Origin of the sequence: Moraxella oculi (genome assembly GCF_023336735.1) — a bacterium.
GTDB classification, from domain to species: Bacteria; Pseudomonadota; Gammaproteobacteria; order Pseudomonadales; family Moraxellaceae; genus Moraxella; species Moraxella oculi.
Map to the genome: position 1 here is coordinate 115,344 of NZ_JAMBAQ010000001.1, position 115,343 is coordinate 230,686.

Consider the following 115,343-nt stretch of genomic DNA (forward strand, 5'->3'; position numbering starts at 1 on the left):
CACCCCACGCCAAAGCCCAATCATGTGACGCATTTTCAAAGTGTGGATGATGCCAGTTTTGCATTATGGCTGGCGACCTATGCCAAAACCCAGCCTTGCTTAACTGTGGTGGTATGTTGCAATCAAGCCCAACTGCACAATCTAGAAAGTGAGCTGGATTTTTTTAATATCAAAACGCATACTTTTAGTGATTATGAAACCTTGGTGTATGACAATCTGTCAGTACAGCAAGACATCATCTCTGAGCGTATTGATTTGCTGACGCATATGCCACAAACAGGCGTGTTGCTTGTGGCAGTACAAACATTGATGCAACGCATTGCACCGCCAAGCTATCTTTTGGGGCGGTTTTTTGAGTTGACTGTTGGTGATGTTTTTGACATTAATCAGCAAAGACAAAGACTCATCAAAGCAGGATATGAGATGGTTGAAACTGTCTATGCTGCTGGCGAATTTGCGGTGCGTGGCAGTATTGTGGATATTTTTGCGGTGGGTCAAGTATTGCCATTTCGATTGGAACTGTTTGATGATGAAATAGAGTCCATCAGGTTTTTCAATCCAGAAACTCAGCGTACAGTCAGTGATGAGGAGTTGCTTCATCTCAAACAAGGTGAGGCTATCGATTCCAAGTCTTTACCCAACTCGCCGAAGGTCAATCATTTTCGCTTATTGCCTGCGCGTGAATTTGACTTAGATGATTTGCAGGCTTTTCGCCAAAATTTTGCCAGCGTATTTCCTGATGTCTCAGCTCGAAGATTTGAGTTATATAATGAGGTGATGGCTGGCATCAGTCCAGCTGGCGTGGAATATTACATTCCATTATTTTTCGACCTTGATGAATGGCGTGCGTCTGGCTCACTGTTTGAATATTTGCCTGCCAATACACTCATCGTTTATGATGAGTGCTTGATGAATCATCATGAAGAATTTTGGGGGCAGATAAACGCACGACATCATTCTCGTGCTTTTAATAAAGAATTGCCAATTTTACCTCCACAGTTGTTGTATCTGCCTAGTAACGAATTTTTTGGCAAATTAAAGAAATACCCTAAGGCGTCATGACCAGTGATGCTGATAAAGCATTGCCAATGTTTGTTGATTTTAAACTCAATCCTGTGCCAACTTTACCAATCAATCACCAAAAACAAGAGCCGTTAAGTGATTTTTTGGCATTCGTTGCAGAGTGTCAGGAGCCTGTACTGCTTGTCTGTGAGAGTGCTGGTCGTCGTGAGATCATTTTAGAGTTATTAAAGGGTAAATTGTCTTGTCAAATTGTTGGTGATTTTGATGAATTTTTGGAAAAACGATCGTCATTAACTAACTTGGCTGGCAATCAAATTGCCATTACTGTCGCACCAATAGAGCGTGGTCTGTGGGTATTGGGTGATGGTGGATTTTGCGTGGTGAGTGAAACGCAGCTTTTTGGTAGGCAGGTTGCCCGTGGTCGAAAAAGACATCAAAACGCATTTTCGCAAGCGTTTTTAATTAAGTCTGTGAGTGAGATGACCGAAGGTTCTTTGGTTGTTCATCTGACTTATGGCATTGGACGCTATGTGGGTCTTGTGTTGCTTGATGTGGGAGATGGTGAACAAGAATTCATTCATCTTAAGTACGCTGATGATGCCAATGTCTATGTGCCAATCACCAACTTGGCATTGATAGGTCGTTATGGCGGTACTGATTCAGAAGCTGTGCCATTATCAAAAATTGGTTCGGGTAAATGGGATAAAGCCCGAGAAAAAACCTTGATGGAAATTTATGATGTGGCGGCTGAATTGCTGAATGTGCAAGCAAGGCGTCAAGCCAAGGAGGGCATCAGTTTTGATATTGATATGGTGTCTTATGAGCTGTTTGCCAGCAGTTTTGGTTATGAAGAGACACTTGATCAGCATGCTGCCATTGATGCAGTCATGTTTGATATGAAGCAATCTAAACCAATGGACAGACTGATCTGTGGTGATGTGGGTTTTGGTAAGACTGAAGTTGCCATGCGAGCGGCTTTCATTGCGGTGCAGGCGGGGTATCAAGTAGCAGTCCTTGTGCCAACCACGCTTTTGGCAGGTCAGCATGAAGACAGCTTTAAAGACAGGTTTGCTGATTGGCCGATCAGAATTGACAGTTTGTCCAGATTTGTTACTAAAAAATCTCAATCTAAGGTTTTGGCAGACTTGGCAGATGGTAAGGTGGATATCATCATTGGCACGCATCGACTGCTGCAAGATGATGTGAAGTTTAACAACTTAGGCTTAATGATTATTGATGAAGAGCATCGTTTTGGGGTGCGTCATAAAGAAAAAATCAAAGCCATGCAGGCAGATGTTGACACATTGACCATGACCGCCACTCCCATTCCGCGCACGCTCAATATGGCATTATCTGGCATGCAAGACATCTCTGTCATTGCCACACCACCTGCAAGACGACTGGCGATTAAGACTTTCGTGGCTGAAAAAAGCGATCACACAACCAAAGATGCGGTTTTGCGTGAGATTTTGCGTGGTGGTCAAGTGTATTATTTGCATAATGATGTGGCCAGCATTGATTTGGCTGCCGAAAAACTCTGCGAACTCATACCTGAGGTGCGAGTAGGTGTGGCACATGGGCAAATGAATGAAAAAGAGCTGTATGCGGTGATGAGTGATTTTTATCACAAAAAGACCAATGTTTTGGTTGCAAGCACAATCATTGAGACTGGCATTGATGTGCCAAATGCAAACACCATCATCATCAACCGTGCTGATAAATTTGGCTTGGCACAGCTTCATCAGTTGCGTGGTCGTGTGGGAAGAAGTCATCATCAGGCATACTGTTATTTATTTGTGCCATCACTCAAAGGGCTTGGTGTTGATGCCAAAAAACGCCTTGATGCCATCAGTCGAGCCAATACGCTGGGATCAGGATTTATGCTTGCCTCTGAAGATTTAGAGATTCGTGGTGCAGGTGAAATATTGGGTAAAGAGCAGTCTGGTAACATGCAGACCATTGGTTTTGGATTGTATATGGACATGCTTGAACGAGCCACCAAGGCGATCAAATCTGGCAATAAGCCCAGTCTTGCCACCCCCTTAGATTTGGTGAGCGATGTCAATATTCACGCATCTGCTTTAATTCCAAGTGACTATTTGGCTGATGTGCATGAACGATTGCTTTTTTATAAACGCATTGCCAACACGCATGCCATTGATGAGCTTCACGACATAAGGTCGGAGATGGTCGATCGTTTTGGTGCCATACCTGAGGCCTTGGCAAATTTATTCATTGTGCATAAGATTAGAATACAAAGCATGGCAATTGGCATCACAAAAATTGATGCAACTGCCAAATCTTTAAGTTTGGAATTTAAGCCTGACACGCCGATTGACGGGCTTGCTGTCATCAAACTCATTCAAAGTGATGAGGGTTACCGCATGAATGGTGCGACTGGACTTAAATACACTTTTAAAAGTGAAAAAGAATTGTCAGCAAGGGTTAATGCAGTATTTGATTTGCTGACATATTTCCAAAATCATTTAAATGAGAGTGTTGTTGATAAAAAATCCACATGATGACATGATAACTGTGGTGCACTTAGTCAATTTTATGCTACAATAATCATATTTATAATGGTGCATTAATAACTATCAACGAGAAGAATAATGTTTCAATTACATCCAACCTTGGCAAAAGACACTTTTTTGGTGGGGGATTTTCCATTATCTACCGTCCGATTGATGAATGATTGCCAATTTCCTTGGTTAATTCTCATTCCGAGAGTATCAGGAATCAAAGAAATCTATGAACTCAATCCTGCTGATCAAGTTCAGTTTTTAAGGGAGTCAAGCTGGTTATCTAGCCAAATGGCAAAAATATTTGGTGCAGATAAAATGAATGTTGCAGCACTTGGCAACCAAGTCTCACAGCTGCACTTTCATCACATCGTCCGCTACCACAATGATTCACGATGGCCAAATCCTGTTTGGGGTACGCCAGCCATTCCCTATACTGCGGAAGTTTTACAACATATGCAGCAGACTTTAATGATGGCATTGCGTGGACATCATGAGATGCCTTTTGATTGGAAGATGAGCGTATAGTATTTAACACATTGATTTTATTGAGTATTTTTTTAAAGATAGATTAACTGTGCCACCTAAGATATCACCAAACAAAAAACCCTTGAGGACCATCAAGGGCTTTTTGTATGAAAATCAAAAAAGAAGCTTGGCAGTTAATCGTTATAAGCCAATCTGATGCTGTTGTCTTGGTTTTCATGAGTAATGGGTCGAACACTGACTTTGGCCAAACCCTGCCTTAGTGGTGCAAGCTGAGAGAATGCTTTTTTACTCAAATCAATACGACCTGATTTGCCTATGCGATCATTGACTTTGCAGATGATGGATTGCCCCGTCTTGATGTTCGTTACTTCAACTTTCGTGCCTAACGCATAATTATTAGAGGCACAAGTCATGCCTTGATTACTAAAAATTTCACCATTTGCTGTCTTACGACCATTGAATTTATCAGCATAATAAGAGGCGGTGGTGGTATTGGCATGGGCGACATGAGACGCAGCCGTTATTAGTAAAAAAGCACTGATATAATTTCGCATTAAATACCTATTTTGATGACAATTTGATTAAATTATAATGGATTTGACAAAAAATTTCCATGCGACGACACGGCATCATTACAAAATGATGACAAAAATCCATCACATCACAGCCATTCATCGTTGATGGTTGCGGCTATGTGTTAACTAAGGTTGCCTAACTCATTGTCTTTGGTTTATAATACATGTTACGATGAATTTAAAATGATTAACGAAGGTGGATGAACAATGACAATTTTAGCAATGAAAAATGTGGATTTATCAGGTAAGCGAGTCTTGATTCGTGAGGATTTGAATGTTCCCATTAAAGATGGAGTCATCACCAGCGATGTGCGTTTGCAAGCAGCTTTACCAACCATCAAAGACGCTTTAAATCAAGGGGCTGCTGTCATTATTTGTTCACATTTAGGTCGTCCAAGTGAAGGTGTGGCAGAGGATAAGTATTCGTTGGCACCAGTGGCTGATTACTTGGCTCAAGCGGTTGATTGCCCAGTTCGTTTTTCGAAAGATTATCTAGAAAATGGCGTTGATGCCCAGATTGGTGAAATCACCGTACTGGAAAATGTGCGTTTTAATGTTGGTGAAAAAAGTAATGACCAAGCACTGTCAAAAAAATATGCCGATTTGTGTGATGTCTTTGTGATGGATGCCTTTGGTACGGCACATCGTGCACAAGCATCAACAGAAGGGGTGATTCGTGCCGCCGCCGCCGAAAGAAAGAGTGTTTGTGCTGGCAATCTGTTGGTGAATGAGCTTTCTGCTTTGTCTCGTGCATTGGATAATCCAAAATCACCTATGTTAGCGATTGTTGGTGGTTCTAAGGTATCAACGAAGCTTGATGTGTTATTAAGCCTGTCGGAGGTTTGCGATAGCATCGTTGTGGGTGGTGGCATTGCCAATACTTTCCTTGCGGCAACTGGCGTGGGTGTGGGTGCGTCCTTGTATGAGCCTGATTTGATTGATACGGCTAAGACCATCATGACAAAAACCAACATCTTATTGCCAGATGAAGTTGTGGTTGCCACAAAATCACAAATTGACTTTGATGACTTTTTAGGGTCGTTGCAATCAGCTTTGCCAATTACCAAGCCAGTTCGTGAGATTGCTGAAGATGAGATGATCTTAGACATTGCACCAAGTAGTGCTAATAAAATAGCCGATGCCATTAAAGATGCCAAGACCATTTTATGGAATGGCCCTGTTGGCGTGTTTGAGGTTGATCAATTCGGTGAGGGTACAAAAATTTTGTCATTAGCCGTCAAGGACAGTGTAGGATTTAGCATTGCTGGTGGTGGTGATACTTTGGCTGCCATTGATAAATATGAGATTGCCGATGAAGTCAGTTACCTGTCAACAGGTGGTGGGGCATTCTTGGAATTTGTTGAGGGTAAGGCACTGCCTGCCATTCAAGCTTTGGAGGAAGCAACGGCGGTCTAGGCTGGTGGTTATTTTGTTAAATTTTGTTGCATTTTTTAGCTTAGGTCTTGTAAATTCTTATTGACAAAGATAAACTATGGACAAGCCCATATCATCATGATGATGTGTGCCATCTTATGATGAACATGACGAAAAAATTAATGATAATTAGAGAGCTGTACTATGAAAAAATTACTCATCGCCGCAACTGCCATTGGTATTCTTGCTGTTTTATCTGCTTGCAGTCAGCAGACTAAAGATAAGGCTAATGAAGCGGTAGAATCTACCAAAGCTGACATTGCGACCAATACAGCCCAAGTTGCCAAGGAAGCTGAATCAGCTGCCCAAAATGTTGCTGAAACCACCAAAAACGCCGTTCAAGCAGCCGCTGAAAAAACTTCTGAAGTTGCTAAAGAAGTCGGTGCCAAAGCAGACGCAGCCACCAAACCAGCCAGTGCTGAATCTCAAGTGGCAGAAGAACAAAAATACTGATTTTTGCAACAGACATAATGGCCCACGACATGGTGGGCTTTTTTAATAAAATTATCGGGTGAATTGCTGATAAATCCTTAGAGTTTTGCTATAATGGATGAATCCAATTCACTTATAAAAATGCTATTAGGAGATTTTTCATGGCATTAGTATCACTGCGTCAGCTATTGGACCATGCAGGCGAGCATGCGTATGGCTTGCCAGCATTTAATGTTAATAATTTAGAGCAAATGCGTGCAATCATGATGGCAGCGGACAAAACTGACTCTCCTGTGATTGTACAGGCTTCGGCAGGTGCTAGAAAGTATGCAGGTGCGTCATTTTTGCGCCATCTGATTTTATCAGCAGTTGAAGAATGGCCACACATTCCTGTGGTCATGCATCAAGATCATGGTACCAGCCCAGCTGTTTGCCAACGATCGATTCAACTTGGATTCAGTTCGGTGATGATGGATGGCTCTTTAAGAGAAGATGGTAAAACACCAGCAGATTATGATTATAATGTGTCAGTTACTCGTGAAGTTGTTAAAATGGCTCACGCATGTGGCGTGTCTGTTGAAGGGGAAATTGGCTGTTTAGGAAGTCTTGAAACTGGCATGGCTGGTGAAGAAGATGGCGTGGGTGCAGAGGGTGTGCTTGACCATAGCCAACTTTTAACCTCGGTTGAAGAAGCACGCCAGTTTGTGGCAGATACTAATGTTGATGCACTTGCTATTGCAGTCGGTACTTCACATGGTGCTTACAAATTTACTCGCCCACCAACAGGGGATATCTTAGCCATTGATCGCATCAAACAAATTCATGAAGCTCTGCCAAACACGCATTTGGTGATGCATGGTTCATCCAGCGTTCCTCAAGAATGGCTCAAAATCATCAATGATAATGGTGGTGATATTGGTGAGACCTATGGCGTGCCAGTAGAGCAACTCGTTGATGCTATCAAGCATGGCGTGCGTAAGATTAACATTGATACTGATTTGCGTCTGGCAAGTACTGGGGCGATTCGTCAGTTTTTGAATGAGCACCCAGCAGAATTCGATCCAAGAAAATATTTGACAGCGTCCATGAAAGCCATGCAAGACATTTGTATTGCTCGTTATGAAGCTTTTGGTGCGGCGGGTAACGCCAGTAAGATTCGCCCCATTTCACTTGAAAGAATGGTCGAATATTATAAATAATCAACGAAAGGCATTAAGGGCGTAAATCTTACGCCCTTATTTTATGATTGAATGATTTGATTTTTAAGAGATTGGATATGATAGGATTAATTAAAGGTTTGGTATCTGAGTTGGATGCACCGACGGTGTGTGTGATGACTTCAAGCGGTATTGGCTATGATATTGAGTTGCCAGTTTCTGTATTTTGCCAACTTACTTTGAATACAGAAGTATTGATTTACACGCATTTGCATGTCAGAGAGGATGCACATCTTTTATATGGTTTCATAAAAAAACAAGATCGTGATGTATTTAGAAAGCTCATAAAAATTAATGGCGTGGGTGCTAAAATGGCACTTGCCATGCTTTCTGCTTTATCTGTTGATGAACTTAAACGAGCAGTAGAGCAAAATGATGATTCAAGGTTGATACGGATTCCAGGCGTTGGAAAAAAAACCGCTCAACGCCTAATCATCGAACTCAAAGGCAAACTTAACGAATTTGGAAGCGTGCTAGAATTTGGTGGTGAGGGTGAGTTTTTTGATACTGAGGTCTCTTTTGGTCAAATGCACGCCTTTGCTGAAGTAGAAAGTGCCTTGATTGGACTTGGTTATAAGGAGAAAGAGGCTCAAAATGCCATTAAAAAAGCACAAGCTGGCATGGAGAATGTTAGCACATCTCAACTATTAAAAGCGTCATTAAGACACTTGTCAGGATTTTAATGATTGTATTAAAAAAGCATGTATTGATGATTAAAAGCACTCATTTAGCAATTGATAGCATGTCCATCAAAGCTTGTGTGCTGGCCGAGAGAGTCAAGCTTGGATTGATGACCACGCCCAAATGTCTTTGTAGTTCGTAGTCTTCTGCCATGTCAATTTTTACCAAATCTTGGTTGATGAGCGTCTCTGGCAGTACCGACCAGCCAAGTCCAATCGATACTAGCATTCTGATGGACTCTAGGGGGTTGGTGGTCATGGTGGCATAAGGACGCAGATTGTGGCGATTGAATTCAGCAAGAGTGATTTGGCTGGTAAAAGTGTTGGCAGCAGGTAAGATGGCAGGGTGATGTGCTAATTGTAAGAGTGTAACATCAGACTTTTGTGCCAATGAGCTGAGTGTGCCTGTCATGAAGTAAAGCGGATCTGACCATAGCGTATGATATTCTAAGCGTAAATCATAAGTGGGCGGCAGAGTTAAAAATGCCAAACTGACATCGCCATCAAGCACGGCTTTGTGTGCTTCTTCTGAATCCATGAACTGTACTTCTAGTTGGACGGCGGGATAGGCTTGGATAAAACGCTTTAATACAGGAGCTAAGTGATGCAAACCAATGTGATGGCTTGTGCCGATGACCAGTTTGCCACTGGCAATTTCTTTAGAGTACTGTAAGCTAGTACGACAAGATTCATAGTCATCAAGCCATTTTTTGGCATATGGCAGTAGCTCATGTGCTGCTGGGGTGGCAATGATGCCTCGACCTACTGTGTCAAAGAGCGTGACTCCAAATTCACTCTCTAAATTCTTAATGCGTTTGCTAACAGCAGGCTGTGTGATGAAAAGCTTTTCGGCAGCACCAGAGATACTTCCTGTTTGCATGACCATGGCAAAAGTAGTCAGATTGACGGTATTCATAATTGGTTTCCATAATATATAAAAATATTTTATAAAAATAACAGTTATAAGTAAATAGATAAATTAAGAATATTTTTTTTGTTCATCATTGAGGATGCGCTTAAAAGATTGGTTACTGACCAATATTTATACTGACTGTTAATATGATCATTCAATGACTGGCTTGAAGATTGAAACTACATAATCAATCCATATTTGTCATTTTATTATGTTATAATCACAGAAGTGCCTGTCAAATGAAAACGCACAGTTTTTGGAAGCTCTAAATGCTGATGATCATTGATTGATCAAGATAAAAATATTTTTTTTGTGAATTTATTTTGATAATGGTGGGTGTTTTTTTTGAGTTACTGATAAATGCGACAGCCCGCTGATTCATGACATGATGATGTGTGTTGATAATCAATGAGTGGTGGATAAAACACTGTATTGATGATGTTATATGATGTTTGTTTAATTGTGGAGAATGTATGAAAAAATTATTATTCGCCGTATCTGTGTTTGGACTACTGGGCGGTTGTGCGGTGACAGATACGACTGGCAAGCCTGTACCGATTGTGATTCAGGCATCAAGCCCCAATGCGGTTTTGATAGATGGTCGCCTTAAAGATCATCATTTGCCGATTCATGTTTGTAAAATAAAACCATTTACTAAGACTTATCAAAGCGAAAGTACCAATCGTGGTAAGGCCAAACTCGATGTACTCAAACAATGTGCCGCTGATGTGCATGAGATGTTTTGTCAAAAAGATGAGATAGAATGCACCGAATACCAATAGATGGCTGATGGTGATTGGATTGGCGTTGATTTTTTTGGATGAATGATAAATTTTCATGAAACCCCAGTTTGCGACAAATCTAAATTTAAACCCAATATGAATTGAGCATCCTAGAATTGATAAAATGGCAAAATTGGATTGCTTTTAAACCAACCTGTCATGACATGTGTTTTTTATACCAAAGGAGAGTTTTATGAATGACTTGATCCAAAATCCTTATTTAAAAGTGCGTCAACCTGCACAACCACAAGGTGAAATGGTGCTGTCTTGTGCTGACATTGTCGCAGATGCCACATTATCCAATGATTATGTAGCAAACATTTGGGGCTATGTGGGTAATAATATCAGTCCAGAATTACGATGGGAAAATGCCCCAAAACAGACCAAAAGTTTTGTCTTGACGATGTACGACCCAGATGCACCAACAGGCTCGGGCTTTTGGCATTGGAATGTGTTTAATATTCCTGCTGACTGGCGTGGTCTGCCCAAAGGCAAGTCCAATGACTTTGGTGATGATGTGATGGAGCTTAAAAATGATGCTGGGCTTGACGGTTTTATTGGGGCGTTTCCTCCGCAAGGCGATAAGCCACACCGTTATATCTTTACTTTGTATGCTCTTAATGAAATGCTGGATTTACCAAATGACATCAGTCCTGCGGTATTGGGCTTTAATTTAAATGGCAAGGTGTTGGCAACGGCAAGTTTGACGGCCTATTATCATTGGTAAATTTTTGGGAGATAAAACCGACACTTTAATCATTTGAAGTGTCGGTTTTCTTGTTTTAAGTAGACTTTTTTGCTCATTGATGCAATCACCATACAAGGTTTTGTTCTGATTTTCTTGACCATTTGTTAAAAAACTACCAAATAAAATCCGAAAAACCATTTGTGATGAGTTGTTTTTAAAATGGCTGTGCTGTTTGTAAAGATGGGCTTGTAAAATGTAGTGCGATCTGACCATTGATGGGTTAAATATGGCATTGCTTTTTTATAAAAGGCTTAAAAAATATTGCCTAATGCCTTCAAGCTCACCTTCTTATTAGATATGGAACAAATAATATTGCCATATTGTAAGTGATTGTGAACACCAAACCTAAAAATCATACAAGAATGTCTCTTTTGGTTTAAAATTTTTATTGAAAACTATTATCATTATGCTATAATAAATATTCATTTTAAGCAGCTAAAAACCATTTGCATTTAAAAAAATATCATCATTGGTTGGGTGACTGATGGTTGTGTGAATAATAGGCGATGAATCATGAATGATGTGAAATCTAATTCTAATCAGATAAAGGTGCTGGCACTGGGTGTGACAGCGGTTCTGCATGGATTGGTGGGGTATGGGTTGGCAAGTATGCAGATGCCAGAGTTGAAGCCATTGAAAATCACACCGCCGATTGAAGTGCGGATCATCAAACCAAAAATTGAAGAAGTGGTTGTTAACAACCTAGAATCGCCAGAACCGCCTAAGCCAGTCGCTGCGCCAAAAGTTGAAAAGAAACCTGATCCTCGTCCAGCCCCTACTAAGCCAAAAAAAGTAGAGCCGAAACCTGAACCAAAGGTCAAGCCTGAACCCAAACCTGAAATTAAGAAGACCGAACCAAAAGTAGAGCCAAAACCAGACATTAAGAAAGTTGAGCCTAAGGTTGAGCCGCCACCTGAAATCAAACCAGATGTTCGCCAGGCAGAAATTTTAGCAGCTGAGCGTGCGGCAGCCCAAGCAAAATGGGAGGCTGAACAACGGGCAGAAGCTGACAGACGAAATCGTGAAAAAGCAGAAGCAGAGGCACGGCTGGCAGCAGAAAAAGCCAGGCAAGCAGCTGCAGAAAAAGCCAGAGCTGAAGCTGAAGCCGCTGCCAAAAAAAGTCAAGCGACAAGCAATGAGGGCAGAGGTACGGGTAATACTGTCGGAGAGATGACTCTTAGTGCCAGTAAGGTGGCTGCCAGTTGGAAAAAGAAACCCAACTTTTCTAATGTTGATGCAGGTGACAGACAAACCAGTGCGGTCAAATTTACCGTCAACTTGGTGATTGATGAAAAGGGTCGTATCGTGAGTGCTACGGGTGTTTCTACAGGCCTGGGTAGAAATGTGGATCGGCAAATTGAGAGAGCGATTAAATCGGCATCTTTCCATCCTTTTAAAGACGAGAATGGCAATCCTGTGCGGGGCAAAGCAACCCTGCCGATGAGCTTTTCAGTAAACTAATAACCGACATTCATTGAGTGCTTGGTCAGTGTATGATTGATTAAAAAACCATATTGTGTGAGGAATTTCTATGGATTTTGCATTTTATTGGGGTCATACTGATGCTGTCAGTAAAACCTTATTTTTCATCTTATTTGCCCTATCTATCATTTCATGGGTAGTGGGCATCATTCGTGTGGCACAATCTTGCAAATTGGCTGGTAATATCGGTGATGCACTTAGACAGTCCGTTTCGGGATTGACTGCTGAGATTGGCAACTTGGGATTTGACCAAAAAAAGATGGTGGTTGAACAAAATTTACTCCAAAATATCGCTCGCTACCGTTATGAAATGGAAAAAGGTTTGCCCATCTTAGGTACGACGGCATCAATCGCTCCTTTTATTGGGTTGTTTGGTACGGTGTGGGGCATTTTCCATGCGTTGCATAGCGTGGCTAAAAGTGGTCAAGCTGGTCTTGCCCAAGTCGCAGGCCCTGTTGGTGAAGCACTGATCATGACTGGCTTGGGCTTAGCGGTCGCAATTCCTGCTGTGGTGTTTTATAACATCGCTACTCGAATGAATAAGCGTGCCAACCATGTTGCTAACGATGCAGCACATCAAATTCTCGCAGAAACCGCACGCTAAGGAGCTGACTAATGGCTTTTGAATTGGGCAATAATGACGATAATGGCATGAATGAGATGAATCTCATTCCGCTGATTGATATCATGCTGGTGCTCATGATCATATTCTTGGTAACGGCGACGGTGCTCAATCCGACAGTACCGCTAGATTTGCCAAAAACCACTGCTAGCGTGAATGAGCAGCCGCCAGAAGTTCTCCAAGTCAGTATTGATAGTCAAGGGGATATTTATTGGGACAATGAAAAGATTGGCATTGATGAATTGCAACAACGCTTTGCTAAAGAGGTTGCACAAGGTAAAGATCCACAGGTTCATCTGCGTGCCGACCGTGAAGGCAAATATGATATGGTTGCTCAGGTATTAGCAACAGCCAGTACAGCAGGCCTATCTAAAATTGCTTTTGTGAATGAATGAATATTGACATGATGAAATAAGCCTTGTGAATCACAGGGCTTATTTTATTGATAAATCACATTAAAAATGCCCCAAGTCAGCAAAGTAGAAATAAAGAGGGCATGACTGCTTGGGGTGGTCTTAATGAATCAGCTGGGCTGGAGAATGCAAATCTATTCATCAACAAGCAGCAGCATTGATAAAATCTCGTGAGTAGGCATAAAAAATATAAGAGTAATGATTACTGATGACTTTTAACTCATTTGCCTCCAAAGATTTTGTGAACATGACCCAAGTTGACCCAAATGAGTTGGTTGTGGATTGTTGATCGACTAGTCATTCAGGTTTTGTAATTCAAGAGTCAGTTGTGATAATTTTTTTTGTAGGTTTTCATCGTTGCGTACCGAGAGTTGTTTGGTAATCTTTTTGATTTGAGTGCGAAGCTTGGCAGCGGCAATCGTATTTTTAGCGGCATATTCATCAATGCTGGTGGCGGTCTTGTTGGTGCTGATGACATTTGCCATGGCGGATTCTACGGTACTGACGACAGGTTTGATGCCTTGTTTGATGCCGTTTTCAATCCGATTTAGGTGGTGATGATATCGCTTTTTTAGATGTGTTTGTTCAAACTGGCGCATCTCTTCACTCAGCAGGCGTGGGTGCTCTACCAAATCAATACAATCCACGGGGCAGGGAGCGAGACAAAGTTCACAACCTGTACATAGGTCGGTGATGATGCTGTGCATGTGTTTGGCTGTACCGATGATGGCATCAACAGGGCAGGCAGGAATACATTTGGTGCAACCGATACAATCGCTTTCACGAATGATGGCACGCACTTCGATGGGGCGTGAAGTGTGCTTATCGATACGCCATTTACTTGGTGCGGCAGGTTTTGTGGGAATGTTTAAGATATCAGCGATTTTGTTGGTAACCGCCTGACCCCCAGGAACGCATAAATTTGGAGATTCATCATTGACGATGATGCCATGTGCATAAGGTAGGCAACCATCGTGATGTCCGCACAGACCGCATTGGGTCTGAGGTAAGGTTTGATCAATTTGAGCAATGCGAATACGCATGTCGTCATCTAGCTCGTTTAGCTTTAATGGATCAAATAGCACAGGTAGGTCTTCTAGTCTGTGCGTGATATTTTCAGGGTTTGAGTGTTGGGATTTATTAGTACTCATTGGTTTTTGGTGATCATTATTGTCATGAAATGATTGATGAAAATGGCATCAAGCAAGACCAACGACTTGTTGAATGAGTGCATGGGCGATGGTACCAGCTTTTGGTATGTTTGGTAACGCATCCACATCAAAAAATTTGGCTTCTACCAATTCGCTTTCTTGTACGATGATACTGCCACTGTTATAGTCAGCAATAAAACCAAGCATGAGGTTGGTTGAATATGGCCATGGCTGCGAATTGATGTAATGCAAATTGCTGATTTTTAGATTGACTTCCTCTGCCACTTCACGGTGAACGGCATTTTCCAAGGATTCGCCTGCTTCAACAAACCCTGCGATCAAACCGTACATGCCGCTGTCTTTGTGTCTTTGATGTAAGGCAAGTAGTATTTGGCGTTTTTGACTACTAGGATTGATGCGAGTGATGGCAACAATCACGCAAGGCTGTATTCTTGGATAACTACGATGACCGCAGCTTGTACAAATCATGGCATTTTCATGTTTATGTGGGGTGGTGGATAGGCCACATCGAGAGCAAAATTGATGATCGTCACGCCATAACAGAAGCTGAATGGCACGACTGATGGTGTGTGCAAGACCAATGTCAATCCGATCAATCATTTGACGATATGGCATGAATGACAATGATTTAAATTGCATACTGTCAAATCTGTCGCCATAGGCATTGAGTAATCCTAGTTCAATGGCGTGGGATTTGGTCATGGCAAACCATTGACTTTCAGATTTGGTTGGTGCCTTGTCGTGCATCGCACCAACATTTAGGGGAATTGCATGTTCGTTGCATTCTGCTGCGATGCTAACTGGCATGCCGTTTTCATCGCATAAGACACGGTCCTTATCAAGCACAAAAAGGTACTTACTCATGACAATACCTGCTGACGCCACGCTTGATCTGCATCTAAGTTATTGGCTGAGACTTTTAATAAGTTTGCCAAATCAGTCAAATCGGTAAAACTGTCTGTATTGAAGTTGCTTTGTGCGTCATCATTTGCAGTGTCCATACTCATGGCAATTTGACCGCCTGTCATGGCAAGGTACACTTCTGCTAGGATTTCTGAGTCAAGCAAAGCACCGTGGAAAGTACGGTCTTTTTTGCCGACATTAAGACGACGAACTAGTGCATCTAGTGAGTTTTTTTGTCCAGGATAAAGTTCTTTGGCGATGGTAAGCGAATCGGTAACTTGTACGCGTTCTGCAAAGTCGCCCAAGCCAACCTTACTAAACTCCATGTTCAAAAAACGCATGTCAAACGACGCATTGTGAGCAATGATTTCACTGTCAATCATAAAATCATAGATTGCCTGTGCCACATCAGCAAATTTTGGTTTGTCGGTCAAAAATTCATTGCTGATGCCATGCACTCGAATGACTTCATCATCCATGGTTTTTTCAGGATTGATGTAAACATGCAGCTTGTTACCTGTGAAGCGTCTGCCAATCATCTCCACAATACCCACCTCCACAATGCGATCTCCACCTTGATCGTCAAAGCCTGTGGTTTCTGTATCCATGATGAGTTGGCGGTTTTTAACCCCTCGATTGACGGCTTTTGGTAGTATCGCCCAAAAATCAGGATTGACTCGTCGTGTGTTGCCGTCATAATTCGGATTTTGATTGTCATCATGACTGATGATGAATTGGGGGTTTGTCATGGTTTCATCTTTCTTAATTGGAGGGTGGGCTGAACGATCTTCGTCATCTTGATTGTTCAGACTTTTCAAATCTTGGTGCTGTGTGAGGTACTCTTCACCAGCGTCAATCACGCCTTGGTTGGCAAGCTTATCCGCCATCTCGTTACCTGCATGACCTGCATGACCTTTTATCCATTGCCAATCAATCATGCGCCCTTGTGTCAATGTGTCCAACTCTTGCCAAAGCTCAACATTAAGAACGGGTTTTTTGTCCGCTTTACGCCAGCTGTTTTTTTTCCAACCATGTATCCATTTGGTGATGCCATTTTTTACATAGCCAGAATCTGTCCAAATTTGAATGGGTGTGTCAGCAGGCGTGCGTTTTAGAGCGGTGATGGCACCCATCAGCTCCATGCGATTGTTGGTGGTATCATGTTCGCCGCCCCAGATGTTTAGTATGTTGCCATTTGGGTAAATGATGTGTACACCAAAGCCGCCAGCAGAGGCACCTTGTTTGCCATTACCTTTGCATGCGCCATCGGTATAAGCGATGATAAAATCAGTCATAATAATCAGATGATGATTGAATGATAAAAAATATGAATGGTTGATTCATTATAAATCATCAAATGGTTTTTGTCATTTTTAAACGACAAATGTCGCAAATTTTATCAAAAATTTTGTCAAGTGATCATCATTATTTTGCTATAATAAGCCAATCATTACTGTCATTTACCATTCATCAATTCATAAAGAGCCATCATGACTGACTTGTCTCAACCTTTCACCGATCAGGACTTATCTCATCGTTTTGAACGAACTTTCCGTAGTCAATCGGTTTTCGCCCCCAAAGATGTGCCAGTTGTCAATACAAATCGTCCGTTATTTTTGGAGATTGGGGCTGGCAAGGGTAAGCATGCTGTGCTGTTTGCAAAAGAGCATGCGGATAGGCATTTAATTGCGATTGAGCGCACTAAAGAAAAATTTGAAGCCTTTGACCGACTTTTAAAAAATGAACAGTTGGATAATTTAACCGCCATACATGCTGATGCCATCGCTTATACGACGCATCACATCGCTCCAAATTCACTAGATGGGGTGTTCATTCTTTATCCAAATCCAGAGCCTGCCAATAAAAACCAACGCTGGCTTAACATGCCGTTTTTTGAATTTTTAATTTCTCGCATGAAGGCAGGGGCAACCATGACGATTGCTACGAATGTTGCGGAATATATTGACGAAGCCCAAAAACAACTGGATGAGGTTTGGTTACTGCCTTATGAAAGGCTACAAATCAATGACGATTCGGCACGCACACACTTTGAGATCAAATATTTGGCTCGTGGTGAAATCTGCCAAGAATTGGTGATTTTAAAGCCGAATTACTACCAGACTCGTTTCGATACGCATGACTGATCAAAGTCAATCCATTGCTATTATTGGTGCTGGTGCGGCAGGATTGATGGCTGCGGAGGTTTTATCTGATCGTGGTCTGCGTGTCCATGTCTATGAGCAGATGCCGACTGCTGGACGCAAGATATTGATGGCTGGCAAGACGGGGTTGAACATTTCACATGATGAACCATTGCCGACTTTCATGTCTCGCTACATGCCTAAAAAGAGGTTGGCGTATTGTGTTGAGCAATTTTCTGCCAATGACATTCGTGAATGGATGCAAGGACTGGGCATTGATAGCTATGTCGGATCATCTGGGCGGATTTTTCCTGTGCAGATGAAAGCTTCTGGTCTATTGCGGGCGTGGTTGGAGCGTCTACAAAAACAAGGTGTGTCATTTCATTATCGTCATCGCTGTATGAATGTGGTGGGTAATGAAATAGAACTGGTTGAGCTGGATAAGCAGGGTAACTGCATTCGGCGGTTTTTTTGCAAATTCGATGCCATCATTTTGGCGTGTGGTGGCGGTTCTTATGCCCGGCTGGGATCTGATGGAGCTTGGCAAAACTGGTTTGATGACGATGAGTTGGCACCATTGTATGCCAGTAATGTGGGCATCGTGCGTAGTTGGTCTCCATTCATGCAGGGTGTGCTGGGTCAGCCATTAAAGCGTGTTACGGCAAAAGTTGGTGATGTGCATGCACATGGCGACATCATCATCAGTCATTATGGCATGGAGAGCGGATTGATTTACAAACTCAACCATGTCATGCGAAAGCAAATAATACACCGTGGTAAAGCATGTCTTTGGCTGGATTTGCTGCCCGCCAAATCACTTGATGAATTGACCAAAAGCATTCGCCATGCTAAGAAATCATCGTTAAATAACGCACTTAGAAAAATCGGATTGGACGCAGTGAAAATCGCTCTGTTGAGAGAGTGTACAGATAAAACCGACTGGTCGGATTTTCATAAGATGGCAAGTTTTGTCAAAAATCTTCCAGTTGCTTTTGATGGTTTTCGGCCAATTGATGAGGCAATCAGCACAGGTGGTGGTGTTAAGTTTTCAGCGGTCAGTCAACAGCTACAATCTAAAAGCAACCAGCATGTATTCATTGCAGGTGAGATGCTAGATTGGGATGCTCCGACGGGTGGTTATCTATTGACGGCATGCTTGGCGATGGGGCGAGTGGTTGCTGATGGCGTGCTGACTTTTTTGGATCAATAGCGTTGCTGGGTACTTTTATCATCATTCATCACATCAACATCCATGCTGGTTGCTGATAAAGAGCATTGATTTACTCTCATGATTAAGTTAAGGGGAATTGAATATGAATCGTCTTGCTAATTTTTGTGCAGGTCCTGCTTCCATGCCGACTGCTGTCTTGGAAAAAGCTCAAAATGAGCTACTAGATTGGCGTGGCAAGGGTGTGTCCATCATGGAAATCAGTCATCGAAGTGCTGATTATGTTGAGATTGCCAGTAAAGCTGAACATGATTTGCGTCAATTGATGAACATCAGTGATGACCATGCGGTGCTGTTTTTGCAAGGTGGGGCAACTTTGCAGTTTTCTGCCGTGGTGCTGAATTTGCTAAATGGTGGGGTGGCGGATTATTTGCTCACAGGAGCATGGTCGAAAAAAGCGTATCAAGAAGCAAAACGCTATGAAACATTGGGGCTAGGCAGGGTGAATTTGGTGGCATCTGGCGATGGTGCTGATGTGCCTGACATGAGCGACTGGCAATTAACCAAAAACGCAAGCTACTTTCATTATTGTCCAAATGAGACCATTCATGGCGTACAGATTTTTGAGACGCCCAAGGTGTCCGTGCCGATTGTGGCGGATTTTTCTTCTTGCATTTTATCTGAACCAATCAATGTGAATGATTTTGGGGTGATTTATGCAGGTGCTCAAAAAAACATCGGTCCAGCAGGTCTGACTTTGGTCATCATTCGCAAGGATTTATTGGAGCAGGCATGTGCATGGTGCCCAAGTATCATCAACTATAAAAATCAATACGATCATGACAGCATGCTCAATACACCTTCAACTTATGCTTGGTATTTGTCAGGCTTGGTGTTTGAATGGCTATTGGATAACGGCGGTGTGGAGTCAATTGCTAAGACAAACCGTGCGAAAGCAGAAGCTTTGTATCGTGCGATTGATGAAAGTGATTTTTATGATAATAAGGTCAATCCAAAACATCGTTCCATCATGAATGTTCCGTTTTATTTGGCAGATGCCAATTTGGAGGCAACTTTTTTGATGGAAAGTCAAAAAGCAGGATTACTTAATCTCAAAGGTCATCGCATGGTTGGTGGCATGCGTGCCAGCATCTATAATGCCATCACACCAAAGCAGGTGCAAGAATTGATTGAGTTTATGCAGTTTTTTGAAAAAAAATACGGATGACTTTGAGATCATTTTATGACTAAAATTTTGTGAGAATGCCATGCCAACCATTCATGCGGTCAAAGCTTTTAACGATAATTATATTTGGTTGATTTGCCAAGATCAGCAAGCAATCATCATTGATGCAGGTGATGATAAGCCTGTGCTTGATTATTTGGCAATCCATCAGCTTATCCCCATTGCCATGCTCATTACCCATCATCATGATGATCATACTGGTGGTGTGGGAGGTATCAAATCGGTCTATCCAGACATGCAAGTCATCGCTCATCAACATCATGGCGTGCAAGCAGATGCTTATGTTGATGAGGGTGGAGAATTCAAACTAATGGGTCTTGATTTTAAAGTATGGCGGACGGCTGGGCATACGGATACGCATCTGTCTTTTTTGTGTCAAATTGATGAGTGCGTGCGTGTCTTTTGTGGTGATACGCTATTTAGTGGTGGCTGTGGGCGTGTGTTTACTGGAACGATTGAAGAGCTTTTCGCCAGTATGATGAGATTTAATCAACTTTCAGATGAGACATTGTTTTATCCTGCTCATGAATACACACTGAACAATCTGAAATTTGGACTGTCGATTTGTGCTGATGAAGTGAAAAATGACATACAAAATGCCATCACAGAGGTGCAAACTAAGCTTAGTTCTGGGCAGGCATCATTACCAACCACGCTTGCCCATGAGCGTAAAATCAATGTATTTTTGCAGGATCATCAGCAGATGATTGAGCATATTAAACAACAATACCCCTTAACAAATACCTCTGGCATCGCAATCTTTACTGCATTAAGGATTCTTAAAGACAACTTTTAACAACTTTAAAATCTTCGGTGTGATGACATCAGACACCCATCCTAGTTATTAATCGCCTGATGTCTCTGCGTCATCAAAAACCTGTGTCAATGCCTGCTCTACTGCCACAATGCGTTCTTGGCAGACTTTATAGGCGGCGATGGATTCTTCAATGGTTTTGACCAAATTGTCAATATCCAATTCGGCAGCTTGTTCAAGTTGCTCGGCATTGGATTTAAGAATCTGGTAGGCATCTTTAAAAGTGGTAGGCTGTGCGTGCATGATGGGTTACCTTTGTGGTTGAAAAATGACAGGGTATTGTAATGCATCATGATGATTTTGTTAAGTGGTTCGTTCAGTCTGTAATATCAAGACACCAGTATTTTGTTACCACATATTCTTCTATGCCATATTTTGAGCCTTCACGACCAAATCCAGATTCTTTAATGCCGCCAAAAGGTGCCACCTCGGTAGAAAGCATGCCAGTATTTTGAGCAACCATGCCATATTCAAGTTGCTCAGTTACACGCCAAGCTCGTGCGTGATTATTCGTATAAAAATACGCCGCCAAACCGTACGGCGTATCATTAGCCCATCTGATGACTTCGTCTTCATCATCAAAAGGATAAATGGCGGCAATCGGTGCAAAAATTTCTTCATGAGCGATTCGCATTTGCTTTGTGATGTCTGTGATGATGGTTGGTAAAAAGCAGTTGTTGTGATGATGGTGAGGCGTGCCACCTGTGATGAGTGTTGCTCCTTGATTGAGTGCGTCTTGTAGCAGTTCTTGTGTTTTTTGCATTGCTTGATGATTGATGAGGCAACCAATGTCTGGATTGTCCAGTCCATTACCCACAGACATTAGGTTGACTTTTTGTTTTAGTTTCTCCATAAACTCATGATAAATGCCTTTTTGAACATAGATGCGATTCGCACAGACGCAGGTTTGTCCTGCGTTGCGATATTTTGAAGCAAGCACGCCTTCAATCGCTTTATCAATATTGGCATCTTCAAAAATGATAAAAGGTGCGTTACCACCAAGTTCAAGAGATAATTTTTTTAGGCTGCTGGCGGACTGTTCCATGAGTAATTTACCGACTTTGGTTGAGCCTGTAAAAGACAGTTTTTTAATGCATGTATTCTTAGTGAATACGCTGCCGATGGTTTTGGCATCTCCTGTAACGATTTGCAGTACGGCTGGAGGCATGCCTGCCTGTAAGGCAAGTTCGCCCAAAGCTAATGCACAAAAGGGTGTCTGGCTGTCTGGGCGGACAATCATGGTGCAGCCTGCTGCTAACGCTGGTGCGACTTTACGAGTCATCATTGCAGCGGGAAAATTCCAAGGGGTGATGGCGGCACACACGCCAATCGGCTGTTTTAACACGATGTGTCTTAATTGGTTGTTTTTGGCACCAATGGTATCGCCATAGATGCGTTTGCCTTCCTCAGCAAACCAACGAATAAAACTGTTGGCGTAGTCAATCTCGCTCTTAGACTCTCGAATGGGCTTGCCTTGTTCGCAGGTCATGATATGAGCCAAATCGTCAATGTGCGCATCAATCAAATCTGCCCACTGATGTAAAATTTTAGCACGCTCAAAGCTGGTCATCGCAGCCCATGTTTTTTGTGCAGTTTTGGCAAATTCTACCGCTTGCTTGACCTCATTGGCAGATAGGCTGGGTATGTTGCCAATTTTGTCGCCACTAAATGGATTGGTTACGCTGATGTCGCCCAGACTACCACTTTTCCATTCATTATTGATGAGAGCGTGCTGACGAAATAGAGTGGGGTTTTGTAATTGCATAAGAAATTCCAATCGTATATATAAAGTATGAAGCCGTTCTTGGTCGCTGTTGCAGTCAATACTGACTTATAATTATCACAGCAACAATAAATTATTTTGTGTTATGTATTCTTTATGTTATCATAATGTAAATAATATTTGCTCACATGTCGTCATGGTTGCTGATTTGGCGAATGTGTGAATGTGAAATTGTTATCTTTAAGCATGTTAATGGGGGACTTTCATATGGTTCGGTCAACACAGCAAACAAATTTTTCGTTAGAGACAGACTATCAACACAATGATGATCAGACACCCCCATCAGGAAAGGTGCGGGATGATGTGGTCAAAGGTATCGTTATTACGATGATTACCGCCATCATGTCATATTTTATGGCGACCAGCCTATTGCCATTTGATCCTTTGGTTAATAAAGGTTTGTCGTTGGCAACATTCATTGGTATTTTATGGCTGACTGAAGCGATTCACATCACAGCTACAGCCATCTTGGTGCCGATACTGGCGGTTTTTATTGGCATTCCAGACTTTGATACCAAAAAGGCACTGACCAGCTTTGCCAATCCCATCATATTCATATTTTTTGGCGGATTTGTGTTAGCGGCTGCGTTGCACATACAAAAATTGGATCGTAAGATTGCCTTTGGCATCATCAGTATGGCAGGCGGGCATTTGGGTAGGGCGGTTGTGCTGATATTTGGTGCGACGGCCTTTTTGTCAATGTGGATCAGCAATACTGCCACGGCGGCAATGATGCTTCCTTTGGCAATCGGTCTGTTAGGTCATGCCAATCATGAGCAAGATCGTAGTACTTTTGTTTATGTTCTTTTAGGCATTGCTTATTCTGCATCCATCGGTGGTATTGGTGCGTTGGTTGGTTCGCCACCAAATGGCATCGTTGTCAGAGAGCTTGGGCTTGATTCGTTGGGTTGGATGAAATTTGGTCTGCCTGTGATGTGCGTGATGCTACCCACACTTTTGATTGGCATGTACTTCATCTTACGCCCAAATCTCAATCAAAAAATCAGCCCAACTCATGAAAGTATCCCTTGGACATTGCCACGAATTTTAACCATTTTGGTGTTTGGGGCGACGGTACTAAGCTGGATATTTAGCAAAAAATTAGGTAATACCTTTGGTTTTAGTTCGCCAGATACAGTGATTGCGTTATCTGCGACAGTGGCGGTACTGCTATTAGGGCTGGTGAGTTGGAAGCAGGTCTCTGATCATACCGACTGGGGCGTGTTGATGCTTTTTGGCGGTGGCATTGCCCTGTCTGACATCATGAGAATGACGGGTGCTTCTGCCGTACTGGCTGAGCAAATTTCTGGCAGCCTGGCAGGTGCGTCAGCACTCATGGTGATTCTTGTGGTGGCTACTTTCATTATATTTTTAACTGAATTTACCAGCAACACCGCATCGGCTGCATTGCTTGTGCCTTTATTTGCTCCGATTGGTGTGGCACTTGGATTGCCAGAACAGGTGTTGGTCATGGTTATTGGCATTGGTGCTTCATGTGCCTTTATGATGCCAGTGGCAACACCGCCAAATGCCATCGTCATGGGTACGGGGTATGTCAGACAGGCGGATATGATGAAAGTTGGATTTGTGTTGAACTTGATTGCTGTTGTGATTCTTACGACAATGGCATATTTGATTTGGATGTGAGTTTTTAAGACTAAGAAAAGTAAAAATATACAAACCCCAATGTCATGTTGGGGTTTTTTATTAAAATTTATCTTATTGTAACTTAATGTAATTTATTAGTGTTAATATGTGATAATAAAACAAAAACATTGTCAAAGATGATATGGTATTGAGGATTTTTTTGGATTTTGATCTTATTTAGCGAGTTTCACAATGCTATTAAGGATGCTATTAAAGTTGGTTGTACCAGTTGTTCTGCTGGCATTACCAATACTGCCTGCGATGGCAAAAAGCGAACCTTTGCTCATTCATACCGTTGATGCTGATGATGGCACGGCTTTTGATGAGGGGTTCATCAAAAATCGTGCTAATGCCATTCGCAAGCTTCAAGAGCAAGGTTATCAAGTGCGAAGCATTGAGCTAAAATCCCATCAAAATATGCCCACTTTCATTATTCATGCCACAAAAAATGGCATGCAATATGTCGTGAAACTCACCTATGACGACTTAAAAATCATTCAAGAGATGCGTATGGGTATCGCCTGATCTCATATATTGACCGTCTAAATACTCATTTGGCATCTCGATACTTCTTAGATTAAAAAGAAAATTATCAAAACCCTTCAAAGTGTGATAAAATCATCAAAATTTATCTGTGAGTTTTGGACAGGTTTGTTCAATTCATTCAAGTGGGGTAGCTATGTCTGATAAAAATCCAAAATTTTCGCGTATTTTATTGAAGCTTTCTGGTGAAGCACTGGCAGGTGGTCGTGATATGGGCATTGATGCGTCCATTTTGGACCAAATGAGTTTGTCAATCGCTCATTTGCGTGGTTTGGGTGTGCAGGTGGGCATTGTTGTTGGTGGTGGCAATCTATACCGTGGCTCAACACTGCAAAAAGAAGGTTTGGTTGGTCGTGTGACGGGTGATCAAATGGGCATGCTTGCCACGGTGATGAACGGTCTTGCCATGCGTGATGCCCTGGTGCGTCGCAACATTACCACGCGTCTGATGTCAGCGATCGCCATCTCAACGATTGGTGAACCGTATTCTAGCCGTGATGCCATTCGTCATCTTAATAATGGTGAGGTATGTATTTTCGTGGCAGGTACGGGCAATCCTTTTTTTACCACCGATACGGCAGCTTGCTTGCGTGGCATTGAGATTGAGGCTGGTTTGATTTTAAAAGCCACCAAGGTTGATGGTGTGTACGATAAAGATCCAAGCATTCATGAGGATGCGGTAAAATATGACAGCTTGTCTTTTGATGAAGTGCTTGAGAAGAAATTGGGTGTGATGGATTTGACCGCCATTGCACTTTGTCGTGAGCACAATGTGCCATTGCAGGTATTTGATATGAATAAGCCTAATGCTTTATTGAATGTTGTGATGGGCGAGGCAGAAGGCACTCGAGTGTATCACTAGGCAAGTGTGATGTCTTTGTATGATGGTGTCATACATGGCTAAAAATATTGATGTTGATTTAAATCAAGCTGCCAGTCATTTACAGTTAATACTTATTTAAAATGGAAGGAGTGATTCATGATTCACGATATTAAAAAAGACGGCGAAAGTCGCATGCAAAAATCACTAGATGCCTTGGAAGCTGCTTTTAGTAAGCTGCGAACAGGGCGTGCACATCCAGGCATTTTGTCTGGTGTGATGGTGAGTTATTATGGCTCTGATATGCCACTTAATCAAGTTGCCAGTGTCAATGTTGAGGACAATCGTACGCTATTGGTGCAGCCGTTTGATCGTTCTATGGTGCAGGCGGTGGATAAGGCAATCCGTGAAGCTGATTTGGGGTTGAATCCAATGACTGCCGATGTGATTCGTGTGCCAATGCCAGCTTTGACAGAGGAGACTCGTCGCGACATGCAAAAACTGGCTCGTTCAGATGCAGAGTCGGCACGCGTGTCTGTGCGTAACATTCGCCGTGATATGCTAGGAGACATCAAAAAACTGGTTAAGGACAAGGAAGTGAGTGAAGATGATGAGCGTCGTGCCGAAACCGACATTCAAAAGTTGACAGATGATTTCATCAAAACCATCGATGCACGCCTTGCCAAAAAAGAAAGTGAGCTGATGGAAGTGTGATTCATGCTGACATCAATCATGAGTCATATGATAAGATGATGCACACACAAAAGACTTACGCAGGTTTCAAAATTAATGTTAGTTTTGAACAGGTTTGGCGTAGGTCTTTACTTTTTTTATTAACAATCTGATGATTCACCCTGTGTTATAAAACTTATGTCAACGATCACCATGCCTTCATCTACTAATATGCCTAAGCATATTGCCATCATCATGGATGGAAATAATCGCTATGGCAGATCCCAAAATCTTGCCACAGGGCAGGGGCACATCAAGGGTAAAGATGCCCTTAATCCTATTGTTGAACGGTGTTTGGCATATGGCGTACAAGTACTGACGGTGTTTGCTTTTTCCTCAGAAAACTGGGCAAGACCCAAATCAGAGGTTGAGCTACTCATGCGACTGCTGTCTCAAACCATTTATGAACAAATGCCGCGCATGAATCGCTATCGCATTCGCCTTCGGTTCATTGGTGATAGAAGTGGGTTGTCATCTGATTTGGTAAAACTCATGGAAGACGCTGAAAGGCAGACTGCTCATTTTGAGGCGATGACACTGGTCATCGCCATCAGTTATGGTGGAAAATGGGACATTGCTACGGCTACCAAAACACTTGCTCAAAAGGTGAGTGCAGGGCAAATCAATGCTGATGAGATTGACGAGTACATGCTGGCCAATCATGTTCAACTCTCAGATTGTCCACCTGTTGATATGTTAATACGCACAGGCGGCGACTACCGCATTTCTAATTTTTTGCTATGGCAAGCCGCTTATGCAGAGCTATTTTTTACATCGACGCTGTGGCCAGAGTTTGATGTCAGTGAGCTTGATGCAATGGTGCAAGAATTTGTCAATCGTGAACGCCGTTTTGGTAGAACAAGCGAGCAGATTGCTGGTGATAATTTAAAGGGTGTTGAGTCATGTGGCAACGAATAAAAACAGCGATTGTCCTAGTGTTGATAGTTGGTTTTGCATTATTTGCCAGTCAGACACCAATTTTTGTGATTCCATTATTGTCAGCAGGCGTACTGATTGCCGCTCATGAATGGACTAAACTCATGCCAAAGTGGGGCAGTCCAATCACTTTTATGACCATTACCTTCATACTAACCATGATGTCGGTATTTTTACCGCAGACTTGGGTGTTTTGGTGGGGGTTGTCAATGATCATCTGGGGCATGGCGACGATGTGGGTTAAGCAATATCCGAAAAAAGAAAGCTGGTACGGTCGTCGCTTGGCATATATGGGCGGTGTGATTTTGACTGCTGCCATCACGGCAATGTATGGGCTTTGGCAAATGTCGCCTTGGTGGCTGATGTATGTATTTCTATTGGTGTGGTGTGCTGACAGTGGTGCGTATTTTGTTGGTCGTAAATTTGGTCGGCGAAAGATGGCTCCAAATGTCTCGCCAAATAAATCATTTGAGGGGTTGTTTGGCGGACTGTTGACGGCAGGTATGGTGGCAACCATTGTGGGGGTGTATTTACAGCTGTCTGGCATGGCGCTATTTTGGTTTTTGGTTTTATCGGCGTTGACGGTGGGTGTGAGCGTGCTTGGTGATTTGTTTGAATCTATGTTAAAACGCCGTGCGAACATTAAGGATTCTGGCAACATACTACCAGGTCATGGTGGGGTACTTGATCGTATTGACAGCTTATTATCTGCCACGCCAGTGTTTGCATTGGGCTTTTGGATATTGCTTGAATTGGGTGTATTTGGCGAAGTATGGATGACGACATATATGGCAACTTTGGCTGATATGTTGTGAGTTGAAGAGTGAATGATGATTTAAATGATGATGGCGATGACTGATGATTTGGGCGTTGATGGTGCTTTGATGTCTGAGTGGCAATATGAGCGACCACAAAGATTGGCTGTGCTTGGGGCGACAGGCTCTATTGGCGATAGTACTCTTGAAATATTGCGATTGTATCCAGATCGATATCGGTTAGTGGCGTTATCTGGGCATTCTCGTATTGATAAGCTGTTGCTATTATGCCAAGAGTTTCGCCCAGAGTTTGTCTGTGTTTCAAAAGACAAATTGGCGGAGTTTCGCCAACGATTAAAAGAGCTTGGCTTATCGCCAACTGTGCTTTCAGGAGATGATGGATTGGACGCCATCGCAAGCTTGCCTCAGGTAGATACTGTTGTGGCTGCAATTGTTGGGGCGGCAGGTCTGTCATCTACTTTGACAGCAGCTCGCTTGGGTAAAAGAATCTTGCTTGCCAATAAAGAATCGCTTGTCATGGCAGGTCATTTGGTCATGGCGGCAGCTCGCAGATCAGGCTCGGTGATTTTGCCAATTGACAGTGAGCATAATGCGATTTTTCAATGTTTGCCAAAATCGGTGCAAATGGATAATCGCTGCATTCATGATGAGTGCCATGGCATTCAAACGCTTTGGCTTACAGCATCTGGCGGTGGTTTTTTGCACAAAAGCATTGATGAGATGAAAAAAGCAAGTATTGCGGATGCGATCAGACACCCTAATTGGTCCATGGGTCAAAAAATCTCCATTGATAGTGCAACCATGATGAATAAAGGTCTTGAATTGATTGAGGCTTGTCATTTGTTTAACTTGCCAGAAGACCGTATCCAGATCGTCATTCACCCCAATAGTGTGGTGCATTCTTTGGTGCAGTATGTTGATGGTTCGTTTTTAGCACAGCTTGGTAGTCCTGACATGAGAACGCCGATTGCACATGCACTGGCTTACCCAAACCGCATTGACACAGGTGTGCAACCGCTTGATCTGTATGCTTTGTCTCATCTGAATTTTATTAAACCTGATTTGGAAAAATTTGTGGCATTGAAATTGGCACGCTTTGCAGCTAGGCGTGGTACAGGTGCGTGCATTACGCTAAATGCTGCCAATGAGGTGGCGGTGGCGGCTTTTTTAGATGAGCGTATTTGCCTAACGGACATTGCGACCATTGTAAAAATGTGCCTAGATGATGACGCATTGGCGATGTATTATGATGATGACTTTACAACTTTAGAAGAGATCATATCGATGGATAAGAGAGTGCGTCAAAGGGCTTGCTCGATCATTGATCGTGTGAGCATGAATGATGAGGATATTCAATGACAGCGATATGGATGTTTTTGGCGGCCGTCTGTGTGCTAGGACCACTCGTCGCCCTACATGAATGGGGTCATTATATCGTCGCAAGACTGTGTGGCGTTAAGGTGTTGACTTATTCAATCGGCTTTGGGCCAAAATTGATTGGTTGGAAAAGCAAAAAATCTGGTATTGATTATCGCATTTCTGCCATTCCCTTGGGTGGCTATGTGAAGATGCTTAATGAAGCAGAAGGTCAAGTTAAAGACAATGAGCGTCATTTGGCCTTTAACAATCAGCATCCGCTAAAAAAGATGGCGATTGTCATTGCAGGCCCTTTGATGAATTTCATCATTACCATTGCACTGTTTTTTGTGTTATTTTTACAGCCATCTGAGCAGTTGAACACACGAATTGGTAAGATCGTTGCTAACACGCCTGCTGCACAGGTTTTACTGGCAGGCGAGAAAATCACTGCGGTTGATCGTCAGTCAGTTGCTACTTGGGAAGACATCAATTATGCCTTAGCAAGTCGTATGGGGGAGACGGGTGTCATTGACATCACCATCCAAAAAGATGGTCAATCCACTCAAAAGTCTGTGTCAATTAAGAAGTTCATGCAAGGCAAGCAGACGAATCAAGACGCCATCACAAGCTTTGGAGCCTTGCCTTATCAGCCTGTGATTGAACCTGTGTTGTCAGAAATCGTGCCAGATGGTGCTGCGGCTTTAATGGGTTTGAAGGTTGGTGATCGGATACTAAGCATTGATGGCGTTAAGATTGATAACTGGATTGATGCCACATCAATCATCCGTAATAGCCCTGAAAAAATGCTGTATTTTGAAGTTTTGCGTGATGCAAAGACAATGACCATCAAGGTGATGCCTAAAAGGGTGTCGGTGCATGGACAAAAAGTGGGGCAAATCGGTGTGAAAGTGGCGTATGATGCAAAACGCACCATACCTGCCGATTATGTCATGACAGTCGATTTGACTCCCATGCAGGCACTGACTAAATCATTTGTTAAGACTTATGATTTGGCAAAAATGACGATTGACAGCATTAAAAAAATGATCTTGGGAATGATTGGCATTGAACACATTTCAGGTCCCATCACCATTGCTGAAATTTCTAAAACAAGCTTTGAGATTGGCTGGCAACAAGTGTTATCAACAGCAGCAATCATCAGCCTTAGTTTGGCAGTGATGAATCTGTTGCCCATTCCAGTTCTTGATGGCGGTCATTTGTTGTATTATACTTATGAATTGATTTTTGGCAAACCAATGAGCGAAAAAGCACAACTGCTTGGACTTCGCTTGGGTTTTACCTTGCTTTTATGTTTCATGGCACTTGCGATTGGTAACGATATCGTACGCTTGTTTGGCTAAGTGAGTGTGATTTTGCAAATTTGTCTGAAAATATCAAAAAATTGCAAATAACTCTCTTTTGGGGGTTGCTAAAATTGTGTTTTTCGCTTAATTTAGCACAACCATGAACACTGCACAGTCGCTTCGTTCATCATCTTTGGTGTTTTGGTGAAGTGATGGTGTGTTTTTTGACTTTTAACTGATTTTAATCGTGGAATGACTCTATGCGTATGCCTAAATTTTCAGGTTTTGTAACCACTTCAATCACAGCAGCGGTCATCATGGCAATGGCGAACTCTGCACATGCGGCTACTTTTGTTGCCAATGACATCGCCATTTCTGGTCTTGAGCGTGTGACGGCTGATAGCTTGCAAATGGCACTGCCGATTCGTTTGGGTCAAAGCGTGACAGATGAGATGCTTGCTGATAGTATTCGTGCACTGTATGCCACCGACAACTTCTCAAATGTGCAAGCGGCGGTGGACGGCGATCGAGTGGTGTTTTATGTGACTGAACGACCAATCATTGCTGAAATTAATTTCAAGGGTAATCGACTCATTCCTAAAAATGGACTTGAAGAGGGCTTAAAAGCCACTGGTCTTGCTGTTGGAAATGTCTTAAAGCAATCAACCGTTACGACGATTGAAAATGAACTTAAAAATCAATACATTTCACAAGGCTACTATAATAGCGACATTCAAGTTAAGCAAACCAAGCTAGATGGCAATCGTGTTAAGCTGGATATTGAGTTTACCGAGGGTAAACCTGCAAAAATTGTTGATGTTAACATCATTGGTAATCATTATTTTAGCGATGACGACATCAAGGATAAAATGGCACTGAAAGATAAAGTGGTCAATCCATTATCCAAAGCCAATCGTTATACCCAAGAAAAACTCAATGCAAGTCTTGAGTCCTTGCGTGCTTTGTATCTTAACGAAGGATTTGTGCGTTTTAAAATTGATGACTCAAATCTGTCCATTGATGAAGATAAAAATAAAGTGTTCATTGAGGTTGCTCTTACCGAAGGTGAACGATACAATTTTGGTAAAGTTCAGTTCTTAGGTGATGTGACTTATGGACTTGATGAGCTTAATGATTTGGTTGCATTCAAAGAGGGTGAAGGTTACTCACAAAGCAAGCTTGAAGCTGTAACTGCCAGCATTGCCCAAAAGTTCGGTGATGATGGCTATTATTATGCTCAGATTCGACCAGTCATGCGTATTGATGATGCGACACATACGGTAGATATTGATTATTATATAGACCCTGTTCGTCCTGTGTATGTGCGTCGTATTAATTTTCGTGGCAATGTTAAGACCAAAGATGAGGTGTTGCGTCGTGAGATGCGTCAGCTTGAGGGAGCATTGGCATCGAATAGTAAGATTCAACTGTCTCGTGCGCGCTTGATGCGTACAGGTTTCTTTAAAGATGTACAAGCACAGGTCGTTCCTGTACCAAACACGCCCGATCAAGTGGACATTAACTTTACTGTTGAAGAGCAGCCATCGGGGTCTTCCACCATTGCGGTGGGTTATAGCCAATCAGGAGGCTTGACTTTCCAACTGGAATTATCCCAATCTAACTTCATGGGTACTGGCAATCGTGTCAATACATCGTTTTCTCGCTCTGCAACTCGAGATGTGTACAGTCTTGGCATGACCAACCCTTATTTTACTGAAAATGGCGTGTCTCAAAGCCTGAACGCTTATTACCGCAAAACAAAATACGACAGTAAAAACATTAGTGGCTATGTCCTAGATTCGCATGGTGCCAGTCTGCGTTATGGCTACCCCATCAATGAGAACCAACGCATCATCGCTGGTGTCAATTTTGACAAAACTGGGGTGAAAGGTGGTAATCGCATGGCCATCAGTAATGTTAAGCAATTGATCGAAGACGGTGGTGGTATCACGCCTTATCGAAACGATAGGGGTGAGATAGTAAATACAGGCTTTAACAAAAACTACACTTCATACAGTGCGACATTGGGGTGGAGTTATTCAAGCTTGGATAAGCCTGTCTTTCCTACCAAAGGCATGAGTCATGATGTGGATTTGACATTGGGTTTTGGTGACAGAACTTACCAAAAGGCAGTCTACTCAGGCAATGTTTATGTGCCGTTTTGGAAAGGCAGTATCATTCGTGGTTATACTCGCTTGGGCTATGGAAAAAATTTGCCGTTTTATGAAAACTTCTATGCAGGTGGTTACGGATCTGTGCGTGGCTACAATGCTTCAAGCTTAGGCCCTCGCTCACAGTCTTATAGTGTCGCCAGCATTGGCAAGCGATACAGACTTGGTGAAAATGTCGGCGGTAATGCGTTGGCAACTTTTGGTGCAGAGCTGATTTTGCCGATGCCATTTAAGGGTGATTGGGTGGATCAGGTGCGTCCAGTAGTATTCTTTGAGGGCGGTCAAGTTTTTGATACAACGGGTATGGATAAGCAGAAAGTTGACTTAAAAACACTGACCAATGGTTTGGCACAGCCTACCAACTATCCGCTTTTGGAGCAAGATAAGCAGTTGCGTTACAGTGCTGGTGTTGGTGCGACATGGTACACACCAATCGGCCCTTTATCCATCAGTTATTCTAAGCCAATCAACAGCAAACAAACTGATGAAACGGAAAAAGTACAATTCCAAATTGGCAGTGTCTTTTAATGATCAGCGTCTCATGTTTGGTCAATGCCATTGAGCAAAAGCAGGCGGTACTCAACAAGTCAGCACTCGATGCGTCCGATTTACAGCGTTCGGTCAGTCGTGTGGCTGATTTGTCGACTGCTGATAAAGACGCCCTTTCATTTTTATCTGCCAAAAAATATGCAAAAGACTTGGCAACCACATTGGCAGGGGTCATCATTGTCAGTGATCAGTTTGCATGCCAAGTGCCTGGTGGGGCTTGTGCGATTGTGGTGAAAGATGCGTATTTGGCATACGCTTCAGTCAGTACATTATTTGCCTACTCGCCTGTCAGATGCGACATTCATCCTACCGCCATCATTACCTCAACTGCCACTTTAGGTGCGAATGTGTCGGTTGGGGCGTATGCCGTCATTGGTGAGAATGTGTGCATTGGTTCTGGCTGTGTGATTGGTCAAGGCGTTATGATAGAAGATGGTGTCGTCATTGGAGATGATGCTTGCATCGCTCATCATGTTGTGATTGCTCACCACTGCAAGCTTGGTGATAGAGTAACTGTTCATTCAGGTGCAAGTATCGGCTCGGAGGGCTTTGGCTTTGCCCCTTATTCTGTTGAAGATGGTGTGGCATGGCAACGCATTGCTCAGCTTGGTAGGGTTATCATTGGTGATGATGTCCGCATCGGAAGTAATACTTGCATTGACCGTGGAGCGGTGGGCGATACGGTCATTGGAAATCATGTCATCATAGACAATTTGGTACAAATCGCCCATAATGTGCATATATCAGATGGAACGGCGATTGCAGCAAAAGTTGGCATTGCTGGCAGTACTCGTATCGGTAAAAACTGCATTATTGGTGGTGCGGTAGGCATTGCAGGGCATTTAACCATTGCGGATAATGTAACCTTGACAGGCATGACAATGGTTACCAATCACATTAAGCAATCGGGCAGTTATTCATCTGGTACGAGTGCCATGCCGTCAATGAATTGGCGACGAGCGGCCGTGAAATTTCGTCAGTCTGGCGATAAATAATCAGTATCAAGCAATATAACATTTGGCACCATTTTTTAATGAGGATAAATCATCATGAACACCACCATTGATACAGAATTGCTGACCCAAGAAGACTGGGATGCGTTAAGTGAGCGGGGCGTGAAGCTACCAATGAAGTATGACCAGATCAAGCACTATCTGCCACACCGCTATCCATTCATGCTGATCGATCGTGTAACTGCTTGTGTACCAAATCAGTGGATCACAGGTTATAAGAACATCACAATCAACGAAGAGTTATTTAATGGACATTTCCCTGATAATCCAGTCATGCCTGGCGTGTTGATGGTGGAGGCGATGGCTCAGCTATCTGGTATTTTGGGCTTTGTCAGTGCAGGTCAAACTTCTGAAAATGGTTACTTGTATCTGTTTGCTGGAGTAGATAAAGTGCGCTTTAAAAAATTGGTTAGCACAGGGGATGCCTTAGTAATCCGCTCAAAAGCCACTCGAAATGTTCGAGAGATTTATAAGTTTGAATGCACTGCTCATGTTGATGGTGAGCTTGCGTGCAGTGCTGAGATTATGATTGCTCGTCAGAAAGTGGCTGACTTATGAGCATTCATACACGATGCCATCAATCTGCTTAAATTTTTTAGTGTTATCAAAAGAGCAAACATACCGTCTTTAATTTGGGAAAATTATGAATATTCACCCAACTGCCATCGTTGATGAAACTGCCATCGTTGATGAAACTGCCATCGTTGGTCCTTATTGTATCATTGGTAAGAACAGCGTAATCGGTGCGCACACCACTCTAAAAAGTCATGTGGTTGTCGGCGACAATACCAAGATTGGCAAACATAATGAAATCTATCAATTTGCCAGCATTGGTGAAGATCCTCAAGACTTAAAGTATGCAGGAGAGCTGACCCATCTTGAAATCGGTGATTACAACCGCATTCGAGAGGCTTGTACTTTTCATCGTGGTACAGCACAAGATGGAAGTTTGACTAAGATTGGTAGTCATAATCTATTTATGGTAAATACGCACATTGCACATGATTGTATCATTGGTGATCATAATGTGCTTGCGAATAATGTTGGTGTGGCAGGGCATGGTCATATTGGTAATCATGTCATTATTGGCGGTCAATCAGGGATACACCAATTTTGTCGCATTGATGATTATAGCATGATTGGTGGAGCAAGTCTCATCTTGAAAGATGTGGCGGCATTTACGATGGTTTCAGGAAATCCTGCCAAAACGCATGGCATTAATAAGGAAGGCATGAGACGCAAAGGTTGGTCTTCTCAGACGATTGGAGTACTCAATGATGCCTATCGTGTGATTTTTCGTTCAGGACTGATTCGTCAAGAGGCGTTAATTGAGCTTGAAAAACTACTGCCTAGTGAACAAAAAGTTCAATTATTCATTGATTCGCTAAAAAACAGTCGGCGTGGACTTATTCGTTGATAACACCAAGTTATGATAAACCCATAATTATGCGTTATGGGTTTATTTATTTTTATTTATTTGACATTCTTGACGGAATGAAACAAACTATCAGCTTAAGTTGATGAAATATTAATATCTCATCATATTCGTAAATGGTGTCGCTTGACTCTATAGTCATTGACGATGAACAATAAGAATCATTAAGGAGAGGTTATGTCTGCACAGCGAGAAAGTTGGTCGACGCGCTCTGGATTTATTTTGGCTGCTATTGGTTCGGCAGTGGGCTTGGGAAATATTTGGCGTTTTCCTTATGTGTCGTATGAAAATGGTGGTGGCGCTTTCATCATTCCTTATCTGATCGCATTAGCGACAGCAGGTTTTCCTTTATTGTTTTTGGATTATACGATCGGTCAAAAATACCGTGGCGCACCTCCAACTGCTTATGGTCGTATGAAAAAATCTGCGGAGTTTGTGGGTTGGTGGCAAGTGCTTGTTTGTAGTGTCATTGGCATCTATTACGCATCAGTATTGAGTTGGGCGGGTCAATACACAATCTATGCTTTTAATCAGGCATGGGGTGGGGATGCTGAAAGCTTTTTTTATCATCAATATCTACAAAGGGGATCTGGCTTGGATTTTACCATCGTTCCTAGCTTGTTCATCATGCTTAGTGCAGTGTGGGCAATCGTATTATTCATCATGTATGGTGGCATCCGCAAGGGTGTTGAGATTGCCAATAAGATTTTCATTCCGTTGCTGGTGGTGATGTTTCTTGTCATGGTGATTCAAGCGGTGCGTTTGCCTGGTGCTGCTGAAGGTCTTAATGCGTTGTTCACACCGAATTGGTCAATGATGAAAGACCCAAAAGTTTGGCTTGCTGCATATGGACATGTGTTTTTTTCAATGTCGATTGGCTTTGGAGCCATGGTAACATATGCCTCTTATCTAAAGCGCAATGCCAACCTAACTGGATCAGGCTTGGTGGTGGGTTTTGCCAATTCATCGTTTGAAATTTTAGCAGGTTTGGGCATTTTCTCTGTGCTTGGTTTTATGGCAGTGGCATCTGGCAAGCCAGTCTCTGAAGTGGTTTCTGGAGGCATTGGTCTTGCTTTCGTGGCATTTCCAAAAATCATTTCAACCATGGGAGATGCTGGCCCCATCATTGGTGTGCTATTTTTTACCTCGCTGTTTGTGGCAGGTCTGACTTCAATGGCGAGTATCATACAGGTGCCAATATCAGCAGTTGAAGATAAATTTGGATGGTCGCATAAAAAAGCCGTGACTGTCATTGGTGGCATATCTGCAGCCATTTCAATTTTGCTGTTTTCCACAAAAACAGCACTGACCTTTGTTGATGTGATTGATCATTTTGCTAATAATATCGGCGTGGTATTTGGTGCCATTTTATCAATCATTTGGGTAACATGGTTAAATCGTGGGTTGTTGGATCGTTTGATTCGCCATATTAACAGCATTTCTAGTTTTAAGCTGGGTGCAGGCTGGGTATTTGTTTTGACAATTGTTACCCCAATTTCACTCATCGCTGCGCTTTTTTTAAGCTTAAAATCACTATTGACAAAAGGTTATGGCGATTATGATTTCATGACGCAAGTCATCTTTGGTTGGGGTATGGTGGTATTTTTTGCCATTGGAGGAATGATACTGACCAAACTAAAAGGTCATGTTTCGCATGATGAACTAAAAGGAGATTATCATGAATAATACAGCAATGACATTAATGATTGTTGCATTGGTCATTATTTGGGGTGGGCTGATCTTATCTTTCATCCATCTGCTTAACAACCCTGATATTGACATGGATCAGATACCAAATGAATGATGCCTTAAAAACACACATAGGCTTGGTGTGTGTTTTACGCACTTGATTGATTATTATCTAAAAGGTCATTCGCATTGTCTTAACTGATACTAATGATAAAAAAATAAGACCATGGTAACTGGTCTTATTTTTTTTATTGTCAGTTTCTTAAAGCATGTTCCTCACTGGGTGTGTTGAGTACAGGCGTTAAGGGTATGAGTGGTGCGATCAGTGCGGCTTGAAGCACTTCATCAATCGTCTCAACCGACTGAATTTTTAATCCTTCTTTGACATTATCGGGAATTTCTGCCAAATCTCGCTCATTGGACTTTGGTATTAAAACATGCTTAATACCACCTCGATGTGCTGCCAGCAGCTTTTCTTTTAGTCCGCCAATACGCAGCACCTTACCACGCAATGTTACCTCTCCTGTCATGGCAATGTCAGGGCGAATGGCAATGCCTGTGAATGCCGAAATGAGAGCGGTGGTCAGGGCGATGCCAGCAGAAGGACCATCTTTGGGTGTCGCACCCTCTGGCATATGCACATGAATGTCGGTTTGTTTGATTTTGTCATGACTGATCCCAAAGCGTTTGCCATTCGCACGAGCGACACTCATGGCAGCACGAATGGATTCTTTCATGACATCACCAAGGGAGCCTGTAAATATAAACTCTCCTTTGCCAGGCATCGTCGCAGTTTCAATGGTGAGTAATTCCCCACCTACCGAAGTCCACGCCAAACCTGTGATGCGGCCGATCTCTGGTTCTTTTTCAGCAAGACCGTAGTCAAATGGTTTGACACCTAAATAATCAGCGATGTTGTCATTTGTCAAGGTGATTTTTTTGATGACGGTGCCTTGTTTTGGTTTAACGCCATAAGTTTCGACTTGCGAGCGTACAGCCTTGCGACTGATTTTGTTAATCTCACGCTCCAAATTACGCACGCCTGCCTCGCGCGTGTAATGGCGAATGATGGTTGTGATGGCTTCATCACTGATATTTAGCTCTTTTGCACCAATGCCATTTTGTTCAAGTGCTTTTGGAGTCAGATATTTTTTTGCGATTGAAAGTTTTTCGTCTTCAGTATATCCTGGCAGTCTGATGACTTCCATGCGATCAAGTAGTGCTGGCGGAATGTCCATGCTGTTGGCGGTGCAAATAAACATCACCTCAGACAAGTCTAAATCCAAGTCAAGATAATGATCGTTAAAACTGTTATTTTGAGAAGGATCAAGTACTTCAAGCAAGGCGGATGCTGGATCCCCGCGGAAATCCTGTGCCATCTTATCAATTTCATCAAGCAAAAATAGCGGGTTTTTAACTTCGACCTTGGCAAGGCTTTGTACAATCTTGCCAGGCATGGCTCCGATGTAGGTGCGACGATGCCCTCGAATTTCTGCTTCATCACGCACTCCGCCCAGTGCCATACGAACAAACTTACGCCCTGTGGCCTTGGCAATGGATTCACCCAATGATGTTTTTCCAACACCTGGAGGGCCAACTAAGCATAAGATTGGGCCACGCATTTTTTTGACTCGAGATTGCACGGCCAAATATTCTAAAATGCGGTCTTTAACATCGTTCAGACCATAGTGATCTTGATCTAAAATGCCTTTGGCTTTCTTTAAATTGATGGAAGATTTACTTTTTTTATTCCACGGCGTGTCTAAAATCCACTCCACATAACCACGCACGACAGACGCTTCTGATGAGTTTGATGGCATTTGTTTGAGTTTTTTAAACTCATTGGTTGCTTTTTTACGCACATCATCAGGCAAGTCGGCCTCTTTTAGGCGTTTTTCCAATTCGCCATCTTCATCATCAGCACCGTCATTCAAATCAGACAGTTCAGATTTGATGGCTTTCATTTTTTCATTTAGGAAGTACTCACGCTGATTGTTTTCCATTTGCTTACGAACAGTGTCCTGTAATTCGTGTTCTAAGCTACGCTCGGCCTTATTATTGGTAAAAAACTCCGTCAACGCTTGGTAATGAGCCATGATGTCATCATTTTCAAGGAGGTTTTGTTTGTTCTCCAGCTTCATAGAAACACGAGTTGCAATGAAATAGATGAGTTCTAACAGAGAGTCAATTCGCTTAGCGACACGGAAGATTTCTCTGCCGTTGCGTAGCGTTGTTTCAGCATATTCATTAAAAAATTCAAGCAAGATGGCGCGGTGTGCTTCATTTTCATCATCTGATAAAGGGTTGATGATGGGAGATTGATGAAAGGTTGCCATCAATGATTCATCAATGTCATCAATTTTGACCCGATACAAACCTTCTATCAGTACTTTTAGGCAATCATCATTTTCATGAGGCATGGTACTGATGATGCGACATACCGTGCCGTATTCATACAAATTGTCAGTGTCAATGTCTTCTGATAGCGAGTCTTTTTGTGAGACAACCAAGATTTGCTCATGAAAGTCATCTTGGGCATTTTTTATGGCTTTGATGGACTGTTCTCTGCCTACGAATAATGCAATCTGCATGTGTGGATAGACAACCACATCTCTTACTGCCAATAATGGCAGAAAATTTTGGGCGGTATTTAGGACTTCATCAGTCATGAAGCGCTCCTTTTTTTAAGTTATTTTTTGTGTTTATGATTTATGGTGGTGTTTGTCATAAAATGCAAGTGTTGGAATGGACTTTTATGCAAATACTAAGATATTTTTTTAATAAAATAGTTAAATATTGTCAAGGGTTATGAAGTTCCTGCCTTGTGGTCATGGTGAGTGCTGATAAAATTGATGGTGATCAATATACCTATGCCAAAATCAGCGTCATTGCCATATGATTTCATGATAGAAATAAAAAAACAAGACCGCTGATGTAGAGGTCTTGTTTTTTATTCAAAAGAGGGCTTATTTGATTTTAGCTTCTTTGAATAGAACATGTTGGCGAATTTTTGGATCAAATTTTTTGATTTCCATTTTGCCAGGCATGGTACGCTTATTTTTGGTAGTAGTATAGAAATAACCAGTACCAGCGGTAGAAACTAGCTTAATTTTATCTCTCATTGTCGTATCCTTAAAAATAGTCTTCGTGAAAATCTAGATCAGATTTTTTGACCTTGTGCACGCAAATCAGCAAGAACTTTATCAATGCCGTGTTTATCAATGATGCGCATACCTTTAGATGATACACGAAGGCGTACGAAACGATTTTCTGACTCTACCCAAAAACGATGGTTGTGTAGATTTGGCAAAAAACGACGACGAGTTTTGTTATTGGCGTGTGATACATTGTTACCCACTAACGGGCGTTTTCCAGTCACTTGACATACGCGAGACATGGTGAACTCCTAATAAAACATGGCACGGATATTGAGCGGTATCGGTTGTGCCGTTTGGGCAAGGTGTCTTAAAAATGGTATGGACATGACACAGATTTGACCAAACTATCAAGTTGCACCATTCTTTTTTGTTGTTAAAGGCGACAACAAGCAAGAAATGGCAGAAAAATTAAAGCTCAAATTATAGATGAAATCCGCCAATATTTCAAGCAAATTTTCATAAAATGGGCGATTATTGTTAAAAACAATCATCGTGCTAAAATAGCATTCGTTGACATATGAAAGCCTTGCCAGCCGTAATGCATGAAATTGCGAATGTTGGCATGATCTGTGCCATCAGGATTATTCAGTACGGACTGGTAATGTTCAGCAAACAGCTTTAAGGTATCTGACTGGTTAAGACCATGTTGTTTGGCCAGACTAAATACCTTAGCAGAGTTTTCATTAACACCAGCCTCGTTCACCAATTCGCCATTTTGAAATTTGGTTCTCGTGTAGATATGGTTATTATCAATAAAAGCAATAACATCAGAGAACTGCAATTTTCCTGATTCAATGCCGTGAAGTAATGCTGAGATGCTTATTGTCATGATTGTATCTAAGATTAAAATGGCTTATCTGTTGAAATAGTCGTCATCATCAAATGATGGTGGTGCAAAATTTCCTTGTTCAAGGTGGCTCATGTGTGCTTGCATTGTGCGTTCGTGCTGAATGCGTTGATAAATTTCTTCACGGTGTACCGCAATGTCTTTTGGGGCATTGACACCAAGTCTTACTTGATTGCCTTTGACACCAAGTACAGTCACACTGACTTCATCACCAATCATTAAAGTCTCACCGACACGACGAGTTAGGATTAGCATAATCGCTCCTTGCATGAATCTGCAGTAAAATAAAAACCCAAAAAAATAAATACCCAAGTTGATATTATAAAACGCCTTGGGTATTTTGTCAGCAAGTTTTGGAATGAGTTGTGTAGATTTTTTGTATTAAAAATTTACAAGAATGCAAGTCGATAAAGTTATAGACCAGCGACTTTACTCTCACCGTCTTTGCGATCCAAACCAAAAGCAGTGTGTAGGGACTTAACCGCTTTTTCAAGATGCTGCTCTTGAATCAGGACGGACACTTTAATTTCTGAAGTTGAAATCATTTGTAAATTGATGTTTTCAGATGCTAATGTGTCAAACATTTTGCTTGCCACGCCTGCATGTGAACGCATGCCGACACCTACGATGGATACTTTTACGACTTTGTCATCACCGATGATTTGGGTGGCGTTGATGTCATCTTTGACCTTTTCGGTGAGGATTTTTAGTGCTTTATCATAATCACCACGAGGCACGGTAAAGCTAAAATCAGTAACGCCGTTTTCTGCGATATTTTGTATGATCATATCCACTTCAATATTGGCAGCGCCGATAGGGCTTAAAATGGCAGAGGCAATGCCTGGGCGATCAGGCACGCCCAATAAAGAAATTTTGGCTTCATCACGGTTAAAGGCAATGCCTGAGATTACAGCGCGTTCCATGTCATCTCCTTCGTCAACGGTAATTAAAGTACCGACATTTTGTTTAAAATCTTCATCAAAAGCACCATCAGTACCTTCATCAAAACTTGACAGCACTCGTAAAGGCACTTTGTATTTGCCTGCAAACTCTACCGAACGAATTTGCAATACTTTTGAACCAAGAGATGCCATTTCTAGCATTTCTTCAAAAGTGATTTTTGAGAGTTTTTTGGCTTTTGAGGTAACTCGTGGATCGGTGGTGTAAACACCGTCCACATCGGTGTATATTTGGCATTCATCAGCACCAATGGCAGCGGCAATCGCAACACCTGTTGTGTCCGAGCCACCACGACCAAGAGTGGTTAGATCATTGTGTTTATTCACACCTTGAAAGCCTGCGATGATCAGTACTTTGCCTTCACCAAGCTCTTGTTTTAGATTGTCTGCGTCAATGTGTTCAATGCGTGCTTTGGTATGAGTTTCGTCTGTTTTGATGGCGACTTGGCGACCGGTCATTGATTTGGCATTTACGCCAAGATCTTTTAGGGCCATGGCAAGTAGGGCGATAGAAACCTGTTCTCCAGTAGCAACCATTTGATCATATTCGCGCACATCTGGATCATTGCTGATTTCACGAGCCAGAGCAATCAGTCGGTTCGTCTCGCCGCTCATGGCAGAGACGACCACCACCACTTGATGACCGTGATCGTGCCAACGCTTGACACGAGCCGCAACATTTTTGATACGGCTGGTATTACCCATAGAAGTTCCGCCGTATTTTTGTACGATTAACGCCATTTGTGTTTACCTTTTGTTAAAAAATGGTAGAAAACCCAAAGGTTGTGAATAAGAATTGGCAGATTATAACCCAATTGGTTGTTAAAATAAACGACAGATTGGGTCATAAAGTTGCTAAACGACCAGGCAATCATCATTTGGCATGACAAAAGCCTGGTCAAGGTTGAAATATTCATGCGGCCTATTACGACAAAGCATTGAATAAATCATCTTGTAGATTTGTCAATACTTTATCCAAATTTGCCACATCATTAGCACCGCCTTGGGCGAAATCTGGTTTACCCCCACCTTTGCCATCAAGGCTTTGACATAAGTTTTTGATGATGTCGCCTGCTTTTACCTTGGCGGTCAACTCTTTGCCCACGCTTGTGGTGAGTGCGATTTTGCCATCTGACACACTTGCCAAGACCACCACGCCGTTATGCAGCTTGGATTTGAGGTCGTCTGCCAAGCTTCTTAGGCTTTTGGCGTCCATGTTATCCACTTTGGCGATGAGTACAGGCACGCCTGCAATATCAACGGTCTTGTCCATTAAGGATTTGGCTTCAAAACTGGCAAGTTTTTGGGTGAGTTTTTCAATGTGTTTGTCTGAATCTTTCACTTTTTCAGTCAAAACAAGCACACGCTCCAAAACTTCTTCTCGTTTGGCTTTAAATTCTTGGGTAAGGGTGTTTAGTACTTTTTCGCCTGCTTGAATGTATCGCAACGCCCCAAGTCCTGTCAAAGCTTCAATACGGCGAACGCCTGATGAAATACCGCTTTCAGAGACGATTTTAAATAACCCAATATCGCCTGTTTGTTTGATGTGAATACCGCCACACAATTCAATAGAAAAAGCACTTTGGTCGGCATTTTTGCCCATTGTAAGTACTCGTACCACATCGCCATATTTTTCACCAAACAACGCCATCGCTCCTTTTGTCTTAGCGTCATTGATGTTCATATATTCAATCAACACAGTGTCGTTTTGGGCGATTTTTTCATTAACAATCGTCTCAATTTGAATGAGTTCTTCATCGCTGATTGGCTTGTCATAAGAAAAATCAAAACGCAGCAACTGGCTGGATACCAACGAGCCTTTTTGTGCCACGCCATTGCCTAAGACTTGTTGTAAACTGGCGTGCAGCAGATGAGTGGCAGAGTGGTTTTTGGCACTGTCAAGACGAACATCGCCACGCACTTCTGACAGTGCGTTTTGATTTGTGTTAATTTTGCCCATTGCCACACGCCCATAATGGATGATGCCTGCACCTGATTTTTGTGTGTCTTCTACCACAAACACGCCTGTGGCGGTGGTCATCTGCCCAATCTCACCCACTTGACCACCACTTTCGGCATAAAAGGGCGTTTGGTCAAGCACCACCACGCCTTCATCACCTTCAATCAGCGTATCCACCGCTTTGCCGTCTGCAAACAGTTGTAAAATTTGCCCATCGGCGTGTAGTTGTTCATAGCCCACAAATTTGCTTGGCGTCTCCACTTTAATCAAGTTGGTATAATCAATGCCAAATTTGCCTGCTTCACGGGCACGCTCACGCTGGATTTCCATTTCTTTTTCAAAGCCGTCTTCATCGATATCGATTTTGCGTTCACGAGCAATGTCGGCAGTCAAGTCAACTGGAAATCCATAGGTGTCGTAGAGTTTAAAGACGGTCTTGCCATCAAGTGTTGATCCATTTTCAAGTTTGTTTAACTCACCTGACAACAAACGCAAGCCTTGTGCTAGGGTTTTGGCAAATTGCTCTTCTTCTTTTTGAATGACAGCTTGGATTTCTGCTTGTTGTTCAACCAGCTGTGGATAAGCACCGCCCATCTGCTCTACCAATGCAGGGACGATTTGGTAGAGAAAGCTGTCGGTTGCTCCAAGCTTATTGCCGTGGCGAACCGCTCGGCGAATGATGCGACGCAACACATATCCACGCCCTTCATTGCTTGGACGAACACCATCAGCAATCAAAAATGCCACCGAGCGGATGTGGTCAGCAAGCACTTTTAGGGATGGCTCATCTTGCACATTGGTGTCTTGTGGTAAGTTGATGATGTCTTTGGCATGATTCATCAAATGCACAAAAGTACCCGTTTCGTAATTGCTATGCACGCCTTGCATGATGGCAGATATGCGTTCTAGCCCCATTCCTGTGTCTACGCTTGGGGCGGGTAGTCGCTCCATCGTACCGTCTTTTTGGCGGTTAAACTGCATAAACACATTATTCCAAATCTCTACAAATCGGTCGCCATCTTCTTCAGGCGTGCCAGGCAGTCCACCCCAGATGTGTTCGCCGTGATCATAAAACACTTCCGTACAAGGACCGCAAGGACCTGTGTCGCCCATTGCCCAAAAGTTATCTGATTGATAAGCACCGCCTTTGTTGTCGCCAATGCGAATGATGCGATCGGTGGATAAGCCCACCTCTTTATGCCAAATGTCAAAGGCTTCATCGTCGGTATGATAGACGGTAACATATAGGCGGTCTTTGGGCAGGGCAAGCCATTGTTCTGAGGTTAAAAACTCCCAAGCAAAAATGATGGCGTCTTTTTTGAAATAATCGCCAAAGCTAAAATTGCCCAACATCTCAAAAAAAGTATGATGGCGAGCGGTGTAGCCGACATTGTCAAGGTCGTTGTGCTTGCCTCCTGCACGCACGCATTTTTGTGAGGTTACCGCACGAGTGTAGTCTCTTTTTTCCAAGCCTAAAAAGGTATCTTTGAATTGATTCATACCTGCATTGGTGAATAGTAAGGTTGGATCATTGTGCGGGACAAGCGAGCTTGAGGGTACAGGCGTGTGTCCTTTTGAGGTAAAAAAATCAATAAACGCTTGACGCACTTCATTAAGTTGCATTGTTTTCATAAAAAATCCTATGCTGATATTGGCAAATCTCAATCAGATTGCTTGATTGTGGGCAATGTTAACATGTCAATAAATGGGTTGCATTGCATGATTAAAACAATGAATGAAAATGTTTAATTTTAGCATAAAAATCATTAAATATCAGGATATCCATAGAAAATTACGCAATTTTTTGATCATTTGTAAAAACCCTAAAATATTTAAGGGATTTTTTGTAAAAACACTTAACATTTTGGCAAAAAAGTTGTATAAATATATCATTCCACACAATCAATGGGGTATTAAGATGAACTTACCATTATTTAGTGCAATTTTTTCAATCGCTTTTACAGTAACCATTGGCATCTTAATGATTGTTGCTTTTGTTACTGGCTTTGATAAGGCGGTGCATATTGTTGGTGCGGTGGTTGTTGGTGCGTTGATCAGCTTGCCAGTGGCGATGATTGTTACTAAGAAGGCCAGTGCGTTGACAAGTGATGACAACCCATCGTCAAAAGCGTGATTAAGCAAGTTGTGCTTTTTGACTCAATGATGCCACTTTTTTTGGATTTGTTTTAAAAAATCACCGCCAACTTTGACGGTGATTTTTAATGGTATTCATGATTTAAGCCCAACACTTAGGCTGTGCTAAGTCATTTTGGATCATTTTAGGTAGGTTTTTAATGCTTTGGCTTGCTTATCGGCATTACCAATATAAGTCGCTGGCGTGAGTTGTGCCAAACGCTGACGGTCGCTGTTGGGGACTTGGGTAAGCTCATCGCCATTGACAAAATCCACCATCATTTCACGAGTCATCGCCTGCCCACGAGTGAGTGCCTTTAATTTTTCATAAGGCTTTTCAACATTGTAGCGACGCATCACGGTTTGAATGGGTTCGGCAAGCACTTCTTGGGCGTTATCCAAATCTTCGGCAAGGCGGTCTGCATTGAGTTCAAGCTTGCCAATGCCTTTTAGGCACGCTTCAAAAGCAATCAAGCTTTGTGCCAAGCCTACGCCCATATTACGCAAAACGGTGCTATCGGTCAAATCTCGTTGCCAGCGACTGATTGGCAATTTTTCGCCCAAATGTGCCAACACCGCATTTGCCAAGCCCAAATTGCCCTCACTATTTTCAAAATCAATGGGATTGACTTTGTGCGGCATTGTGGAGCTACCCACTTCGCCGTCTTTGAGTTTTTGTTTGAAATAACCCAAAGAAATATAACCCCAAACATCACGATTAAAATCAATCAAAATGGTATTAAATCGGCGCAGTGCGTCAAACAATTCTGCCATATAATCGTGCGGTTCAATTTGTGTGGTATAAGGGTTAAAAGTCAGCCCTAAACTTTGCACAAATTTTTGTGAATGACTGCTCCAATCAATATCAGGATAAGCGGATAAATGGGCGTTATAATTACCTACCGCACCGTTGATTTTGCCTAATAATTCTACCGATTGAAATTGCTTGATTTGGCGGTGCAGACGATAGGCGACATTTGCCATTTCCTTGCCCATTGTGGTAGGGCTTGCGGTTTGTCCGTGTGTGCGAGACAGCATTGGCACATCGGCATAATTATCCGCCAAATTAGCAATAGCGTCAATGATGGCTTGCATTGATTTTGCCAATATCTCACGGCTATTTTTGAGCATTAAAGCGTGCGATAGATTATTAATATCCTCTGAGGTGCAGGCAAAATGAATGAATTCGCCTGACATTTTTAATTCATCAATATCGGCAATTTGTTCTTTTAAAAAATATTCCACCGCTTTGACATCGTGATTGGTGGTGCGTTCAATCTCTTTGATGCGTTCGGCGTTTTCTAATGAAAAATCATCAATGATTGCAGTTAGTTTGGCATTGGTATCATTTGAAAATGGAGCGATTTCTGTGATTTCTGGGTGATTGGCTAGGGCTTGTAGCCAGCGAATTTCAACAGTAACACGAGCGTGTATTAAACCAAATTCAGACAAAAAAGGACGCAGAGCATCGCATTTAGACGCATAGCGACCGTCAAGAGGAGATAGGGCGGTAAGTTGATTAAGCATGGAATTTCCCTTAAATAAAAAAAAGCGTGGGGGAATTATAGCAAATTTTGGCGTTTTTATCAGCCTTTTATTTTATTGAATTTACTGCCCTTTGGTGCTAGAATGGCTTGAATTTTTAACCATATAAGGAAGTTGCTATGTTGCAAAAATCCATCGCTATTATCGCCATCGGCTCGCTTATTTTGACTGGCTGTGCGACAACTTCAAAAAATCCCGACATCGTGCGTACAAATCAACAAAACCAAGAGCAAGCCACTTATCGTGTTGTCCATCAAGACAAGGTGGGTAATAGCGAGCTGATTTTGCGTCAATTTGCCAACAAGCCCGAAGATTATTTGACTATCGTTACTCGTGGCAAAACCGCCACAGTCAGCACGGTGATGACTATGGCTATCTTGGCAACAGGGGGTATGTATGCTGGCAATACCTTTAGTAAAGAGCAATTAAAGGGAAGAGTTCTTGAGCCAAAACTAAAAAGCACAGTTTTAGATCACGCTAAACCTGCATTTGCCAACTGGCTAATGACTAATCACGACAGCATTGCACCAAAAGACAAGCCAATCACTGAAGTGGCAGTAACAGCAGGGCGTTTTTCACTGATTTATCCAAAATTGATTGGCAAAGAAAGTTATCAATTAAACACACAATTATTGGTACGCTTCAAAAATAATTGGGATAATCGTACTGCTTATAGTCATTTTTGTGATATGAAATCCGAAGCCAAAACCTTAGAAACTTGGCAAGCCAATCATTATCAAGCGGTAGATAATGCGATTAAAGAAAATATACAAGCCTGTTTAAAAGAACTTGATAGTAAAGCATCTGATATTAAAAAGCACTTTTCTAAATAAAAATATCGTTTAAATTTGTGTAATTAGGGGAAATAATATTATTTCCCTTTTGCATCCGCCCAAATGATTTTATGCAGTTGCAACTGAAACCGCACAGGCAAATTATCCTGCAAAATCCACTCTGCTAAATCAGTTGCAAGGCTTGGCACATCAGGGCTGCGGTTGGCATATACATTAAACATTGGTGAAAACCACACGGTGCTAACCTTTTGGTGTAACTGATGTTGCCAAAGTTTTGCCACCGCCCAAAGATAATCTTCACGATTGGCAATCACGATTTTAAGTTGGTCATGATGGGTTAGATAATTTAAATTCCCCCATTACCGCACAATAATGAAAGGGCTAGAATGGGGCGAATTTTATAACGCTCACAAAGACGATGTAATTGGATGCAGAGTTATTAGAACAGCGTATTTGTGAGCTTATTGATGACGATGAGGTGGAGAATAAAAAAGGCATTTATGCCTATTTATTAAAAAATGACCCAAAATATCTAAATTTACGGACATTTGGCGACAAAGACCGTCAAAAAGCCTATCAAGCCCAAAAAGGGATTTGTAAAATTTGCAATGACTATTTTACGATTGATAAAATGGAAGCCGACCATATTATCCCTTGGGCAAAAGGGGGTAAAACCACTTTTGAGAATTGTCAAATGCTCTGCCAAAAATGCAATCGCACTAAGTCAGGCAAATAGTTGTTATTAACATACCATTAAAAAGATGCTAAAAATAGCCATTATATTTTTTGTAATGGCTATTGGTTTGGGTGTCTACTTTATTTTGGTTTTATTTAAACTAAAAAATTAAATCTAAACCAAGCACGGTGCATCACACCAATCAATCACGCCACCGCCCAAACAAATCTCGCCGTCATAGAGTACCACCGACTGCCCCAAAGTTACCGCTCTTTGTGGTTCGTCAAACACGACACGCAACTGGTCATCTTGTACATATACCGTGCAGGCTTGATCAGGCTGGCGATAGCGAGTTTTGGCGGTGAGTTTGTCGCCATGTTTAGGGGCATCTACCACCCAATCTAGGTGGGTGGCGGTCAATTCTTTGGATAATAAATAGGGGTGGTCGTGCCCTTGACCGACAATCAAGCGATTGTTTTTTAGGTCTTTTTGTAGCACAAACCACGGCTTGTCAGGACGATTTTTGACCCCGCCAATGCCAATGCCACCCCGTTGCCCAATGGTGTAGTACATCAACCCATCGTGCGTGCCAAGTTTTATGCCATCATCGCTATAAATATCGCCTTTTTGGGCGGGCAAATAGTTTTGCAAAAAGTCTTTAAATTTGCGTTCGCCAATAAAACAAATGCCTGTGGAGTCTTTTTTATTGGCGGTAGCAAGGCAGTACTTTTCAGCAATAGCGCGTACTTGTGTTTTTTCAAGTTCGCCAACAGGGAATAAGGTTTTGGCAATCTTATCCCCTGATACGGCATGTAAAAAATAGCTTTGATCTTTATTGATATCAATACCACGAAGCAAAGTTGCCCTACCTGCAATGGTAGGTCCACGCCGTGCATAATGCCCTGTGGCAATAAAATCCGCTCCAAGGGTCAAGGCATGATCTAAAAATGCACGAAACTTAACTTCCTTATTGCACAGAATATCAGGGTTTGGGGTGCGTCCTGCCTTGTATTCTGCCAAAAAATGCTCAAACACTCGATCCCAGTATTCTGCTGCAAAGTTGGCGGTATGCAAGTGGACGCCCAGTTTGTCTGCCACTACTTGTGCGTCTGCCAAGTCTGCCATGGCTGTACAGTATTCTGTGCCGTCATCTTCTTCCCAGTTTTTCATGAACAAGCCTTCTACTTGATATCCTTGTTCAAGCAATAATGCGACCGATACCGAGCTGTCCACACCGCCAGACATGCCGACAATGACTTTTTTGGTTGAATTTGAATTGTTTGTCATAATATTCTCAAAAAATATAGGGGGTTAATCAGATGCTTGGTGGCGTAAGCATGACATGATAAGCCATACCATTTTTTTGGCATCGGCACTTTGATGACTGACAGGCTTTTTATTGATTTAAATCCAACCATCATGATGCGAAAAGGGTAAGGGTAATTTTAGCATAATCTGATCAAATGTGTGTTACAATTAGGTTTATTTGAAAGTTTTTTGAGATGTTTATGTTTAAGATTGGTCAAGGTCTTGATGTTCATGCTTTTACGGCAGGCGAGTTTGTGACACTTGGGGGGGTACAAATTCCCCACACTCATGGTATTAAAGCCCATTCAGATGGCGATGTGCTGTTACATGCCTTGATGGATGCGATGCTTGGGGCCTTAGCCTTGGGGGATATCGGCATGCATTTTCCTGATACGGACGAGCGATTTTGTGGGGCAGATAGTAAGATGCTACTAAAAATCGTTCATGAAAAGATACAAAAAAAAGGGTATCGGCTTATCAATGCAGACATGACCGTGATTTGCGAAGCTCCAAAACTTGCTCCACATAATGCCGCCATGCGTGAATGTATTGCTGGCATCTTGGATGTTGAGATGGATTGTGTGAGCATCAAAGCCACCACCAATGAAAAGATGGGATATCTTGGGCGTGGGGAAGGGGTGTTTGCCAGTGCTGTGGTGTTGTTGGCAAAACAGTAGGGGTATTTTAACTACGAATCTCTTTTACCACCTTAATCAATCTGTTTTTAATCAATCCTCCAAGGCACAAAACATGATCAAATGCAAAAGGCATGTTAAGATCGCCATCGATGCCTTTTTTATTCTTTAAATAGCCTAGAGTGAGTGCATTAAGCAAGATTGCAGGCGTGCTTTCATAATTTTTAGGTTGTATTTAGCGAAAAAAATGTACTTTGATGCTGGCATGGTATTGACAACATGATGACAAAATCTGCTGGGCGATGATTGTTTTTTGAATATTTATTTAACATAATCCTAGCTTTAACTTCAATAAAACGCAAAATTCAAAATAGTAAAGTCATCATAACAACAAAACCAAGCACTCCAATTCATTCACAACTAAAAACGGCATCTTTTTACAATATACTGATGGCTACGGTGGTGATTTAGAAAAGGACATTAGAGGGTAGAAATGATCATACCGCCGATCTTTCATCAGAAATGAAAGGGAAGGGCTTTGTTTTTTTGTAATACGGCTTTAAAAAAGCACTGATAGACCTTATAATAGGGTAGAATTTTTAAATTCATTCAGTTGTCTAAATTAAGGAACCATGATGACCGACATCAATCCAGAAATCAAAACATTGATTGAAAATCAAATCAAAGACCACAGCGTACTACTGTACATGAAAGGCACGCCACAGTTTCCACAGTGTGGATTTTCTGCCAGAGCGGTGGAGGTTTTGACGCAAATTGGTCGCCCATTCGCTTTTGTGAACATCTTAGAAAATCCAGAAATTCGCACAACCTTGCCATTGGTAGCAAACTGGCCAACTTTTCCACAACTTTGGGTTAATGGCGAGTTGATTGGTGGTAGTGATATCATCTTGCAAATGTATCAATCAGGCGAGTTAAAGCCTTTGATTGAAGAATTTAGCCCAGAAGTTTAACTTCATCTCACATAAAGAAAAAGGGTTTTTACTCATCGTAAAAACCCTTTTTTTGTGCTATAGTTTTATCAAAACAAGCCAATAAAACGGTAATATGATGCAAAAAATCAAACAAATTTCTAAAGACATTCTAACCATCTGCGAACAGCCAAACACCGCTTTACAAGCGATCCATCTCATCATTCAGCATGGTGGGGCGGGCGAACTTGCTTGGCAAACAGTTTATCATCGTGTGATGGCGGACAATGATGTTGATGGGGCGTATTACTTGGCAAGCTTTGCCCAAAAGATTGATGATTTGCCATTTGATGCGTTGCCGTTAGTGCGTCTTGTGATGATGTGCGATGATGAATTGATGAAACAGGCATTATTGGATAAAATGCCTGCCGAATCTAAGGCAGCGCTTGATGCGTTGCTGGCTGATGATGTGCAAGGCTGATTTTGTCATCATAATTTTAGCAAAATTCAACTGATGATTTTAAAAATCATTTCATGAAATCATGGCATAACATGATAGAAGTTTTCATCAATCAATGAACAAGGGTAAATTTGTTTCTGATGAAAACCTGTCAATTCCAATGCAGTATGATGATTAACAAGCAGGGCGATCATTTAGGCTACTTAGAATAACCGATTTATTTGTGAATAAGGCGTTATTTTGACCAATTTTCCCCTAAATTTACGCCAATTATGCTACAATAAAAGCATTTTTTCAATTTTAAAGAATTCGGCTATGATGACAACTACCTATCCAAAATCCTATGGCGTCATTGTTATCGGTGGTGGGCATGCAGGCACAGAAGCGGCGTCGGCATCAGCTCGCATGGGTGTACCAACTTTGCTTATTACGCATAATATTGAAACTTTGGGTCAGATGAGCTGTAATCCTGCCATCGGAGGCATTGGCAAATCGCATCTTGTGCGTGAGGTAGATGCCATGGGCGGCATGATGGCACTTGCAACCGATCATGCAGGCATTCAATTTCGAGTGCTTAACAGTCGTAAAGGGGCAGCAGTGCGAGCCACGCGTGCCCAAGCCGACCGCTTATTATATAAAGCATTTATCCGTCATGGCCTTGAAAATCAGGTCAATCTTGATCTATTTCAACAGCCTGTTGATGACATCATCATCGAAAATGGCAAAGCGGTGGCGGTCGTTACCGCAAGTGGTGTAAGAATTAATGCACAAGCGGTGGTGCTGACCTCCGGTACTTTTTTGGGCGGGGTAATTCACATTGGTCTGCAGCACCAAAAAGGCGGACGAGCAGGGGATATGCCTTCCATTCGCTTGGCAGACCGCTTGCGTGAGCTAAAATTACCTGTTGGACGACTTAAAACAGGCACGCCCGCCCGCATCGATGCTCGTACGGTAGATTTTAATGTGATGACTCCACAGCCTGGCGATACGCCATTACCAGTGATGAGCTACATGGGTGATGTGTCAATGCACCCTGCACAAATTCATTGTTATATCACTCATACCAATGAGCGTACACACGACATCATCAGAGCCAATCTGGATCGCAGTCCGATGTTTAATGGCAAAATTGAAGGCGTAGGTCCAAGATATTGCCCAAGCATTGAAGATAAGATCCATCGATTTGCTGATAAAGAAAGTCATCAGATATTCATAGAGCCCGAGGGACTGACCACGCATGAACTTTATCCAAACGGCATCTCTACCAGTTTGCCTTTTGATGTGCAGCTTGAATTCATTCATAGCATGAAAGGGCTTGAAAAGGCACACATCACACGCCCTGGTTATGCCATTGAATATGATTATTTTGACCCTCAAAATCTAAAGCCCACCCTCGAAACCAAATCTGTTGATAGCTTGTATTTTGCTGGGCAAATCAATGGCACAACAGGCTATGAGGAGGCGGCGGCACAAGGGCTTTTAGCAGGTCTTAACGCTGCTCGTCGTGCCCAGAACCAACCTTCATGGACGCCACAAAGGCATGAGACATATCTTGGCGTGTTGGTAGATGATTTGATTACGCATGGCACAAAAGAACCGTATCGAATGTTTACCAGCCGTGCCGAACATCGATTGATTTTGCGTGAGGATAATGCCGATGAGAGACTGACCGCCATTGGTCGTCAATTGGGATTGGTGGATGATGAAAGATGGGAAAAATTTAGTGAAAAAATGGAAGCCATTGCTGCAGAAAGTGCTCGCTTAAAAGACATTTGGGCAACGCCCAACAATGCCATAGGCAAGGCATTTATGGAGAATACTGGTGAGACATTAACCAAAGAAAACAACTTGCTTGATCTTTTAAAACGCCCAAACATACGCTTTGAGGACATTGCATATGTTTCAGACAGTCGTGTGTCAAACGAAGTGGGTGAGCAGATAGAAATCTCTGTTAAATATGCAGGTTATATTGAGCGTCAATCAGATGAGATTGAACAGATGAAACGCCTTGAAAACACCGCCTTACCGATTGACTTTGATTATGCTTGTGTGTCAGGGCTTTCTAATGAAATCATTCAGAAGCTTTCTCAGGTGCGACCTGCCACATTGGGGCAAGCAAGCCGTATCAGTGGTGTTACGCCAGCGGCAATCAGCCTGCTTGCCATGACCATTAAAAAAATAAAAAAATCACAACAAATCGCCAAGCAGACAACCTAGGCAATGAACAATAAAAAGAGATAAGCCAGCTTATCTCTTTTTGTGTATACGATGAGTATGCCAGCAACCTGTGGTTTTGCTGTTCATGTCATATGAGAATCAGCCACTGATCGTTTAGCCAATCGGTGATGCTTTTTGACAGATGGCTTGGTATGTCATCAGCGGTCAGTAACTCTTGATTGGTCAATCTTGTTATCATCATCAATTCATCATCATCAAAGCAAATACATTCACCATTGATGTACCATTGTTGATCATTAAGCACAAAACGACAAGCCGGATTGATCATTAGGCATTCGCCATGGTGTAAGCGTTCGATCAAACCATCAGGTGTCATCTCATCATCAAAGGCGATCAGATCGTATTGGCGTTTGCTGACCAGCTCACCCAGTGCTTGATGAATGATGGCATCGCCTTGATCGGATTGTAGTAGGTCAATCAGTTGATTTTTGATGGCAAGGATACTGTCATCAGAAAGTTCATAAGGATTGTCTTGTGGGGCTTGTGGCAGTATTAGAGGTGAAAATAATTCATGTTCCCCAGTGGCGACATCGGCGATTTCATCAATGAGTTGTACCATGTTTGGGCGACGAAAACCAAAGCTGAATGTCAAGCAGTCATCAATCGCTACCCCATGATGGCTTAGGCGTGGTGGTACATACAAGACATCACCAGCTTCCAAAACCTCATCAAAAATAATCTCACCCATGTCATCAAGCAGTCGAATCGGCTGACCTTCGATGAAGGGTGTCTTGGCATCACACATCCTGCCCAATTTCCAGCGACGGGATCCGTATCCTTGTGCTAAAAAGACATCGTATTCATCATAATGCTCACCCACCGAACCGCCAGCTTGAGCCACCGAAACCATGATGTCATCTTGTTGCCATCTGGGAATGAAATCAAAAGCTTGCCACAGCTCACCAAGTTCTGGCGACCATTGTTCTAGATTCTGCACCAAGACTGTCCAAAGATTTGGGGTGTTTTGTAAATCTTGGTCGGTGAGTGGCGAGTTTTTGAGTGTCCACTGGCTGGGGTCGTCGTCTTGTTGGGTAATGAGACGGGCTGACACGCCTTCTTGAATCGCTAAGTCCAACACATCATCTGGTTCAAACATGCCAGCAAGGGCGGGCAGACCTTTTTTAATCAGTAAGGGTTTTTTTTGCCAATACTCTTGTAAAAAAATTTCTGGCGTGATGTCGTTAGGCAAACAAAAGGGCAGTTGATCAGTCATGACATTACTCTATGGTGGCTATAAAATTTGGCTTATTTTAACAACTTTTCTGTCAAAAAACCATTTTAAAAGCTTGGTTGAATCATGACGACAAAAACTCCATAAAATGAGTTTAAAAAAAGTAAAATTTTCTTTATAATGGGCATGATATTTTAATTTTTTAGAGCCGATCATGTCCGACATCACACATTTTTATGACGATTACCAAAACTTAGGCGATTTTTTTGATGAGGGTAAATTAAATGAAGCACAAATTGCCCATCTGCAATCCCAACTTGATGAAGCGGCGAAAAATCTAAGTACCATTCGTGATTTCATCCGTTTTTGTGTCAGTCGTCTGCGTGAGTATGAGGTTGTTGTGGCACAAGGTACGACCGATGAGTTTGCAGAAGCATCGGCAATCGTATTACACACTTTGAATTTGGACTGGTCGGCCGGTCCTGAAATTTTAGACTGTCGATTGACCGAATTTGAAAAGGCGGCAGTGTTAGAATTGCTTGGCAACCGCATCACATTGCGTAAACCGCTGTCTTATTTGATCAATTTGGCATATTTTTGTAACTTGCCATTTTATGTTGATGAGCGTGTGCTGATTCCTCGTTCGCCGATGGCAGAATTGATTCAAAAGAGATTTTTTCCTTATTTTGATGTCGATGATGCCAACAAGGCTGAATTTTTTGAGCATGGACTTGAAGAACGAGAGCTTGCCCAACCAGAAAGAGTGCTGGACTTATGCACAGGCTCTGGCTGCATTGCCATCGCACTTGCCAAGGTGTTTGCTGACGCCAATGTGGATGCAACAGACATTTCAAAAGACGCCCTAGAAGTGGCTTGGACGAATTTGGAATATCACGAAATACAGCATCAAGTCAATTTATTCGAAAGCGATCTTTTTGATAAATTGCCGATGGAGAATCAGTACGAACTCATTGTTACCAATCCACCTTATGTTGATGCTGAAGACATGGCGGATTTGCCACCAGAATTTTTACACGAACCAGAGATGGCGCTCGCGGCAGGGCAAGATGGCTTGGATTTGGTGCATAAAATATTATATCAAGCACCAGATTATTTGACTCGTGATGGTTTGCTGGTCTGTGAAGTTGGTAACAGTGAATGGCATTTAAGACAGGCTTATCCATCGATTCAGTTTAATTGGCTTAAATTTGAGAAAGGCGGGCATGGTATTTTTGCCATCAGCAGAGAGGAGCTGGTGGAATATCGTGAGCTTTTTGGACAATATGCTAACTGTTGATGAGCATGGCATGATATGAAGTACCGTTTGGTGAATATCAAGATTTTATTGAGAATATTTGACTTTGGAGAGTGTTCATGTCAGGAAATACCATAGGGCGGCTTTTTACTGTAACCACTTGTGGTGAGTCGCACGGCGTGGGGTTGATGGCGATTATTGATGGTGTACCACCCAATTTATCACTGTGTGAAGAAGATTTACAAATTGAATTAGATCGTCGCAAGCCCGGCACAAGCAAATTTGCCACACAGCGTAAAGAAGCTGACAGGGTAGAAATCATCTCAGGGGTTTTTGAAGGTAAGACCACTGGTACTTCTATCGGATTACTCATTCGCAACACCGACCAAAAATCCAAAGATTATGGTAACATTGCAACCACTTTTCGCCCTAACCATGCTGATTACACTTATACGATGAAATATGGTTTTAGGGATTATCGAGGTGGTGGGCGTTCATCTGCTCGTGAAACTGCGATGCGTGTAGCAGCAGGAGCGATTGCTAAAAAATATCTCAAACAGCAGTGTGGCATGATCATTCGTGGCTGTGTTACACAAATCGGCAGTGAAAAAACGGAGAAATTGGACTGGGATATTGTAGATTCAAATCCATTTTTTTGTGGTGATGATGATGCAATCGTAAGATTTGAAAAACTCATCATGTCATTGCGAGAACAAGGAACAAGCTGTGGTGCTAAGATTGAGTTATATGCCCATAATGTCCCTGTGGGTCTGGGCGAGCCTGTGTTTGACCGTCTTGATGCTGATATCGCCCATGCAATGATGTCAATTAATGCAGTTAAAGGCGTGGAGATTGGCGATGGCATGGCGGTTGCAGGGCAGTTTGGGCATCAGGTGCGAGATGAGTTAACCCCTGATGGCTTTACTGCCAATCATGCAGGTGGGATTTTGGGCGGAATTTCAAGCGGTCAGACCATTAAAGTTACCATCGCACTAAAACCAACTGCCAGCATCACCACCGCTGGAAAAACCATCGATATTCAAGGAAACCCAACCGACATCATTACCAAAGGAAGGCATGATCCTTGTGTTGGTGTGCGAGCTGTACCAATTGCTGAAAGCATGCTGGCAATCGTACTGATGGATCATCTGTTGCGTCATCGTGGTCAAAACAGTGATGTCATCAAGCCTTTCACACCGATTACAGAAATCATCTGAACATAGGAATTGGAAATGTTATGAAAAAATTGCCATTTTTTGCCATATTGCTTGCAGTTGGTTTATCAAGCTGTGCTACTCAGACCAATCAAACCAATGGTTCAATGAGCAGCATTCGCACCACAATCATCAAATCAGCAATCGATACACGATGCCGTAGCGAATTGAACGCCAATCCTGTGTATGAAGCTGTATCGGTGTTGATGAGTAGTGAGCAAAAAAGCGTGTTGGAAAATAAAACTTGTGGCTGTGTGTCAGACAAAGCGGCACAAAACATGACACTGACTGAAATCGGGCAAGCAACAATTGATCCAGATGCTCGTAAAAAATTGGTGAATAGGGCGGTCAAGCAGACTTTTAAAGCTTGTGCCAATGAACTATTAAAAAGTATTTGATGGTGGTTGATGATTGGTGTATCAGGATAAAAGTAGTCATATGTGCAATAAGGTCAATGCGTTTAGATTGCAATGGCTAAGATGCGTTTTATTGTCTGGCGTTGTTGGGTGGGTTGCTGGTTGTGATGATGCGACACCTCCTACTCAAGAAGTTATCAAAACGCCCATTTTGGTAACAAAGGACCAACCTGTCATCTTATCAAAGGGTCGAATTAACATTCAAAACGAATGTCCAAAATTGGTACAAAAACGCATTGATAGAACTTCCATTCTACGCCAAGAGCGAATTTTGGGTAATTCTTGTGATTATTTTATTTATCCAAATGTGGGCGAGACTGTGGGAGTGACTGTATCAGATGATCGCATGAAGCCTTACTTGGACATTCCTTATTATCATGATTTTGCCAATGGTGATTATGTGGTGGTAACGAGTGGTCGACATGTGATTCGCTTAGAGTATGACAGTTTGGAGCGTAAACCGAATGTGATGAATTATGTCCTAGAAGTAAACATTCGCCCAAATAAAAATAACAAATCATGATGACTTCCATCACTTGCACAAAAAATTGAAAAAATATGATTTTTTTAAAAAAACTATTGACATAATTAAAAAATCAGCTATAATACGCACCCATAAGCAGTTAGCTTAACCACTCATGCCAGTGTGGTGAAATTGGTAGACACGACGGATTCAAAATCCGTTGCCCTTAAAAGCGTGTCGGTTCGAGTCCGACCACTGGTACCAAATAAAACCCTTGATTTTTCGAGGGTTTTTTTATTTTTATATTGTTTGTTAATCTTGGTTATTTTATCCAGAATGAAATAATAAGCAGCGTTTAAATAAAAAGCCTAAGCACAAGCTTAAAATGACTCTTACTCACTAAGCAGCAGTTTCCTGATATCTTACGATGTGAACAAAGTCTACTTCATTTAAAAGAGCGTGGCGGTCTGTATACCAACCAACACAGCAAAAAAATTGGTGATCAGTTATTATAGTTCAAGGAGTGATGAGTAAACGCCAAGCCGTCTATTTTCCGACAGAACAAAAATTCGCATTAGACTTTATCATTCGATAGGGTTGTTTTGCTAAACATAGTGAAAATAATGAATATGAATTTTACCGCCAAACTGGTGAGTTTGGATCAGGTAGATACTTAAATATACCAAATATTGAAATGCCCAAAACTTTACAAAAATAAAAATCTACAAGTCGAATATCATATTTAACATAATATATATTATGCGAAGTATTAATAATTTGACCGAACAGATTCATCAATCAGTCAACTCATGAATGTCTTGGCTGTTGAAATTATCCAAACCAAATTCATCGCAATTGATCAGTAAGTTTTGATAAATGGTAAAGCCGATGACACTTGATTGCATAGCAAATATTGAATACCAAATGACTACCAACTAAAAAAAATGTGTCAGTTGGTTATTTGGTCTAGGATTTTTTGTGCTGTATGGGTATAATGAGCATGAAATTGCAAACATATTGTAAAAACCTTGTGAAGTTATTTTATGAAAAATCTCCATCCGTTCATGACAGCAATCGTCATCGTCTCTTTTTATTCGCAAGCACATGCTGAACGACTGCCCGTGGATACCAATGCACGCCTAAGCATTGGATTGAATGTCAGTAAACACTCGGCAAATGCTTATAAAGCAAACAGCACATTTGTCATCGCTCCTCATGGTTTTTATGACAATCATCGCTGGTACATTGAAGGTGGTGAAGCGGGATTTTATCCCTATAAAGACAAGCATCATCACGCACGCATTGGCATGTCTTATGATGGCACAATGTTTGAGCCAAAACAGGCAGAACCAGCACTGCAAAATCTCACCAAACGCCAAGCATCTGTCATGGCAATCGCCAGCTATATGTATGTCAGCCCCATTGGTGGATTTAGAGCAAAAATAGCCAAGGATGCACTGTCTCGACATGAAGGCATGACAATCACCCTTTCTCACATCAGTCGTTTTAACAAAGATAAAATGACTGTTTACCCATCATTTGGCATGGTTTGGCAAGATAAAAAATACAATGCTTATTATTATGGAATATCGAACGATGAAAGTCAGCGCACGGGGGTGGTGGCATATGATCCTAATGATGGCGTCATTCCTTTTGCTTCGGTATTGGTGAATTATGACCTAAATGACAAAACCACCCTGTTTGCCAGTCAGCGTATCGAATGGTTGCCAAAAGCCATTAAAGACAGCCCTATGGTAGATGATGAGATTGTCGGCATCACACGACTTGGCATCAACCGTAAATTTTAAGATCAATGGCATGTGCCAAATGGTTGATGTGATAAAATCTAAATATATAAAAAAAGACGGTAATGACCGTCTTTTTATATGAGTAGGTTTACAATAATATTTTGCGTGGATCAGCAAGTAATTTGGCAACATATCTTGTAAACACTGCCGCATCGGCACCGTTAATTGTGCGATGGTCATATGACAAGGATAGTGGCAACATCAATCTTGGCTCAAACTCCTTACCATTCCAGCGTGGCTGATAAGTTGATTCAGAAATGCCCAAGATGGCCACCTGCGGATGGTTGACCAGTGGTGTAAAATATGTGCCGCCCATATTACCTTGCGATGAGATGGTGAATGAAGCACCTTGCAGTTCTTTGGCGGTCAGTTTTTTATCTCGTGCTTTTTTGGCAAGCTCACCAATTTCAATGGCAAGTTGACGAATACCCTTGCTTTGTGCATCACGAATCACAGGGACAATCAGACCATCATCAGTAGCCACAGCAATGCCCATATGTACAGATTTGCGAATGATCATTTGGGTATTGTCATCAGACACATGACTATTGAATTTAGGGTGTTGTGTTAATGCATATGCTACCGCTTTGACAATGAATGCCAAAATGGTGAGACCCACGCCTTGAGCCTTAAATTCAGCTTTCAGTTCATTACGCATGGCTTCAGTGTCTGTGATGTCCGCCAAATCAAACTGCGTTACTTGTGGCAATAGCGTATTAAGATTAAGTTGCGGGATTGATACCTTTTGTAGGCGTGTCAAATCCTGAACTTCAATTTCACCCCAAATCTCTTTATTGCTCATGTCTGGCAATGGTGGCAAGCTCACTGCTGAACCAGCATTGGCACTTGCTGCCGCTTTTGGTGTGCTGGCACCTGTCATGACTGACTTGACATGATTGAATAAATCTTCTTTTAAGATGCGACCGTGAATGGCCGTGCCTTTGACAGTGCTGATATCCACACCCAGTTCACGCGCCAATTTGCGTACCGCAGGACCAGCGTGAACATTGCGTGCTTTTTCATTGACTTGATCTTCAGGCAACTTTTGGGTGCTTTGAGATTGAGTGGGCTTACTGCTTGGCTTTTCAAGCGTTGCTTGAGTTTGCTGAGATGACACCTCCACATTCTTAGAGGGCGCAGTTGCCACATCAGTTGCACTTGATACCCCTGCCGACTTGATGGCAATGAAGTCTTGACCGTGAGACACACTGTCACCCACTGCCACCAAAATTTTCTCAACCTGACCGCTGGCAGGTGCTGGCACTTCCACAGAAGCTTTATCAGATTCCACCAACAGTAATGGCTGACCTTCTGTAACATCATCACCGACGACCACCATGATCTCAGCAATCTCTGCCGACTCCACGCCCAAATCTGGCAATTGATAAGTCTGGCTGCCAGTAACGGCGACGGCCACCGAATCATCAGTCGCATTAGAATTGGCGTTTTGTGCGGTTTCGACTGGTGCCTCTTCTAATACAGAAACGGGGCTGTCAGCTGATGGTGCGTCTGATGATTCAACACTCATCAGCACACTACCCTCACTGACATTATCACCCACACTGATGCTAATAGCAACCACCTTGCCTGAGATGGGCGATGGTATCTCAACCGACGCCTTATCTGACTCAACTAAGATGATGTTGTCATTCTCATGAATGACATCACCAACCTTAACCATAATTTCAGCAACCTCTGCTGATTCCACACCCAAATCGGGGGCTTTGATTTCCATCACATTCTCCTATTATTTGGGTTGTTTGGTTGATTCTTGAATGCCTGTATCGTTCAGTAGTGCCGCATCTGCTTTATCTTCGCTACGACCCTCTTGATCAATGGCATCATCATTTTCTTCAATCAGCTCTGGCACAGGATTTGGCTCTCTGACGACCTTTGGTGCTGGTGCGTCTGGGAAAAAGTCATACTGTGGCTGTGGTTGCCATGCTGGCCGTTGATCAGCATCAATATCAAAGCTGTTGATGGCATCTTGCACCAAGCGAACATCAATCTCACCTTCATCTGCCAGCTTTTTCAATGTCGCCACCACAATGTGCTCCGCATTCACATTGAAAAAGCTGCGAAGTTTGGCACGAGAATCCGAACGACCAAAACCATCTGTACCCAAGGTAACATAAGGACGAGCGTCTGGCAACCAACCACGAATCTGTTCTGAATAGTTACGCATGTAATCCGTTGCTGCCACCACGACGCCTTTATGTGGTGCAAGTTGTTTGGTAACCCATGGAGTCTTAGGTTCTTCGGTTGGGTGCAGGCGATTGTAATCATCACATGCCATGCCGTCACGAGTCAGCTCATTAAAGCTGGTAACACTCCATACATTTGCCGTGATGCCAAAGTCGTCTTTTAAGATGCGAGCGGCTTTTTGTACTTCACGCAAGATGACGCCAGACCCCAATAACTGTACCTGAGCTGAACCGTTGTCCTCTAATAGGTACATACCGCGCTTAATGCCTTCTTCGACACCTTCTGGCATGGCTGCATGTTCATAGTTTTCATTCATCAAAGTGATGTAGTAGTAAACACGCTCACCTTCGCCATACATGCGACGCAAACCATCGTGCATCACTACGGCAAGCTCATAACCATAACATGGATCATAGGTTACGCAGTTTGGTACTGTACCAAACAAGATGTGGCTATGACCATCTTGGTGTTGTAAGCCCTCACCGTTTAGGGTGGTACGACCTGCTGTAGCACCAAATAAGAAACCCTGTGCTTGACAATCGCCAGCCGCCCAAGCCAAATCACCGATACGCTGGAATCCAAACATAGAATAATAAATATACATTGGAATCATTGGCAAGGCATTCACAGAATAGCTGGTTGCTAACGCAATCCACGCACTCATGGCACCCGCTTCGTTAATGCCTTCTTCTAGCATGTGGCCGTCTTTGGCTTCACGATAACCCATCAAGGCTTCGGCGTCTTCAGCAACATAGTTTTGACCAGATGATGAGTAAATGCCCAATTGACGGAACATGCCTTCTAAACCAAAAGTGCGAGCTTCATCTGGAACGATTGGCACGACATATTTGTTAAGTGCTTTGTCTTTAAGTAATGCAGACAGTAGGCGAACAAAGACCATCGTGGTAGATTGCTCTTTGCCTTTTGAACCTTGTAACACTTGGTCAAAAATGGACAATTCAGGAATTTGTAGTGGAATGTGGCCACTGCGACGCGCTGGCAAATGCCCGCCTAATGACTCACGACGACCCATCAGATACTTATATTCTGGACTGTCTTCACTTGGACGATAAAACGGCAGTTCTTTTAGTTGTTCGTCAGTCAATGGCAAATCAAAACGATCACGGAAATATTTGAGTCCGCTTTCGTCAATTTTTTTGATTTGGTGTGCTTTATTGACCGATTGAATCTGATTGGACAGACCATATCCCTTGACTGTTTTTACTAAGATGACGGTTGGCTGATCTTTGGTCTTCATGGCCTCAGCATATGCCGCATAGACTTTCTTTGGATCATGACCGCCACGATTTAGGTACATAAGATCTTCATCTGACCAATCTTTAACCATTTCTTCAAGTTCTGGGTATTTGCCAAAGAACTCTTTGCGAACAAACGCCCCATCACGAGCGGTGTATAGTTGATATTCGCCATCAACCACTTCTTCCATACGCTTTTTAAGAGCTCCTGAACTGTCTTTGGCAAGCAGCGAATCCCAATGGTCGCCCCAAATAACTTTGATCACACGCCAACCAGCACCACGGAATACCGATTCAAGCTCTTGAATGATTTTACCGTTGCCACGCACAGGGCCGTCAAGTCGTTGTAAATTACAATTAATGACCCAAATAAGATTATCTAACTTTTCACGACCTGCCATTGAGATGGCACCTAAGCTTTCAGGTTCGTCTGTCTCCCCATCGCCCAAGAATGCCCAAACTTTGCGATCTTCATCTTTAATCAAGCCACGATTTGTCAGATATTTTTGATTGCGTGCTTGATAGATTGACATCAATGGGCCCAGACCCATGGATACGGTCGGAAATTGCCAATAATCAGGCATCAAGTATGGATGTGGGTAGCTTGATAGACCTTTACCATCGACCTCACGGCGGAAATTCTCTAGTTGTTCTTCGCTCAATCGACCTTCTAAGAATGAACGAGCATACATGCCTGGTGCGCCATGACCTTGATAATAAATCATATCGCCACCGTGATTTTCGCTCGGTGCACGCCAAAAATGGTTGAATCCTGTTTCATAAAGTGTGGCACTGGATGCAAAAGTTGCCAAATGCCCACCCAAATCATCATTGTTTTTGTTAGCACGCATCACCATCGCAAGTGCATTATAACGAATCAACGCACGCAATTTGCGTTCCATGAATAAATCGCCTGGATAAGTAGGTTCGTCCTCTACAGGGATTGTGTTGATGTAGGCGGTATCCAAGCGGTTGAAAGGCAACCCCTCTTGTACAGCCATGTTGTATAATGATTTTAATAGGAATTGTGCACGGTCTTTATCGGCATTCTTAATGACCGATTCAAACGCATCCAACCATTCTTGGGTTTCAATATGGTCGGGATCTTTATAATAGGTTGTCATAAAGTTATCCTGGTTGAAATTTGCCTAAGTTAGCGAAGAAAATAAGCGTGATGCCATTTTTTTATGAAAAATTATGCCAAAATGTGGCCATGCCTCATGACAAAAAATGACAAATCACAAACTTTAAATACCAATGGGTATTATAAAGACTTTTTTGCAAAATGTTTATTGCTTTTAGAAAATACTAAAATTCTCACTATTTTCTAATAAAATAATCATTTCAAATCAGTATATTATAGCACATTTTTTGTGAGTAAATAAGAATTATCCTTATTTACTCATTTTTTTTAATAAAAAAACCGACAAGCATCATTGCTCATCGGTTGTGGCAGTCAAATGGACAATCATTCATCACCAGTTTGTGATTGGATGTAGTTTTGAGACCCCATGCTGTCGATTTTTTCTAACTGAGTTTCTAGCCAATCATGGTGCTCTTCGTTGCCATCTTTGAGCTTGGTGAGTATCTCACGAGAAACAAAGTCTTGTTTTTGTTCGCACAGGGCAATCGCATTGACCAACACTTCGTGCTTTTTACATTCCAGTCTTGTATCACAAGCCAAAATCTCTTCAACAGTCTCGCCAATCAAAAGCTTGCCCAGCTCTTGTAGGTTTGGCAGACCCTCTAAAAACAAGATGCGTTCAATCAGTACATCAGACCATTTCATTTCCTGAATGGACTGTTTATAAAAAGCCTCATTGAGTTCGCCTAAGCCCCAATTTTTCACGATGCGCGCATGTAAAAAATACTGGTTGATGGCAATCAAAGACTGACCCAATACGGCGTTTAATGCACGAATGACTTCTTTATCCCCTTTCATGATGATTTTTCCTATGTGTTATGAATGATCAGTGAATGCTGGCGACCATCGTTGGCTCTGCCGTCTGAGTTTGTAGGTAGTTTGGTAAACCCATCAAGTCAATTAAGCGTAGCTGTTTTTCTAGCCAGTGTGTGTGGTCTTTTTCGGTATCTTCTAATTGGCTGACCAACATATCACGAGTCACATAGTCTTGCTCACTCTCACACAGGGCAATCCCTTTCTTTAAGTGTTCTTGTACTGCATATTCTAAGTCAAGATCACTTTTAAGCATTGATGGGACATCTGATCCGATGTTGATTTCAGCAACTTGCATGTTTGGCGTGCCACCTAGCATGATGATGCGATTGATGATGAGTCGTGCGTGCAGTGTCTCATCTTCCATCTCGTGATAGATGCGATCATGCAACTTACCAAGCTCCCATTCAGCATACATTTGTGAATGGATAAAATATTGGTCGCGAGCACCAAGCTCACCAGCCAACAGGAAATTTAGATAATCGATGACTTTTTGAGATGATTTCATGAAAACTCCTGATCAAAAAATGCGTGTCTTCACGCTGTATTCAATGGATGGCATACTAACACAAAAATGACAAAATTCACGCCAAGTTTTGTATGATTAGTGAACTGATAACGGAGTGCAATCTGCGAATGGATATTAAATTTAACAAGTTTTTAGATTAAAAAAAGTCACGAAAAATCATGAAGGTGGTAGCGGCGGCTGATATTAACTGATTGATTATATTAGAAAAATAAAGGCAATTATTCATGTCAATAAGTGACGATCATCAAACGCCCTGATGGGTATTCATGACACAAAAAAGCCAACCCTGATGACTGATGGGTATGTATTCTACATGGATTTTTTAGAAATAATATGGTAACAATAAAATGATCAATATTCATCGATTTGGCTAACTTGCCATCGCATCAATCGCCACAAAATTGGCTTGATGTTCATCAATCAAGTCTTGCACCATGGGTAGGCAACATCCACAGCAAGTACCGACAGACAGGCTGTCTTGTAGACCTTTTATGCCATTGATGCCTTGTTGTAAGGCTGTTTTGATTTGAGTATCTTTCACATCATGACAGATACATACATACATCGCTTCCTCTCCGCTACAAATGATTGCCACCATACCATCAAGTCGCACTCGCCTGATGATGAATACTTTTTTTTGGCACTACTATAACAGGAAGAATTCTTATTTTCAATATTTTTTAAGAATTTCTCTTATTCATGCCTGATGAAAACAAAAAAACTCAAAACATGTCAGTATGGCTTTTGTTGTCATATTTATGATGTGAAAACTTGGTTGAGTTATGGCATAATACAAAAAATGTCAAATCTAAAAAAAGGAATGGGTATGATCAGTGTGTTTGACTTATTTAAAATAGGCATTGGGCCATCAAGCTCGCATACGGTGGGTCCAATGGTGGCAGCAAATCGATTTTTGACATTGCTTGATGGAAAAATCAGCCATGTAAAGAGGGTTCGAATTGATTTGTATGGCTCATTATCAGCAACTGGCAAAGGACATGCGACAGATACAGCAATCATTTTAGGCTTGCTGGGTCATGTGCCACGCACCATTGACACAACCAAAACACAAGACTACCTACGACCCGTGCTTGAAGATGGCGACATGCAGTTGGCGGGTGTGCAAGCCATTGATTTTAATCATGATCGTGATATTGTTTGGTATGATGAGGTAACCTTACCCTACCATCCTAATGGCATGACTTTGACCGCCTTATTTGATGATGGTGAGTGCGTCAGTCAGACTTATTATTCTGTGGGTGGTGGATTTGTGCTGGATAATGATGAAATTCATCAAGAGCAAGCATTTGATGACCAGCAAAATTTCCCCCATCCTTTTAACTTTGCCTCTGAACTGTCTGCCATCTGTGCAGCCAAGGGGTTAAATATCGCTGAGTTGATGCTCATCAATGAGACGGCAATCCGATCGGAAGAAGAGGTGAGAAGCTATCTGACCGAAATATGGGAGGTGATGCAAGCTTGTGTCAATCAAGGCTGCCAAACAGATGGGGTTTTACCTGGTGGTCTGAATGTGAAACGCCGTGCCAAAACTTTGTACGACCAGCTTTCTAAAGAATATGGTCAGCCTTCTGATGGAGGACTTTTGGCGATGGATTGGGTGGATTTGTATGCCCTGGCAGTCAATGAAGAAAATGCCGCTGGCGGTAAAGTAGTTACCGCACCCACCAATGGTGCTGCTGGCATCATTCCTGCAGTGTTGCATTATTATCGTGGGTTCATTTCTTCGTTCAGCTATCAAGGCGTGCGTGAATTTTTGTTGGTGGCAGGGGCGATAGGTGCCTTGATTAAACAAAACGCATCCATCTCTGGTGCGGAGGTTGGTTGTCAAGGTGAGGTCGGCTCCGCTTGTGCAATGGCAGCAGCTGGCTTGGCTCATGTCATGGGTGGTAGTGTTGCACAGTGTCTTAACGCTGCTGAAATCGGACTTGAACACAATCTGGGGCTAACTTGCGATCCGATTGCAGGATTGGTACAAGTGCCTTGCATTGAAAGAAATGCAATGGCCGCCATTAAGGCAATTAATGCAGCACGCCTTGCTCTGCGTGGCGATGGCTCTCATCATGTGTCTTTGGACAAGGCAATTTTGACGATGAAAGAAACAGGGCGTGATATGATGGATAAATATAAAGAAACTGCTCGTGGTGGTCTTGCCATCTATGCGGATAATCGCATTCCGACAGCCAGCGTGGGTGTGGCGGTCGGATTTAGTCAATGCTGATTGTCAATCTTGAGTACGACTGGGTCTTTCACCAAGCGTTACCGTCAGCGTGAGTGGCTTGCCGTCTCTTAAAATACCTGCTTTGAGTCTAGTATTAGGGGTGTGTTTGGCAATGATGCCTGTTAGAGTATTTGCATTGCTGATCGACATGTCATCAAGACTGGTGATGATGTCTCCTGCTTTCATTCCTGCTTGTTCGGCAGGCGTGTTTTTCCATACCTGCGTAACCAAAACGCCTTGGCTTGGTTCCAAACTTACAGGGTCGTCTGCCATCTGTGCAATGCCAACACCCAACCAGCCACGACTGACTTTACCATGTGTGATGAGTGCGTTCATGACTTGTTCAATGATGCTTGTTGGAATGGCAAAGCCAATGCCCATAGAGCCACCAGAGCGTGAATAAATGACGGTATTGATGCCGATCAGATCACCGTTAGCGTCCACAAGTGCCCCGCCTGAATTACCAGGGTTGATGGCGGCATCTGTCTGAATGAAATCTTCAAAGCTACTTACGCCAAGTCCTGTACGCCCTGTTGCTGAGATGATGCCTTGTGTGACAGTCTGACCAACACCAAAAGGATTGCCAATCGCCAATGCCACATCGCCAACATTGATTGGCTGACTACGAAAAGTCAGTGGTTCAAGATCGTGTAAGTCCACCTTAATCACTGCCAAATCGCTGTCTTCATCACTACCGATGATTTTAGCATGAGTCTTTCTACCATCATTGAGTGCGACAATGATGTCATCAGCTTGACTGACGACATGCGCATTGGTTACGATATAGCCGTCTTTTGAAACGATGACACCAGAGCCAAGATTGGCACCCTGCTGTGCGTTTTGTCGACCATAGTAACGCTCAAAAAGCTCATTAAGCACAGGATCGTTCATATAAGGATGCTTGATGGTCTGGGTAGTATAAATATTCACAACGGATTTGGCGGCATGACTGACCGCATCTTTATATGAACTGACTGCTGGCGTGGAAAGCCTGTTGGCATCGGCGGTGGGTGGCACCCATGTTTTTTGACCTGTCATGGAGGGGGTGAGAGTTGTATTATTGGGTGTGTGATAAAGGAATGTCCAGCATAGCACTGCTACCAACATCATGGTAATGATCCAAGGTAAGATGATCCAAAAGCTGATGCCTTGCTGTTTTTTTGTGCTGATTTTGGTCAGTTTATTCATATCAATTCCTTAAAAAATAGCCCAAACAGTCATTAAATGGTTGTTCATTGAGGATATGATAGAAGACAAATATTGGGGTAATTTTACTAGGATAAAGGTATTTTTAGTAATTTTATGATGAAGTATGAATAACCACTACCAAAATTTGCATGATTTTATATAAGTTTGCACAATCATCAAAAAATCGCTAAAATGAAATGAATCAGCAAATAATCAACAGTGGAGTAACTCATGACTGCCATTTCTGCCAAAGACTTGTCAAGGTTTTGTGATGACTATCTGAATTCAAAAGAATTTGATGACTATTGCCCCAATGGGCTACAAGTCGATGCAGACACACCCATCACCAAAATCATCACAGGTGTTACGGCGTGTCAGGCATTGATTGATGCTGCGATTGCCCAACACGCCCAAGCCATCGTGGTTCATCATGGTTATTTTTGGAAAGGAGAGCCTGCACCTTTGATTGGCATGAAAGGCAAACGCATTCGCACTCTCATGCAGTCAGGCATCTCACTCATCGCTTATCACCTACCATTAGATGCTCACCCTAAGATTGGCAATAACGCCTTACTTGCCAAAGCACTGGACTTGAACATCACTGGTGCGTTGTATCCACATGAAAAACATCCTGTTGGCAACATTGCCACATGCCCACCCATCAGTCCTGATGATTTTGCCAATAAAATTAAGGAGAGATTAGGACGCTCTGCATTACATATTTGTAGTGGCAAGCAGACTTTGAGTAAGATTGGTCTTTGTTCGGGTGGTGCTCAAGACATGATTGAACAAGCTGCCAAGATGGGTTGTGATGCTTTCATCTCTGGGGAGATTTCAGAACGCACCACACACAGTGCCAGAGAACTTGGGTTGGATTATTTTGCTGCAGGTCATCACGCTACAGAAAGGTATGGCGTGCAGGCTTTGGGTGAGATCATTGCTCAACAATTTGGCATTAAAGCACAATTTGTAGACATTGATAACCCTGCTTAATCAAAATCTCATAAACAAAAAAAGCCATACCATCTTTATTGTATGGCTTTTTTATGTTGTTATTGATTGGGTACAGTTAGGGTTTGACCGATACGCAGACTGGCATTATTGTCAATGTCATTCATCTTGGCCAGCTCATCAACACTCACGCCATAGCGACGAGCCAAGGAGATGAGATTGTCTCCTGATCTGACACGATAAGTTGTTGTCAGCTTTGGTACTTTAATGCTCTGACCTTGACGAAGTTGAGTGTTTGCGGCAAGTCCGTTAAGTTTTGCAAGATCAGATACGGACATGTCATATTTCTTAGCAAGTCGTGTCAAATTGTCGCCATTTTGAATGGTGTAACTCTCTGTTTTGCTTGAAGCGTTTGAGTTGTTGGAAGTGGGCTTGGAAACCTCTTTTGTTGGTTGCGATGAGTTTGTGGCAGCAGGAATGGTGATCGTCTTGCCCAATATTAAAGTTGAGGTGCGAGTAAGATTGTTTGCTGCTGCCAGTTCGTCAATGCTGATGTTGTGTATGGACGCAACCGAAGTTAGGCTATCACCTGATTTGACGGTGTATTTTATGGGCTGGTTATTCAGTTTGCGACTGACGGTGGTTTTGGTCGCTGGCACTTTGATGCTCTGCCCTGCAATCAGACGAAAATTGCTGGAAAAATCGTTCAGTGTGGCAATGTCATTACTGCCAACCCCCAAAGAATTAGCAATGCCTATCAAAGTATCGCCTGCTTTGACGGTATAGTTTGAAACATTGGTGTTTGATGCACCATCATTGCGATTACGCTGTGTATTCTCCTTGCGTACAGGAGCTTTATTGGAGTTGGCAGTCTCTGATTTGGCTGGCACTTTAATACTTTGACCGATGAATAACCCTTGTGTTGGTTCAAGGTCATTTAAGGCTGCCAATTCTTGTACGCTCATCTCATATTGACGAGCCAGTAGGTTGAGACTCTCCCCTGCTTGCACTTTATGCGTCATGGTTTTGATGGCAGGCGTGGTAGCTTGCACAGCTTTTGGTTTGATTTTATTGGGGACGAGCCATAAGTTTTGACCGACTTGAACATGGGCATTGGTGGTTAAGTTATTGTAGCTTGCCAGCTGACTGATACTAAGGTTGTTTGTTGCAGCTATACCTATCAAAGTATCGCCTGCTTTGACGGTGTAGCGTTCGGCAGGTGCTGTTTTACGCTGGGTCGTTCTTTGGGGTGATGACGGCTTAGATTGAATTGGTTGAGTGGGTGGTGTGGCCGTCGAAGTGGTCGGTTTGGCGGCGTCATTTGTGTTTGTGTCAGACTGATGATTGCTGACTGTTGTATTGGGTGCGTTGACTTTTTTGGGTGTCGAGGGTGCAGAATAACTTAAAGTCTTGGTTTGTCCACGAGATTCTAAGACTGAGCTGGCAGTCTGTATGGCATCAAGCTGAATATTGCCATCCTTTGGATTGACTGGTTGCACGGCTTCATTGGTGCTTGATTGTATTTGAGCGGCGATGAAGTTACGCTCTTCTTGTGTGATGGCAGGTTCTTGCACGACGGTATTGTATGGCGTGATCTGTGCGATTGTCGTTGGTAATGTGTTGGACTGCATCAACTCTCTTTGTGAGCTGGTGTTTGTCTGAGTGCCTGTTTTTGGCAATACATATTGCGTGGTCTGTGCTGGTGCTGTTGCGATAGAATCACTAGCATATCCATGACCTGTGATGGCAGAGATTTTTTTATCGATTGATGTGCTTAGGCTGTCAGGAATGACGATGCGATTTGGACCAGCAACATCAACAACAAAATTGGTCAATGCAGGATTTAAAAGACGCAATTCATCAAAAGGCACACCTGTGATGGCAGACACCTCTTGAAGACTCACTCCATAATTGACAGGCACCGTTCTAAAATGTGAGTGATTGGCAATCGGTGGCAATCTGACACCATAGATTGATGGTGAAGCAACGATTTGCGACACAGCAATGAATCTGGGTACATAGTTCATCGTTTCAGCAGGTAATTTTAGGGACCAATAATCGGTCGGTAGTCCTGCTGCCTGATTTGCCTTGATGGCACGAGAAATGCGACCTGGACCTGCATTGTATGCTGCCAAAGCCAGTTCCCAAGAGCCGAATTGATTATAAAGACTGGTCAAAAAATCATAAGCAGCCCTAGTTGACTCAATGACATCACGGCGACCGTCATAGTTGACGCTTTGATTTAAGCCATAAATACGCCCTGTGCTTGGAATGAATTGCCAAAGACCAGCGGCGGCGGCGTTTGAAGTTGCTGATGGGTCGTAAGAGCTTTCAATGATGGGCAATAAGGCAAGCTCCGTGGGAATGCCTCTTCTTTCGGCTTCCGTTACTGTGTGGTGCAAATAGCGAGAAGCACGAGCGGTTAGGCGATCAAGATAACTTTGGCGACTATAAAACCAAGATTTTTGTGCTTCGATGCGTGCATTATAAGTATCGCCCATGCGATAACCACGACGAATTCTGTCCCATAAATCGCCATAGCGTTGAACGGTTAAGGCATCGCCTTCCACCATACTCATGTCGGTTGCTTGTAATAAGCTTTCTAATTCATCAAGCACCGCTTCGTCCAAAACGCCAGCATAGCCAGCATTCGCATTAAAAGACTGAGTAGCTGGGAGTGTTGGCTGTGTGTTTGTCGTATGTGTATTGGGCAGGTTGGTTGTGGTCGGTGTCAAAGTAGGCGTGGTGCTTGTCGTACTACACGCAGCTAAAAAATATGCCGACATTGCCAAGGCAAGAGGTTTCATCAGTTTAAGATTGGCAGTGTTTGTTGAGTGCCATTTAGTATTTATTGTATCATTGATGGTGGGAGATGAATGTGGCATGATAAAACCTTTTATGTACTCATTAAAAATAAAAAAATAAATTCATGACCGAGACAGATGAGTGGGTCATGATGGCATGAATGATGGCTTATAATGCATGATTTTTTAAGGATTATCAACCAAAAATGTCGATTCGCTTAAAAAGCCATCGGTCATGTCGCTATCAAAAGAACACAACCGATGACAAACAGTTGATTAAAATCGTTGATGGCATCCATCAATTAATGCTTACCTGTGCTGATGAACGCAACAAGACCGTGTTGTTGTCAGAATCGGCCAAAGTAACCTTTGAGATGGTTATAAGCTTGACAGGTCTGCTGTCTTGATACCAGGTCTCTGTTGTGCTGACTTGAGCTCTTGCTTGATTGCCCACAATAACGACATCACTGATTTGAATGTCATAGCGGTAATCTTTTGCTTTACCCCAATTCTTTTGTAGATATTGCAAGTAGGCGTTTTTACTCAGATCGGCAGAGTTGCCATTTCTGGTCATCTTAATGATGGCATCATCAGCAATCAGTCGAGAAACTTGACCGATGTTTTGACCATTCGCGGCTTTTTTCATGGCAGCTGCATAATTTTGTACAGATGACTCACTGATGGCATGGGCAGGCATGGCAACACATGCCAAGGACAAAGCCGATGCCATGGGGTACACCCACCGTCTGGCAGTCAATTTGCTAAGCACACCAATGGTTGTTGCCAGAGTACTTGCCAGAAGGGTTTTTTTAATGAGGTTGTTGGTATTTTTTTGAATCATTATGGTCGTCCTTTGTTAATCCAACGCCTAGCTGATGCTAGGTTGTCTTAAATTTGTCGCAGGCACTGATGATATTAAGTACGCACACCGTTCATGAAATTAGCATAACAAAGCAAATTTAAACAATCGTGGCTAAATGTAACAAATCGTTGCAGTTTTGGGCAAATCATGTACCCCCCTCACCGTTGCTTAATGCCATTCTTTATCGGTCTTTTGGTCTGTTTTTTAGATTGAACCGCTGATGACAAGTAAGATGTTTAAGACTCTATCTGTTCTAGTTTGGCACCAATGCGATTCATGCGTCGATCCATCAATTGCCTAGCCAGTGCTTGCATGTCATCAACACGGTCAAACTCATCAACAATCTCCAAACCAAGCAAGGTTTCAAGCACATCTTCTAAGCTGACCAGCCCCTTGACTTCACCAAACTCACCCACTGCCAGGGCAATGTGAATGCGCTGTTTTAGCATCATATCAAGCAAGTCAAACAACTTCATTTTGGCGAATACAAAAGGGATTTCTCGGCGAAATTTGCTCAGCGGTATGTGAATTTCTTGATTTGCCTTAGCAATCAATAAGTCAGATTTTAATACGAAGCCTGTCGCATGATCCAAGTCTTCATCAAAAATTGGAAAGCGAGAAAACGGCAATTTGGGCAAATTAGCAAACACATCGCCTACTGTCATCTTTTCATCAAAAGCCATCATCACCGAACGAGGTGTTACGATGTCTTCAACATTAATCATGCTAAGTGCCAGAGAATTTTTGATGATGCGTGTTTCAAGCTCACTCATCTGACCTAAGCTCTCACCTTGATTGGCAAGTGCGATGAATTCATGACGACTAAAAGTAGCTTGGGTATTGCCCCGAGTTAGCAGGCGAGAGATTTTTTCAGCAACCCAAACAATTGGCATGAGTGCAATATTGATGAATCGCACATAGTATGCAACAGGCATGGCAAAGCGTCGCCAATAAGTGGTGCCAAGTGTTTTTGGAATGATTTCTGTACCAATCAAAATTACCAGCGTCATCACCGCACTAAATACCCCAAACCACGCACTACCAAAGACAATCGTCGCTTGTGCTCCTGCGCCCAGTGAGCCTAGCGTGTGGGCGATGGTGTTGAGTGTCAAAATGGACGAGATGGATTTTTCAATGTTATTGATCTTAACATCTTCTAGCAACATCGCTGCTTTTGGATCGTCTTCTTTGAGAGTGTCTACATAAGAAGGAGTCATTGTCAACAAGGTAGCTTCTGACACCGAACAAATGAAAGAGAAAACTAACGATAAAGAGATGAAAAAAATCAGTAAGGCAATATTGGTTGCTGTTGGCGGTGCGTTGCTGGCTAAAGCAGAAGCAGAAAACAAAAACAACCAAAAAAAAGTAATAATCTGAATGAATTTTGTTCGGTGGCGGAACATATAAGATAAAATCATCAATGAAGGACTTGCTATATTAAGGCAAAATAATCAATACTGCAAGCATTCAATGTGAGATTTACTCACCAAACATAAAAAACATGCTTGTTAAAAATGAAATTGCATGGCGGTTCGGCGTAATTTTATGGTATGATATGCGTTATTTTTGCCTTTGGCATGCGTTTTTAAACTTAGAAGGAGTTTTTTATGTTGGAGTTATTCATTTCAAGTGCACACGCCAATAATGCTGCTGTGGCACAGCCAAATGCGTTTTTGCAAATCTTGCCGATGATTGCCATTTTTGCAATCTTTTACTTTTTAGTCATTCGTCCACAATCAAAGCAAAGAAAACAACACCGTGCCATGGTAGATGGTTTGGCGGTTGGCAATGAAGTGCTGTTCGCTGGCGGCTTAATGGGAAAAATCACTAAGATTGATGGAGAGTATGCCACAGTTGCCCTAAATCCAACAAACTCAATCAAAATCCAGCGTACAAGCGTCATCAGCGTTTTGCCTACTGGTACGATTGATCATATTTAATGAACCATCAAACCTACTTTGGTAGGTTTGTTTTTTTATTTTTGCACAAACATCAAAAGCTGGCATTTGCATGGCAAGTTTTTGATGCCAGTTTTGTGCCCAACCATAAGAATAACCTATGCAATACCCTGCCTGGAAATACATACTCATCGCTGTGGTGTTGGTCATCTCTGGCTTGTATGCCCTACCTAATCTCTATCCAGACGAACCTGCGGTACAGATCACAGGGGCATCAGCTGGGGTACAAATGACCGAAGATGTCTTAACACAATCAGAGGCTCTGCTGGATCAAGCAGGACTGTCGCATCATGATGGCAGCTTTGCCAATAACAGTGCTTTGGTACGCCTAAAAACCGCTGAAGATCAATTAAAAGCTCAAGAAGTACTTCGTCGTGAGCTTGGCGACAATTATGTCGTGGCATTAAACTTGGCTCAAACCACACCTGAATGGCTAAGAAATATCGGTGCTAAGCCAATGAAGCTAGGTCTTGATTTGCGTGGTGGTGTGCGATTTGTTCTTGAAGTGGATATGGCAAAAGCCTTAGAGCAAAGACTATCGACCGCCAGCCAAGATGTTCGCCGTAGCTTGCGTACTGAAAAAATCGCCATGAAAAGCTTACGCATTACTGATCATGGCATGATGCTTATTTTTGACGGTGATGATACTCGTCGCCGCGCCCAAACCATCTTGCAATCAAGCATGATGAATGATTTTGTTATGCGTCCTTTGGCAGATGTTGAAGGTGCTGCACTGGAGATGACCTATACAGAGGCAAAGCTTAATGAGATTAAGCAGTACGCTGTCGGTCAAAACTTAACAACTTTGCGTAATCGTATCAACGAACTGGGCGTGGCAGAAGCACTGGTCCAATCCCAAGGCGATAATCGCATTGTTGTTGAGTTACCTGGCGTGCAGGATACTGCTGAAGCTAAAAGAGTGCTTGGGCGTACCGCCAACCTTGAATTTCGCATGGTAAGTGATGATGCTGATGGCTTTACTGGTGGCATTGCCCCTGCTGGTACAGAGGCCTACCCTTTTGGCGACCTAAATGGTCCACCGATTTTATTAAATCGCCAAGCCATTGTAACAGGCGAAAAGGTTCAAGGCGCTCAAGCAGGTCTTGATGAGAATGGTCGCCCACAAGTCGCCATCAATCTGGATGCCGCAGGCGGTCGTCTTATGCAAAATGCGACTCGCACAAGTGTTGGCAAACAGATGGCCGTACTGTTTATTGAAAATAAGCAACGCATCAGCTATGAAACAGATGCTGAAACAGGCGAAACCAAGGAAGTGCGTACACCATATGCTGAAACCCGTGTCATTAATCGCGCCAACATCAATGCCGTCTTAAGGTCATCATTTGTCATCACAGGCTTAGATTCAATCGCTGAGGCAGATGAGCTTGCTCTGTTGCTTCGCTCAGGGGCTTTGGCGGCACCGATGTATTTTGTTGAAGAACGAACCATCGGTCCATCACTTGGTCAGGATAATATTGACAAGGGTGTAATGGCATCACAGATTGGTTATCTGCTGGTATTTTTATGGATGATTGTTTTTTATCGTGCCTGTGGTGTGATTGCCAACATTGCACTTGCCCTAAACATCGTCATGCTTGCAGCCATCATGTCTATTTTAGGCTCATCTTTAACTCTGCCTGGCATTGCGGGGATTGTCCTAACCATGGGCATGGCAGTGGATGCCAATGTGTTAATTTTTGAGCGTATCCGGGAAGAGATAGATGCTGGTTCAAGACCCAAATCTGCGATTGTGGCTGGTTTTGATCGTGCATTTAGTTCCATTTTTGATGGTAACATCACAACTTTGCTGGTGGCGTTCATTTTATTTGCTGTTGGCACAGGCCCAATCAAAGGCTTTGCGGTAACACTTGCCATCGGTATTGTTACTTCGCTGTTTACCGCCATCATTGTTACTCGTGCCCTCATGCAACTTTGGTATGGCTATCGTAAAAACTTAACAAAAATAAGCATTGGTTAGGAGGCTGTGATGACTGATGAAAATAATCCGATCGAACAGTCATTAAATGACAAAGAGAATCGTCGTCGTCGTGGACCTCGCCGTGATGGTAAAGGCAATAATGCACGAGCCAATGAGCAGGCACTTGGCGATAAAGACATCATTCGTACTGATGAAGCTACCGAAAAAGCAGGTGGAGCAAAGCTCATTGGCAATCGTCGCATTTTGCCTTTTATGAAGCTTGAGCTGCCCATGATGGCATTTTCCATCATTTTGGTGATTGCCAGCATTGTTGCCATTGCGGTTAAAGGGCTGAATCTTGGTCTTGATTTTACTGGCGGTGTGTCAGCAGGCGTTCATTATGAGCAGCCTGTTGAACAAGCCCAAGTTGTCTCTGCTTTATCAGAAAAAGGCTTTGATGATGCTGTCGTGCAATATCTTGGTACGCGTAGCGAACTGCTTATCCGACTACCCCCTCAAGATACGAAAGATCCAGAAGGACTAAGCCAAGAGCTGACAAATGCTTTAAATCTAAGCGCCAATCCTGCCAGCGTGGATAATATCAGCATCATCGGCAGCCAAGTTGGTCAAGAAATATATCTGGATGCCATATTGGCACTTGGTTTGGCATTGGCGATCATGATGATTTATGTGTCAATCCGTTTCCAGTTTAAATTGGCACTTGGTGCGGTAATTGCACTGTTTCATGATGTGATTGTCGTATGTGGGCTGTTTGCCATTTTTGGCTGGCCTTTTGACTTGACTGTCTTAGCGGCTGTACTTGCCTTAATTGGTTATTCGGTGAATGACACCATCGTGGTCTATGACCGTATCCGTGAGAACTTTCGTCGTGTGCGTGGCCTGACCCCTTATCAGGTGGTGGATTTGTCCTTGACTGAGACTTTGCGACGCACCATCATGACATCGGGTACGGTCTTTGTGGTGGTGATTGCACTATTATTCTTAGGTGGTGAGAGCCTGTACTGGTTTGCACTGGCCCAATTTATCGGTACGATTGCAGGTACTTATTCATCAATGTACATCGCAAGCTCAATACCTTTACGCTTGGGGCTGTCAAGAGAAGACTTTGTGGTTCAAGTCAAGCCTGAGTTTACAGAAGAGGTGGTGGTATTTGCTGATCCTGAGATTCAAAACGCCAAAGACTAAGTCAGTATGATACAAGACATCTTCATGTCATAATGGAGATGTCTTTTTTATTATGCGTGATGAATGTATTGACATTACTGTTCTTGACTTTTTTAACTTTCAGGATTGTGGCATGATGTGATACGCCATCAACATTCATATTATTTGGTCATGATGATCCTATGATACACCCAATCAATCAATTTTTTCAGCGTCTTTCCCCAACAGTACAAGGCTATCTATTGGTTCTGTTCACCATGTGTGTGTGGGGAAGTTTTAGTTTATTATCCAGAGTAACGGTGCAGTGGCAGGTGGCGATTTGGGATGTGATGGCCATGCGCTTTGGTTTTGCCGCCTTGATTTTGTTACCGTTATTGTGGAGAAAAAAAGACTGGCGTTTTTTGTTCAGCTTACGCATCATATTACTTGCAATGGTTGGCGGCGTTGGCTATAGTTGCTTGGTCTATACAGGATTTGCATTAGCACCCGTTGTGCATGGTGCGGTGTTTTTAAATGGCATGATTCCTGTTGCAACCGCCCTACTGATTTGGCTGTTTTTTGGCAGTCGTCCTGATGCGGATACTAAGATTTCTTTATGGATAATCATTTTGACTGTACTGATGATGACTGGCATGATTTTGATGGGGGCTTATACATTCAATCTTGGTGATGTGATTTTTTTGGCATGTGCGTTTTGTTGGTCTGGATTTGGCATTTTAATCAAACACTGGCAACTGACACCTTGGCAGACACTATGTGGGACGGTGATGTGGTCTGCGATGATTTATTTGCCAATTTATACGCAGTTCATCGGTTTTTCATCACCCAATGCCAGCTTGGTACATTTGATGATTCAGGGGTTGTTTCATGGTGTTTTGGTGATGATTGTCGCAACCATTACTTATGCCATGGCGGTGGTCAGACTGGGTGCATTCATGGCAGGAGGCTTATCATCATTAGCCCCATTCATTGCCGCCATCATTGCCGTGCCACTTTTGGGCGAGACATTAAATGCAGTCATGGCACTGGGACTTATTGGTATGGGGTTGGGGACGGTGCAGCCTTGGCGGTGGCTTAGAAAAAACAGGCATTGACATTGCTTATTAAGATTTTTTAAAATAACTCAAATCCGTGAACGAGACTAGACAAATGAACACCCTAAACGCAATCGCCGTATACTGCGGCTCAAATTTTGGCAACACCCCCAATTATTATCATGCTGCCAAACTGATGGGCGAAACACTTGCCAAGCTAAACATCAGTCTTGTTTACGGTGGCGGTAATGTTGGGCTGATGGGTGCGGTTGCTGACAGCGTGCTAGAACATGGCGGCACTGCCATAGGTGTCATACCTACATTTTTAAAACAAAAAGAAGTTGCTCATTTCGGATTGACCACGCTCATCGAAACCTCAGACATGGCAACACGCAAGTATAAAATGATTGAGCTGGCAGATGGATTCATTGCCATGGCAGGCGGCATTGGCACATTTGAAGAGCTTTATGAAGTGTTATCACTCATGCAGCTTCGCCAGCATGAAAAGCCAATCGGCATTTTAAATACCAATGGATTTTTCGACAATTTTTTGGCAAGTCTACAACAGTGCATTGATGAAGGATTCATGCCACAAGCAACCATGGATTTCATCTGCGTGTCTGATCATCCTAATGATTTGATTCAGAAAATGCGTCAATTTCAATTTATTGATGCACAAAAATGGATACGCCCTGCTTGGCTTGACGCATAAAACTAATGACTTAGTGTTGCCACAACACCAAATAACCGACCTTTAGTATGCTTAAACTCACTGGAAATAACGACAACACAGCCATTTTTTAATAAATTATAAAAAATAATACAAAAAACACTTGCAATAAAAAAAAACGAATGTACACTATATTTGTCTAAAAAAATGCGTTTTTTGGCGTATTTTTTGAGTTTTTAACCGAACAACGCTCTTTCTAAGCTTTTGCTAGGTATTCTTGAAAAAATTTGTTACAATAAATGAGTGTTATTCATTCCTTCATTTGAGTTAAAAAAGGTGGTGCTATGGACATCAAAAAAATCCGCGAACTGATTGATTTAATGGAAGAAAAAGACTTAGTCAGCTTAGAGTATGGTCATGATGACAAATTTGTCAATCTTACTCGCAATGTGGCTGTCCATGCCATTTCTCCCACACCAATTGTCGCCTCTGCCCCTGTTGCTGAAGCCCCTGCTCAAAAGACTCCAAGTGGTAAAGTTGAAACTTCGCCAATGGTTGGTGTGTTTTATTCAGCTCCCAGCCCAAATGATCCGCCATTCGTTAAAGTCGGTCAAAAAGTACAAGCGGGTGATCAACTTGGCATCATCGAAGCCATGAAAATCATGAATCCTTTGGAAGCCACGCAGTCTGGCATCATTGAAGAAATATTGGTCAATAATGCTGAAGTGGTGCAGTTTGGTCAGCCAGTCATTCGCTATAAGGCTTAATTTGGGAAGTTTATCATGATTAAAAAACTTCTGATTGCCAATCGTGGTGAGATTGCATTACGCATTGTGCGAGCCTGTAAACAGTTGGGCATACAAACCGTAGGTGTGTACTCTACGGCGGATAAAGATTTGATGCACTTGCGTTTTGTTGATGAAGCGGTTTGTATTGGTGATGCTCCCTCATCTCAAAGCTATCTCAATACCAATGCCATACTATCTGCCGCTGAGGTTACAGGTGCAGATGCCATACATCCTGGTTATGGTTTTTTGTCTGAGAATGCTGACTTTGCCGAGAAAGTTGAAGAAGCTGGACTGACCTTTGTTGGTCCACATGCCGATCATATTCGCTTGATGGGCAATAAGGTTTCTGCCATTAACGCCATGAAAAAAGCAGGCGTACCTACCGTGCCAGGCTCTGTCGGTGCCATCACTTTGCATAATGCTGAAGAACAAGCTAAAGCCATTGGCTTTCCGCTGATTGTTAAAGCAGCGGCTGGTGGCGGTGGTCGTGGCATGCGTGTGGTGGAGCGATTTGAAGAGTTGATTAACCAAGTACAAGCAGCCAAAGCAGAAGCTGAAAGTGCCTTTGGTGATGACACGGTTTATATGGAACGCTTCTTAAAAAATCCACGCCATGTTGAAATACAAGTGCTGGGCGATGGCAATGGGAATGCCCTACATTTATTTGACCGTGATTGTTCATTACAGCGTCGTCATCAAAAAGTGCTGGAGGAAGCTCCTGCTCCAGGTATTCCAGATGACATCAGACAGCCAATCCTAGATGCGTGCGTGCGTGCGTGCGAACAAATCAAGTATCGTGGTGCAGGAACTTTTGAATTTTTGTATGAAGATGGTCAATTCTTTTTTATTGAGATGAATACTCGGGTGCAGGTAGAGCATCCTGTCACAGAAATGATTACAGGCATAGATATTATTTCTGAGCAACTAAAAATCGCTGCTGGATATGGTCTGTCTTATCGCCAAGACGAAATTACCATTCGCGGACATGCCATAGAATGTCGTATCAATGCCGAAGATCCAAAAACTTTTATGCCCTGCCCTGGAAAAATTGACGGTCTTTTCATTCCAAGTGGTGCAGGCGTGCGTTTTGACAGTCATTTGTATCAAGGATATGCCATTCCAAGTTATTACGATTCAATGATTGGCAAGCTCATCTGTCATGCACAAACTCGTCATCAAGCAGTCGCTAAAATGTTGCATGCACTTGATGAACTGGTGATTGAAGGCATCAAAACCAACATTGCCTTACATCGTGATGTGATTTTACAAGATGCTGATTTTGTCCAAGAAGCACAAAACATTCATTATCTAGAAAATCACTTACTAAAAGCAAAATGATTAATTGCCATCATTTGTCAAACACAAAGGAGTATTCCTTTGTGTTTTTTATGACCAAATATCTTTGTCAGATTGACGATTTTTTTGGTGTTTAAGCCAGATGAAACGCCATGACTGACGCTGCTGTCTGGCAATCGCATGTCTTTGACGAATGGCTTGTTTTACTAGGCGCTTAGCACGAATGTTGGCAGGGTGATGTTTTTTCTGCATTGTGTCACGGCATGATGATTTGGATGATTTTGTTATGATCAATGGCTTGTATGGGTACTTTTCATCATTTTTTTAAGAACTATTGGTTAAAATACGCCATAAGAACCTCTAAGCATTTTTTGGTTTTGGTTGGTAACTGTTCATTGGTGCTGCTAATGGCATTTAAGGTTAAGCTCGGCAACGCATAATCAGCAAGTATGGGAATGAGTTTGCCATCATCAATGTAGGATTTGGCATTAAGTTCATTTGCTTTGACAATGCCATGGCCTGATGACGCCAAAGACAATGCAATCTGCTGGCTGTCAGTGATGAGTCGTGAATTCATACGAATGCTGAATTTTTTACCATCTTGTTGAAATTCTAGGTTTTTGCTCGCTTGTTCACCATCTGCAATGAAAGCATGAGTAAAAAGATCTTTGGGCGTGCTGATGGCTTGATGTTGCTTCAAATAATCTGGCGACGCCAGCAATATTTGCCCAATCTTAGTCAGGCTAATACCTCGTGAATGATTTTCTAGCACGATTGTCAAATCAATGCGATTGTCAATGGCGTTTGGCGTATCCGTACAAGAGATGATGCTGAGTGATAGTTTTTCATGCTCTGCCAGCCATCGACTTAATGCAGGGATCACAAATCCGTGAGCAATCTCTGTTGATGTGGCGATTCTAAGCATGCCAGTCATTTTGGCTTTTAATTGATTGATATTCTCTCGCCCTTCTTCTGCAGATTTCACCATCTGTAAGGCGGCGTGGTACAGACCCTCTCCTGCTTCACTCAAACTCAACTTGCGAGTAGAACGGTACAATAATACCACATCCAAATCCTCTTCAAGTGAGCGTATTTGCTGACTGACCGCACTGGTCGTAATGCCCAACTCTCTGGCAGCCGCACCAAATGAACCATGACGCACAACGCTGGCAAATACCGCCATGCCTCGCAATTTTTCTAACATAACACACCGTTACCTTTATCCAATCGTCTATCCCACCAAATTAGTGTTTGTCATCAGACATGCTTACCCATTAAGCAGGTTCATTTTTTTCATTTTATGCCAAATGGGTAGAGATTAAGTTTTTGTATGAATTTTATGAATCAAGCGTTAATTTTATGCTTGATAAAATTGGCCTGCCATCATCAATGATATAGCCTTGTTGCCAGAGTTGTTGTACGACAGGACTTTCAATGATCTGATGTTTGGCATTGATAATCACCGCAGCTTCACGCTCCTGCTGCCGTATGTAAGGAGTGGTGCTTCTTTGTTCATCTGTTAGTATCGGCAATTCATCAACCAGCGTCATTTTTGGCAAACGCTCACAAATCTTAGCTTTGGCGGAATTAAAACTGGTAGTCACTTGGGCATTATGACTGTCTACGCATAGTGTGCTGATGCCATTCATGCTTCCTACCATCTGACTGTGATTTAGCAACGCCAATTCATCATTATCAAACAAGCCATCATGACGAGCCACCGACAGCCAGTAATCCCATTTTTGAGCATTCCATTCACCTTCAAGTTTGATGGGCGGTGCAAGCAGTTGGGCTTGCAAAATGGATTTTGGACTTTCTGATGAGAGGGAGTTTTGATTTTCTTTAATAACAGGCATCGATTGTTGCACCTTTAAATCTTGATCCTCCTTGATCAAATCAGCGTTCAGATGCTCTTTACCTTCATCAATGGCGATGCTTGGCTTGGTCGTCTCATCATACAACACATCATCATTTAAGTCATCATTTGGTGTGCTCATACCCTCTTTGGGTAGGATATTTTGCCTCCCATCATGGCTAATATCAGCGACGGAATCATTGTCATGGATTCGCAAGACTGCTTCATCATGCGGGTGATTTAGACATTCTTCATCTTCTAGAATGTCCTCCTTGACAGGGGTATTGGTGGACTGGTGATGATCTTGCACCATGCTAGCATCGATTTGACTTTCAGGATCGTGTTTTTGCGTTGCTTCATGAGATGGGGAGTGTGTCAGATGAACAGATTCTTCATCAGTTAAAGGTCGAAAAGCCAGCAGTCTTAGAATGCCCATTTCAAGAGCTTGCATGGGGGTGTTTGCCAAACGCACGCCGTCTCTAGTTTTGATGGCAATCTCATAATACAATTGCAAGACTTCAGCAGGGATTTTTTGTGCTAATTTTTCGAATGCCAGCTTTTGCTCGTCATTTTTATCCATGGGCAATGGCAAGTACTGTATGATTGCAAGCTCATGCAACGCATTGACCAGCCTATCTAGTACTGCCACAGCATCTGCCATTTGCTGTCTTAATCGTGTGATGTGATTGGCCACATGAGCGGTATTGCCTACATAAATGTCATCAATCAAAGACAAGATATCCAGACTGCCCACCAATCCCAGCATCTGATTGACACCATCATCACTGATGGCACCACCACCAAAAGCAATCGCCTGATCCGTCAAGGACAATGCGTCACGCACCGAACCTTTGGCAGATTCGGCAAGTTGCCACACCGCTCTATCAGTATGATCAATGTGTTCTTGACTAAGAATGTGACTAAGATGTGCATGCAGCTGCTCTTGGGATAGCGGACGCAGTACAAACTGCAAACATCGAGATACGATGGTGATGGGTATTTTTTGGGGATCGGTGGTTGCTAGAATAAATTTAACATGCTCAGGTGGCTCTTCCAAAGTTTTTAAGAGTGCATTGAACGAATGCGTAGAAAGCATATGCACTTCATCAATCAAATAAACTTTATAGCGACCTTGAGTGGGGGCATAAGGAACATTTTCCAAAAGATCTCTGGTGTCTTCAACCTTGGTGCGGCTGGCAGCATCAATCTCAATCAAATCAATGAATCGCCCATCATCAATATTCATGCAGGCATCGCATTGCCCACAAGGCTTACTTGTGATGCCTGTCTCACAATTCAGACATTTGGCCAAAATGCGTGCAATGGTCGTCTTACCCACCCCTCTGGTACCTGTGAATAAATAGGCATGATGCAGTCGCCCTGTCTCAACTGCGTTGGAAAGTGCATGCCATACATGACTTTGCCCAAGAAGTTGGCTAAAGTTTTTTGGTCGGTATTTTCTGGCTAGAACTTGGTACTGTGGCATCGATCAAACACTTTTTTTAAATAATGGTCAAAAGTCATATTGTAACTTAAAATCCATAAGAATAAAAATTGAATTTATCGTGATTTTATGCCATATCTAACTGTCAATAATCGTCCGGCATTTTTGCCAATTTAAGTTTTTTATGCCAAATCAGCTCCTCATCACTCATCATCAAGACATTTGATAAGTAAGTGCCATAGTGATGGCTTTGAACACATATGAATGATAACACGATCTCCCATGCTCACCCACACCTGTATCAGGCAGTCTTTGCCAAGTGTTGTGCTTGGTCTGTCATGCAGCTCATCATGATTAAAGATTAAAAACAGCAGTATTTGATTGCACACCTGCCACGCCAAAGTAACGATGCACATGACTGCTCCTAACGAATGATTTTGATGTCGATTGATAGTTACTAATTTTTAAAAAAGGCAGGCATTAAAAAAGGCAGTGATGCCACTGCCTTCATGCCAACACTACGCTTTGTGTCGCATATGTGGAAATAAAATCACATCACGAATGCTTGGTGCGTTGGCAAATAGCATGACGAGACGATCAATACCAATGCCTTCACCAGCGGTTGGCGGCAAGCCATATTCCAATGCTTCGATAAAGTCGGCATCATAATGCATCGCCTCATCATCACCAGCATCTTTTTCGGCAACTTGCTGTCTAAATCGTTCGGCTTGATCGATGGGGTCGTTTAATTCTGAAAAACCGTTTGCCAATTCTCGTCCACCAATAAAGAATTCAAAACGGTCGGTAATGTGTGGGTTGTCATCATTACGGCGAGCCAATGGAGAGGTTTCGGCTGGGTACTCGGTGATAAAAGTTGGCTGGCGTAACTTTATTTCTACCGTCTCTTCAAACACGATGGTTTGTAATTTACCCAAGCCAAACGATGGTTTAACTTCTTCTTTTAGCGTATTTTTGACGAAATCCGCCAAAAACTCACGGTCATTAATATTTTCCAAAGTCAGATTCGGATTGTATTTTAAAATGGCCTCGCTCATTGGAATTTTAGCAAATGGTGCTTTAAAGCTAAATGTTTCATCTCCATAAGGCACATCAGTCGTTCCCAAAATGTCGATTGCCAGTTTTTCAAGCATGTTTTCGGTCAGTTGCATCAAATCTTTATAATCAGCATACGCTTGATAAAACTCAATCATCGTAAATTCAGGATTGTGTCGAGTAGAAACACCTTCATTTCTAAAGTTGCGGTTAATTTCAAAAACTCGTTCAAATCCACCAACAACCAAGCGTTTTAAATAAAGTTCAGGGGCAATACGCAGGTATAACTCCATGTCCAATGCGTTATGATGGGTTATGAATGGACGAGCAGACGCACCCCCTGGAATGATGTGCATCATTGGCGTTTCCACTTCCATAAAACGCTCATTCGCCAAATACTCACGAATGCCAGCAACCACTTTTGAGCGAATCTCAAAAGTTTTACGCGTGTCTTCATTCACCATCAAATCCAAATAACGCTGGCGATATTTAACCTCTGTATCACTCAAGCCATGAAATTTATCAGGCAAAGGGCGCAGTGATTTGGTCAGTAATTCAAAACTTTCCAAATGAACATACAAATCGCCCTTGCCAGAACGACCAATATAACCACCACCTGCAACAATGTCGCCCAAATCTAAGGACTTGATGAGATCTAAAGTATCGGCGTCCAGCCCTTTTCTATCCACATAAAGTTGAATGCGTCCAGTCATGTCCTGAATGACGATGAACGAACCACGATTGAGCATGACTCGCCCTGCGACAAAAGCATGGACTTTCTCGCCATTTTCAATGGCTTGCTTGTCCATACCTTCAAATTGGGTTTGCAAATCTTGAGCATAATCCTTACGCTTAAAAGTATTTGGATAAGCGGTTTTGCCATGTGTTTTGGCTTTATTTTCCAGCTCTTTTAATTTGGCAAGTCGCCCTGCGATCAAATCGTTTTCGCTGATTTTATTTTCAGAGTTTTGGGGTTGGTTTGACATAATGAGAACCTTAACTTTATATTAGAAAAAATATCATAAAATTCAGTAAGTTTGGGGCATGGGCTACGATACTACCTATTTGATTGATTTTTATGCCACTTGTTCAATCAATGTTGTTTGACTACCATAGGTGTTGCTCATTCTGGGGTAATTTTTGTGTAATTAAGTTAAAAATAATTACCCTTAAAACAAAACAATATCATTCCCCACCAATACTTGCCATCAAATCTGCTTGATGCTCTCTTAATAAACCATCTAAAAGCTCACTCAAATCCCCCTCCATGATGGCATCTAGCTTATACAAGGTGAGATTGATGCGATGGTCGGTCATACGTCCTTGTGGAAAATTATAAGTACGAATGCGTTCCGAACGGTCGCCAGAACCCACCAAGTTGCGTCTCATATCACTCGCTTGGTCAATTTGGGCTTGGACCTTGGCTTGTTGAATTTTAGCGACAAGCATTTTCATCGCTTTGTCTTTGTTGGCGTGCTGTGAGCGTTCTTGTTGGCATTCAGCCACCACACCTGTTGGGATATGCGTGATTCGCACGGCAGAGTCAGTGGTATTGACATGCTGACCACCTGCCCCACTTGAACGATAAGTGTCGATCCGTAGGTCGGCAGGGTTAATCTCAACCGTATCATCAATTTCTACTTCTGGCATGATGGCAACAGTGCATGCCGAGGTATGAACTCGTCCTTGAGATTCAGTCGCTGGGACTCGCTGGACACGATGAGCACCGCTTTCAAATTTTAAACGACCATAAACACCCACGCCTGACACACGGCTGATAATTTCCTTATATCCACCATGTTCGCCCTCATTGGCGGATAGCACTTCTACTTGCCAGCCTTGTGATTGTGCATATTTTTGATACATGCGAAATAAATCACCGCTAAAAATGGCTGCTTCATCGCCACCTGTGCCTGCACGGATTTCCAAAAACGCCGTTGCCTTGTCATTCGGATCTTTTGGAAGCATGAGTACATTAAGCTTCTCATTCAAGGTGGCAATCCTAGCTTTTGCATCATCAACTTCATCTGCCGCCATCTCTTTCATTTCAGGGTCGGATAGCAGTTCATTGGCGGTATCAAGGTCGCTTTCAGCTTGCAACAGATCTCGCCAAGCGTCAGTAATTTCGCTTAACTCGCTATGTTCCATAGAAAGGGCGCGAAATTTTTTGCCATCAGAAATGGTCTCAGGGTCTGATAGGAGTGCGGTAACCTCCTCAAAGCGGTCGGACATTTGATCTAAGCGAAGGCGTAGAGATTCTTTCATTTTTTTATTCAATGACTGTCTGTAAATCGGTTATTTTGCCATAAAATGATAAGTTTTGCATTAATTTTTGATATAATTAGGCATAAATTTTAGACCGCTGGTTTTGATTTTTTATCATTTTGACATTAAAAAACATCAGGAAAAATAATGAAAGCAATCATCCTAGATACAGAGACAACAGGCTTGAGTGCGCCGCATGCCACAGAGATTGCATGGATTGAGATTGAGACGAATTTTATGGCAACAGGATCGTCATTTAGTCAAAGATTCAATCCTTTAAAGCCCATTGAATCTGGTGCAAGTCGAGTTACTGGCATTCATGACAATGATGTCAAAGATGCTCCACCACATACGACTTTTAGACTGCCTAAGATTGATTATTTGATTGGTCATAACATTCGTTATGATATGGGCGTGCTACAAAATGCAGGCGTGGATTTATCACGCATCAAACCAATTTGCACCTGTAATCTGGCAAGGAAATATTTTGGTGAATTGTCCAAATTTAGTCTTGGTGCATTATTGATACATTTTTATCCTGATGATCAATTCAATTACCAAAATAACGCACACGGAGCATACCATGATGTACTATTCACCCATAAGGTACTGACTGCTCTTAATCAAAGGATTGGTGCTGCTGATTTTGAGGCATTGTTTTTAAGCTCTCTGCCCACAAAAATGCCTTTTGGCAAACATAAGGGTAAAGCTTTCGATGCCATACCGGATCAATATAAGCAATGGTTATTAACCATAGACATTGATATGGCATTAAAAACTGCACTACTTCAATCAATGAGCATATGATCACATACGCCGAGACAGCCAAACGCCACTTTCGATGTGATGCGTATAAGGAAATTGATCAAACAAGGCCATGCGTCTGATATCATGCGTTTGTGTTAGTGTAAGTAAATTGTCAAACAGCGTGTCAGGGTTGCAAGAAATATAAATGATGTTGTCAAAGTCTTGTAAAATTTTCAAAGTTTGGTCATCAACACCTGCCCTAGGTGGATCAACAAAAACCGTATTGAACGCATAATCATTCATATCAATGCCTGCTTCCAGCAGTCGCCTGAACTCACGCACGCCTTTGTGTGCTTGACCAAAATCCTCAGCAGACAGCCTTGCAATATCAATGTTGCTGATGCCGTTATGTGTGATTGCCCACCTGGCAGCATTGACTGACGATTTTGACAACTCGGTTGCCAATACTTTCTTAAAATATCCAGACAAAGGCAAAGTGAAATTGCCGTTACCACAATAAAGCTCTAACAAATCCTGTTTGTTAGCAATGCTATCAGCCACATCACAAGCAAAATTTAGCATGGCCTGACAAACTTGGGCATTTGGCTGGCTAAATCCCCCTTCAATTTGCTGATAATAAAATGTCTGCTTGCCACCTTGAACCTCCACCGTCATCTGCTCAATCACAAAATCATCAGAGATGACAATCTTTTGGCCACGGCTGCGACCGATGATTTTTATGCCTAAGCGATCTGCCAAAGCCCCTGCCAAATCCTGCCATGTTTGATCCAGTTTTTTATGATAAATGAGTGAGACAAGCATGTCTCCTTTTAAGGTATTTAAAAAATGAATTTCAAAAATTCGCTCCGATAGCACAGCATTCGCCTTTAATTCAGTCAAAAGCACGGACATCAATTCGTTAATCTGCCGAGTGGCGATTGGAAATTCATCAAGGCGAATCACGGTCTTTTTGCCTGCCTCATCACGCTCAAACATCGCATAAAACATGTCATCATCACTGTGCCAAATACGAAATTCAGCACGCATACGAAAATGGCTTATTGGTGATTGATGAATTTCAAGCATTGGTGGCTCAAAACAGGCAAATTGTTTTTGAATGCGTGCAACTTTATTTGCAAGCTGTGCTTGATAAGTGTTGTCGTTCATGATGGGTGCGGTCATTTTTTTGTTTACCATAGATGATAAAAATCAACTCATCATGGTGAATAAGTTGATGGTTGATTGAATGTTAAGATGAGAGTTATTATAACAGATGGTTTATGTTTTATACGAGTGTTTTTTGGTTTTGTTCTATAACATGGATTATGTTAAATAATAAGTTCAAATCAGCTCCAAATGGAGATATAAAAATCCCCCTAAAAACTATTGTCCTTAGGGGGATTTTGATGAGGCTGTCTTAAAATGATTGGTGGTCAAACTTTCTTGATGATGACCGAACCGATGGAATACCCTGCCCCAAATGAGCAAATCACTCCCAAATCACCAACATTCACGCCCTCTTGATATTCATGAAAGGCAATCATTGGGCTGGCAGAACTGGTATTGCCATACTCAGCGATGGCAATTGGTGCGATGCTCTTATCCGCATCCTTGCCCATGACTGTACGCAAGATGAGATCTATCATATTGATGTTGGCTTGGTGTAGCCATAGGCGTTTAACTTCATTGACGGGAATGTGATTTTCCGATAAATGTGTGCTGATGATTTCCGATACTTTCGGACAGACTTCTCGAAAAACCTTACGCCCTTCTTGTGAAAATAATTTATCCGTTACTGGCTCTTTGATATCAAAGTGCATGTCTTGACCAGATGCCAAGTACTCACTTCTGTCCATAAAGCCGTATTCATTTTTGATGTTGGTAGAAAATTGAGTGTATAACTTACAGTCTAAAATTTCATACCCTTTTGGCGTATCAAGTTCTTCGATGATGGTTGCGGCTGCAATGTCGCCAAAAATGAAATGGCTGTCACGATTTCGCCAGTTGAGATGCGCAGAGGTAACCTCAACATTGATGACCGCCACACGCTTTGCCACGCCAGCTTTAATCATGCCAACCGCCTGTGCAATGCCAAAAGTCGCCGCACTACATGCCACATTGGTATCAAAGGCAAAGCCGCCCACCATGCCAACAGCATGCTGAATTTCAATGGCAATCGCTGGATAGACACGCTGAAAATTTGAACAAGCACAAATGACGCCATCCAAATCCCCACCCTTCAATCCTGCATTGTCAAGAGCTTGGTTAAGTGCATTCACCCCCATCTCTGCCATGATAGACAACTCTTCGCCAAGCTTTCTGGCTGGCACGACTGGCGCCATGATTTTTGGGTCCAAGATGCCTTTTTTATCAATGACATAACGAGACTTGATGCCTGATGCTTTCTCAATAAATTCCGCACTAGAGTGCTGCAATGCCATTTTTTCGCCTGCTTCAATAGCGGCTGCATTTTGAGTGTTATAGTCGTCCACATAAGTATTGAATGCCGCAACCAATTCTTCATTGGTGATTTTGTCTTTTGGCTTATGTAAGCCTGTGGCGGTAAGATAAATTGCCATATGTTTTCCTTACTCTTGGTTCTTGGTCAAAAAAGACTTCGTCAGTTTACCATAAAAATGTAAGCATTTGTAAAAAAATACAGTCGTTTACAACTATCCAAGGTATCATCATGATGGGGGTCGCTTCATGATTGTCCTGACAAAATACTCATGTTGTCATGATGTCGCCTTTTCATAAAAAAGACTTTATGTCGCCCAAGCACCTATTTTTGGCGTATGCCATGAAACACAGTCACCTGGTATTTAAACTGACCCATAATTTTTCAAGGCGTTTGTCCGAAATGGCAAACTTTGTCTTCATTGGTTGGGAAAACAGATTGATGCGGTACTCTTCCACAGCCCAGCGGTAATCGGCAATTCGTCGATCATGCACTCGATTTGCCAGTCGTTCCATATGTATGTCAAGCAAATACACACCATCAAGGTCAGCATCAAGGTTGTGTGTCAGGCGGTCAAGGCGTACATTAAGTGCCTGCAAATATCTGGGGTACTCTCGCCAATACACCACATCAGTACGATAAATAAAATCAGACAGGCTCAGATCATCCAGCTGATCTTCTACATCTTCAATGCTTTCACCAAAAATCTCACCATCTAACATCAATAGTTTGCCACGAGCCGTTTGCCAGCTGGTATAGATGTCTTTTAGTGTCTTTAACACCGTCTGCCCTGTCAATAAAAACCGTGCCAATAATTCATCGCAAGTTTGGGAAAATTCATGTTCATCAAGCGGCAAATGCTCACTTAACCAAAGGCTGGTGTCATCAACCAACCCTCCAATATGCAGACGAGCTTGCTCACTACTACTATCCACAAAGTGTGGTGCGTGGTCATGCAGGCACGCCTGCAAAGTGGCATCTACAACGATTGATTTTAGCTTGTCCAGATTTCCCAAGGGTGCAAAAGCCAGCTTGAATGCTTTATCAATCTGACCTGTTAATTGTTTTTGCTTAGCACCCAGCTTGGATTTGATTAAAGTAAGTACACCATCTTTATGGGTGTTTAAAGCAGAATTGAGTTCGGTAAATTGAGCAATGGATACTGCCATGCCTGCTTGATCAGCTTTGAGTGCAGAGAATTCTTGCATGACCACGCCTGAGACATGTCTGGTGCGTACAAAATTAAAATGCTTAGGAAAGTCATGATGTAGCCCCTCTTGTACCGCGACTTGTTGATGAATGACGCTGCTATGGCGAGCTTTTAGGCGCATCAAATCACGACTTTTCTCAATCACCTGATTTTTTTCATCAACCACGCAGATGAGTGGACGCAAATAATTTTCTACTTTTGTTGGGTCAAAATCATTGGCATTGACACGGACACCAAGCCTAGACAGGTTTTGAGTAAGCTGGTCAAGCAATCCTACGCCACTCTTAACGCTTAGCTGATCAAAAATCTTATCAGCCGTATCAGGAATGGGCACAATCTGACGGCGAAGCTCCTTAGGCAATGTCTTTAATAATTGCAAAACCAATTCATATCGCCAGCCAGCAACGCCCCAAAGCAATGCCACTGCATCGACCTGTGATAATGCCTTGATTGGTACACGCACAGTAACACCATCGTCATCAGAACTGGGATCAAAAACATAGGTCAAAGGCAGTTTCAATCCGCCCATTTGCCAATATTCAGGAAATTCATGACTGGCATTAACCGATTCATTCAGCACATCGTCATCATTAAAAAACAAAAAGTTGGGGTTATCATTAACCCTATCATGATAAAACTCCTCAAATGCCTTACGACTGGCGATGCTTTTTGGAATTCTTTCATGATAAAACTGATATAATCGTTCTTCATCAACAAGCAAATCTCGACGGCGAAGCTTGTCTTCAATACGCTCGACATCCTGAATCTTGGCGGTATTGTGTGCCAAAAACTTGGTAGGAATGCCATAATTACCGCCCACCAGTGCATCACGAATAAAAATCTCGTGGGCATGTTCAATATCCACAGGTTCATAATTGGTCAATTCTTTGGCGACAACAACCAGCCCAAACAAACTGATTTGCATATACGCACGGACACGCCCTGATTTTTTTGACCAATGTGGCTCAAAATAATGGTATTTTAATAAATTGCCTGCCGCCGAGACGATCCACTCTGGCTCAATTTTGGCAACGCAACGCATATAAACCTGCGAGGTCTCTACCACCTCAAACGACATTAACCAATCCACACCTTTTTTGTGCAACACGCTACCAGGGAAAATGCGAGATTTTTGACTTCTTGCCATCAAATATTCGCCTGGCGTATCCGTCTTATGTGCCACAAATGATAGCAAAGCAGTCAATAACGCCCTATGAATGTTGGCATAACGCACGGCATTTTCATCAACAAATCCTTGGCTTTTTATGGATTTTAAAACATTCAAGCTTAGTCCTTTGGGTTTTTTATTCACCTTAGCCTTACCCAAAGATAATCGCACACCCTTTTTTGTGTCAATTTTGACCGTGTCTTGATGCGACTGACAAGCATCTTCTATGACATCGCCTTGAACAATCTTAAAGCCAAGCTCCGCCATCATGGTGGAGAGTTGCTCATGCGTTTTTTGCCATTCACGAATGCGAGTAAAGCTAAGATAATGTTTTTTAGCAAAATTTCTTCTTGCATTCGCACTTAGCATCTGATCATCATTGATTTGATGAACGCCAAATAAAGCTTGATACAAATCAAGATAAAATAAAAAATCAGAATGCTCACGACGAAATAACGCATGCTTTTGATCAGCCTGCATTTGTTTGTCCGTGGGGCGTTCACGCACATCTTGGACTGCCAACGCTGAGACGATGATTAACATGTCAGATAAGCAGTCAAAATGATCGCCTGCAATCAGCATTCTCGCCAGTCTTGGATCGATCGGCATTTTTGCCATCACTTCACCGATTTTGGTTAATGTGGCTGTTGGAGATTCATGTTTTTTGATTTGTGTCTTTGTCGGTGCGTCAGTGATTGCCCCAAGCTCTAATAACAGCTTTTTACCGTCATTGACCAAACGCAAATCAGGCGGTGTGATAAAATCAAACGACGCCACATCACCTAGGTTTAGACGGGTCATCTGCAAAATGACACTTGCCAAATTTGTCCGTAAAATCTCAGGTTCAGTAAATTCTGGACGAGAGTCAAAATCCTCTTGTGAGTACAAGCGAATACACACGCCATCACCGATACGACCACATCGACCTTTTCGTTGATTGGCGGCTGCTTGACTGATTGCCTCAATGGGCAGTCTTTGAATTCTTGAGCGATAGTTGTAGCGACTGATGCGTGCAAAACCCAAATCAATCACATAGCGAATGTTTGGCACGGTTAAGGCAGTCTCGGCGACATTGGTTGCGATGATGATTCTTCTGCCCTTACCTGATGGCTGAAAGATGCGTTGCTGTTCGGCAAAACTTTGCCTTGCAAATAACGGCAATACCTCCGTATGGGCTGGTGCGTGCGTGGTCAGAATGTCTTGCAATTCACGAATTTGAGCTTCTGTACTAGCAAAAACCAAGATGTCTGCTTGGTGCGGATGCCCTTTTTTGCTGGCATCATCAAAGCATTCAGATACTGCCGCTGTCAATGCTCGTGGCAAACTGTCCTCCACTTCACCAAAAGCATCGTCGTCATGGCTGGTGATGATCTGATCAGTCAAAGGGCGATAACGCACTTCTACAGGATAGCTACGCCCCTCCACATTAAATACAGGGGCTGGCACACCCTTGATGGAAAAATAATTGGCAAAACGCTCCGTGTCCAATGTCGCTGATGTGATGATGATTTTTAAATCTGGACGCTTGGGCAACAGGCTTTTTAGATAACCCAATATAAAGTCAATATTAAGACTTCGTTCATGTGCTTCATCAATGATGATGGTGTCATAACGGGTCAAAAACCTATCTCTACCCAATTCAGCAAGCAAAATGCCATCTGTCATCAGCTTGACAATACTGTGCTGACTGCCTTCTTCGGTAAATCGCACCTTAAAACTGACCAAACCGCCCAAAGACTCGCCCAACTCCTCACAGAGGCGATTTGCCACTGAGCGTGCCGCCAGCCTTCTTGGTTGTGTGTGTCCAATTTGCCCAGTCAATCCACGACCTGCCAACATGGCAAGTTTGGGCAACTGCGTGGTTTTACCAGAGCCTGTCTCGCCTGCCACGATGATGACTTGATGAGTCTTGATGGCCTGTATTAAAGTATCGGCCTCTTTGGTAACAGGCAGGTCAGGATTGAGCAGCTGGTACAGATTATTAGGTATGGATTGCTGTCGAGCGGCGACCGCTTGAACGGAACGAGCAAAGATTTCATCAAACTTGGCTTGTTTTTGTTGTTGCTGATGCCCTTGTGTGCGTTTAATTTCTTGGCGAAGTCGATTTAAATAATGGCGATCTTTGGCTAGGACGGATAAATTTTTCATCATGGATTATGGATTCTTGCTTTATGGTTATCTATTACCGTAGTCTGTGGTGATCAATGAATTTAGTGTATTGTAATGCACTTTGGCAAGGTGTGCAAATATGTGCTAAAATCCCCAATTAAAATCACCCTCTAAGTTTTGACATTTTGTATGAACCAATCTGCCCTCCATCAGTTTTCTGATGGCATCAAGATGAAGATGAATCCATTGGCATTAGGTATTGTGATTGTGCTGGTCATTTTCACTCATGCAACCCTCTTTTTTGCCATGTCAACTTTGACGATAAGACGAACGGCACCAGTCATACACAACAATACCGCCTTACAGATACAATTCATTCATCAAGACAGTCCACAGCACACGGCAAGTACTCATGCCAGCAAAATAAAAAATACCCAAACCGTCAAGCACTCTAACATGAACAAACACCCCCAGACTTGGCAACCCATGAACACCAATCATTTGACCAACAGCCACTCTGTGATGAATGAAAAAACGACAGATCAAGTTGTCCTAGATGAAGATGAAGCAGCATCACACAATCAAGCAGATGAATACAATGCTTTGGTAAACACACCTCAAAACACACTTCACCACACCGACACTCTCAATGACACTATCAATAAAGCCCAACAAAAAACACAGCCCAATGCCGCACTCATACATGCCGCCCAATCTGCCACTGCTCGAATCATTTCGGCATGGGAGCATGTTGGCGACATGAACGACCAAAGGTTGATGGTCAGTATTTACATTGATGACTTAGGCAATGTGATTGACATACACATCGGTAAGGGCGAGCAAGCACTTGCTCAAACTGCCATATCCGCAATCCACAACAGTGCTCCTTTTAAGGAATTGGCAGGCATGACAGACAAACTGACCATTGAATTTCAGACCGCGCCATGACTGGCGACCAAATTTGATCTCATTAACTTTTCAACCCACCTTAAAGCAAACACCACAATGGGACGACACGCATGCTGATTAAATCCATTAAAGACCCAGCATGGTCATCACAATGATTGATAATACGGCAGAATAAAATGATGAATACTCTGACAAAGAAAATGACTTATTGCATTTTAATGGCGGCTGGTATGACAGGCTGCCAACACATTCAGGTAACTAAAAGCCCCATTCCAATCACGCTAACACCCAATGCCACTCAACAAGCAACCCTAGCAGACGCAGCAGGCGTACGCACACAGCAACCCATCGTTCTACAACCAACCAATCAACCCATCAAAAACAAATCCGATGCCAAAAAATCACCCCAAATGACGGAGTTTTATTTACTTGAAAGTTGGTTTTAATGACCACTTTGGCGATATGAATCAACCAATCAACACCAATGATTTCACGCCAATTTTACCACGACCATTGCCATTCGACCCGTCGCACTTTTTTTGGCATGCGTTTGAGCACGATATGAGTAATATTGTGCATCTTGGTAAGTGCATGGCATGACATCATTGAATACAGTCAGACCAAGTTTTTCAAGCTCCAATTTGGTTAATTGTGTCAAATCAATCGAGCATTTGCCTTCAGATGAGCCGTTTTTGATGATGCTGGCATACAGCTTGTGATCATTTAATAATGTTAATTGAGAGTCATGGATCTGTGCGATGATGCTGTCTGCCAACTCATGCGTGATTTCATAACAGTTTTGGCTGATGTGTGCGCCAATAACCGCAAAAAATTGGGTATCGGCATGTGTTTGTCTCAATCGACTGACCGTCTTAGCAATAACACCTTGAACCAATCCTTGCCAGCCTGCATGAATACAAGCAATGGGTGCTTGTTTGTCATGACTGATAATGGCGACTGGCACACAGTCTGCGGTCATGATGGCAAGTGCCCTACCTGCCTGATGCGTCATGAGTGCATCAGCACTTGGTGCCATCAGACTGACTTGATCACCAACATTGACCAAAGCATCGCCATGCACCTGATTAAGCCAATTAATGGCATACACATCGCCAAACCGATTGAGATAATCAAGCAGTGCTGCTCGGCGAACCAACACATCACTTGGCTCATCTGCCACATGCAAACCCACATTAAACTCACCGTAAAGATCACCATCAGCAAATTTACCAAACACGCCAGCTGTCGTCTGCATCACTAAGGCAGTTGGCGTTTGGTATAAAATGCGTGCTTGTTGCAAAGCATTACTCATCATCATCTCACTTTTATTATTGCTGCAAGACCGTCATCAACTCTTGCATGTCATCTGGCATTGGTGCAATAAACTGGCGAGCATCGCCTGTTTTTGGGTGGATAAAGCCAAGTTGATAGGCGTGCAATGCTTGGCGTGGAAAATACTGTACCGCACGGCGACATTTTTCAGAAAGTCCAGACTTAACCGCATTGCCGTACACAGGATCTCCCACGAGTGCAAAACCCAAATGCGACAAATGCACACGGATTTGATGCGTACGCCCCGTCTCCAATCGCACATCTAATAAACTGTATCGTTCACCCAGCCCTTGCGCCTTTAAGATGTGAGTAACCGCCATACGCCCCCCATCACGCACCGCCATTTTGGTGCGTTGGGTAGGATGACGAGCGATTGGAAGATCGATTAAAGCATGGCGTAATATGTCGCTTGGAACACCCTGACAGATACATTGATAATGACGATAGACACTTTTGTCTTTTAATTGCTCTGTCAAATGAAGCTGTGCCGACTTGGTGCGTGCGACGATGAGCAATCCTGTAGTATCTTTATCAATACGATGCACCAATCCTGCTCTTGGCAGGTGCGCATTATCAGGATAATGATATAGCAGGGCATTAACCAGCGTGCCTGTTCGGTTGCCCGCTCCTGGATGCACGACCATACCAGCAGGCTTATTGATGACGATGACCTCATCATCTTCATAAACAACATCAATGGCAATATCCTCTGGCAAATCCTCTGAGTGATTGTCCAAATTAGCCATCAGCTGGACCAAATCGCCAGATCTGACTCGATATTTAGGCTTCTGTAAGACTTCATTGACCAGTAACTGCCCATCATCAATGTATGCTTGCAACTGCACACGAGAAAAACCATCAAAAACCATGGCTGATAACTTATCCAAACGCACGCCTGCATCATCATCACCGACAACATGGGTCAGCGACACGCTTCGAGTCTGAGGCGGCAATTCAAAATCAAACTCACCCTCATTTTGATAAGACACATCTGTTTTAGTCATCAATATCATCTTAAAAGCCAAAAAAAAAAACGATTAACACTTTAACACATTTGGGCTTTTTTTTCTTATAATTTTCCCATAAAAAAATGCACGAAAATTCGCAGAAACCGACAATTGTTGGTTTTTTTTACAAAATTTGTGGTAAACTAGCCGTTATTTCACAGTGATACTCACGGAGCTTTCATGAAGTCATTACAACTAAAACTGATCGTAGCCGTCATCGCCAGTACGATGACGGTAACAGGCTGCACCACCTTAAAGGAAGCTGTTGGTAAAAAAAAGGAAGTCATCGCCACCGCTGAAAAATCAGATGTTCAGTATTATGAAGATGCCCAAAATGCTCTTGATAAAGGACGCAATCGTGATGCCATCACCGCATTGACAAATATCCGCACCTTTTACCCAACTGGTCGCTACGCTGAACAAGCTTTATTGGATTTGATGTATGCACAGTACCAAGCAAAAGACTTTGAAGCAGTCGCTCAAAGTACCGCTGAATTCATTCGTTCTTATCCCACAAGTCGTCATATTGATTATGCACTTTATGTGCAGGGGGTGACGCACATGGGTGGTTCGCCAAAAGCACCACGCTTATTTCACATGGACCAGTCCCAGCGTGATATTTCTTGGCTGTACTTGGCTTTTAATGATTTTCAGGCATTGATCAATCATTTCCCAAACAGTCAATACGCCCCCGATGCTGCTCAGCGTATGATCGCCATTTATAATGATTTTGCTGAGCATGAGCTGGTTGCTGCACGCTGGTATTTGAAGCGTCATGCTTATCTTGCTGCTGCCAATCGTGCCAAGTGGGTATTTCAATACTATCCACAATCCCAAAGCACTCCAGAAGCCATCGCCATTTTAGCATACAGCCATGAAAAGCTTGGGCTTACCAGCACCGCCAATCAGTACAAAACCCTACTGCAAATCAACCATCCACAATATCTCACAGATAACAATGAGGTACGCTTGCCAAATCAGGGTGCGTCATCATGGGGTAAAAAAACGCTTTCAATGGTTAGCTTTGGCAAACTGGGTCGCAGTAAAGATGGTTTTAAAACCGCTACTGGCACATTTACAGGTGCCACACGCACCCAAGTCATTCGTCAAGCAGCAGACTTAACCTTACTCAATCAAACCCAATCAAGACAAGTTGATGAGACGATGCACTGATTTCATACGCTTTTATCATTTTAAAACATCCGCATCAATCCCATAAAGCGTATTTATGGGATTGATTGTCTTTTTTAGGTAAAACAAGACATGCGAGTTCCCGAATCCATCATTGAACAACTCAATAGCCAAGCCGATTTGGTGGGCATGATTCGCCGCCACACGACCCTAAAACCTGCTGGACGAGAGTTCAAGGGTTGCTGCCCTTTTCATGGAGAAAAAACACCTTCTTTTTATGTCAACCCCCAAACCAATCTGTATTACTGCTTTGGTTGCGGTGCAAAGGGCAACCCCATCACTTTCTTAAAAGAATTTGAACGCATGAGTTTTGGCGAAGCACTGACCGCCCTGTCAGACCAAACTGGCATTGACCTGCCCAAAGATGATGACTTTGCAAAATCCATCAAATACAAAAAAAACCAGCAAACAAAAACATCTTTCACCTCTCAACAGCACAGCAACTCGCAACCAATCCAAGATGTAGCCCTTAGCGCTCACACCCAAAGCACGCCAGTCACTACAACTGATGATTTTAGAGATTTTGAACACGCCCATCATGGCGAGCAGGTGAGTGATGGCGAGCATCACACACTCAACCAAGAGGGTAATCTGTATGCTTTATTAAAAGAAATTTGCCAATACTATCAAAATCAATTGCACCAGCACCCTTTGGCAATGGCATACTTGACTTCACGAGGTCTAACCCCACGCACCATTGCCACTTTTGAACTAGGATACGCACCTTCAAGCTGGCAACATCTACAAGAGTCTTTTCCCAATGACATTGAAGGTCTAAAAATTCTAGGGTTAATACGAACTTCACAAAAAGGTCGGGAATTCAACTTATTAAGAGAACGAGTTATATTTCCCATTAAAGACAAACAGGGTCGTGTTGTTGGATTTGCTGGACGCAGCTTGGGAGACGAATTGCCAAAATACATCAACTCATCAGAATCGCCTGTTTTTCAAAAACAATTCATTCTATATGGCTTGTATGAAGCACGCCAAGCCAAGGCGGATGATTATCTGATGGTTGAAGGTTACATGGATGTCATCGCTCTGCATCAAGCTGGCATTCATGGGGCGGTTGCACCGATGGGAACGGCAGCAAATGAAAAGCAACTCGCCAACTTATTAAAATACAACGACACCTTGACGCTTTGTTTTGATGGTGATGGTGCAGGTCAGAGAGCCGCTTGGCGTACTTTGGAGGTTGCCGCCCCAATATTGCACGATGGCAAACAGCTCAAATTCCTCACCCTGCCAGACAATCACGATCCAGACACCTACATCAAGGAACACGGCGTGGATGCCATGAACTCTCAAATTCAACACGCTGTCAGTACTTCCGATTATGTTTTTAGAGTGTTGACCAATCGTTATGACATTCAATTCCCTGAAAATAAAGCAGCAGCAATGGCAAAGCTTAAAGAGCTGACCGCCAAATTCCCAAAGGGATCAAGTTTTAAATGGTGGCTTAATAATGATATTTATCGCAAGTTAAGCAACAAAGACGAAAAAACACACCACACCATTGATAAAGCCAATTACAAATCAAGTAACGGTAACATCTCTTTGTATCTATGCTTGTTATACGCTCCTTATCTACTAACCCAAGATCCGCTTAATGACATTTTTATCAAATCTGGCGTGATCGATGTTCATGTTGGCTTTATTGAGCGGTTAGAAAAGCACGGATTACACTTGCCAGAATTGCCAAGCTGGCAGAATCTTGGTGATGACGCACTCGCTAATTTGGTCAATACCATACTAAAACTGCATCAGATGGCCAGTGATGGTTTAATCACGCCACTAGAAGAAACCACTGACTTACAAAAAATCAATGAGCAAGCACACTTCATCATGGCAAGCTTGCCAAACGACGCACTTCAAAAGACATTAGCAAAATATTGGCGAGACTTTATCGGGCAAATGACTGATCAAAAAATCAATAATGTTAGTTTATTTTTTCATGAATTACTCAGTCATAAGCTGGCTGATATCTTTAAAAAGCAACATGAGCAAAGTAAGAATATTCTACTGTCAGAGATTCATAAACGCCGCCTAATCGCTTTGCAACAATGGGACAAAACCCAAAAAATCAAGCTGGCAGAAACATTTGAGAGGTACAGATGACGACTCATCAAACAAACAATTCACCACCTTTTAATACGGATTTTTGATACGCTTGGCGACTCTCACAATCAGTCATCCAGCGTCTGATATTAGAGCAGTCATTAAGACCATCATTTTGTAATGCCTTAGTAACAAAATAAGTCTGAATATCAGCACCTGTAAAGTGACCAGCCAGCCATTCCCTATTTTTTAGGTGATCATCCAACACACAGCAACTTTGACGAATGGCATCCTTGATTAATAAAGACTCAACTTTATTCTTAATGGCCCTAACAACAGGTCGCACCATCAATGGTGATTTAGTGGCAATCTGACTCATCACTAATCGCATGACCTGTGGCGGCATCATGGAACTTTCTGAAAAATGCAACCAGAACACATAGTCATCCCAATGCTCTTCGTCAGCAGAGAATTGACCTTGCTCATCATAATATTTTAGCAAATATTCAATGATATAACCTGATTCAACAAGCGTCTTGCCACGCGTCCCATCGACCAAAATCGGTGCTTTTCCCATCGGATGAATCTGTGTCATCTCTTTGGGTGCAAGAAAATTAGCATTACGCGTGTGCGATACCATCTCATAAGGCGTACCATAGCTGGCATGCAACTCTTCTAATAGCCATAAGATACGAAATGAACGAGAATGATTCAAATGATGTAAGGTAAGCATGTCAGTTCCTCATGATCTTTTGAATCATTGTACCATAAAATCATCACTGAATGATTGTTTCATCAAGTTCATGCAAAAAACACCCTAAGACTGACTCAGGGTGTTTTGGCAAAAAATGATGGCATCAGATGATTGCCGTATCGCCACTCGTTCGATGATAGCTGCGATTAAAATAAGTCAGAGCATCATCATCATTGCGTTTGATATCAACAATTTCACAAATCAGTACGCCATGCGTACCCACTTCCTTAACCTCCTTGATGTGGCAATCAAAGCCAATCAAAGCATCAGTAAGCAGCGGAGCTCCTGTTGTCAGCACCCCCCATGATCCATGGGTAAAACGCTCATCTGAATTTAATCGTGATGCGAAGATATTTGACAGATTGGATTGCTTAGCGGTCAATGTATTGACCATCAACACGCCATTTTTTCTAAAATTGTCATAAAATCCAATCTTAGTATTCATACAAACCAGCAAAGTCGGTGGCGAATCCGTCACACTGCAAACTGCCGATGCCGTAAAGCCATGCCTACCTGCCACGCCATCTGTCGTTACCACATGTACCGCAGTGGTCAGCTTTGCCATGGCATCTTTAAAATCTGTCACATCTACCATTTTTTCGTCTTTCTTACATTCGTAATTTTTTATCATCAATAGTTAATAATTTCAAACTTTTTTCAAAAGTTCGTCAGCAGCCATCACTTTCCTGCAAGCTCATTGCGGATGATGTCAGCTCCTTGGCTAAGTGCATTAAGCTTGCCACGAGCAACCACACGAGAAAGAGGTGCCATGCCGCAGTTAGTGCTTGGGTAAAGCTTGTCTGCATCAACAAATTGTAACGCCTTACGAAGCGTGTCCGCAACCTGCTCTGGCGTCTCAATCTCATTCGTTGCCACATCAATCGCACCAACCATCACGGTTTTACCACGAATCAACTCAATCAAATCCATCGGCACACGAGAATTTTGGCATTCTAACGATACAATGTCAATTTTTGATTTCTGTAACAGCGGCAAGCTTTCTTCATACTGACGCCATTCCGATCCTAATGTCTGTTTCCAGTCCGTATTGGCTTTAATACCGTAGCCGTAGCAAATATGCACTGCTGTTTTGCAGGTCAAGCCTTCCACAGCCCTTTCTAATGCCGCAACACCCCAATCATTAAGCTCATCAAAAAACACATTAAATGCCGGTTCGTCAAATTGAACGATATCTACGCCTGCTGCTTGCAGCTCATGAGCTTCATCGTTTAGAATTTTTGCAAATTCCCACGCCAGTTTTTCTCGGCTTTTATAATGACCATCATACAAAGTATCAATCATTGTCATCGGTCCTGGTAGAGCCCATTTGATGAGTTTGTCCGTGTGTGCACGCAAGAATTTTGCATCTTCTACAAACACAGATTTGGGGCGAGAGACATCGCCGACCACGCTTGGCACACTGGCATCATAGCGATTGCGAATGCGTACGGTTTCACGCTTATTAAAGTCCACCCCGTCTAGATGCTCAATGAATGTTGTTACAAAGTGCTGGCGAGTCTGCTCTCCATCACTCACGATATCCACCCCTGCGGCTACTTGCTCAGCCAACGACACCAATAAAGCATCTTGTTTGGCACTAATCAGCTCTTCACCTTCAAATTTCCAAGGCGACCATAGTTTTTCAGGTTCAGCCAGCCAAGATGGTTTTGGCAGACTGCCAGCGGTAGAAGTTGGGAGTAAGATGTTGCTCATTGTTTTTTCCTAAAAATTAAGTTTTACCATGATACCAAAAAACTCAAATCAGCCGATTGCCATATCAGCTGATTTGCAATACGATGAGTTATTTTTGAGTAAGCCAAGCGTTCAATATGTCTTTATAAGGCTTGATGAATTGCTCTTCTGCCAACTTGCCTTGCTTAATCGCCAAATCGGTGCGTTCTACACGGTCATAATCAACTTTTGGCACAGAATAATCTTCATAAGTCAAGCTACCTTGATATACTTGACCTGCCGTTGAGTTGGCGTTATAAATTTCTGGTCGATAAATTTTTTGGAATGCCTCCATCGTAGCGATGGTACTGATCAGCTCCAAGTTGGTGTAGTCATTGAGTAAATCAGCATTTTCATCAAAATAAAACGCATAAGGTGCAACCGATTTTGGCGGCATGAAATAACGCACTTTCAAGCCCATTTTGGCAAAGTATTCATCAGTTAAGGAATAATCATTTTGCTCATATTCCACACCTAAAATTGGGTGAGTGTTTGTCGTTCTGTGGTATGTGCGAGTGGTGGCAACACTCAAGCATAATACAGGTGGTTTTTTGAATTGACTCTGATACTCAGGGGAATTAACCATGAATTTAAATAGCTTGCCATGCAAATCACCATAACCTTCTGGTACGGTAAATTCACTTTTATCAGCATTGTACTCACGCAGCAACACACTAAAGTCATAATCTCGTACAAAAGACGAAAAGCTATTACCAATGATACCATCAATGGTCTTGCCCGTCTTATGATCAATGACGGATGTGTATAGCCATTCCAACCCTGAGAAAAACTCTCCTTGACCAGCCACATCAATATCAATAGAAACAATATCAAGTTTTACTGAATAACGGTCAGCTGTTGGATTATCCCAACTTGCCAAATCATTAAAACGCTTATCAATCATTCTGATGGCGTTTTGTAAATTTTGCTTGCGATTTTCGCCACGAGCTAAGTTGGCAAAGTTGGTTGTCAAACGAGTGCTACTGGCTGGTTCATAATTTTCATCGAATCGCTGAGTATGCACTTTGCATTTAAAATTAGCAGTCATTATGGCACCTATTTGGGTTGCTATTGGAATGTGTGTATTAAACCACATTTTCTTAATGAAAAAAAGTGATATATTTTTGAAAAAAGTTGAAAAATTTTCACTTTATATGACAAGTATTCATTGCTAATAACAAGATATCCATGACGCATGCACGCTTAGCTCATTGATTTGAGCGACAATCGTTTGATGTTTTTTTATCAAGCATTCATGGCAACATACTAACTGTTAAGCATTGCCAGACATTTTCATCATTTAATAAAAATACCGCCTCGCAGAAGCGGTATTTAAAAAGATGACGCCCATCAATCCACCAAAGTGTTCAAAACCCAATTTTTTCATTGCTCGTCTTGCACTGGCAGACTTTCCAAGCTTTCTTCATCAGAACAATCCGTCTCCTCATGCTCCACACATGCCACACCTACCAGTTTTTCACCATCGCTGATACGAATCAAGCGTACGCCCTGTGCATTACGCCCTGCAACAGCAACTTGAGCAACAGGGGTGCGGACCAGCGTACCCTTATCAGAGATGAGAATAATGTCTTCATCGCCTTGTACTGCCACCGCCTTAACAAGCTCTCCGTTTCTGTCGCTTGTTTTGATGGCAATCACCCCTTGACCCCCTCGCCCTTTGGTTGGATAATCACCGATGGGAGTACGCTTGCCATAGCCATATTCACAAGCACACAATATCTCGCCATCTTTAGGTGCAACCACAAGCGACACAACACGACTGACCGCAACCGTGCCGTCTTCAGAGACATCGTTAGCGTCTTCATCAAGAACTTCATCATCATCTAAATTCAGATGTGCCAATAAGTTGACACGAATGCCACGCACACCCTTGGCACTGCGACCCATTGCCCTGATGGCAGACTCCTTAAAACGAATCGCCTTTCCTTCATTAGAAAATAGCATGATTTCTTGCTCACCATCTGTGATGGCAACCCCAATCAAGGTGTCAGCTTCTGCCAAATCAATCGCCCTTAATCCATTGGCACGCAGGTTGGCAAATTGAGACAATGCCACTCGCTTGACAGTGCCACTTGCGGTAGCAAAGAATACAAACTTGCCATCATCAGCCAAATTCTCAACAGGCAAAATGGCGGTAACGCTTTCGTCAGAATCAATATTAATGAGATTGACAAGCGGACGACCTTTCGAACCACGAGATGCGATGGGTATCTCAAACCCACGCAAGCCGAACACTCGACCTGTATTAGTGAAACATAAAATATGGGCATGTGTACTGGCAACAATCAGATGCTCAATCACATCATCTTCTTTCATGGCGGTGGCAGATTTTCCTTTACCACCTCGTTTTTGTGCCTGATAATCACCTATTGGCTGTGTCTTAGCATAGCCTGTATGAGAGACGGTCATCACCACTGTTTGTTCAGGAATCAAGTCTTCACGACTAAAGTCGGCTCGTGAGTCAACAATGTCCGTTTTGCGATCATCACCAAAATCATTGCGAATCTCAATAAGTTCAGCCTTAATCAATGCCATCAACACATCAAAATCTGCCAAAATGAGTTGCAGACGGGCAATCTCAATCAAAATTTCCTGATACTCTGTTGATAGCTTATCTTGCTCCAAGCCTGTCAAGCGATGGAGTTGCATGTCTAAAATGGCATTGACCTGACTGGGAGACAGACGATACCGTTCATTATTATCAACCAATCCAAATGGTGCATTCAAATCCTCACCCTCGATGATGTCAGGGCGTATTGATTTTTCTCCTGCCGCAGTCAACATGGCAACCAGTCCACCTGCCTGCCAAGTACGAGATAGAAGGTTTTGGCATGCTTGTGCTCGATTGACCGACTGCTTGATGACTTCAATCATTTCATCAATATTGGCAAGAGCGACCGTAAGACCTTCTAGCAAATGACCTCGAGCCTTTGCTTTATTCAGCTCAAAAATGGTGCGACGAGTCACAACTTCTTGACGGTGGCGAATGAATGCCGAAATCAGATCACGCAGAGTCATTAAGCGTGGCTGGCCGTTATCCAAAGCAACCATGTTGATGCTAAAACTTGACTCCAAAGGCGTCTGCAAAAACAGGTTGTTGACTACAACCTCAGCATTCTCACCTCGTTTTAAGTCAATCGCAATACGCATGCCCTCTTTATCGGATTCATCACGCACAGCAGAAATGCCTTCAATTTTTTTGTCATTGACCAGCTGGGCGATTTGTTCAATGAGTTTGGCTTTATTGACTTGATAAGGAATTTCTGTAAACACAATGCGTTCACGATCTTTGGAAGCACCCTCCATCTTCTCAATGGCGTATCGACCACGAATGTGTAGGCGTCCTTTGCCTGTCATGTAGGCATCACGAATGCCACTACGCCCATGAATGATGCCACCTGTTGGAAAATCAGGACCACTGATGTGTGTCGCCAACTCCTCACCTGTGATGTGGGGATTATCAGCATAAGCAAGGCAGGCACTTACCACTTCAGTCAAATTGTGTGGTGCCATGTTAGTCGCCATACCAACAGCAATGCCTGTTGCCCCATTAACAAGTAGGTTTGGCACACGAGCAGGCAATACAGATGGCATCTTTTCCGATCCATCATAGTTATCTTCCCAGTCCACCGTCTCCTTATCAAGATCTGCCAACATCTGATGCGTCAGTTTTTGCATACGCACTTCTGTATAACGCATTGCCGCAGGCGGATCACCATCAACCGATCCAAAGTTTCCCTGACCATCAACCATCATATAACGCATAGAAAACGGCTGTGCCAGACGCACAATCGCATCATACACAGCCGTATCGCCATGCGGATGATATTTACCGATGACATCACCCACGACACGGGCAGATTTTTTGTAGGGTTTGTTATGATCGTTGGATAACTCGTGCATGGCGTACATGACACGGCGATGCACAGGTTTTAGACCATCTCGAACATCAGGCAATGCACGAGAAACGATCACACTCATGGCATAATCCAAATACGACTGCTTTAATTCATCAACAATCCCAACAGGGGTAATAGAATCGGTCATAAACCAACCTTTTTTATCTTAAAATCAAGCGTTTATTATACCATAAACGCACATAAAATCACACAAAAAGCCATGCCGAAGTACTGCCTAGATACCAAAAGCCTTGTTCACTTCATCATTCAATCGCATGCTTACCAATTTCAGTCATGGCACACATGTCGTCATGGGTGATGATCACGCATGCATGTTCATTAACTTGATGTCGGTTGCGCAGCTGTCTTTGATAAGCGGTTAACGACATTGCAACCGCAACTCTTTTTGGCGTCAGTCTTTGTTTTTTGTCAAATGGCATGAGGGAATTGGCGGCATTTTTAGCAACCGATAACCCAAACCTACCCAAAGATTTGATAGAAAACTTCTCTTTGGCAGGCGTTAATTTATGCAAACGAAAGAAAGCCAAATCATTAAAATCCAGCGATTTCAAATAATGCTCCACATTCGATTTGGCAATAAGATCAGGATCATGGCCTGCATTATCCGCCCCCATTGTTGATAAATAAAAAAATCGACTCACTCCCTTATCACGGCAAGCTTTTGCAAAGGCGGTATTAAATAGGACATTGACCTGATAAAACTCATCATCACTGATTGCGTCTTTTTTAGTGATGTTCAAACAGCTAAACGCATCCGTGTCTTGCCCAATGGGCATGCTGGCAATCCTATCTGGCAATAAATCAAAATCGTGCACATGATAAATGTGCGTATTTTCACTGATGGCGCGAGGTTGCGTGCGTGTGATGATGATCAGCGTGTCGTACAATGCCGCAAGCTCTCGAGCAAGAGCCTGACCAACCCTCCCAGACGCGCCGATTAAGACTGCTTTTGTTTTCATAAATCACTGACATAAAAACGATGTCTTATTCTAGCACAAAAGCCATGGCATTTAACATCAATCACTGATTAAAGACTTGTCAAGTCACACAAAAATACTTTAAAATATGGTCACCTTCAGGTGAGTGCTGATTTTTTATTGAATACTCCATTTTTTTTTGATAAAATAGCACTTTAATAATGCTAGGCATCGTGTCTATTTTTAAATGATTTGACCTTTTGGTCTGATTTTTCATTAAAAATGATGAGTTGGTGGCTGCCCAAATCATCACGCTTGGCATTTTTGACAAAACTTTTCATTCATTTTTCATTTTTATCCAAGGATAAATCATGGCAAACTCAGCACAAGCTAGCAAACGCGCTCGTCAAAACACAAAGCGTCGCCAACATCTAGCATCTCAACGCTCAATGGTGCGTACTTTCATCAAGCGTGTAAACGCAGCCATCGAAGCCAAATCATACGAATTGGCCACCGAAGCCTACAATAAGGCAGTGCCAGTCATCGACCGCATGGCAGATAAAGGCGTCATTCATAAGAATAAAGCAGCTCGTCATAAGAGCCGTCTTAACACCGCCATTAAAGCACTAAAAGACGCATAAATCGTCTGATCAATAAAAAAGACCTTAATGTTAAGGTCTTTTTTATTGATCAATTCATAACACCACACTAAAAAAGACGAAAGTTTTTTGTATTTTTTAGTGTGGATCATTTAAGATGACTGCCAAATCAAATTTCTTGATTTGGTGCAAAAGCAGCAAGCTCTTGATTAATATCATTCTTGGCAACATTATTGGCATAGTTACATAAAGTCGCTAATGCCACGCCCATGATGACATCTAGCACATTTTGATCATCATAGCCTGCTGACTTAAAGGCATTCAACTCCTCATCAGACACCTGACCTCTTTGATCAATCAACTGCATGGTGAATTGTGCCAGTGCTTGATATTTTTCATTGCTTTGAATGTCGGTGCGTTGACGCAGTGCAACCAACACATCGGTCGGCATTTTCAGCTTCATTTTGCCAATCTTGGTATGACCTGCCACACAAAAATCACAACCATTGTGAGCGGCGGCGGTAATTTGTACAACCTCCACTTCTTCAGCAGTGAGTGAATTTGAGCCATTTAGTTTACCAATTTCTTGATAAAAAGCCAAAGCCTGCGGTGAATTTGCTAAGGTACCGATAAGATTTGGGATAAAGCCATTTGCCTTTTGTACAGCTTCCACTCGATCCTTGGCTTGTTCTGGTGCAGTGTCTAGTGTATGAAGGGTTAAACGAGGCATAAGAACTCCTTGGTTAAATTTATTTTAAAAATATAGCAATACTTATATAAAGTCATGTAAGAAAATTTCAAGGGATTTTCTAGAAAATTATGAAAACCCATGCTTTCATTTTGGCACTCATTAGATTTCAAATCTTGCCCAAATCGGTGAATGATCCGATGGTTTTTCAAGTGCTCGAATATCATAACTGATCCCAGCGTCGCTGCAGTCATCAATCAAACCACTAGTACACAAAATATGATCAATTCGCAAACCACGCTTTGGCGTATCTTCAAAACCACGAGAGCGATAGTCAAACCAACTAAACTCATCATCTTGATGGGGTTTAAACTTACGATAAGTATCATGCAACTCTCGACTCATCAGTGCCTGATACCATTCTCGCTCTTCTGGTAGAAAGGAGCACACACCCCTTTGTAGCCATCGTTTTGCATTAATCTCACCGATTCCAACATCGCTGTCTTGCGGTGAGATGTTCATATCACCCATGACAATAAGCTCCCTTCCTTCTGATTTTAATTCGTCAATATAATGGTTTAAGTCAGCATAAAAAGCTTTTTTCATAGGAAATTTGGTCTCATGTGAGCGATTTTCTCCCTGTGGAAAATACCCATTAAGCACATCAATTTCTCGCCCCTTTAAATCAAATCTGGCATGAATGAAGCGTCTTTGAGCATCAGGACTGGCGAATGGAAAACCTTTTTGTACAAAAATTGGCTGAGATTTGGATAGAATCGCCACGCCATAATGTGCTTTTTGCCCAAAGTATGACACATGATAGCCCAAAGCCTCCACATCGGATAAGGGAAAGGCATCATCATGAACTTTGGTTTCTTGCAGACCAATGATATCCGCCCCAAGCATATCACGAACAGCCAGCAATTGGTGAGGTCTGGCACGCAACCCATTGATATTAAAACTTACAAAAGTTGTCATCATTTCATCAATCATCTCATTAAAAAAAGGTATTTTAGCAAAATTTTTAAAATAATTTTGGTTATCTTGATGGGATTAGTGGTTTTTTGATGTACAATGTTTCACACAAACTTCAATCACAACCAAAAACAATGCTTATGAACGCCCCAATTTTTAAAGAACATTATAAAGTCTATATTAACCATACAGACGCAGGCGGCATCGTCTATCATGCCAATCATCTGACATTTTTTGAAAATTGTCGCAGAGACTGGCTAAGTTCACTTGGTTTTGATGGTTATTTTTTTGATCAACACAGTGTGGATGTCAGTACAAATGCGGTTAATAAAGTGCATTTTGTGGTCAGTCATGCTGATGTGTCTTACCGATCAGCAATTTTTATTGATGACATGTTGGTCGTTAGCGTGCAAGAAGTCATAAAAAAGCCAGCCAGTTTGATTTTGACCCAGCACATTTATCGCAGCGATGAGCATTATCAGCAAGGTAAAATCGCAGCCACAGGCATCATCACTTTGGCATGCGTGATGAATAAAGACGGTAAGATTCACCCATGCAGATTGCCAAGCGCATTATCAATCCCCACATAA

General features: G+C 42.5%; 102 protein-coding genes, 1 tRNA gene and 2 pseudogenes (1 of these 105 only partly in view). 59 read left to right on the top strand and 46 right to left on the bottom strand.

Going from position 1 to position 115,343, the window contains the following annotated elements; all coding sequences use genetic code 11:
• Together mfd and M2R47_RS00555 are read left to right on the top strand one after the other, a co-directional pair.
• Positions 1–3,545: pseudogene (mfd, locus tag M2R47_RS00550) on the top strand (transcription-repair coupling factor) (it extends 12 nt beyond the left edge of the window).
• Positions 3,546–3,635: 90 nt separating this feature from the next.
• Entirely contained in the window at positions 3,636–4,073 is a 438-nt protein-coding gene (locus M2R47_RS00555) for an HIT domain-containing protein (RefSeq protein WP_249097498.1), read from the top strand.
• Between the two features lie 134 nt (positions 4,074–4,207).
• Here M2R47_RS00555 and M2R47_RS00560 read toward each other — a convergent pair whose 3' ends face one another.
• Positions 4,208–4,588: a septal ring lytic transglycosylase RlpA family protein gene (locus tag M2R47_RS00560; RefSeq protein ID WP_249097500.1), complete on the bottom strand. Its 381-nt coding sequence runs from the start codon at positions 4,586–4,588 to the stop codon at positions 4,208–4,210.
• 228 nt (positions 4,589–4,816) lie between these two features.
• Here M2R47_RS00560 and M2R47_RS00565 point away from each other — a divergent pair, with 228 nt between their 5' ends.
• The 4 genes from M2R47_RS00565 (at position 4,817) to ruvA (ending at position 8,375) form a co-directional block, all read left to right on the top strand.
• On the top strand, positions 4,817–6,025 hold the full coding sequence (locus tag M2R47_RS00565; protein ID WP_249097502.1) for a phosphoglycerate kinase: 1,209 nt from the start codon (positions 4,817–4,819) through the stop codon (positions 6,023–6,025).
• 162 nt (positions 6,026–6,187) lie between these two features.
• Positions 6,188–6,496: an entericidin gene (locus tag M2R47_RS00570; RefSeq protein ID WP_249097504.1), complete on the top strand. Its 309-nt coding sequence runs from the start codon at positions 6,188–6,190 to the stop codon at positions 6,494–6,496.
• A gap of 140 nt (positions 6,497–6,636) precedes the next feature.
• Entirely contained in the window at positions 6,637–7,674 is a 1,038-nt protein-coding gene (gene fba, locus M2R47_RS00575; RefSeq protein WP_249097505.1) for a class II fructose-bisphosphate aldolase, read from the top strand.
• Positions 7,675–7,751: 77 nt separating this feature from the next.
• Positions 7,752–8,375, top strand: a complete 624-nt coding sequence (gene ruvA / locus M2R47_RS00580; RefSeq protein WP_249097507.1) for a Holliday junction branch migration protein RuvA — start codon at positions 7,752–7,754, stop codon at positions 8,373–8,375.
• 40 nt (positions 8,376–8,415) lie between these two features.
• On the opposite strand, the gene M2R47_RS00585 is transcribed toward ruvA, so the two are convergent.
• Positions 8,416–9,288 carry a LysR family transcriptional regulator gene (locus M2R47_RS00585; protein ID WP_249097509.1) on the bottom strand — a complete coding sequence of 291 codons (873 nt, stop codon included), beginning with the start codon at positions 9,286–9,288 and terminating at the stop codon, positions 8,416–8,418.
• A gap of 470 nt (positions 9,289–9,758) precedes the next feature.
• Here M2R47_RS00585 and M2R47_RS00590 point away from each other — a divergent pair, with 470 nt between their 5' ends.
• The 5 genes from M2R47_RS00590 (at position 9,759) to M2R47_RS00610 (ending at position 13,314) form a co-directional block, all read left to right on the top strand.
• A complete protein-coding gene (locus M2R47_RS00590; protein WP_249097511.1) occupies positions 9,759–10,067 on the top strand; it encodes a hypothetical protein in 309 nt (102 codons plus the stop codon).
• Positions 10,068–10,260: 193 nt separating this feature from the next.
• A complete protein-coding gene (locus M2R47_RS00595; RefSeq protein WP_249097513.1) occupies positions 10,261–10,794 on the top strand; it encodes a YbhB/YbcL family Raf kinase inhibitor-like protein in 534 nt (177 codons plus the stop codon).
• A 534-nt stretch (positions 10,795–11,328) separates the two neighbouring features.
• The gene (locus tag M2R47_RS00600) at positions 11,329–12,276 is read left to right on the top strand and encodes a hypothetical protein (RefSeq protein ID WP_249097515.1); all 948 of its coding nucleotides are present in this window, start codon (positions 11,329–11,331) and stop codon (positions 12,274–12,276) included.
• A 70-nt stretch (positions 12,277–12,346) separates the two neighbouring features.
• Entirely contained in the window at positions 12,347–12,901 is a 555-nt protein-coding gene (locus M2R47_RS00605) for a MotA/TolQ/ExbB proton channel family protein (protein ID WP_249097516.1), read from the top strand.
• A gap of 11 nt (positions 12,902–12,912) precedes the next feature.
• Positions 12,913–13,314, top strand: coding sequence for an ExbD/TolR family protein (locus M2R47_RS00610; protein ID WP_249097519.1), 402 nt, complete (start codon positions 12,913–12,915; stop codon positions 13,312–13,314).
• A 311-nt stretch (positions 13,315–13,625) separates the two neighbouring features.
• Here M2R47_RS00610 and M2R47_RS00615 read toward each other — a convergent pair whose 3' ends face one another.
• From M2R47_RS00615 to dnaQ, 3 genes are read right to left on the bottom strand one after another with little or no spacing between them, the layout of a single operon-like run.
• Positions 13,626–14,483 carry an RnfABCDGE type electron transport complex subunit B gene (locus M2R47_RS00615; protein WP_249097521.1) on the bottom strand — a complete coding sequence of 286 codons (858 nt, stop codon included), beginning with the start codon at positions 14,481–14,483 and terminating at the stop codon, positions 13,626–13,628.
• 48 nt (positions 14,484–14,531) lie between these two features.
• On the bottom strand, positions 14,532–15,368 hold the full coding sequence (gene nudC, locus M2R47_RS00620) for an NAD(+) diphosphatase (protein ID WP_249097523.1): 837 nt from the start codon (positions 15,366–15,368) through the stop codon (positions 14,532–14,534).
• Positions 15,365–16,702: a DNA polymerase III subunit epsilon gene (gene dnaQ, locus M2R47_RS00625; RefSeq protein WP_249097525.1), complete on the bottom strand. Its 1,338-nt coding sequence runs from the start codon at positions 16,700–16,702 to the stop codon at positions 15,365–15,367. Before dnaQ ends, nudC begins: the two co-directional genes overlap by 4 nt.
• Positions 16,703–16,897: 195 nt before the next feature.
• Here dnaQ and M2R47_RS00630 point away from each other — a divergent pair, with 195 nt between their 5' ends.
• The 4 genes from M2R47_RS00630 (at position 16,898) to gloB (ending at position 20,758) form a co-directional block, all read left to right on the top strand.
• On the top strand, positions 16,898–17,551 hold the full coding sequence (locus tag M2R47_RS00630) for a class I SAM-dependent methyltransferase (RefSeq protein ID WP_249097526.1): 654 nt from the start codon (positions 16,898–16,900) through the stop codon (positions 17,549–17,551).
• Positions 17,544–18,758, top strand: a complete 1,215-nt coding sequence (locus tag M2R47_RS00635) for a TIGR03862 family flavoprotein (RefSeq protein WP_249097527.1) — start codon at positions 17,544–17,546, stop codon at positions 18,756–18,758. Before M2R47_RS00630 ends, M2R47_RS00635 begins: the two co-directional genes overlap by 8 nt.
• Before the next feature lie 103 nt (positions 18,759–18,861).
• Positions 18,862–19,944: a 3-phosphoserine/phosphohydroxythreonine transaminase gene (gene serC / locus M2R47_RS00640; RefSeq protein WP_249097528.1), complete on the top strand. Its 1,083-nt coding sequence runs from the start codon at positions 18,862–18,864 to the stop codon at positions 19,942–19,944.
• Between the two features lie 40 nt (positions 19,945–19,984).
• Complete coding sequence (gene gloB / locus M2R47_RS00645) at positions 19,985–20,758, top strand: hydroxyacylglutathione hydrolase (protein WP_249097529.1); 774 nt, start codon at positions 19,985–19,987, stop codon at positions 20,756–20,758.
• 48 nt (positions 20,759–20,806) lie between these two features.
• On the opposite strand, the gene xseB is transcribed toward gloB, so the two are convergent.
• Both xseB and M2R47_RS00655 read right to left on the bottom strand, forming a co-directional pair.
• Positions 20,807–21,019, bottom strand: coding sequence for an exodeoxyribonuclease VII small subunit (gene xseB / locus M2R47_RS00650; RefSeq protein ID WP_249097531.1), 213 nt, complete (start codon positions 21,017–21,019; stop codon positions 20,807–20,809).
• A 73-nt stretch (positions 21,020–21,092) separates the two neighbouring features.
• The gene (locus tag M2R47_RS00655; protein ID WP_249097534.1) at positions 21,093–22,541 is read right to left on the bottom strand and encodes an NAD-dependent succinate-semialdehyde dehydrogenase; all 1,449 of its coding nucleotides are present in this window, start codon (positions 22,539–22,541) and stop codon (positions 21,093–21,095) included.
• Between the two features lie 210 nt (positions 22,542–22,751).
• Between M2R47_RS00655 and M2R47_RS00660 the strand changes: the two genes are divergently transcribed.
• The 14 genes from M2R47_RS00660 to M2R47_RS00725 all read left to right on the top strand — a co-directional run bounded on the left by M2R47_RS00660 (position 22,752) and on the right by M2R47_RS00725 (position 37,648).
• On the top strand, positions 22,752–24,206 hold the full coding sequence (locus M2R47_RS00660; RefSeq protein WP_418001164.1) for an SLC13 family permease: 1,455 nt from the start codon (positions 22,752–22,754) through the stop codon (positions 24,204–24,206).
• Between the two features lie 192 nt (positions 24,207–24,398).
• The gene (locus M2R47_RS00665; protein WP_249097536.1) at positions 24,399–24,731 is read left to right on the top strand and encodes a PepSY domain-containing protein; all 333 of its coding nucleotides are present in this window, start codon (positions 24,399–24,401) and stop codon (positions 24,729–24,731) included.
• A 154-nt stretch (positions 24,732–24,885) separates the two neighbouring features.
• Entirely contained in the window at positions 24,886–25,611 is a 726-nt protein-coding gene (gene pyrH / locus M2R47_RS00670) for a UMP kinase (RefSeq protein ID WP_249097537.1), read from the top strand.
• Between the two features lie 117 nt (positions 25,612–25,728).
• On the top strand, positions 25,729–26,283 hold the full coding sequence (frr, locus tag M2R47_RS00675; RefSeq protein WP_249097540.1) for a ribosome recycling factor: 555 nt from the start codon (positions 25,729–25,731) through the stop codon (positions 26,281–26,283).
• A 165-nt stretch (positions 26,284–26,448) separates the two neighbouring features.
• Positions 26,449–27,219 carry a polyprenyl diphosphate synthase gene (gene uppS / locus M2R47_RS00680; RefSeq protein WP_418001168.1) on the top strand — a complete coding sequence of 257 codons (771 nt, stop codon included), beginning with the start codon at positions 26,449–26,451 and terminating at the stop codon, positions 27,217–27,219.
• Positions 27,204–28,052, top strand: a complete 849-nt coding sequence (locus tag M2R47_RS00685; RefSeq protein WP_249097544.1) for a phosphatidate cytidylyltransferase — start codon at positions 27,204–27,206, stop codon at positions 28,050–28,052. The genes uppS and M2R47_RS00685 overlap by 16 nt, the downstream gene beginning before the upstream one ends.
• A 69-nt stretch (positions 28,053–28,121) precedes the next feature.
• Complete coding sequence (gene dxr / locus M2R47_RS00690; protein ID WP_249097774.1) at positions 28,122–29,372, top strand: 1-deoxy-D-xylulose-5-phosphate reductoisomerase; 1,251 nt, start codon at positions 28,122–28,124, stop codon at positions 29,370–29,372.
• Positions 29,369–30,733: an RIP metalloprotease RseP gene (gene rseP, locus M2R47_RS00695; RefSeq protein WP_249097547.1), complete on the top strand. Its 1,365-nt coding sequence runs from the start codon at positions 29,369–29,371 to the stop codon at positions 30,731–30,733. Before dxr ends, rseP begins: the two co-directional genes overlap by 4 nt.
• A gap of 203 nt (positions 30,734–30,936) precedes the next feature.
• A complete protein-coding gene (gene bamA / locus M2R47_RS00700) occupies positions 30,937–33,375 on the top strand; it encodes an outer membrane protein assembly factor BamA (RefSeq protein ID WP_249097549.1) in 2,439 nt (812 codons plus the stop codon).
• A complete protein-coding gene (gene lpxD / locus M2R47_RS00705; protein WP_249097552.1) occupies positions 33,375–34,391 on the top strand; it encodes a UDP-3-O-(3-hydroxymyristoyl)glucosamine N-acyltransferase in 1,017 nt (338 codons plus the stop codon). Before bamA ends, lpxD begins: the two co-directional genes overlap by 1 nt.
• A gap of 54 nt (positions 34,392–34,445) precedes the next feature.
• The gene (gene fabZ / locus M2R47_RS00710; protein WP_249097555.1) at positions 34,446–34,967 is read left to right on the top strand and encodes a 3-hydroxyacyl-ACP dehydratase FabZ; all 522 of its coding nucleotides are present in this window, start codon (positions 34,446–34,448) and stop codon (positions 34,965–34,967) included.
• A gap of 85 nt (positions 34,968–35,052) precedes the next feature.
• A complete protein-coding gene (gene lpxA, locus M2R47_RS00715; protein ID WP_249097556.1) occupies positions 35,053–35,826 on the top strand; it encodes an acyl-ACP--UDP-N-acetylglucosamine O-acyltransferase in 774 nt (257 codons plus the stop codon).
• A gap of 195 nt (positions 35,827–36,021) precedes the next feature.
• Positions 36,022–37,530 (top strand): sodium-dependent transporter, encoded by a 1,509-nt coding sequence (locus tag M2R47_RS00720; protein ID WP_249097558.1) that lies wholly within the window; start codon positions 36,022–36,024, stop codon positions 37,528–37,530.
• Positions 37,523–37,648, top strand: coding sequence for a methionine/alanine import family NSS transporter small subunit (locus M2R47_RS00725; protein WP_249097560.1), 126 nt, complete (start codon positions 37,523–37,525; stop codon positions 37,646–37,648). The genes M2R47_RS00720 and M2R47_RS00725 overlap by 8 nt, the downstream gene beginning before the upstream one ends.
• Positions 37,649–37,787: 139 nt before the next feature.
• On the opposite strand, the gene lon is transcribed toward M2R47_RS00725, so the two are convergent.
• The 7 genes from lon to alaS all read right to left on the bottom strand — a co-directional run bounded on the left by lon (position 37,788) and on the right by alaS (position 46,080).
• Positions 37,788–40,202 (bottom strand): endopeptidase La, encoded by a 2,415-nt coding sequence (gene lon / locus M2R47_RS00730; protein ID WP_249097562.1) that lies wholly within the window; start codon positions 40,200–40,202, stop codon positions 37,788–37,790.
• 297 nt (positions 40,203–40,499) lie between these two features.
• Positions 40,500–40,655 (bottom strand): 50S ribosomal protein L33, encoded by a 156-nt coding sequence (gene rpmG / locus M2R47_RS00735; protein ID WP_003659281.1) that lies wholly within the window; start codon positions 40,653–40,655, stop codon positions 40,500–40,502.
• A 38-nt stretch (positions 40,656–40,693) separates the two neighbouring features.
• Positions 40,694–40,930 (bottom strand): 50S ribosomal protein L28, encoded by a 237-nt coding sequence (rpmB, locus tag M2R47_RS00740; RefSeq protein WP_029102716.1) that lies wholly within the window; start codon positions 40,928–40,930, stop codon positions 40,694–40,696.
• A 248-nt stretch (positions 40,931–41,178) separates the two neighbouring features.
• Positions 41,179–41,523 (bottom strand): HopJ type III effector protein, encoded by a 345-nt coding sequence (locus tag M2R47_RS00745; protein WP_418001169.1) that lies wholly within the window; start codon positions 41,521–41,523, stop codon positions 41,179–41,181.
• A gap of 21 nt (positions 41,524–41,544) precedes the next feature.
• Positions 41,545–41,793 (bottom strand): carbon storage regulator CsrA, encoded by a 249-nt coding sequence (gene csrA / locus M2R47_RS00750; RefSeq protein ID WP_249097566.1) that lies wholly within the window; start codon positions 41,791–41,793, stop codon positions 41,545–41,547.
• Positions 41,794–41,951: 158 nt separating this feature from the next.
• Entirely contained in the window at positions 41,952–43,238 is a 1,287-nt protein-coding gene (locus tag M2R47_RS00755; RefSeq protein ID WP_249097568.1) for an aspartate kinase, read from the bottom strand.
• Between the two features lie 184 nt (positions 43,239–43,422).
• Positions 43,423–46,080: an alanine--tRNA ligase gene (gene alaS, locus M2R47_RS00760; protein WP_249097776.1), complete on the bottom strand. Its 2,658-nt coding sequence runs from the start codon at positions 46,078–46,080 to the stop codon at positions 43,423–43,425.
• 295 nt (positions 46,081–46,375) lie between these two features.
• Here alaS and M2R47_RS00765 point away from each other — a divergent pair, with 295 nt between their 5' ends.
• A complete protein-coding gene (locus M2R47_RS00765) occupies positions 46,376–46,591 on the top strand; it encodes a hypothetical protein (RefSeq protein WP_249097570.1) in 216 nt (71 codons plus the stop codon).
• Between the two features lie 140 nt (positions 46,592–46,731).
• On the opposite strand, the gene purB is transcribed toward M2R47_RS00765, so the two are convergent.
• Entirely contained in the window at positions 46,732–48,117 is a 1,386-nt protein-coding gene (purB, locus tag M2R47_RS00770; protein ID WP_249097574.1) for an adenylosuccinate lyase, read from the bottom strand.
• 137 nt (positions 48,118–48,254) lie between these two features.
• On the opposite strand from purB, the gene M2R47_RS00775 reads away from it, so the two are divergent.
• Positions 48,255–48,968, top strand: coding sequence for a hypothetical protein (locus tag M2R47_RS00775; RefSeq protein ID WP_249097577.1), 714 nt, complete (start codon positions 48,255–48,257; stop codon positions 48,966–48,968).
• Between the two features lie 38 nt (positions 48,969–49,006).
• Here M2R47_RS00775 and M2R47_RS00780 read toward each other — a convergent pair.
• Positions 49,007–49,288: pseudogene (locus tag M2R47_RS00780) on the bottom strand (7-carboxy-7-deazaguanine synthase QueE); the annotation flags it as partial.
• Positions 49,289–49,353: 65 nt separating this feature from the next.
• On the opposite strand from M2R47_RS00780, the gene M2R47_RS00785 reads away from it, so the two are divergent.
• The gene (locus tag M2R47_RS00785) at positions 49,354–49,665 is read left to right on the top strand and encodes an HNH endonuclease (protein ID WP_249097580.1); all 312 of its coding nucleotides are present in this window, start codon (positions 49,354–49,356) and stop codon (positions 49,663–49,665) included.
• Positions 49,666–49,779: 114 nt separating this feature from the next.
• Here the strand turns inward: M2R47_RS00785 and mnmA are convergent, their stop codons facing one another.
• The gene (gene mnmA / locus M2R47_RS00790; protein WP_249097582.1) at positions 49,780–50,892 is read right to left on the bottom strand and encodes a tRNA 2-thiouridine(34) synthase MnmA; all 1,113 of its coding nucleotides are present in this window, start codon (positions 50,890–50,892) and stop codon (positions 49,780–49,782) included.
• Between the two features lie 221 nt (positions 50,893–51,113).
• Between mnmA and ispF the strand changes: the two genes are divergently transcribed.
• From ispF to mnmG, 4 genes are all read left to right on the top strand, one after another.
• Positions 51,114–51,590 (top strand): 2-C-methyl-D-erythritol 2,4-cyclodiphosphate synthase, encoded by a 477-nt coding sequence (ispF, locus tag M2R47_RS00795; protein WP_249097584.1) that lies wholly within the window; start codon positions 51,114–51,116, stop codon positions 51,588–51,590.
• Positions 51,591–52,183: 593 nt separating this feature from the next.
• A complete protein-coding gene (grxD, locus tag M2R47_RS00800) occupies positions 52,184–52,519 on the top strand; it encodes a Grx4 family monothiol glutaredoxin (RefSeq protein WP_249097778.1) in 336 nt (111 codons plus the stop codon).
• A 94-nt stretch (positions 52,520–52,613) separates the two neighbouring features.
• Positions 52,614–52,958 (top strand): hypothetical protein, encoded by a 345-nt coding sequence (locus tag M2R47_RS00805; protein ID WP_249097588.1) that lies wholly within the window; start codon positions 52,614–52,616, stop codon positions 52,956–52,958.
• Between the two features lie 297 nt (positions 52,959–53,255).
• The gene (gene mnmG, locus M2R47_RS00810; RefSeq protein WP_249097780.1) at positions 53,256–55,154 is read left to right on the top strand and encodes a tRNA uridine-5-carboxymethylaminomethyl(34) synthesis enzyme MnmG; all 1,899 of its coding nucleotides are present in this window, start codon (positions 53,256–53,258) and stop codon (positions 55,152–55,154) included.
• An 88-nt stretch (positions 55,155–55,242) separates the two neighbouring features.
• Here mnmG and M2R47_RS00815 read toward each other — a convergent pair whose 3' ends face one another.
• Entirely contained in the window at positions 55,243–56,388 is a 1,146-nt protein-coding gene (locus tag M2R47_RS00815; RefSeq protein ID WP_249097591.1) for a cupin domain-containing protein, read from the bottom strand.
• Positions 56,389–56,560: 172 nt separating this feature from the next.
• On the opposite strand from M2R47_RS00815, the gene prmB reads away from it, so the two are divergent.
• From prmB to M2R47_RS00845, 6 genes are all read left to right on the top strand, one after another.
• Positions 56,561–57,643 carry a 50S ribosomal protein L3 N(5)-glutamine methyltransferase gene (prmB, locus tag M2R47_RS00820; protein ID WP_249097593.1) on the top strand — a complete coding sequence of 361 codons (1,083 nt, stop codon included), beginning with the start codon at positions 56,561–56,563 and terminating at the stop codon, positions 57,641–57,643.
• A gap of 77 nt (positions 57,644–57,720) precedes the next feature.
• A complete protein-coding gene (gene aroC / locus M2R47_RS00825) occupies positions 57,721–58,818 on the top strand; it encodes a chorismate synthase (RefSeq protein ID WP_249097594.1) in 1,098 nt (365 codons plus the stop codon).
• A 20-nt stretch (positions 58,819–58,838) separates the two neighbouring features.
• A complete protein-coding gene (locus M2R47_RS00830; RefSeq protein ID WP_249097596.1) occupies positions 58,839–59,213 on the top strand; it encodes a hypothetical protein in 375 nt (124 codons plus the stop codon).
• 40 nt (positions 59,214–59,253) lie between these two features.
• Positions 59,254–59,754 (top strand): hypothetical protein, encoded by a 501-nt coding sequence (locus M2R47_RS00835; RefSeq protein ID WP_249097598.1) that lies wholly within the window; start codon positions 59,254–59,256, stop codon positions 59,752–59,754.
• A 117-nt stretch (positions 59,755–59,871) separates the two neighbouring features.
• Positions 59,872–59,958: transfer RNA gene (locus tag M2R47_RS00840), tRNA-Leu, on the top strand.
• 779 nt (positions 59,959–60,737) lie between these two features.
• Positions 60,738–61,502 (top strand): MipA/OmpV family protein, encoded by a 765-nt coding sequence (locus M2R47_RS00845; RefSeq protein WP_249097600.1) that lies wholly within the window; start codon positions 60,738–60,740, stop codon positions 61,500–61,502.
• An 88-nt stretch (positions 61,503–61,590) separates the two neighbouring features.
• Here the strand turns inward: M2R47_RS00845 and M2R47_RS00850 are convergent, their stop codons facing one another.
• From M2R47_RS00850 to M2R47_RS00870, 5 genes are all read right to left on the bottom strand, one after another.
• Positions 61,591–63,237 carry a 2-oxo acid dehydrogenase subunit E2 gene (locus M2R47_RS00850; protein ID WP_249097602.1) on the bottom strand — a complete coding sequence of 549 codons (1,647 nt, stop codon included), beginning with the start codon at positions 63,235–63,237 and terminating at the stop codon, positions 61,591–61,593.
• A gap of 12 nt (positions 63,238–63,249) precedes the next feature.
• On the bottom strand, positions 63,250–66,087 hold the full coding sequence (aceE, locus tag M2R47_RS00855; protein ID WP_249097604.1) for a pyruvate dehydrogenase (acetyl-transferring), homodimeric type: 2,838 nt from the start codon (positions 66,085–66,087) through the stop codon (positions 63,250–63,252).
• 344 nt (positions 66,088–66,431) lie between these two features.
• Positions 66,432–66,905 carry a bacterioferritin gene (bfr, locus tag M2R47_RS00860; protein WP_249097606.1) on the bottom strand — a complete coding sequence of 158 codons (474 nt, stop codon included), beginning with the start codon at positions 66,903–66,905 and terminating at the stop codon, positions 66,432–66,434.
• A 28-nt stretch (positions 66,906–66,933) separates the two neighbouring features.
• On the bottom strand, positions 66,934–67,428 hold the full coding sequence (gene bfr / locus M2R47_RS00865) for a bacterioferritin (RefSeq protein WP_249097610.1): 495 nt from the start codon (positions 67,426–67,428) through the stop codon (positions 66,934–66,936).
• Between the two features lie 391 nt (positions 67,429–67,819).
• Complete coding sequence (locus M2R47_RS00870) at positions 67,820–68,062, bottom strand: (2Fe-2S)-binding protein (protein ID WP_418001165.1); 243 nt, start codon at positions 68,060–68,062, stop codon at positions 67,820–67,822.
• A gap of 213 nt (positions 68,063–68,275) precedes the next feature.
• Between M2R47_RS00870 and M2R47_RS00875 the strand changes: the two genes are divergently transcribed.
• Entirely contained in the window at positions 68,276–69,688 is a 1,413-nt protein-coding gene (locus M2R47_RS00875; RefSeq protein ID WP_249097612.1) for an L-serine ammonia-lyase, read from the top strand.
• 3 nt (positions 69,689–69,691) lie between these two features.
• Here M2R47_RS00875 and M2R47_RS00880 read toward each other — a convergent pair whose 3' ends face one another.
• Positions 69,692–70,876 (bottom strand): S1C family serine protease, encoded by a 1,185-nt coding sequence (locus M2R47_RS00880; RefSeq protein WP_249097614.1) that lies wholly within the window; start codon positions 70,874–70,876, stop codon positions 69,692–69,694.
• 231 nt (positions 70,877–71,107) lie between these two features.
• On the opposite strand from M2R47_RS00880, the gene M2R47_RS00885 reads away from it, so the two are divergent.
• Positions 71,108–71,869: a Nif3-like dinuclear metal center hexameric protein gene (locus M2R47_RS00885; RefSeq protein WP_249097616.1), complete on the top strand. Its 762-nt coding sequence runs from the start codon at positions 71,108–71,110 to the stop codon at positions 71,867–71,869.
• Positions 71,870–71,928: 59 nt separating this feature from the next.
• On the opposite strand, the gene M2R47_RS00890 is transcribed toward M2R47_RS00885, so the two are convergent.
• The 3 genes from M2R47_RS00890 to M2R47_RS00900 all read right to left on the bottom strand — a co-directional run bounded on the left by M2R47_RS00890 (position 71,929) and on the right by M2R47_RS00900 (position 76,710).
• Complete coding sequence (locus M2R47_RS00890) at positions 71,929–74,712, bottom strand: LysM peptidoglycan-binding domain-containing protein (RefSeq protein WP_249097618.1); 2,784 nt, start codon at positions 74,710–74,712, stop codon at positions 71,929–71,931.
• A gap of 217 nt (positions 74,713–74,929) precedes the next feature.
• Complete coding sequence (locus M2R47_RS00895) at positions 74,930–75,472, bottom strand: hypothetical protein (RefSeq protein WP_249097620.1); 543 nt, start codon at positions 75,470–75,472, stop codon at positions 74,930–74,932.
• Positions 75,473–75,729: 257 nt separating this feature from the next.
• Entirely contained in the window at positions 75,730–76,710 is a 981-nt protein-coding gene (locus M2R47_RS00900) for a CNNM domain-containing protein (RefSeq protein ID WP_335341967.1), read from the bottom strand.
• Positions 76,711–76,741: 31 nt separating this feature from the next.
• On the opposite strand from M2R47_RS00900, the gene M2R47_RS09565 reads away from it, so the two are divergent.
• The 8 genes from M2R47_RS09565 to accC all read left to right on the top strand — a co-directional run bounded on the left by M2R47_RS09565 (position 76,742) and on the right by accC (position 84,384).
• Positions 76,742–76,870 (top strand): hypothetical protein, encoded by a 129-nt coding sequence (locus M2R47_RS09565; protein WP_335341968.1) that lies wholly within the window; start codon positions 76,742–76,744, stop codon positions 76,868–76,870.
• 233 nt (positions 76,871–77,103) lie between these two features.
• Positions 77,104–77,433 carry a preprotein translocase subunit YajC gene (gene yajC, locus M2R47_RS00905; protein ID WP_249097785.1) on the top strand — a complete coding sequence of 110 codons (330 nt, stop codon included), beginning with the start codon at positions 77,104–77,106 and terminating at the stop codon, positions 77,431–77,433.
• Between the two features lie 118 nt (positions 77,434–77,551).
• Positions 77,552–79,429, top strand: a complete 1,878-nt coding sequence (gene secD, locus M2R47_RS00910; RefSeq protein ID WP_249097622.1) for a protein translocase subunit SecD — start codon at positions 77,552–77,554, stop codon at positions 79,427–79,429.
• A gap of 9 nt (positions 79,430–79,438) precedes the next feature.
• Positions 79,439–80,575 carry a protein translocase subunit SecF gene (gene secF, locus M2R47_RS00915; RefSeq protein WP_249097624.1) on the top strand — a complete coding sequence of 379 codons (1,137 nt, stop codon included), beginning with the start codon at positions 79,439–79,441 and terminating at the stop codon, positions 80,573–80,575.
• Between the two features lie 161 nt (positions 80,576–80,736).
• A complete protein-coding gene (locus tag M2R47_RS00920) occupies positions 80,737–81,648 on the top strand; it encodes a DMT family transporter (protein WP_249097627.1) in 912 nt (303 codons plus the stop codon).
• Between the two features lie 55 nt (positions 81,649–81,703).
• Positions 81,704–82,300, top strand: coding sequence for an LOG family protein (locus M2R47_RS00925; protein ID WP_249097629.1), 597 nt, complete (start codon positions 81,704–81,706; stop codon positions 82,298–82,300).
• 302 nt (positions 82,301–82,602) lie between these two features.
• A complete protein-coding gene (gene accB / locus M2R47_RS00930) occupies positions 82,603–83,025 on the top strand; it encodes an acetyl-CoA carboxylase biotin carboxyl carrier protein (RefSeq protein ID WP_249097632.1) in 423 nt (140 codons plus the stop codon).
• A 15-nt stretch (positions 83,026–83,040) separates the two neighbouring features.
• Positions 83,041–84,384: an acetyl-CoA carboxylase biotin carboxylase subunit gene (gene accC / locus M2R47_RS00935; RefSeq protein ID WP_249097635.1), complete on the top strand. Its 1,344-nt coding sequence runs from the start codon at positions 83,041–83,043 to the stop codon at positions 84,382–84,384.
• Positions 84,385–84,432: 48 nt separating this feature from the next.
• Here accC and M2R47_RS00940 read toward each other — a convergent pair whose 3' ends face one another.
• The 6 genes from M2R47_RS00940 to prfA form a co-directional block, all read right to left on the bottom strand.
• Positions 84,433–84,594, bottom strand: a complete 162-nt coding sequence (locus M2R47_RS00940) for a hypothetical protein (protein WP_249097637.1) — start codon at positions 84,592–84,594, stop codon at positions 84,433–84,435.
• Positions 84,595–84,673: 79 nt separating this feature from the next.
• A complete protein-coding gene (locus M2R47_RS00945; RefSeq protein ID WP_249097638.1) occupies positions 84,674–85,546 on the bottom strand; it encodes a LysR family transcriptional regulator in 873 nt (290 codons plus the stop codon).
• A 133-nt stretch (positions 85,547–85,679) separates the two neighbouring features.
• The gene (gene dnaX, locus M2R47_RS00950; RefSeq protein ID WP_249097640.1) at positions 85,680–87,683 is read right to left on the bottom strand and encodes a DNA polymerase III subunit gamma/tau; all 2,004 of its coding nucleotides are present in this window, start codon (positions 87,681–87,683) and stop codon (positions 85,680–85,682) included.
• Positions 87,684–87,844: 161 nt separating this feature from the next.
• Positions 87,845–88,057 carry a hypothetical protein gene (locus tag M2R47_RS00955; RefSeq protein ID WP_249097642.1) on the bottom strand — a complete coding sequence of 71 codons (213 nt, stop codon included), beginning with the start codon at positions 88,055–88,057 and terminating at the stop codon, positions 87,845–87,847.
• Between the two features lie 102 nt (positions 88,058–88,159).
• Complete coding sequence (lysS, locus tag M2R47_RS00960) at positions 88,160–89,680, bottom strand: lysine--tRNA ligase (protein ID WP_249097645.1); 1,521 nt, start codon at positions 89,678–89,680, stop codon at positions 88,160–88,162.
• Positions 89,681–89,879: 199 nt separating this feature from the next.
• On the bottom strand, positions 89,880–90,959 hold the full coding sequence (gene prfA / locus M2R47_RS00965) for a peptide chain release factor 1 (protein WP_249097648.1): 1,080 nt from the start codon (positions 90,957–90,959) through the stop codon (positions 89,880–89,882).
• 147 nt (positions 90,960–91,106) lie between these two features.
• On the opposite strand from prfA, the gene M2R47_RS00970 reads away from it, so the two are divergent.
• On the top strand, positions 91,107–91,766 hold the full coding sequence (locus M2R47_RS00970) for a 3'-5' exonuclease (RefSeq protein ID WP_249097650.1): 660 nt from the start codon (positions 91,107–91,109) through the stop codon (positions 91,764–91,766).
• Here the strand turns inward: M2R47_RS00970 and trmA are convergent, their stop codons facing one another.
• The 3 genes from trmA to hrpA all read right to left on the bottom strand — a co-directional run bounded on the left by trmA (position 91,767) and on the right by hrpA (position 98,693).
• Positions 91,767–92,888: a tRNA (uridine(54)-C5)-methyltransferase TrmA gene (gene trmA / locus M2R47_RS00975; protein ID WP_249097652.1), complete on the bottom strand. Its 1,122-nt coding sequence runs from the start codon at positions 92,886–92,888 to the stop codon at positions 91,767–91,769.
• A 251-nt stretch (positions 92,889–93,139) separates the two neighbouring features.
• On the bottom strand, positions 93,140–94,285 hold the full coding sequence (locus M2R47_RS00980) for a beta-ketoacyl-ACP synthase III (protein WP_249097654.1): 1,146 nt from the start codon (positions 94,283–94,285) through the stop codon (positions 93,140–93,142).
• A gap of 232 nt (positions 94,286–94,517) precedes the next feature.
• Positions 94,518–98,693, bottom strand: coding sequence for an ATP-dependent RNA helicase HrpA (gene hrpA, locus M2R47_RS00985; protein ID WP_249097656.1), 4,176 nt, complete (start codon positions 98,691–98,693; stop codon positions 94,518–94,520).
• 147 nt (positions 98,694–98,840) lie between these two features.
• On the opposite strand from hrpA, the gene M2R47_RS00990 reads away from it, so the two are divergent.
• Entirely contained in the window at positions 98,841–99,599 is a 759-nt protein-coding gene (locus tag M2R47_RS00990; RefSeq protein WP_249097659.1) for a hypothetical protein, read from the top strand.
• 137 nt (positions 99,600–99,736) lie between these two features.
• Complete coding sequence (locus M2R47_RS00995; protein WP_249097661.1) at positions 99,737–100,006, top strand: hypothetical protein; 270 nt, start codon at positions 99,737–99,739, stop codon at positions 100,004–100,006.
• 44 nt (positions 100,007–100,050) lie between these two features.
• Here the strand turns inward: M2R47_RS00995 and M2R47_RS01000 are convergent, their stop codons facing one another.
• On the bottom strand, positions 100,051–100,878 hold the full coding sequence (locus tag M2R47_RS01000) for a purine nucleoside phosphorylase YfiH/LACC1 family protein (RefSeq protein ID WP_249097664.1): 828 nt from the start codon (positions 100,876–100,878) through the stop codon (positions 100,051–100,053).
• Positions 100,879–100,888: 10 nt separating this feature from the next.
• Positions 100,889–101,896 (bottom strand): RluA family pseudouridine synthase, encoded by a 1,008-nt coding sequence (locus tag M2R47_RS01005; RefSeq protein WP_249097667.1) that lies wholly within the window; start codon positions 101,894–101,896, stop codon positions 100,889–100,891.
• A 183-nt stretch (positions 101,897–102,079) separates the two neighbouring features.
• Here M2R47_RS01005 and M2R47_RS01010 point away from each other — a divergent pair, with 183 nt between their 5' ends.
• A complete protein-coding gene (locus M2R47_RS01010; RefSeq protein ID WP_249097670.1) occupies positions 102,080–103,072 on the top strand; it encodes an outer membrane protein assembly factor BamD in 993 nt (330 codons plus the stop codon).
• Between the two features lie 90 nt (positions 103,073–103,162).
• A complete protein-coding gene (locus M2R47_RS01015; RefSeq protein WP_249097672.1) occupies positions 103,163–105,208 on the top strand; it encodes a DNA primase in 2,046 nt (681 codons plus the stop codon).
• A gap of 7 nt (positions 105,209–105,215) precedes the next feature.
• Here the strand turns inward: M2R47_RS01015 and M2R47_RS01020 are convergent, their stop codons facing one another.
• The 6 genes from M2R47_RS01020 to M2R47_RS01045 form a co-directional block, all read right to left on the bottom strand.
• Positions 105,216–105,881 carry a glutathione S-transferase family protein gene (locus M2R47_RS01020; RefSeq protein WP_249097675.1) on the bottom strand — a complete coding sequence of 222 codons (666 nt, stop codon included), beginning with the start codon at positions 105,879–105,881 and terminating at the stop codon, positions 105,216–105,218.
• A 124-nt stretch (positions 105,882–106,005) separates the two neighbouring features.
• Positions 106,006–106,497, bottom strand: coding sequence for a flavin reductase (locus M2R47_RS01025; RefSeq protein ID WP_249097677.1), 492 nt, complete (start codon positions 106,495–106,497; stop codon positions 106,006–106,008).
• An 83-nt stretch (positions 106,498–106,580) separates the two neighbouring features.
• Positions 106,581–107,615 carry a methionine synthase gene (locus M2R47_RS01030; RefSeq protein ID WP_249097679.1) on the bottom strand — a complete coding sequence of 345 codons (1,035 nt, stop codon included), beginning with the start codon at positions 107,613–107,615 and terminating at the stop codon, positions 106,581–106,583.
• Between the two features lie 88 nt (positions 107,616–107,703).
• The gene (locus M2R47_RS01035; protein ID WP_249097682.1) at positions 107,704–108,681 is read right to left on the bottom strand and encodes a DUF1852 domain-containing protein; all 978 of its coding nucleotides are present in this window, start codon (positions 108,679–108,681) and stop codon (positions 107,704–107,706) included.
• 335 nt (positions 108,682–109,016) lie between these two features.
• Positions 109,017–111,701, bottom strand: a complete 2,685-nt coding sequence (gyrA, locus tag M2R47_RS01040) for a DNA gyrase subunit A (protein WP_249097684.1) — start codon at positions 111,699–111,701, stop codon at positions 109,017–109,019.
• Between the two features lie 115 nt (positions 111,702–111,816).
• Positions 111,817–112,533 carry an NAD(P)H-binding protein gene (locus M2R47_RS01045; RefSeq protein ID WP_249097686.1) on the bottom strand — a complete coding sequence of 239 codons (717 nt, stop codon included), beginning with the start codon at positions 112,531–112,533 and terminating at the stop codon, positions 111,817–111,819.
• A gap of 329 nt (positions 112,534–112,862) precedes the next feature.
• On the opposite strand from M2R47_RS01045, the gene rpsT reads away from it, so the two are divergent.
• A complete protein-coding gene (gene rpsT / locus M2R47_RS01050; protein ID WP_249097689.1) occupies positions 112,863–113,132 on the top strand; it encodes a 30S ribosomal protein S20 in 270 nt (89 codons plus the stop codon).
• A gap of 127 nt (positions 113,133–113,259) precedes the next feature.
• On the opposite strand, the gene M2R47_RS01055 is transcribed toward rpsT, so the two are convergent.
• Positions 113,260–113,820: a carboxymuconolactone decarboxylase family protein gene (locus M2R47_RS01055; RefSeq protein ID WP_249097690.1), complete on the bottom strand. Its 561-nt coding sequence runs from the start codon at positions 113,818–113,820 to the stop codon at positions 113,260–113,262.
• 120 nt (positions 113,821–113,940) lie between these two features.
• The gene (gene xthA / locus M2R47_RS01060; RefSeq protein WP_249097787.1) at positions 113,941–114,756 is read right to left on the bottom strand and encodes an exodeoxyribonuclease III; all 816 of its coding nucleotides are present in this window, start codon (positions 114,754–114,756) and stop codon (positions 113,941–113,943) included.
• 137 nt (positions 114,757–114,893) lie between these two features.
• On the opposite strand from xthA, the gene M2R47_RS01065 reads away from it, so the two are divergent.
• A complete protein-coding gene (locus M2R47_RS01065; RefSeq protein WP_249097693.1) occupies positions 114,894–115,343 on the top strand; it encodes a thioesterase family protein in 450 nt (149 codons plus the stop codon).

Bases quoted from the DNA above. Each gene is read 5' to 3' on its own strand.
- trmA (WP_249097652.1), bottom strand. From the start codon at position 92,888: ATGACCGCACCCATCATGAACGACAACACTTATCAAGCACAGCTTGCA.
- bfr (WP_249097610.1), bottom strand. From the start codon at position 67,428: ATGAAATCATCTCAAAAAGTCATCGATTATCTAAATTTCCTGTTGGCT.
- prfA (WP_249097648.1), bottom strand. From the start codon at position 90,959: ATGAAAGAATCTCTACGCCTTCGCTTAGATCAAATGTCCGACCGCTTT.
- M2R47_RS00615 (WP_249097521.1), bottom strand. From the start codon at position 14,483: ATGAGTACTAATAAATCCCAACACTCAAACCCTGAAAATATCACGCAC.
- grxD (WP_249097778.1), top strand. From the start codon at position 52,184: ATGACCGACATCAATCCAGAAATCAAAACATTGATTGAAAATCAAATC.
- M2R47_RS00880 (WP_249097614.1), bottom strand. From the start codon at position 70,876: ATGAATAAACTGACCAAAATCAGCACAAAAAAACAGCAAGGCATCAGC.
- accC (WP_249097635.1), top strand. From the start codon at position 83,041: ATGATTAAAAAACTTCTGATTGCCAATCGTGGTGAGATTGCATTACGC.
- M2R47_RS00850 (WP_249097602.1), bottom strand. From the start codon at position 63,237: ATGGAAATCAAAGCCCCCGATTTGGGTGTGGAATCAGCAGAGGTTGCT.
- M2R47_RS00565 (WP_249097502.1), top strand. From the start codon at position 4,817: ATGACAATTTTAGCAATGAAAAATGTGGATTTATCAGGTAAGCGAGTC.
- ruvA (WP_249097507.1), top strand. From the start codon at position 7,752: ATGATAGGATTAATTAAAGGTTTGGTATCTGAGTTGGATGCACCGACG.
- lysS (WP_249097645.1), bottom strand. From the start codon at position 89,680: ATGTCAAACCAACCCCAAAACTCTGAAAATAAAATCAGCGAAAACGAT.
- M2R47_RS00560 (WP_249097500.1), bottom strand. From the start codon at position 4,588: ATGCGAAATTATATCAGTGCTTTTTTACTAATAACGGCTGCGTCTCAT.
- M2R47_RS09565 (WP_335341968.1), top strand. From the start codon at position 76,742: ATGAAAGAGAAAACTAACGATAAAGAGATGAAAAAAATCAGTAAGGCA.
- alaS (WP_249097776.1), bottom strand. From the start codon at position 46,080: ATGCAACTTAATGAAGTGCGTCAAGCGTTTATTGATTTTTTTACCTCA.
- M2R47_RS00875 (WP_249097612.1), top strand. From the start codon at position 68,276: ATGATCAGTGTGTTTGACTTATTTAAAATAGGCATTGGGCCATCAAGC.
- M2R47_RS00895 (WP_249097620.1), bottom strand. From the start codon at position 75,472: ATGATTCAAAAAAATACCAACAACCTCATTAAAAAAACCCTTCTGGCA.
- M2R47_RS00890 (WP_249097618.1), bottom strand. From the start codon at position 74,712: ATGCCACATTCATCTCCCACCATCAATGATACAATAAATACTAAATGG.
- ispF (WP_249097584.1), top strand. From the start codon at position 51,114: ATGTTTAAGATTGGTCAAGGTCTTGATGTTCATGCTTTTACGGCAGGC.
- M2R47_RS00555 (WP_249097498.1), top strand. From the start codon at position 3,636: ATGTTTCAATTACATCCAACCTTGGCAAAAGACACTTTTTTGGTGGGG.
- M2R47_RS01030 (WP_249097679.1), bottom strand. From the start codon at position 107,615: ATGAGCAACATCTTACTCCCAACTTCTACCGCTGGCAGTCTGCCAAAA.
- gyrA (WP_249097684.1), bottom strand. From the start codon at position 111,701: ATGACCGATTCTATTACCCCTGTTGGGATTGTTGATGAATTAAAGCAG.
- M2R47_RS00630 (WP_249097526.1), top strand. From the start codon at position 16,898: ATGACTGACTTGTCTCAACCTTTCACCGATCAGGACTTATCTCATCGT.
- M2R47_RS00605 (WP_249097516.1), top strand. From the start codon at position 12,347: ATGGATTTTGCATTTTATTGGGGTCATACTGATGCTGTCAGTAAAACC.
- bamA (WP_249097549.1), top strand. From the start codon at position 30,937: ATGCGTATGCCTAAATTTTCAGGTTTTGTAACCACTTCAATCACAGCA.
- M2R47_RS01035 (WP_249097682.1), bottom strand. From the start codon at position 108,681: ATGACTGCTAATTTTAAATGCAAAGTGCATACTCAGCGATTCGATGAA.
- purB (WP_249097574.1), bottom strand. From the start codon at position 48,117: ATGCTTAATCAACTTACCGCCCTATCTCCTCTTGACGGTCGCTATGCG.
- dxr (WP_249097774.1), top strand. From the start codon at position 28,122: ATGTCTGAGTGGCAATATGAGCGACCACAAAGATTGGCTGTGCTTGGG.
- dnaX (WP_249097640.1), bottom strand. From the start codon at position 87,683: ATGCCACAGTACCAAGTTCTAGCCAGAAAATACCGACCAAAAAACTTT.
- M2R47_RS00815 (WP_249097591.1), bottom strand. From the start codon at position 56,388: ATGACTGATCAACTGCCCTTTTGTTTGCCTAACGACATCACGCCAGAA.
- M2R47_RS00585 (WP_249097509.1), bottom strand. From the start codon at position 9,288: ATGAATACCGTCAATCTGACTACTTTTGCCATGGTCATGCAAACAGGA.
- M2R47_RS00600 (WP_249097515.1), top strand. From the start codon at position 11,329: ATGAATGATGTGAAATCTAATTCTAATCAGATAAAGGTGCTGGCACTG.
- lpxD (WP_249097552.1), top strand. From the start codon at position 33,375: ATGATCAGCGTCTCATGTTTGGTCAATGCCATTGAGCAAAAGCAGGCG.
- M2R47_RS00955 (WP_249097642.1), bottom strand. From the start codon at position 88,057: ATGTGCATCGTTACTTTGGCGTGGCAGGTGTGCAATCAAATACTGCTG.
- M2R47_RS00765 (WP_249097570.1), top strand. From the start codon at position 46,376: ATGAACTTACCATTATTTAGTGCAATTTTTTCAATCGCTTTTACAGTA.
- M2R47_RS01065 (WP_249097693.1), top strand. From the start codon at position 114,894: ATGAACGCCCCAATTTTTAAAGAACATTATAAAGTCTATATTAACCAT.
- M2R47_RS00995 (WP_249097661.1), top strand. From the start codon at position 99,737: ATGATGAATACTCTGACAAAGAAAATGACTTATTGCATTTTAATGGCG.
- M2R47_RS00970 (WP_249097650.1), top strand. From the start codon at position 91,107: ATGAAAGCAATCATCCTAGATACAGAGACAACAGGCTTGAGTGCGCCG.
- secD (WP_249097622.1), top strand. From the start codon at position 77,552: ATGCAATACCCTGCCTGGAAATACATACTCATCGCTGTGGTGTTGGTC.
- M2R47_RS01005 (WP_249097667.1), bottom strand. From the start codon at position 101,896: ATGACTAAAACAGATGTGTCTTATCAAAATGAGGGTGAGTTTGATTTT.
- M2R47_RS00805 (WP_249097588.1), top strand. From the start codon at position 52,614: ATGATGCAAAAAATCAAACAAATTTCTAAAGACATTCTAACCATCTGC.
- M2R47_RS01000 (WP_249097664.1), bottom strand. From the start codon at position 100,878: ATGATGATGAGTAATGCTTTGCAACAAGCACGCATTTTATACCAAACG.
- M2R47_RS00655 (WP_249097534.1), bottom strand. From the start codon at position 22,541: ATGCAATTACAAAACCCCACTCTATTTCGTCAGCACGCTCTCATCAAT.
- M2R47_RS00845 (WP_249097600.1), top strand. From the start codon at position 60,738: ATGAAAAATCTCCATCCGTTCATGACAGCAATCGTCATCGTCTCTTTT.
- M2R47_RS00635 (WP_249097527.1), top strand. From the start codon at position 17,544: ATGACTGATCAAAGTCAATCCATTGCTATTATTGGTGCTGGTGCGGCA.
- M2R47_RS00685 (WP_249097544.1), top strand. From the start codon at position 27,204: ATGTGGCAACGAATAAAAACAGCGATTGTCCTAGTGTTGATAGTTGGT.
- fba (WP_249097505.1), top strand. From the start codon at position 6,637: ATGGCATTAGTATCACTGCGTCAGCTATTGGACCATGCAGGCGAGCAT.
- M2R47_RS00885 (WP_249097616.1), top strand. From the start codon at position 71,108: ATGACTGCCATTTCTGCCAAAGACTTGTCAAGGTTTTGTGATGACTAT.
- M2R47_RS00610 (WP_249097519.1), top strand. From the start codon at position 12,913: ATGGCTTTTGAATTGGGCAATAATGACGATAATGGCATGAATGAGATG.
- M2R47_RS00665 (WP_249097536.1), top strand. From the start codon at position 24,399: ATGCTATTAAGGATGCTATTAAAGTTGGTTGTACCAGTTGTTCTGCTG.
- rpmB (WP_029102716.1), bottom strand. From the start codon at position 40,930: ATGTCTCGCGTATGTCAAGTGACTGGAAAACGCCCGTTAGTGGGTAAC.
- M2R47_RS00940 (WP_249097637.1), bottom strand. From the start codon at position 84,594: ATGCAGAAAAAACATCACCCTGCCAACATTCGTGCTAAGCGCCTAGTA.
- M2R47_RS01010 (WP_249097670.1), top strand. From the start codon at position 102,080: ATGAAGTCATTACAACTAAAACTGATCGTAGCCGTCATCGCCAGTACG.
- dnaQ (WP_249097525.1), bottom strand. From the start codon at position 16,702: ATGACTGATTTTATCATCGCTTATACCGATGGCGCATGCAAAGGTAAT.
- prmB (WP_249097593.1), top strand. From the start codon at position 56,561: ATGTCCGACATCACACATTTTTATGACGATTACCAAAACTTAGGCGAT.
- M2R47_RS01055 (WP_249097690.1), bottom strand. From the start codon at position 113,820: ATGCCTCGTTTAACCCTTCATACACTAGACACTGCACCAGAACAAGCC.
- xthA (WP_249097787.1), bottom strand. From the start codon at position 114,756: ATGACAACTTTTGTAAGTTTTAATATCAATGGGTTGCGTGCCAGACCT.
- M2R47_RS01020 (WP_249097675.1), bottom strand. From the start codon at position 105,881: ATGCTTACCTTACATCATTTGAATCATTCTCGTTCATTTCGTATCTTA.
- M2R47_RS00990 (WP_249097659.1), top strand. From the start codon at position 98,841: ATGAACCAATCTGCCCTCCATCAGTTTTCTGATGGCATCAAGATGAAG.
- M2R47_RS00945 (WP_249097638.1), bottom strand. From the start codon at position 85,546: ATGTTAGAAAAATTGCGAGGCATGGCGGTATTTGCCAGCGTTGTGCGT.
- M2R47_RS00980 (WP_249097654.1), bottom strand. From the start codon at position 94,285: ATGGCAATTTATCTTACCGCCACAGGCTTACATAAGCCAAAAGACAAA.
- M2R47_RS00590 (WP_249097511.1), top strand. From the start codon at position 9,759: ATGAAAAAATTATTATTCGCCGTATCTGTGTTTGGACTACTGGGCGGT.
- M2R47_RS00920 (WP_249097627.1), top strand. From the start codon at position 80,737: ATGATACACCCAATCAATCAATTTTTTCAGCGTCTTTCCCCAACAGTA.
- lpxA (WP_249097556.1), top strand. From the start codon at position 35,053: ATGAATATTCACCCAACTGCCATCGTTGATGAAACTGCCATCGTTGAT.
- accB (WP_249097632.1), top strand. From the start codon at position 82,603: ATGGACATCAAAAAAATCCGCGAACTGATTGATTTAATGGAAGAAAAA.
- rseP (WP_249097547.1), top strand. From the start codon at position 29,369: ATGACAGCGATATGGATGTTTTTGGCGGCCGTCTGTGTGCTAGGACCA.
- M2R47_RS00900 (WP_335341967.1), bottom strand. From the start codon at position 76,710: ATGACTCCTTCTTATGTAGACACTCTCAAAGAAGACGATCCAAAAGCA.
- M2R47_RS00775 (WP_249097577.1), top strand. From the start codon at position 48,255: ATGTTGCAAAAATCCATCGCTATTATCGCCATCGGCTCGCTTATTTTG.
- M2R47_RS00720 (WP_249097558.1), top strand. From the start codon at position 36,022: ATGTCTGCACAGCGAGAAAGTTGGTCGACGCGCTCTGGATTTATTTTG.
- aceE (WP_249097604.1), bottom strand. From the start codon at position 66,087: ATGACAACCTATTATAAAGATCCCGACCATATTGAAACCCAAGAATGG.
- mnmG (WP_249097780.1), top strand. From the start codon at position 53,256: ATGACAACTACCTATCCAAAATCCTATGGCGTCATTGTTATCGGTGGT.
- aroC (WP_249097594.1), top strand. From the start codon at position 57,721: ATGTCAGGAAATACCATAGGGCGGCTTTTTACTGTAACCACTTGTGGT.
- M2R47_RS01015 (WP_249097672.1), top strand. From the start codon at position 103,163: ATGCGAGTTCCCGAATCCATCATTGAACAACTCAATAGCCAAGCCGAT.
- xseB (WP_249097531.1), bottom strand. From the start codon at position 21,019: ATGCACGCACAGCCTACCACTTTTAAAGATGCCTACCAGATTCTTAAA.
- mnmA (WP_249097582.1), bottom strand. From the start codon at position 50,892: ATGACAAACAATTCAAATTCAACCAAAAAAGTCATTGTCGGCATGTCT.
- pyrH (WP_249097537.1), top strand. From the start codon at position 24,886: ATGTCTGATAAAAATCCAAAATTTTCGCGTATTTTATTGAAGCTTTCT.
- M2R47_RS00755 (WP_249097568.1), bottom strand. From the start codon at position 43,238: ATGGCGTTAATCGTACAAAAATACGGCGGAACTTCTATGGGTAATACC.
- nudC (WP_249097523.1), bottom strand. From the start codon at position 15,368: ATGAGTAAGTACCTTTTTGTGCTTGATAAGGACCGTGTCTTATGCGAT.
- gloB (WP_249097529.1), top strand. From the start codon at position 19,985: ATGCCAACCATTCATGCGGTCAAAGCTTTTAACGATAATTATATTTGG.
- serC (WP_249097528.1), top strand. From the start codon at position 18,862: ATGAATCGTCTTGCTAATTTTTGTGCAGGTCCTGCTTCCATGCCGACT.
- rpsT (WP_249097689.1), top strand. From the start codon at position 112,863: ATGGCAAACTCAGCACAAGCTAGCAAACGCGCTCGTCAAAACACAAAG.
- fabZ (WP_249097555.1), top strand. From the start codon at position 34,446: ATGAACACCACCATTGATACAGAATTGCTGACCCAAGAAGACTGGGAT.
- rpmG (WP_003659281.1), bottom strand. From the start codon at position 40,655: ATGAGAGATAAAATTAAGCTAGTTTCTACCGCTGGTACTGGTTATTTC.
- M2R47_RS00830 (WP_249097596.1), top strand. From the start codon at position 58,839: ATGAAAAAATTGCCATTTTTTGCCATATTGCTTGCAGTTGGTTTATCA.
- M2R47_RS00595 (WP_249097513.1), top strand. From the start codon at position 10,261: ATGAATGACTTGATCCAAAATCCTTATTTAAAAGTGCGTCAACCTGCA.
- M2R47_RS00725 (WP_249097560.1), top strand. From the start codon at position 37,523: ATGAATAATACAGCAATGACATTAATGATTGTTGCATTGGTCATTATT.
- M2R47_RS01025 (WP_249097677.1), bottom strand. From the start codon at position 106,497: ATGGTAGATGTGACAGATTTTAAAGATGCCATGGCAAAGCTGACCACT.
- secF (WP_249097624.1), top strand. From the start codon at position 79,439: ATGACTGATGAAAATAATCCGATCGAACAGTCATTAAATGACAAAGAG.
- hrpA (WP_249097656.1), bottom strand. From the start codon at position 98,693: ATGATGAAAAATTTATCCGTCCTAGCCAAAGATCGCCATTATTTAAAT.
- M2R47_RS01045 (WP_249097686.1), bottom strand. From the start codon at position 112,533: ATGAAAACAAAAGCAGTCTTAATCGGCGCGTCTGGGAGGGTTGGTCAG.
- csrA (WP_249097566.1), bottom strand. From the start codon at position 41,793: ATGCTAATCCTAACTCGTCGTGTCGGTGAGACTTTAATGATTGGTGAT.
- M2R47_RS00570 (WP_249097504.1), top strand. From the start codon at position 6,188: ATGAAAAAATTACTCATCGCCGCAACTGCCATTGGTATTCTTGCTGTT.
- M2R47_RS00925 (WP_249097629.1), top strand. From the start codon at position 81,704: ATGAACACCCTAAACGCAATCGCCGTATACTGCGGCTCAAATTTTGGC.
- lon (WP_249097562.1), bottom strand. From the start codon at position 40,202: ATGACTGATGAAGTCCTAAATACCGCCCAAAATTTTCTGCCATTATTG.
- bfr (WP_249097606.1), bottom strand. From the start codon at position 66,905: ATGAAAGGGGATAAAGAAGTCATTCGTGCATTAAACGCCGTATTGGGT.
- M2R47_RS00660 (WP_418001164.1), top strand. From the start codon at position 22,752: ATGGGGGACTTTCATATGGTTCGGTCAACACAGCAAACAAATTTTTCG.
- M2R47_RS00835 (WP_249097598.1), top strand. From the start codon at position 59,254: ATGTGCAATAAGGTCAATGCGTTTAGATTGCAATGGCTAAGATGCGTT.
- frr (WP_249097540.1), top strand. From the start codon at position 25,729: ATGATTCACGATATTAAAAAAGACGGCGAAAGTCGCATGCAAAAATCA.